Below are 115,343 nucleotides of genomic sequence, written 5' to 3'. Positions count from 1 at the left end.
CTAACAAAATAAACGCCCACACCTTTAGAGCGAATCAAACGTACCACTTGCTCAATCTTTTGCAATAACGCGTCTGGCGCATCGCTAAACAACAAATGCGCTTCATCAAAGAAAAATACTAATTTTGGTTTATCTAAATCACCTGCTTCTGGCATTTTTTCAAATAATTCTGATAAGAGCCACAACAACAATGTTGCGTAGATGCGCGGTGAGTTAAACAACTTATCACTGGCTAAAATATTGACGATACCGCGACCTTGCGAGTCCGTCTGCATGATGTCATCTAAATTAAGCGCAGGCTCACCAAAGAATTGATCTGCTCCCTGTGTTTCAAGCTCAAGCAAAGCACGCTGTACTGCACCTACGCTAGCCGCTGAGATATTGCCGTAATTAGTTTGATATTCAGCCGCATTTTCTGCAGCGTGTTGCATCATTGCGCGTAAATCTTTTAAATCCAGTAGCAACCAGCCTTTATCATCGGCTATCTTGAATACAGAGTTCAAAACGCCGCTTTGCACTTCATTTAAACTTAGCAAACGCGCTAATAACAACGGTCCCATCTCGGCCATGGTAGTGCGAACTGGATGTCCTTTTACACCGAATACATCCCAAAATGTCACTGGGCATTTTTTATAACTAAATTCATTTAAGGCAAGCTGTTGAACGCGAGCTTCCACCTTGGGGTTGCCGCCACCCATTTGGCTCATCCCAGCTAAGTCACCCTTCACATCTGCCATGAACACTGGCACGCCTATGTTTGAAAATTGCTCAGCTAAACTTTGTAATGTAACAGTTTTACCAGTGCCTGTTGCACCAGCAATTAGACCATGTCGATTGGCCATTTTAGGCAATACAAAACTAGAAGTTTCACTGTTTTTGGCAATTAATAAGGGTTCTGACATTTTTTTATTGTCCTATAACTTTGGGTGCAAGCAGATACAACATTGTAGCAAAACTAAGCTGGAGCAACATGAAAGTAATCAGACTTAAAAATACAAAAAAATGGCTGAAGATAATTAAATATCTTCAGCCATTTTTTAAATTAAAAACTATCAATTAATACAGGTTTAAACTAGTGAAAACTTGTTTTTAAAGCTGTGTCAAACTCATCTATGCTTATCGGCTTACCAAACAAGTACCCTTGAAATTGCTTACAGTGTATTTTTAAAAGGAGATCTTGCTGATCTTTCGTCTCAACACCTTCGGCAATCACTTCCAGCTCCATACTTTTCGCCATGGCAATAATCGTCCGCACAATCGCTTTGTCACTACTATCACAGACAATGTCTCGCACGAATGACTGGTCTATTTTTAACTGTGTAAGTGGCAGCCGTTTAAGGTACTGCAATGACGAGTAACCCGTGCCAAAATCATCCAATGAAAACCTGATGCCAATTTCTTTCAATGCGGTCATGGTAACAATCGTATCTTCAATGTTTTCCAGCAACATGCTCTCAGTCAGTTCAAGCTTGAGTAAATTGGGGTTAATGCCATGGCGATATACAGCAGCCTGCACCTGATCTACAAAATTATTTTGGTAAAACTGTTTGGCGCTGACATTGATTGAGATAGTCAGGTCATGAGTCAGTTCATTCATCTGCCAAGCTTTAATTTGAGCACAGGCAGTATCAAGCACCCACTCGCCTATAGGCAGAATCAAGCCAGTCTCTTCTGCTAAACAGATAAAATTAAGGGGCGGAATAAGGCCGCGTTCGGGGTGTATCCAACGGATTAAAGCTTCTGCGCCTAGCGGTTTATTCAACTGATCGACCTGAATTTGGTAATACAGCTGAAACTGCTGTTTATCGATGGCTTTGCGCAACTCACGCTCTAAATCTGCTCGCGTGTTAATAGCTTCTTGCATCAAGGGATCAAAGAATCGCATAGTATTTCTACCAGCTCTTTTGGCTTGGTACATGGCAATATCTGCATGTTTGACTAAGTCATCTTGTGCATCTACATGATCGCCAAATAACGCCACGCCTATACTGACCGTATTATGGTATTCATGTGTAGCAAGTTGATAGGGTTGGTTAAGCGTAGCCAGAATCTTTTGACCGACTGCCTCAGCCTGCGCTGCAGCCTCTATTGTATGGCTGCTTAAATCCTCAAGCATGACGACAAACTCATCACCTCCTAAGCGCGCAACCCTTGCCACCGTATCACCTCCGCGCAAACATTCTGTTAATCGTAAAGCCACCTGCTGCAATAGTAAGTCACCTATATCATGACCAAGTGTATCGTTCAGCGTTTTAAAGTGGTCAAGGTCGATAAATAGCAAAGCACCGTCTCTACCACTACGTTTACTAGCAAAGAACGCGCGTTTTAATCTATCAATCAGCATGCGTCGGTTGGCTAGATGCGTCAGTGAGTCATAAAAAGCTAAATGCTCAATTTCGTCTGCGGCCTGTTTACTCTCGGTAATGTCAGAAAACAAACATACAAAATTGGTAATAGTTTGTGCATGATCGCGCACAGCAAAAATATCTATCCAAGCGTCATAACTTTCACCTTTATCGCTCAAGTTTTTTGCTTCGCCCCTCCACTCTCCAGCATATTCAGACTCCTGCTGTATTTTTTCAAAAAACTGAGGGTCATTATTCACAAAGCCGATATTTTTTGGGTGAGCGCCAAGTACAGCCTCGCGGCTATAGCCAGTAATTCTAGAGAACGCAGGGTTAACTTTTAAAATATTTAGGTCAACATCGGTTATCAGTATACCGTCGTGCGCATGCTCAAACACACTGGCAGAAAGCGCCATGCGTTCAGAGTTTTCTCGTAAGGCAGCCATACTCTCGCGTAATTTATGACGCATACTGAGCACATTGGACATTAGAGTATTAGGCTTAGCTTCTAAACCATCATTTTCAAGATCGCCATCTGCAATACGCTTGACGACATCAATAGCCAAAGCCGGGTCGCCGCCAATAGGATTAACAATCAAACGTCGCAACTGCCATAAAATAATCACAACAAGTATTGCCCCCATTACCACAGCGGTAATGATAACGAACCACGAATGTGCTAAGCCAATTGAACGAGCTTCGCTTAATGGATAGGCAACCACCACTTTGAAGCCCCAATTAGGGATTTCTTCTGTGATAAATTTCCAACTTTCAGGTTGTTCATAAAATAAGCGCTCCGCCTCGGCAAGTGGCACATGGGCTGAATAAAATCGAATTTTACTATTACCATCAAGTACCATGGCAAAACCGCTTTTAAGCTGTCGCGTATTGCGCACCGCATCGCGAATCACTTTCATATCGACTTTATAGCCAACGTAATAAGCACCTATCACAGCGCCATTCGCGTCATACATAGGGTCGTAACGCGTGATATAAGGCTCATCCAGAATATCCACAACACCATGAAATGTCTTTCCTAGACTAAGCGCATTAAAAGCCTTGGTATTTGGGTTTAATACGGTACCTGTTGCTCTAGACATATTGGTTTTTAAAACATTGGTGGACACTCGTACAAAATCATGACCATCTTTTACAAAAATAGTCGCAGTACCGCCAGCTAAGCTAGATAAATCATCAACCAGTTTAAAAAGATTAGTGACAGAGGTACTGCCAAACATTAAGTTAGGAACAACCTTACCTTGCGAGTTGACCTGACCGTCTATAGACGGCTCACCCATAATTTGACTTTGCTCTTTTAAAAGCCGCATGGATAAATCAGCTTTATCCGAGACTAATTCATCCGTGACGTCAATAAGACGAACCAAGGTCTTAGCTTGTTCATGTGCGTCAGCTTGAATACTATCGAGTTGCTGCGAAGTCTGTTGTGTAATCAACACAAATGGCGCTGCCGCTAAAAGAATTAGCACGGGCAGAATGAAGCGCCATATTGTGGATATTTTATTAATCATATTGACTTACAACTCATTTACATTTTGTAACGAAATGATAGCTTAACTTTAATCTATCTCAACAACTACCATTGAAAATTAGTTATTTATAATATTTAGATACGACATCATGGCCAAAGTGAGACTTTAGAAAAATTCACTGACTCGCTTTTGTAGGTTGGGGTTTTAACCCCACGCGGTTCAATATTTCAAGGTTGGTGACGCATGGGTTGAACCCACCCTATTTGTCTTGCCTAACAAACTCACTGGCATTGCGAACTCATTCACCATGCCAGCTTGTATCTTAAAACTCTTCCCACTCATCATCATTAGTACCCGTTTTAGCCACCGCTTTAGGCGCAGGCCTGCTGGCTACCGCATGCATTTTTTTGACTGGGGCGCGTAACGGGCTATTCACTGCGCGACGGTTATCATTAGCTCCACTGCCGTTGTTCAACTTGAATACACTGACTACATCGGCGAGTTGTATCGCTTGTTCTACTAAGCTTTCAGCTGCGGCTGCCGCTTGTTCTACTAAGGCGGCATTTTGCTGGGTGGTTTCGTCCATGCTGGTGACTGCTGCGTTAACTTGGTCGATGCCTGCACTTTGCTCACTTGAGGCGGCGGTGATTTCTCCCATGATGTCGGTCACTCTCTGTACTGAGGCGACGATCTCTTGCATGGTTTTACCAGCTTGTTCTACTTGTGTTGTGCCTTCGGCGGTTTTGCTGACTGAGTCTGAGATGAGTTCTTTAATTTCTTTGGCTGCGCTGGCTGAGCGTTGCGCGAGGTTGCGTACTTCGCCTGCGACGACGGCAAAGCCTCGGCCTTGTTCGCCGGCTCGGGCAGCTTCAACAGCGGCATTGAGTGCAAGGATGTTGGTTTGGAAGGCGATGCCATCAATGACAGAAATAATATCTTCAATCTTTTTAGCGCTGCTGTTGATGGCGCTCATGGTAGAAACGACTTGACCGACCACTTCGCCACCTTTTACCGCGACGCCTGAGGCGGCTGCGGCTAGTTGGTTGGCTTGTTTGGCGTTCTCAGCGTTGTTTTTAACGGTTGAGGCGAGTTGTTCCATACTCGCGGCGGTTTCTTCTAGGCTTGAGGCTTGTTGTTCGGTGCGTTGTGAGAGGTCGTTATTACCTGTGGCAATTTCATTGGCTGCGGTGGTAATGGTTTCGATGGCTTCTTTGACGGCGATAATTGGGGTGACGATGGTTTCTAGTGTGGCGTTGACGCCTTCTACAACTTTGCGGAAGTCGCCTTGGTGTTTTGTGGCGTCAGCACGTACGGTTACACGTCCATCTGCGGCGGCTTCTGCTAGTAGGTTGGCGTCAATCACCAGATTATTGATTGCTCTAATACAGGTGTTCAAGTTGTCTTTAATGTTGTTAAAGTCGCCGTTGTAGTGCGCAGTAATACTGTCTGGAATATCGCCCTTTGAAATGCGCTCTACGCAATCTGCAGTGACGTTGAGCGGCCCTACCACTGAATCCAATGTGTTGTTTACGCCTTCAATAATCTTGCGGAAGTCGCCTTGGTGTTTACTTGCGTCTGCACGGGTCGACAGTTTGCCTTGCTCAGCAGCTTGAGATAGGGTGTTTGCATCATTCACCAAACTATTAACCGCTGTAATGCATTGGTTAAGATTGTCTTTTAATTGATTAAAGTCACCATGATAAGTATCAGTAATCTGAGCTGGTATATTGCCTTTAGCCATACTATCTACATAGCTTGCGGCTACATTAAGCGGGTTAATGACCGCATCTAACGTATCATTTAGACCCTGCACAATTTTGCGGAAATCACCTTGATGCTTACTTGCGTCAGCACGTGTACTGAGTTTGCCAGCGACAGCGGATGCAGAAAGCACATTTACATCGGTCACCAACGCATTAATATTGTTGCGCACTTGTTCAATGGCTTCGTTTACAAAGGCTTTTTTACCTGGAAACTGTTCTAGTGTTGCAGTTAAATCACCTTCGCCAAAACGCTTCACACAAGCAAGGGCTTTTTTATTCATGTCAATATGACCAGCGACCATCTTATTCACACCCGCAGCCATGTCTGCATAACCACCTTTAAATCGACTGACGTCTACATCAACATCAATATCACCAGCATCGTGCTGCGTACTGACGTGATTGAAAGACTGGACTATTGAATGAAGCGTATCTTGTAAAGACTTAATAGAGTAAGCAACGCTTGTTTTATCGTTTTCTTGAACCACAATTTTCTGGTTCAAATCACCTTGCGCGAAGTTACTTGATAACTCAGCTAAATCACTAGGCTCTGCGCCCAACTGACGCATTAAAGTACGTAGGGTTAAAGCGACCATACCTAACACCGTAAGCAACACCAAGGCACCAAAAATCATAGAGATTGTTCGGGCAGTAGCTTTAGATGAAACCGCATTAACTGCATTCTGTTTTGCAAGCTGCATCTTGTAGTCAGCATGTTGATCCATTAATTTGGTCACATCTTTACCGACAGCATCTGCATTTTTTAGTGCAGTGTCCAGTCTATTTTGTAATGCGACTTTATCCGTTGGCTTTACCGAGAGTATTTTTTGAGCATTGCTGCTTGAAATATCGATGACTGTAGCCATTGCCTGGTAATACATAGATAGTTTGTTAGACTCTGCGTCATACATAGACTTGTCTTTTTCATCTGAAATGAGCGACTTGTAGCTACTAATAGCTTCGTCAACTTTTTCTTTTTTTGAGTTTATAGACTTCTCTTCGCTTTTCTTTTCATTAGCATCATCAAGAATGACGTGGCGCTGCAAGCTAATTCGCAAGCGCAAAAAATACTCATTCGCTTCGGCTAACTTAGAAATGGAGGGAATACTATTTAAGTTTGCGTAATTAACTTCAGCAAACACACGATTAACCGTGTATTCAGACATTGCTATTAAAGAAACAATGCCCAATGCCGCAATGGATGCGAGGACTTTTATACGTGTAGCTATTTTCATTTCGATCATTCCCAAGATTATTGTGCAACACATTCAATACACTGACTAAAATTAGCACACACTTATTTAACTACATGAAGTCTGTATTTAATCTTGGGAATACAAGGGGTATATGCTAGTAAATCAGGCTATAGCCTAATTTACTAAGTAAAATAAGTGATCAGAATCTGTATGCTCTAAATTAGCATTAACTTAAACTGTAAATTCCATATAAATTTACAATAACCTCAATAAAACATATAGTTACAATATAAATCCTCGTGTAATTTATTATTTTCTTAGCCCATTCGGGCTATTGTTCTAAAAACTGGTCGGTTGATAATGATTTCTCGGCTAATCTAAAGTAGCCGCATAAAAAAATGTAGGCCGCAATGATTAATGCAGCCACATTAATAATGAAGCTAAGGAGAGAGTCATGAAAAAAAGTGCGATAGTATTGGCATTGGCGTTTTTACCTACATTGGCAAATGCAAATTTAGTAGTAAATGGTTCTTTTGAGTCGGATACACAGGCAGCAGGAACTTGGAATATCTACGACAACCTAACTGGCTGGACTGGTGGTAGATCAGGTATAGAGTTACGTAATAATGTTGCTGGTGCGGCTTCTGATGGCGTTAACTTTGTGGAGCTTGATACTACTAAAAATAGTTCAATGTATCAAATAGTTAGCACGTCTGCAGATACTTGGTATACCTTGTCATTTGATTATTCACCACGTGAGGGTGTGTCAGCTGAATCAAATCAAATTAAGGTTTGGTGGAACCATGATCTACTAACAAGCCCACCGCTTAAAGGTGATGGTGGCCCTCTAGGTTCTGGTAACAGCTGGGCTAGTTATTCATTCAAAGTGCTAGGTACAGGGAGCGATAAACTGTTGTTCGATGCTCTGGGTGCGAATGACTCTTACGGCGGCAGTTTAGACAATGTTAACGTTTCAGCCGTACCAGAGCCAGAAACCTACGGCATGATGCTAGCTGGTTTGGGTTTAATGGGTTTTATGGCTCGTAGACGCAAAAATAATCAGGTGTAATAACTAGAGTTTCAGCATGAAAAACGGGAGCTAAAGCTCCCGTTTTAGTTATTAAGCACCGATGTCTTAATAATCAATAAACCCAACGTAAATGCCGATTACCAGTGCGAAGAGCTCTGTTAAACACTGACTTTAGATTTAACAATAAACACATTAGCTAACACGCCCACCGCCGCCAGACACCAAACAATAACAGCGCCTGAAGGCAAATCAAATATAGCTGATAACGCTAAACCGAATATATAAGCTGCTGAGCCAATTAAATATGCACCTATCATTTTTCTGGATTCAGGCCAATTTCGTACAGCAAGTGCTGGAATAATCAAGCTGGAAAACACTAAATAGATGCCTACCATTTGCACTGAAGCGGTGACAGCTAGAGCAAACAAACCATAAAAACCCGCACGACCCATTTTATCTTTTAAGCCAAACCATACGGCTAATATAAGCACTGACAGTATTGAAACAGGTAATAACTGGCTCATGCTAACCCAAAGAATCTGACCAGCTAGCAAGTCCTTTAAATGCTCGCCGCCGTGCGGGTTGTTAGCCAGTAACAATATGCCTGCACTGGCTGCCAACACAAAAAATACACCGATTAATGCCTCTTGAACTTCTGGCCACTTTTTCTCTGTCCAAGTGAGTAGTAACGCGCCCAGTAAAGCAGCGCTCACTGCCGCAATTTGCACCTTGATACCTTGCGGCTCCCAGCCCATGGCATCGGCAGCAATCACTCCCAAAGCAGCAATTTGTGCCACCGCGAGGTCGATAAATACGATGCCTCGCTTAAGCACTTGCTGACCGAGTGGCACATGCGTTGCCAGTACTAATAAGCCAGCTAAAAACGCTGGGCCAAGGATATTAAGATTTAAGGTATCAAGATTCATTAGTACGCTCCGTAGGTCAATCTATTAGCAATCCAAATAATCATCAAGCTTTACTTAGCCGCATCTAAAAGACGTTGCACGGTGTCGTTAAATAAAGAAAACAGGTCTTTGGCACGATCTGACCCGCCTACTGTAAATGGCAACGCTACCGCTGGAATCTTAGCTTTCTCTGATAGCCATTGCGATGGACGCTCGCTGTTGTATGCCGCTCTAATCACCATCTTCGCAGGCTGACGCTCCAACTGCGTAAGTACCTCGTTAAGGTGGCTACTGGTTGGCTCAACGCCTGGTTTTGGCTCTAGCGTTGCTACTTCACGTAAGCCCAGCCAATCTTCTAAATAGGGAAAGCCTTTGTGCTGCACGACGATAGCCATGCCTTTAAGCGGTGCTGCCTGAGCTTCCCAACGCTTGCTTGCATCTTGCCAGCGTTGCGCAAAATCTTTATGCTTAGCTTGGTAAAACAAAGCATTAGGCGCATCGATTTCAGCAAGTCGCTGAGACAAGGCATCACCCACTTTAGAAATATTGCGCGGGTCAGTTTGAATATGCGGATTGCCACCTGGATGCACGTCACCATCCGCACGGTCTAGACGGCTTGGTATTTCTAACATGCGCACATAATGCGCAGCCTCAAAATTACCCGCCTTGCCAGCTAATACATTGGTATTGCCTGCTTGACGTAGCAATACAGGCAGCCAGCCAATCTCCAGTTCAGAGCCTGTACATACCAGTAAATCAGCCTTGCGCAACTGCGCAACTAGGCTAGGTTTAGCTTCAATATGGTGAACATCTTGCAGGGCATTAGTTGCGGTAAATACAGTGACTTTATCGCCACCAAGCTCTTGCGCAAGCGCACCCCACTCTGGCTCGCAGGCAAATACATTAAGTGCAGCTTGTGCAGATTGTGCTGTAGCTAGTAATACAGCTAGTGATAATGCTTTGAATATATATTTCATCTAAGATCTCCTTAATATTTGTGTGCGCCATGAGCGCCTAGGCTCATTTGGTACTGGATGAATATTTGATTGTCGGTAGCTTCTTGGCGGGATTTATCGCTAGAGACCTGTAAGCGGATGCGTGAGAATTCGCTTGGGCTAAAATCCAACATGGCACTGACGCGTTTAGGGTCGTAGCTACTATTCGCTAGATTAGCTGCGTTATCACCATAATTAACACTCCCGCTGTTCAATTGGTCGTAACGCAAGCCAGCGCGCCAGTATGGCAAGAATTTATAAACACCTTGTAAGTACCAGCCATCTTGCGATGCATTGTAATTATTAATACCACTGTCGTTAGTCAAATCGCCACTCTCTTTACGATGCAGATATTCACCCTGCAACTTAAAGCTGGTATTAGTTGCATTACCATTAGGCGCCCATTTCCATACAAAGTCGGCTAGCCAAACTTTACTATTGCCTGTGAAGCTATTGGTCACTTCAGCAGCTGAGGCATCCAAGTCGTCAGACTGCCTATCTTTAGGTGAAACCTCTAGATATGACAAACCTGCGCGCCAACTACTGTTAATACCTAAATCACCCCCTACATGGGCAAATATTGAACCAGCGCCGCCACCATTTTTATCTCGGCCTTCTGTATCAGCTATGCGTCCACGACCATATTCAGCACCAAGTTCCAGAAACATATCAGTCGGTGCTAACCATTTCAGTTGTATACCATCATCACCAAACTGAGTGCCAAGGAAAGCCTGATAAGCCAATGGGTTATCTACAAAATCCCAAGTATGAGCATGTTGGTCATTTAGATAACCAATGCTGGAAAAGAATCGTCCGGCTTTAAGCGTGACGCCGTAAGGCAAGGTGGTTGTTTGTATAAAAGCCTCCTCCACGCCTATGGTATTGTCTGGCGCTAAGGCTAAGTTAAGGCCGCCATAAAAATTAGGGTCTACACTGGCATAAACACCCAATTCAGATTCACCTAAATTAAATCCTTTGGTGCCAGGTCCAATTTCACCACCTGCCTGAAAACCCGTGATGTGATACTTAGAGTCTTGAGAACGGTTAGCATAAGTACCCGATAAGATTAAAGAAATATCAGGATTAAGCGCATTGCTGGCAGTTGGTCTGGCGCTCGCTTGTACAGAGGCTTCTTCAGCCTTTTTACCCGCCTCACCCGCGACTGTTTCAGTCGTTTGTAACCGTGATTCTAAGGTTTGAATACGCGACTCATAACTCTGTTTCATTTGCTGAATTTCAGCGCGTAATGCTTCTAATTCGTTGCTATCGTTTGCTTTTGCTGCAGCAGGCAGCAGGAAGGTAAGCGCAATGGCGCGCACCAATACTTTTTGATTGAACATGTGAACCTCGTCGTTGCAAAAATAAATAAAACCATGCCTTAACAGGAATGGATTAAGATTTAAGTACTAAGCGAGGATAGGCGGAGCGCGAGAACGGTAAGAAGAGAAACGTGTGGAAATGACGGACTGGTGTAACGCCGTCAACAGTTCAAATTGCCCTGAAGCAATATTGAGAATATGCGCTTGCGAACCAATAGCCGCAGTGAGGCCAGCAAGTGATAAGCACTTTCCGCACACTTCAGCATGATTGCTAGACTTATCTTCACTTGAAGACTTTTGATTTAAAGTCTGCTGATTGGAAGTCTTTTGTTGCAGGTCTGCCGTATGCACATAAGCATGCACCATCGCCTGTTGCTGCCCAAATACGAGCAGCACAGCAAAGAATAAGGTCAGAAATGAACGACGAATCATGAATTTATTATAACAAACTAAATATTAAGTCATATAAATTTATTTAGACATTAGCCATAAGTCTATAAAAGTATGGATGAATTAATCTAAGAAACCAGCCCGATTAATTTCAATTTTCGATACAACGTATTACGGCTAATACCAAGCTGACGCGCCACTGCTGAGATATTGCCAACGTGTTGTTGCATAGCCGAGCGTATGGCATCTTCGGCTAAATAATCTAACGCCAAAGTTTTTGGTGAGGCTATTTTAGGTTGTAGCAGAGTGCCTAAATTTAGGCCTTGAAACTCATCTATAAAATCTTGCGTAAGGTGTGTCTCACTAATCTCATCGCCATCTGCAAGTGCTAAAGCAGTTCTTAACACATTGTGTAATTGACGAATATTACCTGGCCAAGGATGCGTTTTAAAAACCACCATCACTTCAGAAGAAATATTAATGTCACTTGTTTGCTCAACCTGAAGAATGACATCAATAAGTGCCTGCAAGTCAGTACGGTCTCGCAATGCTGGCAAAGCCACACTCAAACCATTTAGACGATAATACAAGTCACTTCTAAACTCGCCAGATTCTACTTTTTCTTTCAACTTTTGATTAGTGGCGCTTACCAATCCAAAGTTCACTGGAATAGACTTTGTGCTGCCTAAAGGAGTGACTTTGCGTTCTTGAAGAACGCGTAATAGGCGTGCTTGCAAGGCCAGCGGCATATCACCGATTTCGTCCAAAAATAGCGTTCCGCCATCTGCTTGCTCTATTTTACCCGCACTACCCTTACGCTTAGCGCCAGTAAATGCGCCTTCTTCGTAGCCGAATAACTCCGCTTCAATCAAGCCTTCTGGCAAGGCTGCACAGTTGACTGCTATCCACGGCCCTTTGTGTTGCGGGCTTGCCTCGTGAATCGCACGAGCGAATAGCTCTTTACCCACGCCAGTTTCACCTTGAATCAAAATAGGAATATCACGGTTCAACACTTTTTTAATTTGTTGAATCGCATGCGCAACTTTAGCATCGCCGCTATTCAATAAATCTAAATTAGCCGCACTAGCTCTTTTCACTTCACGTGTAGCCACTGCGGATTGCTGCTGTTTATGCAACGTTTCTACTTTCACATAAAGTCGCGCACCGTTATTCAATCGTAATGGCACGATTAACTTATCAGCACCATTCATTTGTCTGAGTAAATTTGCGAGCGGAATATCAAAAATATTTTCAAAATCAATTGGCTGACTATTTTGCGAATTTAGGCTGAGTTGAAATTGCCCACTACGATTATTCGCCACTAATTGTCCAGTTTCAGTAAACATAGCAACGCCTTCCCACAAGGTACCGATAAACTCAGGCCTCGCATGAAAATGTAAGACGATATCGCTTTGATGGCTGGCTAAGAAAAGCCTATTTTCAATCATCTGCGCAGACATTTTGACTAACGCCAACGTGTGCTGCTGCGAAGTGTTCGAGTCATTCGATACATCTAGTGTGGCAATCAGTTGATTTTTGGCGCCAAAGATAGGCACAGCAGAACAACTCAGCGAGTGATGGTAAGCCATAAAGTGTTCGGCACCCTGCACTGTCATGGCAGATTGCTCTATCAACACGGTGCCGATGGCATTGGTCCCACGATGGTCTTCACGCCAAGATGCGCCCGGCGACAGGGCAATGCGTTGCTCTTCTCTTAGCAAATGATGGCCGCCTAGGCTATTTAAAATCACCCCTTGGTCATCAGTCAAAATCACAATATTCCGCGTATGCGCAATTTGCTCGTTCAGGGTTTCCATTTCGGGTAGAGCAAGTGAAAGCAACTGGCGATTTTGCTCACGCTTCAGCGCGAGTTCTTGAGCTGTAATGACTTCCAAATTAGATGGTGAATGGGCATTCACGCCATTGGCAAGACAACGCCGCCACGAGCGCTCTATGGCTTCGGCAATACTGCCTTGCTCAACATTGCCTTTGGTTAAGAAGTCGTTTCTGGCTTGCGAAACGCTCTGCGTGCGATCTATCGAAAAATGATTCATGACCTAGTAAAGCTTCCAATTCGGGTGAGCAACTTAATTGAACAACTGTCACGTAACACATTGTTCAATATTGACACAGTATTAAAAAATTAATGAATATCTCACCAACGCATACGAGCATTTAATAAAAATAGTTGATTGATTTTAAACCATTTTATTCCGTTAAAACTACTTTATATTGCCAATTTTTGATGTTGGCACATCAATTGCAATAACTACATTGCAACAGTCACATTGTTACAAATATCGTTCAATGCGCGACATGAGCAATACACAACTTAAAAAATATTATATTTGAGGATAAATATGAACCATCAATTTAAACGTAAATTTGGTGCCGGCCTAGTGTTAAGCGCAGGACTTTTTGGCTTAATGAGCACACCCGCTTTTGCTGATGACGAACAATTAAAACTGATGAACGATGATAATCAGTGGACTCAACCACGTAAAGATTACAGCAACACAGGTTATAGCCGTTTGTCACAAATCAACAAAAGCAATGTTAAAAAGTTAAAACTTGCTTGGACATTCGCCACAGGTGTTAACCGTGGTCACGAAGGTGCACCATTAGTTGTTGGCGACATTATGTACGTCCATACTGCATTTCCAAATAACGTATATGCTTTGGACTTAAACAATGATCAAAAAATTGTTTGGTCATACTTTCCAAAACAAGATGCTAGCGTTCAAGCAGTATTATGTTGCGACAACGTGAACAAAGGCTTAGGTTACGGCGATGGCAAGATTTTCCTGCAACAGAATGACGGTGTTTTAGTTGCATTAGATGCCAAAACAGGTAAAGCCATTTGGGATACTAAAGTGACTGATCCTAAATCAGGCTCATCAAACACCAATGCTCCACACGTGTTTAAAGACAAAGTAATCACTGGCTGTTCAGGTGGTGAGTTTGGCGTACGCTGCTACATCTCAGCTTATAACATTAAAGATGGTGCGTTGGTTTGGCGTGCATACAGCACAGGCCCAGATGATGAAATGTTAATTGGCAAAGACTTCAATAAAGAAAATCCGCACTACAGCGCATTATCAGTTTATGAAGATGTGAATGGTGGTAATAAGCTAGGTGGTTCATTCAAAGCTATTCCTAAAGAAAACTTAAAATACCCAGAAGCTAATCTAGGTGTAAGAACTTGGTTAAAACCACAAGCTAGAAAAGATGGTTGGCAAACTGGTGGCGGCCCTACATGGGGTTGGTACTCATATGATCCAGCACTTAATTTGATGTACTACGGTACAGGTAACCCTGGCACTTGGAATCCGGATGTACGTCCAGGTGATAACAAATGGTCTATGACGATTTTTGCACGTGACTTAGACACTGGCGTGGCAAAATGGGGCTACCAAATGACGCCACATGATGAGTGGGATTATGACGGCATGAATGAGATTGTATTATGGGATGCTAATGGCAAGAAACTAGCTTCACATTTTGACCGTAACGGCTTTGGTTATACATTTGACCGCACTAACGGCACTTTGTTAGTTGCGCAAAAAATGAACCCATTCGTGAACTGGGCAACTTCTATCGACATGAAATCAGGTGTGCCGATTAAAGATCCAAAATACTCAACTCACCAAGACTACAACGCTAAAGGCATTTGCCCGTCAGCTTTAGGTGTTAAAGATGAACAACCCTCAGCGTTCTCACCTAAAACCAAAATGTTTTACGTGCCGCTTAACCATGTATGTATGACTTATGAGCCAGTTGAATCTAAATACGTAGCTGGTCAACCATGGGTTGGTTCAACCCTGACCATGTTTGCAGGCCCTGATGGCGTGATGGGTGGCTTCATGGCATGGAACGGTCTAACTGGTAAATCTGCTTGGTATAACAAAGAGAAGTTCTCAGCTTGGGGCGGTGCTTTAGTTACGGCTTCTGATTTAGTGTTCTACGGTACATTAGATCGCTGGGTAAAAGCGCTTGATGCCAAAACAGGTAAAGAGCTTTGGAAATTCCAAGTAGGTTCTGGCGTGGTTGGTAATGCCATTACATACGGTCACAAAGGTAAACAATACGTTGCCGTGCTATCAGGTATTGGTGGCTGGGCTGGCGTGGCAATGAACCTTGGCTTAACCAATGAAACCGATGGCCTTGGTGCTGCTGGTGGTTACAAAGAATTAACTAAGTACAACGCTGCGCCAGGTGGCGGCGCTATGAACGTATTTAGCTTGTAGTTGATAAGCAATAAGTAAACTAAAAGAGCCAACCTAATAAGTTGGCTCTTTTTTTATCAACAGTAGTTTTAACCACGCAAACATTACAACTTATTAAATATCTCCCTTGCTCGCTTTATCTATAATTTCCAGCAAGGTATTTTCTAGCTCTTGAGCAGCTTTTTGGGCGCGTGGCGTTGGATTTTTGATACTTTTTAAATCAAACGTTGGTCTTGCTAAACCAATGAACAGTTTTAGCTTTTTGTTTGCATCTGGCTTTTCATATATCGCTATGCGACAAGGTGCGAATACCAAAAACTCGGGATGATCTAAGAAAATATCAGTGCCCAAACTCAAATTACAGAAGCTATGCACTTCCTTGATGCCTTGCGGATCTATACCACGTTTTTTGATGTGTTCGCCAATAGGAAAGTTGGCAGGATTAACAAAGTTCTTGCCTTCAGAGAGGCTTTTAAGACTATCCACCACATCTTGATAACTCACCCCATCATGCACCGCCAACTCATAAATCGCAGTAGTGTTGTCTATCGGTGGCATGCCTGCTCGCACCTGTCCTGACAACTCAACTTTCTCTGAGATTGCTGGCTTTACGGTACTACAGCCAATGACTGTTATCAATAAAGCTGCAAGTAAAAAATGTTTCTGCATCGCGACACTCCAAATTTGAAAGTGAATTATGTACCGCTTATTTTAAGTGCTTCATTCACCGCTTTACGATTAAAGCTTGGCGCCATAAGCTCAATGAAGCCGTACATATAACCACGCAAGAAGGCGTCTTTACGAACACCTAAATAAGTCGTGCTATTAGGGAATAAATGGCTGACATCTACCATCGCTAAATTTGAATCGCGCTCAGGGTCATACGCCATATTCGCTAGTAAACCAACGCCCAGCCCCAATGTCACATAGGTTTTAATCACGTCAGCGTCAATGGCCGTCAATACAACGTTTGGTGAAACGCCAGCTTCGCTAAATGTTTTTGATACCAAGCTACCACCTGTGTAGCCAAAATCGTAGGTAATCAAAGGATACGCAGCTAACTTCTCAAGTGTCAACGCGCCATCTAATAGCAAAGGATGTCCATGTGGCACCACCACGCAACGATTCCACTCATAACAAGGTAAGCACAATAGATTCTCAAAATCACTGATATATTCAGTAGCAATACCAACATCGGCATCGCCCTTCGCCACTTGCTCAGCCACTTGACTGGGATTACCTTGATGAATATTTAATTTAACATGTGGATAAGCTGTCATAAACGATTTGACTACAGCAGGTAATTTGTAACGCGCTTGAGTATGCGTAGTCGCAATGGTTAAGGTACCTGTTTCAATATTACTAAACTCATCACCCACACGTTTAATATTATCTATTTGATGCATGACTTTTGCAGCCAAAGATAATATCTGCTCACCCGGCTCAGTAATACCCGTAAGTCGCTTTCCGTTGCGTAAAAATACTTGCAAACCGATCTCTTCTTCAAATAACTGAATCTGCTTACTCACTCCCGGCTGCGAGGTATATAAAGCATCAGCAGCACTGGTAATATTAAGATCTTGACGAGCAACCTCATTAAGGTAGCGTAATTGTTGTAGTTTCATAGTCCTGTCATTTCAATTTTGAGCAATTCAATATAACTAAAAATTATACATATAGAATAACATATTCTAAAAAAATTATTTAGACCTGATATAGTGCCGATGCTTAAGAAAATGTTCAATAAATTGCTTTAATTAACGGATACTCCATATGGAATTTGGTTACATTATTGCTGGCTTTGTGGTCGGCATGTTGGTTGGTTTGACTGGTGTTGGTGGCGGTTCACTCATGACGCCGATTCTCGTGCTGTTTTTTCACATCAAACCCGCTTTAGCTGTAGGCACTGATTTGCTCTACGCCTCAGTAACAAAAAGTGTAGGTATTTTTGCACACGGCAAACTAGGCAATATCGATTGGAAAATAGTACGGCTGTTAGCATATGGTAGTGTACCCGCCTCTATTCTAACCACACTATATTTGCGTAACCAAGACATCGCTTCAGATGCGGCAGTAAATACAATTAAATTTTGGCTCGGAATTGCATTATTAGTGACGTCACTTTCTGTGTTATTCCGTAATCAGTTGGTTAAATTTTCAACAAAAGAACATCTAGTGAATGAAAAATGGACACCTTATTTAACCATAATATTAGGCTTAGTTTTAGGTGCATTAGTCACGCTAACTTCGGTGGGCGCAGGTGCATTGGGGGTAACAGCCTTATTAATCATTTATCCGCGTAGGCCAATTCTTACTATTATTGGTTCAGATATTGCTCATGCAGTACCGCTTACTCTGGTTGCGGGGCTTGGCCATGCAAGCATTGGCACGGTAGACTACAACTTACTCGGCACTTTGTTAATCGGCTCAATCCCTGGCATTTGGATTGGCAGTCACTTAAGCTCAAAAATGGCTGAGCACTGGGTGCGCATTGCACTTGCATTAATATTGATTTTTGTGGGCTTAAAACTCGTTTTCCATTAAAATAGCGAGTTACCTAGCTCCATATGCCATAGAGATTATTAGTTAAGTTTTTGGGATTAAGAAAAGCACAACATGTATAAGTATGATGAAATAGACCAAACACTCGTCGATGAGCGCGTTGCGCAGTATCGTGATCAAACACGTCGTTATTTAGCTGGCGAATTAAGCGAAGACGAATTCCGTCCACTACGCTTACAAAACGGCCTGTATATTCAACGCCAAGCGCCTATGTTGCGTATTGCCGTGCCTTACGGGATGCTCTCAAGCAAGCAATTACGTAAGTTAGGCGACATTGCAGGCAAGTACGACAAAGGCTATGGTCATTTCAGCACTCGTCAGAACTTGCAATTAAACTGGCCTAAACTAGAAGATGTGCCCGAAATTTTAGCTGAGTTAGCTACTGTTGAAATGCATGCCATTCAAACATCAGGCAACTGTATCCGTAACATTACTACCGACCAATTCGCCGGCGTTGCGCCAGATGAAATTATTGATCCACGCGTCATGGCTGAAATCATGCGTCAATGGAGTACATTCCACCCTGAGTTTGCGTTATTACCGCGCAAATTCAAAATTGCTGTGTCTGGCACTCGCGATGACCGTGCTGTGGTGCAAATGCACGATATCGGTATGGAGTTCTATAAAGACAGCAATAACAAGGTTGCTATTAAAGTGTGGGTGGGCGGTGGTTTAGGCCGTACCCCGATTTTAGGCACAGTGATTCGCGAGCATTTAGAGTGGCAACATGCCCTCACCTATTGCGAAGCGATTATCCGCGTTTACAATTTACATGGTCGCCGCGACAACGCATACAAAGCACGTATCAAAATTTTAGTAAAAGCACTTGGCATCGAAGAGTTTAAACGCCAAGTCGAAGAAGAGTGGTCACACCTAAAAGATGCACCTAACACGATTCCAGAAGGTGAGTTAGAGCGCGTTAGTAAGCATTTTGAGGCTATGCCTTATGAAACACTGCCAGCACATGATGCGGGCTTTGATGCGGCTATTGCAAGCAACCCAGCGTTTGCTGCATGGGTTAAACGCAGTGTGCATGCGCACAAAGTTGCGGGTTATCGCGCCGTTACACTTTCATTAAAACCACATGGCACAGCACCTGGCGATGCAACTAGTGAGCAAATGAATGTCGTTGCTGATCTTGCCGACCAATACAGCTTTGGCGAATTGCGCGTTTCACATGAACAAAATTTAATTTTGGCTGATATCAAGCTCAGCGACCTATTTGCGGTATGGGAAAAAGCCCGTGCAAATGGTTTAGCCACCCCAAACATTGGCTTGTTAACTGATATTATCTGCTGCCCAGGTGGCGATTTCTGCTCATTGGCTAACGCAAAGAGCATCCCCATTGCAACTGCCATCCAAATGCAGTTTGATAATCTAGATTACCTGCATGACATTGGCGATATTGAACTCAATATCTCAGGCTGCATGAACGCCTGTGGTCATCACCATATTGGTCACATCGGTATTTTAGGTGTCGATAAAGATGGTTCTGAATGGTATCAAGTTAGCATTGGTGGTAGCCAAGGCAACGACGCAAGTTTGGGCTCTGTGATTGGGCCATCATTTTCAGCCGATGAAATGCCAGCGGTAGTGCAAAAGCTGATTGATGTTTACATTCAAGAGCGCACACCAGAAGAACGCTTTATTGATACCGCACGCCGCCTAGGTGTTGCACCATTCAAAGCACACGTGTATGCAGATAAAAATACAGCAAAACCAGAGGTGACAGCATGAGTAATTTAATCACGCTAAATAACGGCGTTGCCGCCATTTCAGAAAATGAATGGACCATCATTAAACTGCCAGCTAGCCAAGTGGAAGAACGTAAGCAAGCTGGTAAAGTTGTTTTATTCAAGCTTACAGGTGAAAAAACTGTTTCTGCAGAGCAAATTGCTACTACCGAGATTCCAAGCGCGGGCAAAATTATTGTGCCATTAAGCGTCTTTATTGCGCGCAAAGCCGAGCTACAAGACCGTATGACCAGCAATCAAATTGGTGTGTGGGTTGATACACATGAAGTTTTAGAGGATTTAGTGAGTAGCGTAAGCGATTTAAATAGCTTACCAATCATTGCTGTACATGTTGAACGCTTTGCTGATGGTCGCATTTTCTCACTAGGTACCTTATTACGCACACGTTATGGCTTTAAAAATGAATTACGCGCTATCGGTGATGTATTGCGTGACCAATTGTACTTCTTTAAGCGTAGCGGGTTTACCAGCTACCTCATTCGTGCCGATCGCTCTGCAACAGAAGCATTGGCAAGCTTGAATGACTTTACCAACCCTTACCAAGGTGCGGTTGATGAACCTCGCCCTGTGTTTAAACGCTATAACCGAGTTGCATAATGAATAACTCTGTTTCTATGCTAAAACCAGCGGCAAGCAACCCTGCAACCAAGCCAGAATTGACTGATACGCTTGTTGCCAGCGTGAACGCAAAAACGGCTGCCGTATTAGCGTTACTTCGTGATGCTAGCGCTGAGTTAAAAGCCATTACCTTTGCTAACAGCTTTGGTGCGGAAGACATGGTCTTGACTGACATCATTCTTAAAAATCAGGTGGCTATTGAGATTTTTTCACTTGATACAGGTCGCTTGCCTGTTGAAACTTATGACTTGATTGCAGAAACTGAAAAGCACTACAGCACAAAACTGAACGTGTATTTTCCGCAAGCTGCCACTGTTGAGTTTTACGTTAAAACCAATGGTATCAATGCTTTTTACGAGTCAATCGAGCTTCGTAAAAGCTGCTGTCACATGCGTAAAGTAGAGCCTTTGCAACGTGCACTTAAAGACAAAGATGCATGGGTGACTGGTATGCGTGCGGCACAGGCAACGACAAGAACTAGCTTACCAGTGCGCGAATTTGACGAAGGTAACAAACTAGAAAAATTCAATCCACTAAGCGATTGGACTGAGCAAGAAGTTTGGGCGTATATCCGCATGCACGAAGTACCATATAACCAACTTCACGATCAATTTTACCCAAGTATAGGCTGTGCGCCATGCACACGTGCAATTGCCATGGGTGAAGATGTTCGCGCTGGCAGATGGTGGTGGGAAGACCCACTTAACAAAGAATGTGGACTTCACGTTAAAAAGTAGTTGGTAAAAATAAAAATGTAAAGTTAAACCAGACTTAAAGTTTTGAATTAATTATATAAAGTAAGCTATTGAATATGTTAAATAAAGAAAAATCAAACCATCAACCTTTGTCGCATTTAGATTGGCTAGAGTCAGAAGCCATTTACATTCTGCGTGAGGTCGCTGGACAGTGCTCTAACCCGGTATTGCTGTTCTCAGGTGGTAAAGATTCCCTGTGTATTTTACGTTTAGCTGAAAAAGCTTTTCGCCCAGGACGCTTTCCGTTTCCATTAATGCACATTGATACTGGTCATAATTACCAAGAAGTAATTGATTTCCGTGATCAACGCGCCGCTGAATTGGGCGAACGATTAATTGTACGTTCAGTTGAAGACTCGATGAAACGCGGTACAGTCGTATTGAAATCAGCTGACGAGTCACGCAACAAACATCAATCAGTGACCTTGCTTGAAGCGATTGAAGAGTTTGGCTTTGATTGCTGTATTGGCGGCGCACGCCGTGATGAAGAAAAAGCGCGCGCTAAAGAACGTATCATGAGTTTCCGTGATGAGTTCGGTCAATGGGATCCAAAAAATCAGCGCCCAGAATTGTGGAGTTTGTACAATGCTCGTTCACACAAAGGCGAAAACATTCGTGCCTTCCCTATTTCCAACTGGACTGAGATGGACGTTTGGCAATATATCGAACGTGAAAAACTACAATTACCAAGCATTTACTTCGCACATCAACGCGATGTTGTGATGCGCGCTGGCTCGATTGTGCCAGTGAATGTGCCACTCGTGAATGGCGAAGTGACCAACCCAGTAAAAGCCGGCGAAGAAATCATCAAGATGCAAGTACGTTTTAGAACCGTTGGCGATATTAGCTGCACAGCACCTGTGATTTCAGACGCAGACACCGTATCAAAAATTGTACTTGAAACAGCAACATCAACCATTACAGAACGTGGCGCGACAAGGCTTGATGACCAAACCTCTGATGCATCAATGGAACAACGTAAAAAAGAAGGCTACTTTTAAATTGTAGGTCGTTCTTTAAACCGACTTATTGGGCTGAAGTCCAATCTACAATAAATCAATTATTTAAAATTAAAATATGACAACACAACACAACGATTCACTTTTGCGTTTTATGACCTGCGGCTCTGTCGATGACGGCAAAAGCACGCTCATCGGCCGCTTGCTATTTGATACCAAAACCATTTTGGCCGATACATTAACGCAAATTTCGAATACCTCGAAAAAGCGCGGTATGGAAGCGGTGGATTTATCTCTACTTACCGATGGCTTGCAAGCTGAGCGTGAGCAAGGCATTACCATTGACGTAGCCTATCGCTACTTCAGCACAGGTACACGTAAATACATTATTGCCGATGCGCCAGGTCATGAACAATATACCCGTAACATGGTAACTGCAGCCTCTACCGCCAACTTGGCAATTATCTTAATTGATGCTCGCCGTGGCGTTTTAACGCAAACACGTCGTCACAGCTATTTAGCACATTTGGTTGGTATTCAACACATTGTTGTTGCCGTCAACAAAATGGACTTGGTGAATTATGATCAAGCAACCTATGAAAAGATATGTTCAGACTATCTAACTTTTGCAAATGAAATTGGCTTTGCACAAGCTAGAGATATTAAGTTCATCCCTATCTCGGCGTTGGCTGGCGATATGCTGGTTGACCGCCTAGAGAACATGCCTTGGTACACAAGCGAAACGCTACTAGAGATGCTGGAAAAAGCACCGGCAGCGCATACTGAAGGCGATGAAGAATTCCGCTTCCCCGTGCAATTTGTATGCCGTCCGCATGCAAGTGCAGATGCTGACTTGCATGACTTTAGAGGCTTTATGGGCAGAATCGAAAGCGGTAACATTGCCGTAGGCGACGCTGTTACTGTGCTACCAAATGGCTATCAATCTAAAGTCAAAGCCATTCAAATTGGCGATGAACAGTTACAAAGCGCCCAAACCGAGCAAAGTATCACACTATTATTAGAAGATGAAATTGATACCTCTCGCGGCGATATGATTGTTAAAACAGGCAGCACTATTGAACCTGTTAAACAAATCGAAGCATTTGTTTGCTGGCTGTCAGAAACCCCATTATCCCCTGCTCGCACTTATGTGATTCGTCACACTACTCGTGAATCTAAAGCGAAAGTTGGCACTATTGCGTATAAGGTCGATGTAAATACACTTGAAGAACAAGCGACTACCGACCTTAAAATGAATGATATTGCGCGCATTACCTTCAAACTCGCGCAGCCACTGATGATAGATAGTTACAACACTAACCGCGCCACTGGTGCGTTTATTGTCATCGACGAAAGTACTAATAATACGGTTGGCGCTGGAATGATTGTTTAAGCGCTACTTGATATAGCGCAACAATTTAGCGATGCAAAATAATTCAAATTCAAATAAAATAGCGTTTTACGCTTTATAGCTGTTAAGGACCTAAAAATGACCTATGTCGTCACTGAAAACTGTATTCAATGCAAATTTACTGATTGCGTTGATGTTTGCCCTGTAGATTGCTTTGTAGAAGGCCCTAACTTCTTAGCGATTAATCCAGATGAGTGTATTGACTGCACCCTATGCGTTGCAGAGTGCCCTGCCGAAGCGATTTTTGCCGAAGATGATGTACCAGCAGACCAACAAGAATTTATCGCCTTAAATGCGCGCTTAGCTGAATTATGGCCAGTGATTACATCGCGTAAAGCTGCGTTAGAAGACGCAGAAGCAATGAACGGCGTACCTGGTAAGCGTGATTTGTTAATTGAGTAAATATCAGGCTGATTCATTTAAGATATTGAATTAACATAGCATGAAAATAAAAAAGGAGACGAAAGTCTCCTTTTTTTACACTCACTCTCGCTTGTTGAATTAATAACTAGGCTGCATAAGCAAGGGTCGGTTGAGGAGAATCAATGACATGAACACCATTCTTCCAGAAGTAATAGAACTCCCGCCCGACTTTTAGTGTCACCTTATAAGCTTCATTTGATGAAAATAAAGTCAAATTAGCATCCAGTGCGTGTCGATAGGCGACGGGCTGTTTATGTGGTGCATTTCGCAATAAAATCAATAGAAGCTTGGCTAGCTTTTTACATGCATTAATTACGAAATCCTCTACACCATTGCCACGTAGAACCTTCTCATATTCATCTAATGGCTGCATTTCTAGCTTTGTTAAAGTATGCCTGTCCAATGAATTCCACAAATCTTTTAAATCACTATCGCCTGGTTTCCATTTGATTAAATTGGCACCAAAAGCATTGTCTTGATTCATGGCCACAATGGCTTTGATATCGTCTATCCAAAACGAAAAAAACTCTCTGATCACTGGTAAATAATTAAACCATAGCGATTTGTCCAAGTTTTTAAATAGCTGATCAACCGCATCCCTAAATGCGTTGCCATCACAATGAATACTTTCAATCCATGGGATAAGTTTCAGTATAATCACCTCACGCTGCCGAAGCTCAATTTTGGTGAAACCCTTACGCTCCAAAAGATTAAGGTATGCACTCAATGCGATATGTTCACGACTAATAACCATCATCTGCTCTGCTTTCTGATACCACTGCTCGACGTATCAATAAAATCTAAATTAACTAACTAATACTCAAGATATAATGTATTTTAAATTAATAGCAAACATTTCAATTGAAAGAACAAAAACGGGTATCAGTAGCACTTTATTACTTGGATTGAGCTTGGATGACTAGATAAGCAACTTCAAATATATCTAAAATTTAGTTAATATTTGTATAATAATTAACAACCTATGACACCACCCCCTCTCAAATATCTGCAACATTACTCTGCTTCGTTGCAGGATAAAATCCGACAGTTGCAATCTCAAAATATGCTGGGTGAATACATCGTACAACGTTATCCAGAGTCGCATCAGATTCAAACTGACAAGGCGTTATATGTTTATAGTAACGAGCTCAAGCAAGCTTTTTTGCGCAATGCGCCATTGTTGGACAAAGTGCATTATGACAACCGTTTAACTATCGATCATCATGCACTAGGACTGAATACGGCAGTTTCGCGCGTGCAGGGTGGAAAGCTTAAAGCTAAAAAAGAAATACGAATTTCTTCATTCTTTAAAGAAACGCCCGCTGATTTTTTAAAAATGATTGTTGTGCATGAACTTGCACATCTAAAGGAACGCAACCATGACAAAGCATTCTACCAACTTTGTCAGCACATGGAGCCAAACTACCACCAACTAGAATTTGATTGTCGCGTTTATTTACTTTGGAAAATAGAGAGCTAAAAATATAAGTTTAATCATCGCTTAGCTGCTCTGAAATCAAAGCATTCTCTTATTGATGGCTATAAAACTTGCTCTTACGTATCATCAGCCAGCCAAATATCAAATAACCCGCCATCGCTAACGCCAATCCAGACGGTGCATACCAGACTAATGGCACAATCAAACCAGCAGATACTGTCGACAATAGCATTTGTATAAATGCTTGACCTGAAGCCGCAGTGCCCCTGATTTTGGGATGTCGGTCAAGGGCGACAAGTGAAAGTATGGGCATTGCCAATGCCATGCCGATGTTAAACAGAGCAATCGGCAGGATGTTGTATAAAGGCCTTGTGGGCAATGCATAGCAAATCAGCACATTCAAGATGACCATTGCCGCCATCCAAAGATAGGCTATTTTAACTACCTTTTGCCTTGCATAGCGCCCCGCTGCTCGTTTTGCTAGATATGAACCCAAAATCATGCCACAAACGGTAGGGATAAACATGTAGCCAAATTGATGTTGAGTAAAACCTAGCTGCTTAACTAAAAATACAGGACTGGCTAATACGTATAGAAAAAAACCTGCAAAATTTGCACTGAGTGCTAATACAACGTAATTAAATTCCTTATCGCCAAATATCACTTTGTAGTCTTTAATCACTTGTTTTGCAGATAACGGCAAACGTTTCTCGACGGGTACTGTTTCTGGCAAATAGCGAATAGCTGCCCACAGACTCAGCGCTGCATAGAAGGCTAAAAAGATAAAAATAGCTTGCCAGTATATGCCCAGCAACACCCCACCAATAATGGGTGCTATTGCTGGGGCAATACCAAATAACATCTGTACTGTCGCCATCACGCGCTGCGCCTGTGCCCCCTCAAACAGATCGCGCACCATGGCGCGCGCAACTACATTACCAGCCCCACCAGATATCCCCTGCAAGGCGCGAAAGAACCACAGCGTCTCGATATTAGGTGCAAATGCACAGCCTATAGACGCCAGTACGAAAACACCTAGCCCCCATTTAATGGTTGTAATCCGACCGATTGAATCTGAAATTGCACCATGCCATAAAGTCATGAGCGCATAAGGCAAGAGATAAAAAGTGAGGCTTTGCTGAACTTGCACATCAGTTGCACCTAGCTGTGCGCCCATCACATGGAACGCCGGCAGATAGGTGTCAATAGCAAAGGGTGCAAGCGCGGCAAGGCTTGCTAGCACATAGACTAAAAGGTTGGAATGTGTCGAGGTTGAGTGCGGAGAGAGATTAGATTGAGTTTTCATATATTCGTAAATAAAAAAGCGCGCTAGCTTATGTTGCTGCGCGCTTTCTATTATATCTGTTAAAGCTTAAGGCAAAGCATGAAACTCTTCTACCCGCTCTTTATCACCCGCTACATATTTCTTAGAGTTCTTATCGGTTCTAAAAATAATTGGTTGATTAGCTATTACTGGATTTTTGCTGTCTTCAATCGCCTTCTCAATTAAATGATGATGAGGTGAAAGTGAACACACTGGGTCTGCGGCTTCTGCATCACCCGTTAGTAAAAATGCTTGGCAACGACAACCGCCTAAGTCATTCATTTTTTCTGGACACGTCACGCATGGACCTTTCATCCAAGCGGTGCCGCGATATTTATTAAAGGCTGGTGATTCTTTCCAAGCGTACTCCAGACCTTTTTCGCGCACATTTGGAAATGCCATATTCGGCAAAACACGTGCTGAGTGACATGGCAACACATCACCATTGGCAGTGACAATCATAAAGACCTCACCCCAACCATTCATACATTTCTTAGGGCGGTCGCCAAAGTAATCTGGCACCACAAAAAAGATTTTCATCTTGTTGCCAACTTTTTCACGGAACTCATTGGTGATGCGTTCCGCTTCATCAATTTGCTCTTTAAGCGGCATTAACTGGCTGCGATTGACTAATGACCAACCATAATATTGGGTATTAGCAAGCTCTACATAATCGGCGCCTAAGGCCTCAGCCATCTCTAAAATTTCTTTGATATGACCAATATTGTAGCGATGTATTACTACGTTTAGCACCATTGGGTAGCCATGATTCTTAATCATAGCCGCTACTTTTTTCTTTAGCTCGAACGTTTTAGTATTGGTAATGAAGTTATTAATTTCTTCAGTAATATCGTGCATTGAAAGCTGAATGTGGTCTAAACCACCCTCTTTAAATGCCTGAATACGCTTTTCAGTTAACCCAACACCAGAGGTAATCAGGTTGCTGTAATAGCCCAATTTTCTAGCTTCAATCACAATGTCTTCAATATCGTCACGCAACAAAGGCTCACCACCAGAAATACCAAGCTGTATGGCACCCATTTTCCGGGCATCACGCAAAGCTTGTATCCATTGCTCTGTGGTCAATTCGTTTTGCGTATGTTTATCGTAATCAGTCGGGTTGTAGCAAAAAGCGCAATGCAGTGGACAGCGATAGGTCACTTCAGCCAACAACCAAAGTGGCTGAGTTTGTGTAAGATTAGCCGCAACACCGTTGTTCTTAGGTTGGCCCTGGGCTTGCGCATGCAACTCTTTTTGTACCACTGACTCACCTAGTGAAGTTTGTGTCATTTACTGCTCCTAAATATTCAATTAGCCACAGACCAATTGAATTCTGATACTAAACTTTACGAATCCAAGCTTTTCCGTAAGCCATTTCAAACATGCCAATAATGTCAGCTTCTATTCCTACGGCGTCAGGAAAAGCGGCTTTTAGCTCAGCCACAATATCGCCTACAGTAGCTTTGCCATCCACGCGCTTAATCACTTCACCTGCACCACCATGTAGTTTGACCATACCTTCAGGAAAAAGTATCACATAACTTTGTTGCGCTTCTTCCCATTGAAAACGATGGTGAAACGCAAGCGCGTAAATGTCAGAGTGTAGAATGTTTATTTCCATAGTGTTTGATCGAATATTTTTCTAAAAGTTGATGACTGGCTGATGGAAATAATCTTTTCCATCAATTTTAATATCAAGCGTAGAAGCCAACATGATTGAATCAGCAATCACCCACAATACATTTAGCTTAAATTGCAAAATATCCAGCGCCCTCATTTGCATTTCACGTGAAGTGCTAAAATAATCTAAAGTCACGCCCAAACCTTGCTCTACATCGCGGCGCGCTTCGGTGAGGCGTTTTTTAAAGTAGGTTAATCCTTCTTCTTTAATCCACGGATACATAGTTGGCCATGAGCTGATACGCTGTTGGTGTATGTGCGGCGCGAATAGTTCGGTTAAGCTTGAGCACACTGACTCTTGCCAAGGACGCTGTTTAGCAAAGTTGATATAAGCATCTACGGCAAAACGTACACCTGGGCTTACCATTTTCAAGCTCACAATATCTTCACGACTAAGACCAACTGCTGCACCGAGTTGAATCCATGCTTCAATACCGCCTACAGTATCACCCACACCATCATGGTCAGTAATACGCACTATCCATTGTTTACGCACCTCAACATCAGGGCAATTTGAAAGGATTGCGCCATCTTTCATTGGAATTGCAATTTGGTAGTAAAAACGGTTCGCCACCCAGCATTGCAACTGCTCTTTGGTTAATTTACCTTCATACATCATCACGTGAAATGGGTGATAAATATGGTAGCCCTTACCTTTTTCGCGAAGTTTTTCTTCAAACTCTTCACGTGACCATGGCATATTTTGGGATAGATTATCGTTTGCAATTGCGTTCATTTTGTTCTCCTAAAGAATGATGTCCATGCCATCATAGGCAACCTCAATGCCTGCTTTATTCAATGTGGCACGTTGAGATGAATCCTCATTCAAAATTGGATTTGTATTGTTGATATGAATCAATATTTTGCGTGGTTTCTCCATCGCATTTAAAATACTCATAATGCCGCCATCACTTGATTGATCTAAATGACCCATTTCGCTTGCACGTTTATTGCTAATACCTTCTTTAGACATTTCATCATCAGTCCAAACAGTACCATCCACCAATATGCAATCTGCGTTACGCATATATTCCAGCACATGTGGCTCAGCCACACCTAAACCTGGTGCGTAGAATAAACTTTTACCAGTGCGCGTATCTTTAATGTGCATACCAATATTATCGCCAGGCACAGGTTTGTCTCTGCGTGGTGAGTAAGGCGGTGCATTACTTAATAATGGTACCGCGGTAAACTCTATGCCTGCTGCGGTTGGAATGGTGAATATGGATTGGTCGGTCGCGATTTCATGGTGATTAATACCGCGGAAATAACCTAAAATATTAAACACTGGAAAGCCTGTTGTTAAATCATCTTTTACCGCATCGGTACAATAAATTTCCCAAGGCTTGTTGTGCTCACGCAGTGTGAGCAAACCAGTGACATGATCAATTTGCGCATCGGTAATGACAATCGCCGAAATAGCAGTGTCGCGAACTAGGCGTGCAGGTTGAAACACAGGAAAGTCATCTAATTGCTTTTTAATATCAGGTGATGCGTTAAATAGTATCCAGTTAATGCCATCAGCACTCACCGCTATTGAAGACTGTGTGCGCGTTGAAGCTTTAATGGTGCCAGCACGAACTCCTTTACAGTTTTCACAATTACAATTCCACTGAGGAAACCCGCCACCAGCGCCTGATCCTAATACGTGTATATGCATGAGACTCTTTTTATTTAAATTAAAACTAAATTTTACGATATGTTAAATGCATCAAAATAAAAAAAGGCTGTCAAAAATGACAGCCTTTTATTTGAACAAATTACTTGTTCATTACGTACATTGTAACTTCAAAGCCAAAACGCATTTCTGTAGCTGCTGGTGTTGTCCACATGATAAATTTCCTTTTTTAGTCGTTAATTAAATTCGTTGCTGCTTGTTAATTTATCGCTACAACGTGAAACGAATAATGCGCTCTAATAAGTTGCAGCAACACTGCAAAGTTACTGATTAACGACTAAGTAAATTCATGATGCAACTCGCCTCAATATTTATGAGCTAAGCTTTAATTACGACGTGCTCGCACAGCCGATGCTAAGGTTTCTAACATTTGAACCGTATCATCCCAACCCAGACAGGCATCAGTGATAGATTTACCATATTCCAGCTCACACCCAGGTACGTGATCCTGACGTCCTTCATTCAAATGTGATTCCAACATTACACCAATGATACGTTGGTCACCATTGGATATTTGTGACGCAATATCTCGAGCAACGTCTTTTTGACGCAAATAATTTTTGCTACTATTACCGTGGCTGCAATCAATCATCAGAATAGGCGCAAGGCCAGCAGCAGACAAGCTCTCGCAAGACTCATTGACACTTTTTGCATCGTAATTAGGCGTTTTACCGCCACGCAGAATCACGTGGCAATCTTCATTCCCCGACGTTGAAAATATGGCAGACTGCCCCTCTTTAGTCACGGATAAAAAGTGATGTGGGCTAGAAGCTGTTTTAATCGCATCTATTGCAACACGTACACCACTATCAGTGCCGTTCTTGAACCCTACAGGGCAAGATAAACCAGAAGTCAGCTCTCGATGCACCTGCGACTCCGTTGTTCGCGCCCCAATGGCGCCCCAACTCACTAAATCAGCAACATATTGCGGCGTAATCATATCTAGAAACTCGGCTCCAGCCGGCATGCCAAGCTCATTTACATCTAGTAGAAATTTACGCGCAATTTCTAAGCCTTCGTTAATTTTATAGCTGCCATCAAGATGCGGGTCATTGATCAAGCCCTTCCAACCCACAGTCGTACGAGGTTTTTCAAAATAAACGCGCATCACGATCAACAAATCTTTTGCCAAATTTTTGCGAACTTCCATCAGGCGGTGTGCGTATTCCAAACCCGCTTTGGTGTCGTGTATAGAACATGGCCCCACGACTACCAATAGACGGTCATCAGACTGATGTAATATATGATGGATTTCTTTACGTGTTGCTAAGATATTTTCTGTTGAATCAGCACTTTCTTTCAGGCGATCCAATAGCTCTAATGGCGTAATTAGCTTTTTAATCTCGCGTATGCGTACATCATCTGTGGCTAGCTTTTTATATTCGCTCATTTATTCATTACTTTTTAAAATTTGTTCTAGCACTTCTAGAAAACGTGCATTTTCACTGAATAATCCAATACTTACGCGTAAGTAATCTGGCATTTCATAATTTGCAATTGGACGTACAATGACGCCATTCTGTAGTAATTTTTGATTCACTTGTGCTGCATTTTTCACGGCAAAGCTTACAAAGTTCGCAAAAGATGGAATATATTCTAATCCAAGCTTATCTAATCCTTGTGTCAATTGTGCCATGCCTGCTTGATTAAGCGCATAAGAGCGCTCAACAAAATCATCATCTGCTAATGAAGCCACTGCTGCTGCTTGAGCGATACTATTGACATTAAAAGGCTGACGTACACGGTTCATCAAGTCTGCAATATCAGCATGGCACAAGCCAAAACCAACACGCAAGCCAGCTAAACCATAAGCTTTTGAGAAAGTACGCGAAATGATTAAATTATCAAATTCACTTAACCAAGCAATTGCTTCAGATTTGTTAGCTGCAGATAAATACTCATCATAAGCTTCATCTAACATCACCAACACAGCTTTTGGTACCTGTCTCAAGAATGCCAGTAACTCATCCTTACCTAATAATGTTCCCGTAGGATTATTCGGGTTAGCCACAAATATCATGCGAGTTTTTGGCGTAATTGCTGCAAGCATCGCGGTTAAATCATGTCCATAATTCTTAGCTGGCACAACTATACCTGTAGCACCTGTCGCTTGCGTGACTAATGGATAAACTGCAAAAGCATGTTGTGAATAAATTGTTTCACAGCCCGCTGTTAAAAATGCTCGCGCAGCTAGCTCTAATATATCGTTAGAGCCATTACCAAATACCAATTGATTGGGTGCAATGCTAAATTTTTTACTCACAGCATCACGCAAAGCAAAACTGTTACCGTCAGGATAACGTGCAATATCAAGCAAAGCTTCTTGAATGGCGTAATCTGCTTTAGGACTAATGCCCAAAGGATTTTCATTCGATGCAAGTTTTACAATATCTTCCACTTGTAAGCCCATTTCACGTGCAAGCTCAGAAATTGGCTTGCCGCCTTGATATGGCGCAATCGCTTTAATATACTCAGGTGCTAATTTAGCCACAACACTGTGGACTTGATTACTGCTAGACATGCTCATGCGAGAAACCTTAAAAACTTAATTTTGCTTAAATCACGGCGACTGGATAAGAACCCAGCACCTTTAGGAAAGATGCGCGCTCTAAGCATTCAGCTAATGCAGCTTTTACTTTCGCATCATGTTGATGGCCTTCAATATCAACAAAGAACACGTAATCCCACAAACCTTGTTTAGAGGGGCGAGATTCGAACTTAGTCATACTGACACCATGCCTTGATAATGGTTCTAATAGTTGAACCATCGCACCTGGGATGTTCTTAGATGTCATCACTAAAGAGGTTCTGTCTTGACCAGACGGTGCTACTTCGTGCGAGCCTAGTACTAAAAAACGCGTGGTGTTTTTGGCATCATCCTCAATATTTTCAGCGAGGATGTTCAAGTCAAAAAGCTCCGCTGCACGTTTACTTGCAATAGCTGCAGCAAAAGTATTCTCATGTGTGACAAAATCATGTGTCAATTGTGCTGCTCGTGCATTACTAGTTACGGCTTCGCGTGTAGCATTAGGCATAACTCGATTCAACCACTCATGACATTGAGCAAGTGACTGTGTATGTGACATTATGTGACTAATTTTAGTGATATCTGCCTGTCCAGAAAGCAAACAATGATGAATCGGCAGCGTGATTTCACCACAAATTTTGAGTGGACTTGATAGCAACAAGTCTAAGGTGAGTCCAACTGCGCCCTCTGTGGAGTTTTCAACTGGCACAACACCGTAATCCGCTTGACCAGCCTCGACAGTACGAAACACTTCATCAATTGAGCCACAAACAATTGCACTTCTACCCAAGCCAAATTGTTTGAGTGCAGCCTCTTCACTATAAGTACCTAATGGCCCTAAAAATGCGATAGAAAGCTCTTTTTCAAGTGCACGACAGTTAGACATCACCGCACGAAAGATATTACTCACAGCCTCGTTAGCTAGCGGCCCTTGATTATTGGCTTGCAAGCGACGCAATACCTGCGCTTCACGTTCTGGGCGATAAATCACGCCATCATCTTTCAGGCTGCCAATCGCACGTGCAAGCTTTGCCCGCTCATTGACGAGCTTTAGCACTTGCTCATCTATGGCATCTATTTGATCGCGATGTTGTTTAAGTTGCTCGCTCATGCTGAATGTTTGCTTTCGAAAGCCTTCATATAAGCAACTAGCGCCTGCAAACCCTCAATCGGCATCGCATTATAGATACTGGCACGCATACCACCCACAGCACGGTGACCTTTAAGCTGTAACAAACTATTTTCTTGCGCGCCTTTTAAAAAAGCGTCATTTAACGATTCATCTTTCAAAAAGAATGGAATATTCATGCGTGAGCGATTTTTGATTGCCACATGATTCACATAAAAATCTGTTGAATCTATATAGTCATAAAGCAATTTAGCTTTGGCTACATTCACTTTCTCAATGGCAGCTACTCCGCCCTGCTCGATTATCCATTCAAACACCAAACCCGCGATATAGATACTATAAGTGGGCGGCGTATTAATCATAGACTGATTTTCAGCCTGCGTTTTCCAATTAAATACGGCAGGCGTTAGTGGCGAAGCGTGGTCAAGTAAATCTTCACGCACGATCACTATACATAAACCTGCTGGGCCGATATTTTTTTGTGCGCCGCCGTAAATAACACCATATTGACTGACATCAACTTCACGTGAAAGTATGTGCGAAGACATATCCGCCACAATAGGCACGCCGTTAGTGTTTGGTAAATCAACAAACTCGACACCACTCATGGTTTCATTAGTACAAATGTGCAGATAAGCTGCGTCTTTGTTTAATGCCCATGTAGAAAAATCTGGAACGTAGGTATATTTATCGGCTTCCGTGCTGGCAACTACGTTAATCTTGCCATAAGCGCTTGCATCTTCAACACTGCGCTTACTCCAACCGCCTGTCACTGCATAATCTGCGGCTTTATTGCCAAGTAAATTGAGCGGAATCATTGCGTTTTCAGCAATGGCACCACCTTGCAAAAACAATACTTTGTAATTGCTTGGAATATTCATGAGTGTGCGTAAATCAGCCTCTGTTTTGGCCAAAATACTCATAAACTCTTTACCGCGATGAGACATTTCCATCACGCTCATGCCTGATCCATGCCAATCCAGCATTTCCGATTGGGCACGCATTAATACAGGTTTAGGTAAAACTGCAGGGCCTGCAGAAAAATTAAAAATCTGAGTCATTCTGAATATTTCTTTACTTGAAGTTTAATAAAGTTAAGCGTTATCGCCTGCTTCTGTGCTGTCATTTGCATCAGACTCTACTTCTGAATTGGATTCAATTGGTTCGCTAACTTCTATTGTTGCATCTGCATCAACTTCTGCTTCAGGATCGTCAGACTCAACAATTTTTTCAAGTCCAGAAAGTTTCTCGCCTTCACCAAGGTTAATCAACGTTACACCTTGTGTTGCACGACCTAATTCACGAATTTCTTTTACACGCGTACGAATTAACACCCCACCAGTGGTAATCAGCATAATTTCATCGTCTTCATTCACCAGTTTAGCAGCCACCACCAAGCCATTACGCTCACTAATCGCGATGGCTTTAACACCCTGTGTGCCACGACCGGAATGGCGGAAATCGGCTAACACAGTACGTTTACCATAACCGTTTTCAGTCGCTACCAATACAGACTGTTGGTCATTATTAGCTATCAATAATGACAATACTTGTTGATTTTCAGCCAACTTCATACCGCGAACGCCGCGTGTCGCACGACCCATTGAGCGCACATCGTCTTCACTAAACCAAACCGCTTTACCGCCATTTGAAACCAAAATCACATCATTAGTACCATTAGTAATTTCGGCACCAATAAGGAAGTCGCCTTCATCTAAGTTAATCGCGATAATGCCTGATTTACGTGGGTTAGCAAAATCTGACAACGGCGTTTTCTTGACTGTACCAAGTGATGTCGCCATAAATATGAAATGGTTTTCATCAAACTCTTTTACAGAGAGAATAGCATTGATTTTCTCACCTTCCTCAAGCGGGAATAAGTTCACAATTGGCTTGCCACGACCAGTACGGCTTCCTTGTGGTACTTCGTAAACTTTCAACCAATAGACTTGACCGCGACTACTAAAGCACAAGATGTAATCATGCGTATTTGCAACAAACATCTTGTCGATAAAGTCATCTTCTTTAGTCTGAGCTGCCTGTTTACCGCGACCGCCGCGACGCTGAGCGCGATACTCATCTAGAGGCTGAGATTTTACATAGCCAGTATGCGAAAGTGTCACAACAACATCTTGCGGCGTAATAAAGTCTTCTAACGACAAATCTTGCGCATTCACAACAATTTCACTGCGACGTTTATCGCCAAACTGCTTACGGATTTCAGTTAACTCATCATTAATAATGGCTGTCACACGTGCAGGCGTTGCTAAGATATTAAGCAAGTCAGCAATAATATCCATGACTTCTTTATATTCACTGACGACTTTGTCTTGCTCAAGGCCTGTTAAGCGTTGCAGACGCATTTGCAAGATTTCTTGCGCTTGAATATCACTTAATTTATAGCCATTTGGCAACATGCCAAATTCAACACTTAAGCCTTCAGGACGTGATGCTTCCATCGCTGCACGTTTAAGCATTTCTTCAACAACAGGCGAGGTCCAAGCTTTCGCCATCAATGCTACTTTAGCTTCTGGTGGCGTTGGTGCCGCTTTAATGATAGCAATCATTTCATCAACGTTAGCAAGTGCAACCGCTAAACCTTCTAAGATATGACCGCGTGCACGTGCTTTTTTCAACTCAAACACAGTGCGGCGTGTAATCACCTCACGTCTGTGGCGCAAGAACGCCTCTAGCATTTGCTTAAGGTTGAGCAAGCGTGGTTGACCATCGAGCAAGGCCACCATATTCATACCAAACGTATCTTGCAACTGCGTTTGTTTGTATAGGTTATTCAGTACAACTTCAGCAATTTCACCGCGCTTCAGTTCAATCACTACGCGCATACCAGATTTATCTGACTCGTCACGCAAATCAGAAATGCCTTCGATTTTCTTCTCGTTGACTAATTCAGCGATTTTTTCAACGAAAGTCTTTTTATTCACTTGATACGGCAGTTCATCGACAATCAAAGCTTGACGACCACCGCGCTCTAAATCTTCAACGTGAGTACGCCCGCGCATCACTACACGACCACGGCCTGTGCGGTAACCTTCTTTAACCCCTACCGTGCCGTAAATAATACCCGCGGTTGGGAAATCTGGCGCTGGCACTAGTTCAATCAGCTCCTCAATGCCCATTTCAGGGTCTTTAAGCAGCGCGAAACAAGCATCTAACACTTCATTGATATTGTGTGGCGGAATATTAGTGGCCATACCCACTGCGATACCAGAGCTACCGTTAATCAGTAAGTTTGGAATACGCGCTGGCATGATAAGCGGCTCGTGCTCGCTGCCATCATAGTTAGGGCCAAAATCAACGGTTTCTTTGTCAATGTCAGCTAATAATTCATGTGCGATTTTCGACATACGGATTTCGGTATATCGCATTGCTGCCGCGTTATCGCCATCAACAGAACCGAAGTTACCTTGACCATCCACCAGCATATAACGCAAGGAGAAGTCCTGCGCCATACGAACGATAGTGTCATACACAGCAGTGTCGCCATGCGGATGGTATTTACCAATCACATCGCCGACGATACGTGCAGATTTTTTGTAAGGCTTATTGTAATCATTTGACAGCTCATGCATCGCAAATAAAACACGGCGATGAACTGGCTTTAAACCATCACGAACATCCGGTAAAGCGCGCCCTACGATAACACTCATTGCGTAATCGAGATACGATCTACGCATCTCGTCTTCTAAGCTTATGGGAAGGGTTTCTTTAGCGAATTGATCCATGTGCGAACTAACTTTTAATGGTTTTTATATATCATTATTTTAGCACAAAAAGTGTGCAAATTAGTAGCGCTAACAGCGATTAACCATAGGCTGCTTATCAATACGTGCTCTTGAATTGAGCACGTATTTTAAACATTATTTTGTAAGCAAAAATAAGTCCGCTTTTAAGTCCTCTACATGCTCTAATCCAACAGCAATTCTAACCAATCCATCTTGTATCCCAGCCGCAGCGCGTGCCTCAGCAGATACGCGACTATGCGTTGTAGTGGCCGGATGCGTAATAGTACTTTTCGCATCACCTAAATTCGCCGTAATCGAAATTAACTTAGTGGCATCAATTAAAGCCCAAGCGGCTTCCTGAGCTGTTTGACCAGCTTTGGGCTTAACTTCAAAACTTACTATACCGCCACCATTACTCTGCTGCTGCATGGCAAGTGCATGCTGCGGATGTGATTTCAAACCTGGATAAAAGACGCGTACTACCTGTGGCTGCGCCTCAAGCCATGTCGCAAATATCAGCGCATTCTTCGCATGCGCTTCCATACGAATGAATAAAGTTTCCAAGCCCTTTAAAAACACCCAAGCATTGAATGCACTCATGGTGACGCCTGCCGTGCGTAAAAAGCCATAAACTGGCTCCATCAAAGCTTTGCTGCCGAGAACAGCACCGCCTAAACATCTACCCTGTCCATCAATATACTTGGTAGCTGAGTGAATGATAATGTCAGCGCCCAATTCAAGAGGCCTCTGAACCGCAGGTGTACAGAAACAGTTATCCACCACAAGATAGGCGCCAGATTGATGTGCAATGTCAGCTAAGAGGCGAATATCACCAACTTCCGTCATTGGGTTTGATGGTGTTTCCGCAAAAAACAGTTTAGTTTTGGGTGTAACAGCCGCTTGCCATTCAGCAGGATTCGTCAATGAAACGTAAGTCACCTGCAAACCCCAACGCGCCATAATGTTGCTGAATAGCTGAACACTAGTTCCGAAAATACTGCGCGAAGCTACAATGTGGTCGCCAGCGCTACACAAACCCATGACACAAGCTAGAATCGCCGACATGCCGCTGGAAGTGGCCACACATTGCTCCGCGCCTTCTAAGGCGGCTAGTTTATTTTGAAACATGGTGACGGTTGGATTGGTAAATCTTGAATAAATATTACCAGGCTCAGTACCGCCAAAACGTGCAGCAGCTTGAGCTGCACTGTTAAACCTAAAACTAGAATTTAAAAACAAGGCTTCCGAATTTTCACCAAATTCGGTCATCTCGTTACCAGCGCGTACGCTTAAAGTTTCTGGGTGATATTGGTTTGTCATTTTCACTCTCATTTCTTTTGGGCATTAAAAAACCCGTTTAAGCATTTAGCCAAAACGGGTTCTTTTTTAAACTCGCTTTAGCTGTATTTATTATGCGCCCGCAAGCTGAGTAAGACCTTGATTAAGTTAAGTCACTCAAATCAGCGCAATTTAATCTTAGACCTATGAAACAGTATGGTCAAGATGCATTTGCATTTAAATCTAACTTACTTCCGTCGCCTCTTCAGCAGGCTCATTATCGAAACTATCAATCAGATTTAAATCCATCTGCGTGCTTGAGTTAGCTGGCTTTTGCTTCTTGTTCATGTCGCCGCGCGCAGTCTCAATATTATTCAAATAAGCTTCATTAATGTCACCTGTCACATATTTACCGTCAAAACATGAGCAATCAAAGTTTTTAATATGTGGGTTGCTTAATTTAACGCCCTCAACCAAAGCATCCAAGTCTTGATAAATCAATGCATCTGCACCAATTTCTTGGCAGATTTGCTCATCAGTGCGGCCCGTTGCCAACAACTCATCGCGGCTAGGCATATCGATACCATAAACATTTGGGAATCTTACTGGTGGGGCCGCTGAAGCAAAATAGACTTTGTTTGCACCTGCATCACGTGCCATCTGGACGATTTGTTGTGATGTTGTGCCGCGAACAATCGAATCATCTACCAACAAGACATTTTTACCCTTGAACTCAATACCAATCGGATTCAATTTCTGACGTACCGATTTTTTACGCAATGCCTGACCTGGCATAATAAATGTGCGGCCAATATAACGATTTTTAATGAATCCTTCGCGATAATCCAACCCTAAGGCAATTCCTACTTGCAAAGCACTTGGGCGACTAGTATCTGGAATCGGAATCACCACATCAATTTTCTTATCAGACCATTCACGTTTGATCTTTTCAGCAAGACTTTTACCCATATCTAAACGTGTTTGGTAAACCGATACGCCGTCTATCACTGAGTCAGGGCGAGCTAAATAAACATATTCAAAAATACAAGGGTTAAGTTTCGGATTATCGGCACATTGACGTGAGAAGAAATTACCATCCATATCAATAAATACCGCTTCGCCTGGCTCTACATCACGCACCATTTGGAAACCGAGCACATCCAACGCAACGCTTTCTGAAGCCACAATATATTCCGTACCTTGGACAGTTTCAAGCTTACCAATCACCAATGGGCGAATACCATTTGGATCGCGAAACGCAAGCAAACCAAAATTAGCAATCATCGCTACTACAGCATATGCACCTTTACAACGTTTATGCACGCCAGATACCGCATCAAAGGCCATATCGGTATTGAGCACCGCATTACGTGAAGTTTTCTCAATCTCGTGCGCCAACACATTCAACAACACTTCAGAATCTGAGTTGGTATTGATATGGCGTAAATCTTGGCGGAACATTTCAGATTTTAGTTGTTGTGAATTGGTTAAATTACCATTGTGACCAAGCACGATACCAAACGGAGAGTTCACATAGAAGGGCTGCGCTTCTGCTGCACTAGAAGAACCAGCAGTTGGATAGCGAACGTGAGCAATCCCCACGTTCCCAATCAGACTGCGCATATGACGTGTTTGAAACACATCTTTTACTAAGCCATTGTTTTTATGCATGAAGAACGTATTGCCATCAGTCGTTACAATGCCTGCAGCATCCTGACCGCGGTGTTGCAACACTAACAACCCGTCATACAATAATTGGTTAACTGGATTTTTACCTACAATGCCTATGATTCCGCACATGAAGAAAGCCTTAAGTGATTAATTCTAATTAAAAATTCTATAGTTCTAAGATGCAGGCCTTGATGCAACTATTCAAGTCTTAAGATGTAAATTAACTATAGCTAATTTAATCGTATTTAACATGCTTAGCAATGCTTATCGGCACCCACGGTAACATACTGATAACCAAGGCCTCAAGGGGCGCACTAAACATGGCATTTCGCCAGCGTGCATCATTAGGTAGCTCGGTAAGTCCCGCTAAAAATACAACAATACAAACAATTAGTACGCCGCGTGCCAAACCAAAAATAGCACCCAATAAACGATTAAGCCAACCGAGCCCCATTTTTTTAAAAACGGATGAAAGCGCTATCGCTAACAAAGTAGCAACTAGTAAAGTGGCAAAAAACAATACTAAAAATGCCGCTAATATACGTAAGGACTCGGTTGGTATATTTTCAGGCATCATTGGCAAAATTTGATTAGCATAAGTTTTAGCCGTCACAAATGCAGCTACCCAACCTAAAATTGCTAATGCTTCTCTAAAAAAACCACGCATCACACTTAATATGATAGATAAACCAATTATAACAAGCACTACATAATCGAAACTTGTCATGTATTTTTCAAATCAATTAATCGCAATATAAATATATGCTTCATTAGTTATTGCTAATGACCATTCCAGTCAAGTCGGCTGCTTGCAACTTCGTTAGCGCGTAGGCGGCTTCTTGACGTGAATTAAAGCGCCCCGCCCTTAAGCGAATCTTTTCACCTTTTGGCGTTGTAATATTCTCGGTGTGAGAATCAAGCCCAACTTGCTTTAATCTTGCTTGCAATTGTTTCACATTGGCCATATCTGAAAAAACGCCCACTTGTATAGTGAAGGTTTCGCCATTTATTGCTGGTTTCAATTCTGCTTTTTGTTCAGACTTTTTAACTTCGGGTGCTTTTGGTTCACTTAGTTTAACGTCAGATTTTTTAGCATCTGTAGTGGTAACTTCTGCTTTTTTAACGGGCTTCTTGTCTTCGGCTTTTTTCTCGTCAGTTAACACTTTAGCGCTTTCAGATTGAGCTGGCTTGTCGATTTCAGCAACTGCAGTTGGCTCTGATTTTATTGGCTCAGAAATTATAGACTCACTTGCTGTAGCAACTTCTACTTGCGGTTCAACTGGTGTTACATTCGCTTCAACTTTTGGGGCTTGTTGACTAACAACATCATCAGGCATCGTGATTTTAATAGACTCTTGCGGCGCTAAAGCAGCACGATCTTGCAACACCATTGGCAATAAAATCACCATAAATAGCACAAGAGCAATAGCACCTACCAAACGGCGACGTGCGCGTTTCTTTAAGGCTAGTTCTAGATCATTAGGTGACTCAGTTGCCATTGCTGCTTCCTTAAGGATTAGTTCTGAAAGGTTAGTGTTCCGAGGGATTAAACCTTACAGCTCGGACTAAAACGATTGCATCACGCTTGCAACTGTGTAAAAAGAACCGAATACGAGTATTTTATCATTTTCGGTGACATCAATACAGGCTTGTTGGTAGGCATTACTGGCATTTTGAAAGATTTTAAACTTAGCATTTGGAGCAACTTCAGAAACAATTTTAGCTAAATCCTCTGCTGACGCACCCCGCACATTATCAATCCCAGTGATATACCATAGATCGATTTCATCTTTAACAGCCTGCACTACGCCTTGCATGTCTTTATCTGCCAGCATGGCGAACACTGCGATTGTTTTGCCCTGAGATGTTCTGCTTCCATTTAGATTTGCAGCCAGTGCACGCGCTGCATGTGGATTATGAGCAACATCTAAAACAACATGCGGTGAAGTTGATACAGTCTGAAAACGCCCGGCTAAGCTCACTTGGCTCATCGCACTTGCCATATGCGCGGAGGTTACAGGTAAACGCGATTGAAGTGAGTCAACAGCACAAACAGCACACGCTGCATTATTGAGTTGATAAGCACCTTTTAATGCAGGAATAGGTAATTGATAAGTCACTTCATCATCGGAATATTGCCAACTATCAACACCATCTAAAGTAAAATCAAAATCCTGATGTACACGCTTGAAATTGGCTTTAACTTTATGTGCGAAAGCCACTAAGCTAAAAGGTGGATTAGTGTCACCACATATCGCGGGCACGGATGTGCGGTAAACGCCAGCTTTCTCAAAACCGATGCTTTCGCGCGTATTACCTAAAAATTCCTGATGGTCTAAATCGACACTTGTTACAATAGAACAGTCAGGCTCAAAGGCATTCACAGCATCTAACCTGCCGCCTAAACCTATTTCTAAAATCGCGACATCTAAGCCTGTCTGCATAAAATGCCACATGGCAGCTAATGTTCCAACTTCAAAATAGGTCAGCGAAATCACTTCACCATTTGCATTTACCCTGCCAGCATCTACTGCTTCAAATGCTGCACAAAGTGCTTCGTCAGTTGCCTCTTGTTTATTGATGCGCACGCGTTCGTTGTAACGTAGCAAATGCGGTGAGGTATAACAGCCTACCTGATAACCAGCATTGGTATAGATCTGCTCTAACATTGCACATGTAGAGCCCTTACCATTGGTACCAGCCACAGTAATAATGGTAAATTTTGGATGCAATTTCAGACAATCAATCATCTGCTTAACCCGATCTAAGCCCATTGCAATAGATTTAGGGTGCAAACTTTCAATGTAACTTAGCCACTCGGCTAAGTTTTTCGTCGATTTAGAATTATGCATGTGGTGAGCCATTAGCTAAAGTTAGCCTCGGGCATTCAAACAATTGAAAAAAGCTATGCGCAAATAGTTATGCCGCAACAGGTAGACGCATCAAGCCAGCCAAAAGACCGGCTAATCGGTTACGCATTTCACGTCTATCTATAATCAAATCAATAGCGCCGTGCTCTAATAAGAACTCTGCACGCTGAAAGCCATGTGGCAAGGTTTCACGCACAGTTTGTTCAATCACGCGCGGGCCAGCAAAGCCGATTAGAGCTTGCGGTTCCGCTACAATAATATCGCCTAACATGGCAAAACTTGCTGATACACCGCCCATGGTTGGATCAGTTAATACAGAGACAAATGGTAACCCAGCTTTGCTCAACTGCGTTAAAGCTGCACTAGTTTTAGCCATCTGCATCAGTGAGAGTAAACCCTCTTGCATACGCGCACCGCCACTGGCAGAAATACAAATGAAAGCCATTTTGTTATCAATAGCCGTCTGCACACCGCGGACAAAACGCTCACCAACGACTGAGCCCATAGAGCCGCCCATGAACTTGAATTCAAATGCTGCTACCACTACTGGTACAGTTTTGATAGCACCTTGCATCACAATAAGCGCATCTTTTTCACCTACAGATTTTTGTGACTCTCTGATGCGCTCTGCATAACTTTTACTGTCTTTAAATTTTAGCGTATCAATAGCAACTACATTTGCGCCGATTTCAAACTGACCTTCGGCATCAAGCAATTGCGCTAGTCTTGCTCGAGCGCCAATACGATTATGATAAGAACATTTAGGGCAAACTTCAGCGTTATCAGCTAGATCTTTCATATATAAAACTGTTTGGCAAGCTGGACATTTGCTCCACAAACCTTCTGGTACAGTTTTTTTATCTCCGCCAACAACACGTTTAATTTTTTGTGGTAATTGATTTAACCAACCCATAGCACTATCCCCTTGGTAACTCTTTATACGATTTTATCGTTTAATTATTTTATAACTAGTTATTTTGCAGCATCCACTGCGGCTTTAAGTTCGTCCATTAATGCCGCCACATTGCTCAACAAATTATCATCATTTGAGGCCTCAATAGTTTGCACCATGCGGCTACCAACAACTACAGCATCTGCAATCGCCGCAGTCGCTTTTGCCGTAGCTGCATCGCGAATACCAAAACCTACGCCTACTGGCAAATTGGTTTGCTTACGGATTGAAGCCACACGTTGTGAGACTTCAGCAATATCCAGATTTGCAGCGCCAGTAACGCCTTTTAGTGACACATAGTAAACAAAGCCACTGGCTTGATTCACGATTAAATCCACACGTTTTTGATCAGTCGTTGGTGACAACAAAAACACAGGATCAATATCTCTAGAACGTAATTGCCGAACAAACTCACCACATTCTTCTGGTGGATAATCCACGGTAATCACGCCATCTACATCAGCCGCTTTCGCACGGTCTGCAAATGCAGTAGCGCCGATTGCCTCAATAGGATTTGCATACCCCATCAGTATAATTGGCGTTGTTTGATTAGTTTCACGAAATGTTTTAACCATCTCTAGCACAGCAGTTAAGCCCACTTTATGAAGTAGAGCACGCTCACTGGCACGCTGAATCACTGGACCATCTGCCATTGGGTCAGAAAATGGCACGCCTAGCTCTATCATATCTGCACCATGTTTAACCAAAGTGTGCATCAGATTCACTGTGTGCTTAGGGTGAGGATCACCCGCTGTGATGTATGGAATTAAAGCTGTTTTGCCTTGTTGCTTGAGCGCTGTAAAAGCTGTTTGAATACGTGACATGAGTTATATTTTTTATAAATTTAAAGAGTAATGTTAGCTAGCTTGGCAACGGTATTAATGTCTTTATCACCACGACCTGATAAGTTCACTAGAACAATTTGGTCTTTGCTCATCGTTTTAGCGAGCTTTTCTGCATAAGCAAGCGCGTGGCTAGATTCTAATGCTGGGATAATACCTTCTGTACGGCAAAGATTATGAAATGCGGCCATGGCTTCATCATCAGTAATCGCAACGTATTCAGCACGTTTGATGTCTTTTAACCAAGCATGTTCTGGACCAACACCTGGGTAATCCAAACCGGCAGAAACCGAGTGTGTTTCAATGATATTGCCATCTGCATCTTGCATTAAATATGTGCGATTACCATGCAACACGCCAACAGGACTGTTAGCCGTTAAGGGTGCAGCATGCTTACCTGTTTCCATACCGAGTCCAGCAGCTTCTACACCTATCAAGCGCACATTTGGAACGTCAATATATGGGTAGAAAATACCCATTGCATTTGAGCCACCACCTACGCAAGCCACCACGGCATCGGGCTGACGACCAACCATTTCCATCATCTGTTCTTTGGCTTCAATGCCAATCACAGCCTGAAAGTCACGTACCATCATAGGATATGGATGTGGGCCTGCTACTGTGCCGATAATATAAAAAGTGTTATGGACGTTAGTCACCCAGTCGCGCATCGCTTCATTCAATGCATCTTTAAGCGTTTTAGAGCCACTTTCAACAGGCACAACAGTTGCACCTAACAGCTTCATTCTAAACACGTTTGGCGCTTGACGTTTAACGTCTTCAGAACCCATATAAACAACGCACTCAAGCCCTAAACGGGCTGCAATCGTTGCCGTAGCCACACCATGCTGACCAGCACCAGTCTCGGCGATCACGCGTGGTTTACCCATACGCTTAGCCAATAAAGCTTGACCGATTGTGTTGTTGATTTTGTGAGCGCCAGTGTGGTTAAGATCTTCACGTTTCAGGTAAATCTGCGCACCACCAACTTTATCAGACAAGCGTTTTGCATGATAAATTGGGCTTGGGCGACCTACAAAATGCTTTAAATCATAAGCGTATTCCGCTAAAAATACTGGATCGTGCCTATATTTTTCGTACATCGCACGTAACTCTTCTAGTGCTTCAACTAAAGTTTCAGCAACAAAGGTACCACCAAATTGTCCAAAGTGCCCACGTGCATCTGGCATATCATAAAGCTGCATTTCTAGTTCTCCACATTCAATTTTTAGGCAATATTTTCTAAACGAGTTGTATTGCTAAATCACTATTTTAATTACTATAAACTTGGCGCATAAATGCAGCAATTTTTGCTGCATCTTTAATGCCTTTTGAGGCTTCCACACCACCGCTTACATCCAACGCATAGGGCATTACTTGTTGTATCGCTTGAGCCACATTATCAGCTTTTAAACCACCTGCGAGTATGATTGGTTTTGCCAACTGTTTAGGGATTAAATTCCAATCAAATACGTGGCCTGTTCCACCAGCAACGCCCTCAGTATAAGCATCTAACAATAAGGCTTTAGCAGCTGAATACTCTTTTGCATATTGTACCAAATTTGTGTCCGACTTGACGCGAATTGCTTTGATAAAAGGTAAGGAGTAGCTGTCACACTCTTCTGAACTTTCGTCGCCATGGAACTGCAAAAGATCTACCTTAGCGCTGGATATGACTTCATTAATGAAGCTTGGTTCAGCATTTACAAACAAGCCAACTACGCTGACAAATGCGGGAATATGGTTAGCAATCTCTACCGCTTGTTTGATGCTGACATTGCGCGGACTCTGATCATAAAAGACCAAGCCAATCGCATCCGCACCTTGTTCAACAGCGCTTAAGGCATCTTCAACGCGTGTGATACCACAAATTTTGACTCTAACTCTCAATGGTAGCTTTCACAGTGACTGTTAAATATTTAGGAAAAACACCAAAAACGCTATTGTAACGCTTAAATGAATACTTGGATGTTACTTTGGCTTTCGCTTTGTATGTCTTGTTGACTGCTAACTTGATTGATGGGAAGCCCCCACTTTGGATCGTAGCCCACGCCAGTTAAATATAAACCGTTGGGAGAAAAAGTGGGGGGGGATAGGGTTCTATCACGCTTCTGCAGTAACTCTTTCATATAGCTTGGTGGGTACGCACCTTTGCCTATATAAACCAGCGCACCTATCATATTGCGTACTTGATGCTGTAAAAATGCATTGGCAGTAAATTCAAAGATAAAGTATTTACCCGCCATTTTCACATCAGACTTAATCATATTTCTTGTCGCTGTTTTAGCTTGGCACTCTGAGGCTCGAAACCCACTAAAATCATGCTCACCTACCAAATAACTTGCGGCCTCAGACATCGCTCCCCCATTTAGCGGCAAATGAAACCAGCCTGCCTTGGTTGCCATTAAGGCTGGTGCAACTGCTGCGTTATATAACAAATATTGATAACTGCGTGAAAATGCTGAAAAGCGCGCATGAAAATTCTCATCCACCTCATGCGCCCACTCCACCCGAACAGTTTCGGGTAAGTGCGCATTGACACCACGCACCCAAGCGGTCACTGGACGGATACTCGTCGTATCAAAATGAACCACCTGACAACGAGCATGTACTCCTGTATCCGTGCGACCTGCAGCATGCACTCTAACTTGATGTTGAGCGATGCTTGATATTGCCAACTCAAGTGCGTCTTGAACCCCACCACTGTTAGGCTGACTTTGCCAACCACAAAAGTTCGCGCCATCATAAGCTAAGCCAAGTGCAACTCTCAAAGCGATACCTTAATCAAAACAAAACCTTAAAATTCAACTCACTAAAATAAAATAGTGTAATTGTGCTAACAAGCAACACCATAACCGCTAGTATGTCAGCCCATTTAAAGGGAATGCTCTCCAACACGATGACTCTATATTTGTGATCCAGCTCAGTTGTGGAAAGCATATTATCCAGTTGATCAAATCTAAATTTGAATTTCTCTTTTGCCGCTAACTCCTCAACATAATCTAATGTGAGCAATAATCTTGCAGTAAATTTATTAGTATTCAAGCCCAATAGATTAAGTGGTGAAAGTAACAAATGCAGTCCTATCATCAACTGTTCTTTTGAGCTTGTAGCAAACAAGATACTGAGAGTAGCAAGCGCAATTAGTAATTTGGCAATTTGCACAATCCCCAATAAACACCCTTCCACTGTAGGCGCCACGCTGGCTGGTATGTACTGCATATACTCGCCTGGCGTACTAAAAGCGTAAATAATAAATATTGAAATAAATAACCATTTCATACGTTTAACCACACGTAAAAAGCCACTACGCGCTAACCATGCCGCATAGACAAATAGAATCAGACTCATTGGCAATAAGTAGGTGTTACTCGTATAACTCATGAGTAGTAAAGTAAAAATAAATAATAAAATTTTAACGAATGGATGCATATTTTTCATTAAAGTGCTGTCCGCCTAAATAAAAAAGCCGAGCAATGCGCTCGGCTTTTCTTATTTAATACAGTTTATGCCAAACTATCTAACAACTCTTTCGCACGTAGTTGCTGCGTAGGGCCACCCTCTTTTAGAATCTCCTCTAAAAGCTCACGCGCACCCTCTTTATCGTCCATATCAATATATGCCGCAACAAGATCTAACTTAATATTTACATCTGGCGACTCAGCCATTCCACCAAGGGAGTCAGCAGCTTTTTTAGGTGCAGGCTTTTCAAGCGATAGTTCAGATTCAGCATCAGCTAAACTCAAATCGATATCGGACAAATCGAAGGTATTTGCTTCAAATTCATCAGATTTTGCAGCGACTTCCTCTTTGACGATAACAGGCTCTTCGATGCTAGGAAAATCGAAGCTTATTTCTGAAGCATCCATCTGCACTTGCTCATCTGTCGACTTAACTTCTGTGTCAGCCGCAAAATCTAGGTCAAATGAAATCTCTTCAACCGAACTTGGTGTCGCAAAATTTGCCTGAGTCAACGCATCAGCATCTGCGGGCAAGTTGAAGTCCATATCAAAATCAGTTGATGACACTTCAGGACTATTAATAAAATCAGTGCTGTCAGCTAAATCAACACCGCCATTTAAGTTAGGAATATCAGGTGCATTGAATTCTAAGGTATTAGCAACGATTTCTGGCGCCGGAGTTTCGACAATAACTTCGTCTATCGCCGGTGCTGAGTCACTTGCAAACTCACCTAAATCAAAATCCATTAAATTTGATGCAGAGTCTTTAGCCGAAACTTTCGGAAGCTCTTCATCCACAAGAAAACTCACCGTACCTACAGCTTCTTCAGCCGCATTCACTTCAGGTCCATCATCTAATGTACCAAGATCAAAAGAAATCTCTGAATCTACGTTTTGCGCTTCAGCAAAGCTTTGCATTACGACTGAGTTCGCATCTTCTTCACTAGTTTTCGCATTAGCAGCCGCATCATCATTAAATGAGAAATCCAAGCCTGCGTCTTCCGTAACTGCCACATCAGAAAAATCATCGGCAACGAGTTTTTGTGGAGCCTGAGAACTCACTGCAACGACTTTACTCACATTATAAAGTGGGTTACTTGGCTCCATGCCAATACCAATAGCAGCCACTTTAGCCCAAGTTGGGTCATCAGCACCTAATATTGTATACAACTCGCCCGCAATCGCTTCGAATGCGGAAGTGTCCTTACGTGTGGCATACATTTCTAATAACTTGAGGTGTAACTCATAGCGTTTAGGCTCTTTTGAAATAGCATCTTTCAATATTTCTTCGGCTTGAGCATCTCGACCATAAGCCATGTACACTTCAGCTTCAGCAATAGGGTCAACATCATTGGTGTCTATCATGCTGCCATCAGCACTTTGCGCAAAGTCTGTTAAGAATGAAGTATCAGACATACTGGCATTACCGGTAGTATTGCCGAATACAGTGTTAGCGCGCAATCCACCAGAAGTTAAAATACCACGTTCAAAACTATCTAAGTCTTTTCTACGTTTGTTGCGCAAGAACATCCAGCCAGCACCTAGTAAAGCCACACCTCCGGCACCACCCAGCACTGCCAAATCAACTGAATTCATCAGACCAGCAAGGAAGCCTTGCTCTTCTACCATAGCCGTAGGAACGTTCACTGGTGCAGTTACAACCGGCTTTTTAACCTCAGGTTTTACAATTGGCGCTTCTACTGGAACAGTCGTTGCCTCAGTTGGCTTTGCATCAGCTACAGGAGCAACTTCGGTTTTAACAGCCTCTATTGGCACCTCCGCAGCTTCAGGTTTTTTAGCTGCGGCTTCTGCATTCTTTTGCATATCAGCCATAGACTGATTTTTCATCGCAATTAGTTTTTGCATATCTGCGATTTGTTTTTCTAACGCAGCAGTTTTATCGTTAGCTTCTTTTAAAGAGTTTTCACGTGCAGTGGTTTCTTCTTGTAAGGCAATAATTTTCGCCTCTACCGATTTAGCACCATCTTTTGCATTTTTTGTACCGGCTTTATCCCCTGCTGAAAGCTTAACAACATCTTTAGGGCCAGCTGCTACAGGTGCAGCTTTATCTTCCGCAGTTGCAATTTTTCCTGATGTAGATTGTTTTTGTTCAGCCTCAGCCATTGCTGGAGCCGCCTCTACATTGCCTGCTAAGGCATTGCGATAAGCATTCCAATTAACAGAATGGATTTTGATTGTTTTCTTAGCTTGCTGCTCATCAACACTTGTCAGCACTTCTTTTGACGGTACTTTAATTATTTGACCCACTTTAAGGCGATTCATATTGCCTTTAGCAAATGCCTCTTTATTGTTTTCATACAAACCAACCAGCATCTGATCCAAGCTAACACCTTCAACCTGCGTTTCTTTTGCAACCGCAATAAGTGTGTCACCACGTTTAGTGGTTAACTCTTGCTCATTCTTAGCCACGGCGGGCTCTGAAGCTTGCTCTTGCTGTACGACAGGCGGTGCTGGTCTTTTTTGCTTTTTTGTTTTTTGTGTAACTGGCTGAGTAGCATCACCAACATTTGAAGTTGAAGCTCTATTTGTAGATTGCGTATTGTTTGTACCGCCAGTGGACGGCAAAGTGACTGGAATTGAAGCGGTACTTTCAGGTTTATAGCCAGGTGGGTCTAACAAAACGGTATATTCACGCTGTAAACGTCCTGTAGCCCAGTCTACTTGTATTAGCATATCGAGATATGGATCGCTAACTGGCTGACTTGAACGTATTTTTAGAACAGGTGATCCATCGGCATTTTTTGCAATTTCCACTTTGATATTATTGTGAATACCTAGGCGTGGTATACCTTGTTGTGCGTATGCATCTTCAGAAGCGATTGAGGCAGCAAGAGTAGAAAGCTCTTCTGGTGTTACCGATAAAAGCTCGATTTCAGCTTTAAGTGGTTCACCTATCCCTGAGTTCACGTTCAGCTTACCCAGTCCTGCAGCGTAGCTAGATAACGGCAATAGTGCTAAGCACACAGCCAGAGAAATTTGCTTTATTTTAGATTTACGCACATTGAGCCCTTGATCAAACTTTATACCTAAATATTAAAATAACATCAAATAGTTAGCTATGCAAGCTGATAATGCACATTATATTCAAGGACTATATATGCGTTGCATTTGAGTGCTATCATTTTCACAATAGCACTCAAGTCATTCAAATTATTTCTCTATTAAAATCCGCAACATACGGCGCAATGGCTCTGCAGCGCCCCAGAGCAACTGGTCGCCCACGGTAAATGCTGATAAATAGTCATCACCCATACTTAATTTACGCAAACGACCTACTGGCGTATTCAAAGTACCAGTCACAGCGGCTGGCGTAAGCTCCCGCATACTCGCTTCACGCTCATTTGGAATCACTTTTGCCCACTGATTAGCCTCTGCCAACATTTGGTTAATTTCATCTAAAGGTACGTTTTTTGTCAGCTTAATTGTCAATGCTTGGCTGTGACAACGCATCGCACCGATGCGAACACACAGACCATCGATAACAATAGGATTAGCTTCTCGGCCGAGAATCTTGTTAGTTTCAACGCCGCCTTTCCATTCCTCTTTACTTTGACCATTGCCCAGATCTTTATCGATCCAAGGAATCAAGCTACCAGCTAACGGTACACCAAAGTTTGAAGTTGGAAATTTATCGTCACGCAAAGTACCTGCAACAGTGCGGTCAATATCTAAAATTGCCGAAGCTGGATCAGCCAACAATGAACTTGCCGCAAAATGCGCTTCGCCCATTTGTTTGAGCAATTCACGCATGTTTTGTGCACCCGCGCCAGAAGCCGCTTGATAAGTCATTGACGTTGCCCATTGCACTAAATTGGCTTTAAACAAGCCATTCAATGCCATCAACATTAATGACACAGTGCAATTACCGCCCACCCAATTTTTATTGCCGTGCGTATAAGCATCTTGAATCACATGCATATTGACTGGATCAAGAATAATCACCGCATCTTTTTCCATACGTAAAGTGGAAGCCGCATCAATCCAATGCCCAGCCCAACCTTCTGCACGAAGTTTAGGGAATATCTCGCTGGTGTAATCGCCACCTTGGCATGACACAATTGCATCCATTGCCTTTAAATCAGCAATACTCATCGCATCTTTTAATGACTCAGAATCTTTACCTACATTCGGCGCTTTTCCACCAACTTGTGAAGTCGTGAAAAATTGCGGTTCGATTAACGCAAAATCATTTTCTTCCATCATGCGCTGCATGAGGACTGAACCTACCATACCGCGCCAACCGACAAATCCAACTTTAAGCATATTCGTAACCTTATTAATTTAATGCAGCAACAACTGCATCGCCCATGGCATTACAGCCCAACAAGTGACAACCTTCAGTTGCAATATCAGCGGTTCTATAACCCTGTGCCAAAGCTTTTTTACATGCGTTTTCAACCTTAACTGCGTTAGCTTCATCATTAAATGTGTAGCGCAACATCATGGCCGCTGAAAGGATAGTCGCTAATGGATTCGCAATATCTTTACCTGCAATATCAGGCGCAGAGCCATGGCTAGGTTCGTACATACCTTTATTATTTGCATCCAATGAAGCGGAAGGCAACATGCCGATTGAACCTGTGAGCATTGAAGCTTCATCAGAAAGAATATCGCCAAAAATATTACCCGTCACCATCACATCAAATTGCTTAGGTGCGCGAATTAATTGCATCGCCGCGTTATCCACATACATATGGCTTAGCTCAACTTCTGGATATTCTGCTGACAACTCAATCATGACTTGACGCCATAACTCTGTTGTTTCCAACACGTTGGCTTTATCTACTGAGCAAACCTTTTTGTTGCGTTTCATTGCAATATCAAACGCCACACGACCAATGCGTTTAATTTCAGATTCGTTATAACGCATGGTATTGATACCTTCGCGCTCGCCATTTTCTAGCGTACTAATGCCACGTGGTTGACCAAAATAAATATCACCAGTCAATTCACGAATAATCATTAAATCTAAACCAGAAACTACTTCAGGTTTAAGTGTAGATGCACCTGCCAATTCAGGGTAAAGCAAAGCTGGGCGTAAGTTTGCAAACAAGTTAAGCTCTTTACGAATACGCAACAAACCACGCTCTGGACGTAAATGACGCTCTAATTTGTCATATTTCCAGTCACCTACCGCACCTAGCAAAACCGCATCAGAGTCTTTAGCTAATTGCAAAGTCGCATCTGGCAGCGGATCACCTGCAGCCTCATAACCAGCACCGCCGATTGGCGCCTCTGTCATAGTGAGATTCAAATTTAGCGCATTTAACACTTTAACTGCTTGAGCTACGATTTCTGGACCAATGCCATCACCTGGCAATACTGCGATTTTCATGAAATTACTTTCTTAATTTATAACTTAATTTATAGCCTATAGATTTATAACCTACAGTTGAGCAAATATTTAATTAAACAGCCATGGTTGAGCTTGCTCATGCTTTGCTTCAAATGCTTTAATTTTATCCTGATGTTGCATAGTTAAGCCAATGTCATCCAAACCATTTAATAAGCAATGCTTACGGAATGCATCAACTTCAAACTGGTGGACTTCACCACTCGGTGTAGTGACTGTTTGAGCACTTAAATCAACATCAAGCTTGTAGCCCTCTGTTGCAAATACCTGATTAAACAAGCTATCTACAATTTCAGCTGACAGCACAATTGGCAGCATGCCATTTTTGAAACAGTTATTAAAGAAAATATCCGCATAGCTTGAGGCGATAATCACTTTAAAACCAAAATCTTCAAGCGCCCATGGCGCGTGCTCTCTTGATGAGCCGCAGCCAAAGTTCTCGCGAGTCAGCAAAACGCTAGCCCCTTGATAGCGCAGTTTATTCAGCACAAAGTCAGGGTTGATTTTGCGTTTTGAATTATCCATGCCAGGCTCGCCGTGGTCTAGATAGCGCCATTCATCAAAGGCGTTCGGACCAAAACCTGAGCGCTTAATTGACTTCAGGAACTGCTTAGGAATAATCGCGTCCGTATCCACATTAGCACGGTCTAAGGGAGCGACTAAGCCATCCAATTTTGTAAAAGCTTCCATATTTTTCTTTAATACACTCTTTAAAATACAAGTCTTTATATAACCAAGTCTTTAAACAACTAGGTTGCGATACTAGCTCGCAGATTTTTTGATGGCTTCGCCACCCTTTTCAATATCTTGGCCCATGCCATGGATAGTGTTACAAGCAGTTAGCGCAACACTCAAGGCTAGTAAAGTTAACAATTTTCTCATTCAAAACTCCTTATAAATTAAGTTAATGATTGTCTTACATCAACAAAATGACCTGCTACCGCAGCGGCAGCAGCCATTTCCGGACTCACTAAATGTGTACGGCCACCCTGACCTTGTCGACCTTCAAAGTTACGATTCGAGGTTGAAGCACAGCGTTCACCTGCTTCTAATCGGTCAGCATTCATTGCCAAACACATCGAGCAACCTGGTTCGCGCCACTCAAAGCCCGCTGCAATAAAAATCTTGTCCAAACCCTCTTGTTCCGCTTGTGCTTTTACCAAACCAGAACCTGGCACCACTAGTGCCAACTTAACATTAGGCGCGATATGCTTGCCCTTAGCCACAGCGGCGGCGGCACGCAAATCCTCAATACGTGAGTTAGTACAAGAACCAATGAAGACTTTATCAATATTGATTTCATTGATAGGCGTATTAGGCGTTAAACCCATGTAAGCGTATGCGCGCTCCCAATCGGCGCGCTGCACTTCATTTTTGGCTAAATCCAAACTCGGTACGCGTCCATCGATACTCACCACCATTTCGGGTGAAGTACCCCAAGTTACTTGCGGCTGAATATCTTCAGCGTTTAAAGCAACAACAGTATCAAACTCAGCGCCTGAGTCGGTATGTAATGTTTTCCAATAGGCAACGGCTGCATCCCACTGGTCAGCTTTAGGCGAGAATGGACGACCTTTTACATACTCAATCGTCTTATCATCCACCGCAACCAAGCCAGCGCGAGCGCCCGCTTCAATCGCCATATTACACAAGGTCATTCGACCTTCCATGCTCAAGCCACGAATCGCTGAGCCAGCAAACTCAATCGCATAACCGTTACCACCTGCCGTACCCGTTTTACCGATAATGGCCAAAGCAACATCTTTAGCCGTTACGCCTTTACCTAATACACCATTCACTAACACTTGCATGGTTTTAGACTTTTTCTGCACCAAACATTGTGTTGCCATCACGTGCTCGACTTCAGACGTACCAATACCATGCGCCAATGCGCCAAAAGCGCCGTGTGTACTTGTATGAGAATCTCCACAAACCACGGTCATGCCCGGCAAAGTCGCGCCCTGCTCAGGACCAACCACATGCACGATGCCTTGATTTTTATTCATAAACGGAAAGTAAGCTTTTGCACCAAACTCACTAATATTGCTAGTTAAAGTTTCAATCTGTAAGCGCGCCACAGGGTCAGCAATCCCCGCCAAACCTTTATCCCAGCCATTGGTAGGTGTGTTGTGATCGGCAGTTGCCACAATAGACGAAATGCGCCAAGGTTTACGGCCAGCCAGCCGTAAGCCTTCAAATGCTTGAGGACTGGTGACTTCATGCACCAAATGACGGTCAATGTAAATCAGCGCTGTGCCGTTTTCTTCATGCACAACGTGGGAGTCAAACAACTTGTCATATAGCGTTTTTGCCATGTTTTAACCTAAAAACTAATCTCTAAAATTACCAAACTGCAATGGAAAATCCGTCACATTTTTCTTACAAAAAGCGATCGCATCTTGTAGTAAATCGCGCTTTGCACCTGTCACACGTACTTCATCGCCCTGAATACTCGCTTGCACTTTTAAGCCTGAGTCTTTAATCAACTTGCTGATACGTTTGGCTAAATCACTATCAATACCCGCTTTTATTTTAAGCTCTTGTTTGACTTTATTACCGCCAACTTTTTGGACATCTTTATGCTCAAGACGTTTCGTTGAATCAGGCTCTTTTTTCTCCATTCCTGGCAGCAAAATGTCTTTAATCTGGTCTAGCTGAAAGTCATTATCACCAAATAACATGATAATGCTATCTTTCTCGTTCAACTCAACCTTGGCTGAAGTCCCTTTAAAATCATAACGATTCGTGATTTGTTTACCCGCAGTATCAATTGCGTTTTTTAACGCGACCATATCAACTTCAGATGAAATATCAAAACTTGGCATTTTTTCTCCTCAAACACTTTCAAGCGAAGGTGCTACTAGGCGGGAGCACGAAGACAGTACGATTAGTACGGCGAGTGCGAGCAACAACGTAGCACCAAACATTAACCTTTACTCGAAGTGGCAAACGTAATCTAGAGTTTCACTTACCTCAATATCAAAACTTGAATTACCAGGCACAGTAAATTTCTCACCTTCACTATAAGTTTTCCATGTTTCTTCGCCACTTAAACGAACTTTGCATGAGCCTGAATTGATTTCCATTAACTCTGGTGCTGCCGTATTGAATGTAAGTGAACTTGGGAAAATAACGCCAATTGTGCTACGTGTGCCATTAGGGAGCATCACTGTGTGACTTACACATTTACCATCGAAGTAGATGTTGGCTTTCTTTTTTACGCTGACATTGTCAAATTGTGCCATTTGCTTAACTTCCATTAATAATCAAAATAACATTATCGCAGAAAAGGCACGGCTAACCAACACCCAGCCGATATGGCGCATGGAGATTTAGCTGTGCGCGTGCAGATTTGCGGAGAATGAAGGTTTTATTGGAGAATTGCTATAAGACTTCAGGGTAAACTGATTAGAAGTACTCCGCTTCAGCAAAAGACTTACCTAACTGATCTTTCGCAGACAATAGCGCTGCGCCATTAATTGGCCATTTAATATCGATTTCAGAGTCATTCCAAGCGATACAACGCTCAAATTCTGGTGCGTAGTAATCAGTCGTTTTGTACAGAAACTCTGCAGTTTTAGAAAGCACCACAAAACCATGCGCGAAACCTTCTGGCACCCATAGCTGTTTTTTATTTTCGGCAGACAGAATCTCACCCACCCACTGACCAAAAGTCGACGAATTCTTACGAATATCCACAGCGACATCAAATACAATACCCTGCGCGACTCGCACTAACTTACCCTGTGGTTGCTGAATTTGATAATGCATGCCGCGCAGCACATTTTCAGCCGATTTAGAGTGATTGTCTTGCACGAACTTAACTGGCTTACCTATCGCGGCTTCAAATTTCGCATGATTAAAGCTTTCAAAAAAGAAGCCTCTATCATCACCGAAAACATTAGGTTCAATCACCAGCACATCTGCAATTGCTGTTGGCGTCACTATCAAGGCTGTACTCCATCTTTTAACATGCGTAGAAGATACTGACCGTAGCCATTTTTAGCTAACGGCTGTGCAAGCTTCTCTACTTGCGCTGCATTAATAAATCCTTTGCGATAGGCGATTTCTTCCGGGCAAGCCACTTTAAGACCTTGTCGCTGCTCTATAGTCTGAATGAAGTTGCTCGCATCAATCATGCTTTCATGTGTGCCTGTATCTAGCCAAGCGTAGCCACGGCCCATAATCTCAACACTTAATTGATTACGCTCAAGGTAAACACGATTCAAATCTGTAATTTCCAACTCACCCCTTGGTGAAGGTTTTAGATCCGCTGCAATATCTGCGACTTGATTGTCGTAGAAATACAAGCCAGTTACCGCATAATTGCTTAACGGTTTTAATGGCTTTTCTTCCAAACTTGTTGCACGACCATCACGATCAAAAGCCACCACACCATAACGCTCAGGATCTTGCACATGGTAAGCAAACACCGTTGCGCCATGTTCACGCGCTGTTGCTTGCTCAAGTTGCATATGTAAGTCATGCCCATAAAAAATATTATCGCCAAGCACTAATGCACTTGGATTATTACCAACGAAGTCTTTACCAATGATGAACGCCTGCGCCAACCCATCTGGACTTGGTTGTACCGCATATTCTAAATTCAAACCCCAATCGCTACCGTCACCTAATAACTCTTGAAAGCGCGGCGTATCTTGTGGGGTCGATATAATTAGAATATCGCGTATTCCCGCTAGCATTAAAGTGCTGAGCGGATAATAAATCATCGGCTTATCATGAATCGGCAACAGTTGTTTTGAAACAACCTTGGTGACAGGATAAAGCCTAGTGCCAGAACCACCTGCGAGGATAATGCCTTTACGTGTTGCCATATACCACCTCAACTTTTTCTTTTATTTTGTGCTGACTATTAATGATGTCTATTTATCTAGAATTTCAGCCAGCAAACGAATGACGCCACTTTGCCAACTTGGCAAAACTAAGTCAAAACTATTTTGCAATTTTTTAGTATTTAAACGTGAGTTTAACGGCCTTTTGGCAGGTGTAGGGAAAGATGACGTTGGCACAGCCTGAATTGCGTCAGTTGCAACTTTAATCTCAACGCCCGCTTGACGCGCATGCTCAATCACAAAACTTGCGTAACCATGCCAAGAAGTTTCACCACTCGCTACAAGGTGGTATAAGCCGCTCACTTCTGGGCTTACTAAAGCTTTGCAAATGCCGTGTGCAGTGACATCTGCAAGTAAATCAGCCCCTGTTGGCGCACCGATTTGATCGTTAATCACTTTTAATGCATCACGCTCTTGCGCGAGTTTGAGCATAGTTTTGGCAAAGTTTCCGCCACGTGCAGCATATACCCAGCTCGTACGAAATATTAAATGCTGACAGCCTGATGCAATAATGGCATTTTCGCCTTCCAACTTGGTTTCACCATAAACGCTTAATGGCGAAGTCGCATCCGTTTCTAGCCTTGGCGTTTCACCACTGCCATCGAACACATAATCCGTAGAATAATGAACAAGCCATGCACCTATGCGCTTAGCCTCACTCGCTAAAACTGCTGGGGCAAGCGCATTAATAGTTCGCGCCAGTTCAGGCTCACTTTCAGCTTTATCAACAGCAGTATGTGCGGCAGCATTCACAATAACATCTGGCGCAATCGCTCGAATCGTTTGGGCAAGCCCATCAAGATTTGTAAAGTCGCCGCAATAGTCCAAGCTTCTTGCATCCAAAGCAATCACTTCACCCAAAGGCGCTAGGCTGCGCTGCAACTCCCAACCAACTTGGCCGTTTTTGCCAAGCAAAAGAATTTTTATTGGACTCATTTTTTACCTACTCACCTAAATGAAGATTATTATTTTAGTTAAATTTTTCAAATAGAAATCAAGCAACAACACCAAGATAACCCGTCAATTATCCTATACAAACGCCTAATCAACCCACTATTGATCACATCAATACTGCATATAAAGCTTGCCTCACCTATTTGAGCGTTTAGAAAATTGCAAGTATATGTATAATTAATATGAAGTTTTTAACTTTATTTCACATAGTAATGCTGGACTTAAACGTGATTCTTAAGGGAGTTGTAAAATTAAATTTTCAAGAAAAATATTAATTTCTCTAGCTTATCAAATTCAATGTCTATTGATTAGCGCTCTTTTTCTAGAGTCAAGCTATGCCTATCCAGCAAAAAGCTTTATTCAGTCCGGCAATATGGTAATTATGAATAGCGATGAAACCACTACATATACAATCACTCACCCTCTAGAAAAAATCGCGGATAATTCGCAAATCACCAAGTCAATTTCCACCAATGCGCAAGGCGCTGACACAAAAACCTACAAAATCAAGCCAGCCAATGCATCATCCAAAGTATACGTCCACAGTCAAATAAACCAGTTGAATATGAACACAATGAAATGGGAAAGCGAACTTAAGTCTATTGAGTTACTGAAATCAGGCTCGCACAACTCAATTTCAAACCCTAAACTTAGGTAATCTAGCCAAGTACAAAAGCTCAATAATCACATCGTTTAAATCACGACAATCTTGTCGAAAATTAAGCGGCATCATTCACAATTTCTCAACAAAACTTGCTATTAGCTTCGCCTAAGCTCAATCTAAAAAAAATATAAAAACATTTAAATTCAAATGGATAGTTACAAAATACAAGTAAATTAACAATAGTTAACCTAATCGGCATATTTTTTGCTTTTGTAAATATATATACTGCCCGCGTTATTCAAGACAGTCATTATTTACAAGACAGTGAAAGGTCATAAGATGAAATCTATTTTTAATTTTATATTTTCTAAAAATACTAAATCAACTTTTCAAAATTCAAGCTTTCAGAACTCAAGTTTCCACAATGCTGCTCATATCAGCCAAGCCAGCAAAATCAGTAAAAATGAGCCGCAATTAAGCATATTTGATAATGCACCTATTAACGACGGCTGCTACCAAGTAGCAGAAATTAGTTTTGATGAATTTAAAAGCTCCACAGTCAGAGTCGAGCGCAGAAAATTCCCACGTAAGCCTGGTGAAACTAGAAGTGCATATAGCACCAAACAATAATGTGCTACACATTGAAATTTAAAAACTGAGCATAAACAATTAATTTAAAAAAGCCACTTGTGAAAGTGGCTTTTATATCTCTGCCTTCAAGGCTAAAAGACATGATAAAGATCAATATAGTCATCAATCATGCTTCACGGATGACCACATTGCATTAACCAATCTTAAAACCTTCTTAAATCTTTAACTTACTTGAAATATTCATTAGGTACATTACCTCTCACACACTATCTCCCATAGTAAGTGTCCTTAATACCGAGGCTATATTTCCCCAATTATAGCTTCGGTTTTTTTTGCCTATTTACTACGAATACACCTACTATTGTTACTGTAAATAATATCCACAGTACTGTTCACAAATCGCCAATAACATTAATTTACAATCATGATTAATTTAAAAAGCCAACTTGGTACTCACTACCAATTAGCAAGTAAATTTAATATATTCATATACTTAATCAAACTCCAACTCTACAAAAATTAAGTGGCATATCTTTTGCTGATAGTTGTTTAAAGGTAAATTAAATTTAAACAAGGACAGCAAAATGAAAGACCTTTTCGATTCATATTTTTATAAAATATCTAACTTACTCGGAAGAAACCAGCCAATCCCTGTCGTTAAACATGATGTAGAAGCAGAAATAGATGAAGACTTGGTTCATATGAGCTATAGCGACTACATAAAATTCATCAATGAGGAAGAAAGAAAAAAAGCCAGCCCACTTCAACCAGATGTTTACTCAAGCTGAAAACTTACTATTATTTTAGCTTCTTAGGATTTCCATCAGAAGGTTCGCCTTCATTCGCGAATCAAAAACCGCTCCATTAGCGTCACCAGCTCATCCACCAAACTTGAATGGTTGAGTAATTCTGGACGTTGATTAGTCACTTGATGAACGATAGCCTTAATACTAATACCAACCATATAGGTCGCTAATTGTGGATCGGGTACATTTTTCATAAATGGAAGCAATGCATTTACCATCTCCTTAAGCATTTCACCTTGATCATATTGTTTACAACGTTGTGATAGTGGCAACTCTTCCGAAATGGCTTTATGCACCTCAGGTGCGCTTTGGTGCTCCTTAACCACCATTTCAACAATAACTGTCAGCGCCACTCTTAGCGTTGGTTGGTTGCTGATGTTCTGTAAAGCATGCTGTATGTCTGCACGGATGGAGGTTACATGCCTACGTTGCAACTCTGCAATCACAGCCTGCTTGTTAGGGAAAAATTGGTAGAGTGAGGCAATGTTAACGCCTGCACGTTCTGCAATCGCATTTGTATTCAAGCCGCCCCACCCAACTTCATTTAAAATGTAAGTAGAAGCTTGCATAATTGCATCTACTGTGGCGCGTGACCTCTCTTGAGATGGGCTTTTTCTGGGCTTTGTAGCGAGTTTGGCTTTAGCTATCATGTGCTTTAGAAATGTGAGTATTAAAAATTAAAGCAATAGCTTACTATTTTTACTCATTCAAATACAAGAGATTAAGCCGTAATGACACAAATTACTCAACAGAATTGGCCTGCCTTTCAAGCCCTTAATCGTCATCGCAGGGCGATTCGTAAATTTAATACCGCCTCAATTGCTGATGAGGATATTCAAGAGTTACTGGTTGAAGCCATGCTCGCGCCTTCCAGTGGCAACCTACAACCATATCAACTACACTGGATTCGTAATACGGATTTAAAAGCTGAAGTTGCAAAAGCTTGTCATGGTCAGCAAGCTGCGTCTACGGCCGCAGAAATCGTCGTTATCTCTGCCAGTGCCGCTATCGCAAAGCACACTGTAGCTGAACAACTTGCTTATGTTGAAGCATCTACCTCGCTTGAATCAAAATCGAAGGCATACTACCGTAAGCAATTGGGGATGTTTAATAAAGTTCTGGGCATAGGAGCATCAGCAATCTGGATGCCACTTATCTACATTGCATCGCTTATTCGCCCGAGCTTATCTCTGCTGCCAGTAGGAAGTATTGGTAGCCGAAATTGGGCTGCACGTAACGCCATGTTTGCAGCGCAGACCATCATGCTGGCTGCTGCATCAAAAGGCATAGACTCGTGCCCAATGGAAGGATTTTCCGCATCAAAAATCACCAAATTGCTGAATCTTCCAAGAGGAACAGTTATCCCCATCGTCATCGCGCTTGGCTACCGCGCCTCAGATGCAAGAGTCGAAACGCAATGGCGTCGTAAATTATCAGATGCTTTAATCACCCACTAAATTAGCATTAGCCTATCACGACCTAAAACTAAGGGATTTTTATAGAGCAATAGGCGTAAAAAAAGCCTAGAAGGTTGAATTTACTAGGCTTTTGATACCGATTGATACTTGGTGAAACACTTAAATGGTGGGCTGGCGTCAATCCAACAAACCTCCGCAATCCATTTGATACGCCATTTAGAAGATGTGAAAAATATCGCGTACCCTCAAACGTACCCAATAAATTCAATTTGTACTATTAATTACTAAAGCCAGAATAGTTAGATCTTTTTTCCAGAGCGGTCATTGCATACACACTAGCAACGGACGATAATATTTTCGTTTCATTTTCGGCAGATTTTTTATTATCTCTATCGTCTATCACAATTATCGGTTTTAAATTAGTTATATGGCTACTCAAATTCAAATCAATCATTTTTTTCAATACTGATGAAACTGAGGCGTGATGTGGCGTTACAGCAAAAACAGCCTTATTGCCATGTATAAAATCAAACCTATATTTATGACCAGAAATTCCTAGATATTCGGGACTAACATATTGATCTTCATTTGGAAAAGCTGCCAGAAAACACATTGCAACCTCCTGAATAAATATATTGATATCCGAATTTACCCCTTCTTGCTCTGCCTCCCAACTCTTTAATTGCGACATAGCTGCGATGTAGTTTGAAAATGCCTCTTTAATTTCACCTACATCACAATAGATTTCCAAATCACCATCTGATGTGAGTTTCAATCCATATGGTTCTATTAAATTAGTTATGAATCTAAGACTTTGTGATTTAGTTAGATCTAGGCCTCTTTGCATATAGTACAAAATTGTCTCGCCGCCATCAAATAGCCTAATTTTATTTGAAATTTCTTGAGTATAAATTGGTACTAACTCACCATCGAAAAACCTAAATGGAGTTTCAATAAGCGAGACCTTGCTATCGTCATCTAATATATGACAATTAAAGCCTAGTAAATCTGCTATTGATTGAGAGTTTATCATTTCAATTTAAATTCTTCTGGTGATTCAATTTCGCCAATTATCTTAATGTTAGTTTGTTTAAGAAAATGCTCCAATGCATCTGTAAAATTCCAACCACTCCAACCTTCATCACCAGCGTTTCTCATATCCCCAAAATGCTCATGCGGCTTGGAATGTATATCTTTAATTTTCTTTTTATTTTTTTTAACTTCTAGTTGATAGACTCTTTCCATCCCATAAAGTTGTTTATCGAAAACCGAAAGTGTATAACTCGTTACTTTAGTAAGAGGATGATAAAAATAATGAAATTTAACATGAAGCGAACATGTCATTTCATCTTGATCTAATAACCCACACTCAAATTCATAAATGTATGAATTTTTTTTACTTGCGATCCAATTCCCAAAATCTCTACAAATTAGAGGCTTTTCTAATAACTTTTTAGCTACTTCAAATGGAATTTTATTAAACAACTAGTTACCTTGGATATTTAATATCTATTTACTCTATGGTACATACTACCAGTTGATATGCCGATTCTGCAAGATTCTCGTACGCTTAACCCTATACCAGCACACGAAAACAGACAGCAGACTAGCGAATTATGAATCAGATTGTCTGGTTTTGTGGGTGATCTGGCGAGGTGATCGACCAGCCATCTAACCACATACATAGACCACACAGCACTCACTCACCTAACCCATGCTCAGAGGCTGACCCCCACGGGGGGGTGTGCTTTCGCGCACAAACTTTTACTCTAAGGCACTCCGACAAAAATCCATCTCATTAACTCATTGTATAAATAATCTTTACATTAATAAAAGGTACTATTATTGCATCCCGTTTAATGAATAGTTAGGCATGTAAGCTACTTTATACTAGACGCATTTCGTATAACTAGCCATTCATCGACAAGAGATTTAAGTAGTATGTAATACTCTTCACAGAGCCGAAAAACGCCACCGCTACTATTAGGAATAAACTCTTCTATTCCTTCAAAACGCAAAAATGTCATTGTTCTTTTCTGTTGTGGTTGAAGCACCTCATTAACTTTAAAATCATATATTGGTGCAGTGTGAGTAACTGGTGAAATAACGCCTTTGTGTATAGAGTAGACGCGACTGGCATTAAAGAAACGAAGTAGCGATAAATCTTTGAGAGTTGACATTCGATTTTCATACCAAGCTTTTAACTCTGGGTACTCGGAAGATTCTGTTTGCATAACAAAAGTGACACTTCTCGCAAGTGATATATATGAATTGATGCAAGAGCGGACAACTTCATCATTATTCATATTATCAACAGCTAGTTTCATCTGTGTAGCTGCATCTCGAAGTTTCATTTCAGTCTCAGTCATTACGTTACCCTCAATTGTATTTTTACACCAAAGCAAACTGGCGGCCGCATTGTATGTCCGATTATGCCTTTAGACGAAGCAGCACTAATGCACCCCCTCTTAAGCTTGACCAGAAAAGCAAAGACTGGAGTGTATAGCTTAAATAATCTAAGCCGCTTTTTTGCGCCCTAGCTTCCACTCTTTTTTGTTTTTGGCACCAATAATAGATGTTGTTACTTGATTGTGTTCGTGGTGCACTTGGTGATCATCTAGCATCGCCATGCGCATTACTTTTGGTTGAGCATACTGCTCTCGCCCTAAGTCGTCTGCGGCATAAATTAGGAGTTGTATATCCCCCTCCTCAGACTTAGAGCGCTCTTCACCATTTTTTTGAAGCAGTGATGCCGAGACTTCGAAGTTCAACTGTATGAACTCTACTGAGTGAGGCGCGACACGCAAAGGTTTTCCTTGATGAACTTCAGATGGTTCAAATCTCGTCTTAGTGGTTGGCGTACTTTTAATTAGTAACCATGTTCGTGAAATTACGTATGGCCGATTTCCTTGATTGCTGAATGCAAGATCAAGCTTTACTTCAACGTTGGGTTCGCCCCACTTGTATTTCCAACTAGACCAAAGTACTGAGACGGTTCCATGCCTAACTCGCCGCAAATGCTGCACATAGAGACTAGCTAGGGACACACACAGCGCGACAACAGAGATAACTATAGGTATTAGCTGAGCTTCTGGCATATGGGAAAGCCTAACGTTTGAATTAAGGGGCTGTCCAGCTTGAATGTATCATTGCCATTCAAGCTTGCTATTTTGACAACCCGAGCTTGAGCATTCTCTAATACGATCTTGCAAAAACTGAGACCTTTTTATTGTAGTACTCGTCGCACAATCTAGGTTTACATAAAAAGCATTTGCTTCACGTTTCGAACAACTATTATTTCTCTCTTCTATCCATGAAAGCTGAGCAGATTTAAGATTTCTTTTACCATCACTATCAAGCTTTAAGTTTAACTTTTTGTAGTTGTCGTTAAGCTCCTTGTCTGCTTCTTGGTAGACCTTATTTAAGCAATATAAGCCATCAAAATCATTTTTTGGAATATCACACGCTGAGTTTGCTAATGCAGCACCAGATGAGCAGAACAGTAAAGCGAAAAGCATTTTTTTCATTTTTATTTCCCTTTGTTAAAAAACTGTAAATCCCTATACATAATCTTTGACATAAGCTGCGGCATTAGGCGTCATGCTTAAATGATGGGTTGGGAATCAATTTGCATATTTAGTTAGATCTTCAGAGAACAACTCCCTCAAGCGAGCCACAGATTCCTTGACTGCCGCCTTGTTTCGAAATTTCTCCAATTCTTTAAAGCGAAATCGTTCAGATTCAAGCGCAGCGGAAAGGGTTTGCAATTCCGCAACAAGCTGAACATATTTATGGCTCTTTTCCTCTTGCTCTTTCGCCTCCTGAAAGCCCTCTTCAACAACATCTGCGTGAGTGTGCTCGATTCGATCAGTTGTTAGTTTGATTCGAATTGCATCAGGAATCTGCTTCACCAGTATAGCGTTTGCATTTGTAAAAAATGCCATTGCAGATTGGTATATAGACCAATATTCATGCGTCCCTACAAGGGTAAAGAGCCTGTGGTGAGCAATGATATTAAGATTGCTCGCCTGAAGCTCAAGAAAGCCCTTATTGAATTCTGTTAAATCGAAATCATCATCCAAGTCACGGTACGATGCCAAGACGCTAAGACAACGTGCCCAGTTGTGATGAAAAACTGCACTTACTCTTTCTAGCTCAGCAGCCAGAAGATCTAACCCGCCCTCAAGGTAGCGAGAAAGTATCAATTCATACTCTCGTTGTTGGTAATACTGTTGGACAGCAAACCATCCCGTAAGAGCTGCTGCAAACAAAGCAAGACTGGTTTGTAAAAGTATAGTTTCCATGACTATTTATGCCCTGACGCCCAACAGCTATTAAGCGGGCGTGCGCGTCCGAGTAATAATATTGTGAATATTAATTTTGACATGTTATTTTTCTTTTTAAATCTTATGGTTAGGGCTTGCTCTGCTTGTATAGTAATAAATAGCAAGTATTGACGCAATTCATTTTGTAAACAGTTGCTTTAAGGCTGAGTTATTGAATCATCTTTAGGTGCCTCACTTCTATTTGCTGATTCTTTCCTCTGCTCCTCTTTCATTTCTTTAATCACGCCCAAAACTACCATCCGCGTTTTCGGCGTCATAGATCTTAACTTCGCTAGTATTTCCTCTTTCTTCGTTACCTGTGATTCTGTTTTATTCATTTGTTTCACCATGTATTTGAGAAAAGTTACTAAACATAATACTTTGGATATTATGGGATTTCATTGTTACGAGATAAATATTATGGCTAGGCAATCAAAAGCGCAACTGGTTAGGGCATTGCGTGGTATCACACAAGAGAAAAACCAAAAGCTGGTATCGGCAGGTAAAAAAGGTGCGGCAACAGTTAAAGCAACTCGTGAAGGACAAACGCTTGAACAAACATTGAAACAGCAAAGACAAAGCGACATAACAAGAGCGGCTAATAAACTCCCAAAGGGTGGAAAACAAGCCCTAAATGAAGTTTTAGTTCAAGAGTCGCGGAGAGCAGCCAATATTGAACAATATCAAGATATTAGAAAAACTAATGCGCTAAATCTAATGCTTGAAAATGGTGAAAATATAGGGAAAAGGCTAGTAAAGCTAGCACTCGGTCAAGATGATTTTAAAGATGCACCAGCAAGTGTCCAAAGACTTGCCATGCTTGATGTATTAAGCCTAGCAGGCATCACGGCAGAGCAAGCAGAAAAGCAAGCCAAGCCAGTGCATGAAATGAATAAGGACGAACTTATCAGCTTCATTCATAGCACACAAAAATTAATCAACTACCATGAAAGAAAGCAATCTGAAATGTTGATTGATGGTGAGCTTGTAGAAAGCTAAAATAGTTTTATATCTTTTGCTACACCTAGTCTGACGGGGCGAAAACAAGGCAACCTTACCTTGCTGGTGTGGCTACTTAATTAGGGATTACGCGAAAGGTGCGTATGAGCAATGTACTATCCTCAATATCTGAACTTTACTCGCAACACTCCAACTTAGAGCCTTTGAGGCTCAGACAAATAGCTATTGAGAAAGAAATTTCACTTTTACACAAAGAGCTTGAAGAAATTACTCAACACATTACATACATTACTGGACTGGGTGCAGGTAAGAGAAAGTTTGAAAATCAAGCTAAGGCAATGCTAGAGACTGTTGCAATATGGATACTTTGTGACCAACAAAAAGAGATGTCTGAGAAAGATATAATAAAGTCATTTCTTCAAGATAAAATGAAAAAGCTTGGTAATGATAAATACAAAGTTAATGCTTCTGAATTGGATAAATATAGAAAAAGATTAGCGCGTTATCGAGAAAAGTCAGGACTTAATTAATACAGGGTTATGTGTCCTAGAAAGAAACTCTAATCTGACAGCTTCTACCACAAAGGAGCTTTAAATGTCAGTAAACACAGTAACAAACAATACCATTTCAGATGCATTAAAACACTTCGATTCTCTCCCTGATAGCGCGAGCGTAAGGCTTCCAGTGGTTCAAGGGCTTTATGCTTGCTCACCTGCCAGTGTTTGGCGAGGCGTAGCAGCAGGACGCATACCAAAACCTAGAAAGCTATCCCCTAGAACCACCTGCTGGCAAGTTGGTGAGCTTCGCGCGGCATTAGCGGCTAAGGCAGTGTAACCATGCAGCCAACAAGCATTAATAACCAGCATCTAACTATTTTATCCGCATTAACTGATAGCCCCAAAAGTACGATTGATTTACGTCACGGTTACGGAATTATGCAGCCAGCACCACGCATAAAAGAACTGCGTGATATGGGTTATAAAATTGATACGGTGTGTATTGATGAACACACCCCCGATAATATTAATCACAAAGGCGTAGCTAAATACGTGCTGCTAGGTGTCAGCAATGATTGATGCTCTAATTAACGGAAAAATTGCATTTAAACCTATCAAGCGGATTGGTAAAAACCAAAATCTATATGTCACAGTTTCCGTTTATACACCTACCGCGACTGGCGACAGTATGCGTGTTGGTGTAATTGCCTTCGACGAGAGAGTATGTCAATCACTGCTTGCACTTGATGAAGGCGATAGTATTTGTATGTCAGGCGAATTGACGCCAAAAATATGGCAACCTAAAGACGGTAGTGAGCCAAAACCAGCATGTGACTTTATTGCTCATGCTATTTTGACGCCTTACCACGTCAATAGAAAAAGACAGGCTGTGCAAGATGGCGGCTAGTCATTTAATTAGGCTCGGTAAGATAAAGGGTGAAAATGGTGTTTTGGTGGCGTTAAAGCATAACAAGCGCACATTGCAAAATGAACGCGGTGCTAGTGCTAACATTGACGCGACTAGAACATCATTAAACTATTCGCTTTCTAGCAAAGATAAGCCAGAAACGATAGCTAGGCATGCCAAATCTCAAATGATACTTGCTGGCATTGAAAATCCCCGCAAAGACCAAGTGAAAGCAGTAGAGGTAATTTTCAGCTTACCAATTGACCGACATCAGCAAGACACTGAGCAATTTTTTATTGATTGCTTCAACTGGGTTAAACAAAACTTTTCTGGTGAGCTGCTAGCGTTTGACATTCACTTAGATGAAGCTGCACCACATGCCCACGCTTTAATACTGCCATTGATTGACGGTAAGATGCAAGGTCGTGATATGGTAGGCAGTACGGGAAATCTAATGCGCTTGATTAATAAGTTTCATGCAGATATTGCAAGGCATTACGGCTTGAGCAGAAGCGATAAGAAGCGTTTATCTAACATGGACAAGCAATCCCTTGAAAAACTTGTATTAACGCGCCTAAGCAACGACCCTGCAAGACAATCAAGCGTTTGGGCTTGCTTACGTGATGCAATTCATGATGACCCATTGCCATACGCGCAAATGCTATCAATCAAACCACCACAAGCCACTAATAAATCATTCGTGGCAATCATGACTTCAAAGGGTAAAGGTAAAGCTACAAACGCTATATAGCCTTTGAAGCCTAAAAAACATCGAACGCTATCCTGTGTATAGCGTTTCATTTCTCAGCACATATATATTTAACATTACGGTGAAGTTTAGCGAGCTAGTGATATTGGAAATTATTATTTTTATTGACTGGGTTGCCCCCCAGCTTTGTCATTTAAAAACTAGCTTAAATCTGCACTAAAATACTCATGGCCTGATTATCGGTCAAACCGTCTTGAGTTATGCCAGAAAAGTCGCTGTCAATTAAAGCACCTAGGTCATTGTCATCAATTTCATGGCCTATGACTTTTTCTAGAGCCTCTGTAGCTGAATAAAAATTAGCTCGTGCCATTGCTGCGTTGCTTAATAAAATCTTTGCTTGTTGGTAATTCATTATGATTATTCCTCAAATAGATTAAATGTTTACTTTGCTGATAATGCTTTAATTAGTTTTTACATGATTAAGCCTCCTGTAGGTTCGCCTCAATTTATAAATACTTCTTAATTCTTTCATTCATTTGAAATATGCGCTCAGTACATTAATTATTAACAACTCATCTCCTCCGAGTGTTTTGATGCCGAGCTATTTACTCCCATTGATAGTCTCGGTATTTTTTTACCTATCGTAAGCCGCTTTACGCTTGTTTGAATGGCAATACCTTTGCACCTGCTTTAAGCTCATCCAGATAATCTGCCCATGCCTGCATCATGGCTGTACGCTGTTCAATAAACTTAGTGCGGTTATATGCTGCCCCTAGTGTATCTGGTACTTTATGCGCTAATTGATGTTCAATGATGTAAGGGTCAATGTTTAATCTTTCATGCAATATAGTGCGCGCCATTGCTCTAAAACCGTGGGCAGTAATGTCTTTCTGAGTGTCATAGCCCATACGCTTTAATGCTGCATTAATAGCAGCAGGACTCATAGGCTTTTTAGGATCGTGCCCATTCTGAAAAACATATTCGCCACGGCCTGAAATGGCTTTTAAATCAGTAAACAATTTAGCCGCTTGTTTTGATAATGGTACTAAGTGCATAGTTTTTGTTTTACTTACAAGATACCGCCATTCGTTAGCCTCCAAATCAATATCTGCCCATTTAGCCATTCTTAGCTCGCTAGGGCGTGTAAATACCAAGGGGGATAACCTAAGCGCGCATTGAACTGTGAAAGAGCCTGTAAAACCATCTATTGCGCGTAATAGCTCGGCAATCTCTTTAGGCTCGGTAAACGCTGCCATGTGTTTTACTACAGGAGCAGGTAACGCACCTCTTAAATCTATGGTCGGATCACGCAATGCCCTGCCCGTTTGAACCGCATGGCGAAATATTTGGCTAGTGGCTTGCATGGTTCGATGCGCTGTTTCAAGTTTATTCAAGCTCTCGATACGCTTAATCACTTCTAGAATCTGTGGGGCTGTTATTTCAGATATAGGTTTATTACCTAGCCACGGGAATATGTAGCTTTCTAAGCGTCTAACAGTTCGCTCTTTATGAGAGTCTGATTTATTAGTGAAATAACTAATCGCCCATTCACGAGCAACCACTTCTAAACTATTAGCAAGCACACCAGTTTTTGAAGCCTTTGCCGCTTTTTTGTTTTCACTAGGGTTTATGCCCTCGGCGAGCAATCCGTGAGTGCTAGCGGCTTGCTTTTCAGCATTGACTAGCGACACTTCAGGATAACGCCCAAATGAAAGATTGTTTTCTTTACCTTCAAATTGATAACGCATTACCCAATACTTTGAACCATCAGGCTTAACCAGTAAAAATAAGCCTCGCCCTGCTGCCACACGAAAAGGCTTTTCTTTAGGCTTGGTATTTTTAATTTGAATGTCTGTTAAACGCGCTGCGAGCTTGGGCATAATTAACAATCACCTTTCAGTTTTATTGGGTACGAGTTATTAAAAATAACCGCGTACCCAATAATGTACCCAATAGATTGTGATATGTAAAGATGCACTATGCGATTGCAATAGGCGTAAAAAAAGCCTAGAAGGTTGAATTTACTAGGCTTTTGATACATCTTGCTACTGGGTGAAACACTAAAATGGTGGAGCTGGCGGGAATCGAACCCGCGTCCGCAAATCCTCCACAGACAGTTCTACATACTTAGCCTTGTTGTTTAATTTAACGTGCAACACACCAACAGACAAGCAGTTTGCACGCGAGCTACCTTAAGGTTAATGCGGTGCTAAGTAACCCAACACAACACGTATCCCGTGTATATGACACTACGTATGGGTTACCCCAATCCAACCCACGGGAGAGCTGGTGTAGCGTCCAGCAGAACTAAGCTGCTAGAGAGTAAGTTTCGTCGTTTGCGACTATACTTGTTTCAGCTGTATTTACGAGGTAATCTGAGCCTCGGTATGCCCTGCACTGCTTTGTAACCCACGTCGAAACCTGGTCAGCCCCAAATCAGTCTTACTTTGACTAACAAAACTTAACTTAAGCTCTGCTAAAAAGTGAATTATACGCGCTTATGTTGGATTACGCACATTGGGTTTTGCAATGTAACTTATATAATTTGTGCAATAGGAAGTTTTTAAGTAAGGTATTACTTTGTGTAAAAGGAATCTTGCATGACCGATGTTATTGATAATGACGAGCAAATTAAATATAAGGCGCTATTGGAGTCAACCAAAGCTATTCCTTGGAAACTGGATTGGGCAACTAAGCAATTTACTTATATAGGGCCGCAAATTGAAGAGTTGTTGGGTTGGACTCAAACAAGCTGGTTGCATGCTGGTGATTGGATAGACCGAATTCATGCAGAGGATCGAGAGAAAACTGCGAACTTCTGCATATCGCAATCTGAAGAAGGCGCTGACCATGAGGCCGATTATCGCGCACTAAAAGCTGATGGAGGTTATGTATGGGTGCGCGATGTCGTGCATGTCGTCAGAAAGAACGGCGTTACTATAGAGCTTGTAGGCTTTATATTTGATATTTCAGAGCGCAAAGTAATGGAGGATAAGCTGATTATCCTCAACAAAAAACTAGAACAACTATCATTTCAAGATGGCTTAACTAGCATTGCAAATCGCCGATCATTCGATCAAACGCTTACTACAGAATGGCAGCACGCTCGTCGTAACCAACAGCCTATCTCATTAATCATTGCCGATATTGATTGTTTTAAACTATATAACGATTACTACGGACATTTACAGGGTGATGATTGCTTAGTCAAAGTGGCGCACGCGCTTTCTCAGGCGCCTATGCGTGTCACGGACCTTGTGGCCCGTTATGGCGGTGAGGAGTTTGTGATACTACTTCCTAATACAACCGCCACAGCGGCGCTAGAAATAGCAGAGAGATGCCGTAACATCGTATTTGCGCAGAAAATTGAGCATGCTATGTCCAGTGTTAGTGACGTGGTGACAGTGAGCGTTGGTGTGAGTACTATTATCCCTACTATGGATTCAGAGCAATCATTGCTTTTTGCTAGGGCTGACAAAATGCTGTATCAAGCAAAGGAAAATGGTCGTAATTGTATTGAGTTTTGTTAAGTTTAAAACATCGCGCGCGAGTTTTGTAAGCTCATTTACCGCTCAATATTTTATCTATCTTCTAGCACCTCTAAAAATGCATCGCCATATCGCTCAAGCTTGGCTTGTCCAACGCCTGTGATCTGACTCATTTCAGTGAGACTACCCGGTTTTTGGTTGAGTATTTCTAGCAGCGTGCTGTCGTGGAAGATTACATAAGGCGGCACGCCTTGTTCTTTGGCGAGTTCCATGCGCTTGGCTTTGAGTGCATGCCATAGCGGATCATCAGCCACCTCTTCATAACCTTCTTTGGCACGCGTTCCACGTTCGGCCTTGCTGACTTTACGAGTGGCAACGACTTCTACATCTTGGCGCAACCACACCTCGGCTTCGCCTTTTAGTACAGGTTTTGCAGATTCAGCCAACTTTAAGCCGCCGTAAGCTTCAATATCACTTTCTAAATAACCGCCTGCGACTAGCTGTCGATAAACACTACTCCATTGTGATTGCGTTAAGCCCTTTCCAATGCCGAATGTGCTTAGACTTTGATGGTTGAATTGCTGAATCTTTGGTGTACTTTTGCCCAACAAAACATCGATTAAATGCACGACACCAAAGCGCTGCCCTGTGCGATATACGCATGAAAGCGCCATTCGAGAGGCTTGTGTGGCATCCCATGTATCGACTGGGCTTAAGCAGTTATCGCATTGCTCGCAATTGCCAGGGTGTGTTTCACCGAAGTAGCGCAGCAAAGTTTGGTGGCGGCAACTGGTAGATTCACAAAAGCCCAATAAGGCATCTAGTTTTTGTCGTTCTACTGCTTTGCGTTCTTCTGGCGCATCGCCTGAATCCAGCATTTTTCGCATACTGACTACGTCGCCCAAACCATAGGTCATCCAAGCGTTAGCAGGCAAGCCATCGCGCCCTGCCCGACCTGTTTCTTGGTAGTAGCCTTCCATACTTTTGGGTAAATCTAAATGTGCCACAAAGCGCACATTGGGTTTATCTATGCCCATGCCAAACGCCACGGTGGCGACCATTATCACGCCCTCTTCACGTAAAAACCGGCGCTGATTTTGGTTACGTACGCTAGCATCCAAACCCGCATGGTAAGGCAATGCATCCCAACCGCGTGATTTTAGCCATTCGGCGGTTTCTTCTACTTTTTTACGGCTTAAACAATAAATAATGCCCGCATCATTCGCGTGCTCTGTATCTAAAAAGGCCTCTAACTGTTGGCGTGCATTAGCCTTCTGGGTGACGCGATATTTAATATTTGGGCGATCGAAGCTAGAAACAAACTGGCGCGCTTCTTCAAGCTTAAGTCGCTCAACAATTTCCGCACGTGTTGGCGCGTCGGCCGTTGCTGTGAGTGCAATGCGTGGCACATGCGGAAAGCGCTCATGCAACACCGTAAGTTTACGATATTCAGGGCGGAAATCATGTCCCCATTGAGATACACAGTGCGCCTCATCAATAGCAAATAGTGCAATGCCAGCGCCCTCCTCTATTTCGTCTAACAACGATAAAAAACTACTCATTAGCAAGCGCTCTGGCGCCACATATACAATCTGTAAATGTCCACGCATCAGTTGTGCGGTGATTTCACGCGCTTCATCGGCATCTTGACTAGAATTCAAGAACGCCGCTCGTACACCAAGCTGCTTAAGTGCATCCACTTGGTCTTGCATCAGCGCAATGAGTGGCGATACGACAATACCAACGCCCTCACGCAACAAAGCTGGCAGCTGATAACACAAAGATTTGCCGCCGCCAGTCGGCATTAATACTAACGCATCGCCGCCAGACGTGACATGTTCAACAATAGCTTGTTGCTCACCGCGAAACGTGGAATAGCCGAAAACGTCGTGTAGGGTTTGTAGTGCGGGGATATTTGACATGGGCGGTATTGTACACCGCCCATGATTCACATTTGCGGTCTATTATATCTATCGTACACCCCAAAAAAACAGGTGGGTAACAAGTTACCCACCCTACAAATTTATAGTCACTTTTACTGCACTTTCACTTTCCTTAATCACCCCCATGTCGTGCATGAAGGCAATTAACGGCAGCCACTAACTCTGCATATTCCACACGTGTGAGTTTGTGTGCCATTGTCCGTCTGAACTCTGCTCTAGCACACTCATCGTAATGCCACCAAAAGAGGATGACTCCACACCGTTTGCATGCCATTTAGAAACTTGGTAGATGACTTTGTCTGATCCGCCACATTCAATAATCTCTAAAGTATGATTATGCACACCATTTTCTACAAAGCTATTAAACAAGGCCTCTATTTCGCTGCGTCCTGCGAGGGTTGTCCCATTGCCTGGAGATACAGTAGCATTTTCACTGTAAAGGCTAGCTAGCGCCTTTATGTTTCTGCTGTTTAACGCCTTATTCCATGCAGCGTTAGCTAGCTCGATGATTGATTTAATATCCATTGATTTTTCCCAATTGATTAATAAGCGGAAATGGTGATGCAACTCTGCTGAGTCGCATCACCACTATCATAACTGTTAAAACCGCCAATTTAGAAGCAAGCTAAAACTTAATTACAAGCTGCCTGACCTTCAACTTTATGCTGCTCTTCATCTAAAATTACAACACGACGGTTAGGTGCTAAACACTCAACCAGCTTTTTACCTTTAACGCCTTTACAGTCAACCACTGCTTCTGATTCACCTTTGCCAATCGCTTGCAGGCGGCTTGCGTCTATGCCCTGTGAAACGATGTAGTCTTTCACTTCATTAGCACGGTGCTCTGAAAGCTTTTGATTGTAAGCTTCTGAACCAATACGGTCCGTATAGCCACTGACCATCACCAATTTAAATTCTGAATGCTCTTTAAGTTTAGCCACAACACCATCAAGGATAGGCTTAGAACCTTCTTGCAATTTAGATTTGTCGAAACCAAATAACTTTTCAGCTGAAATGGTAACAGTTTCAAATTTTGGCTTGCATGGTTCAACTGCGGCTACAGGAGCCGGCGCTGGCGCTACTTCAACTACTGGTTCAGGAGCTACATATGGCGCAGAGACTGGCTCAGCCGCTGCAACTACTGGCATTGGCTTTGGTGCACCAAAGCGGAAAATGCCACCTAGGCTTAACAAGGTATTGCTGATTGTTTCACTATGGCTAACATTCGTTCCATCCAAATTATTATCTAACCCACCCTTAGCGCGACTCCATTGCTGACGTAGATCAGCTTGCAAACCAAAAGTGTCGCTCACTAAATATTGCGCACCTAAACCCACATTTGCCATCCAACCAGTTTTAGTGTTGCTCAAATCATTGTTTGGAGCAGGAATAGAGTAAGCAAGTTTGTTACGTGCTACACCAGCGCCGACTAATACAAATGGACGAAATTTATCACGACTCAACATGTATAAAGCATCTAAACCCAATGTTGTCTGTTTGTATCGACCGCTCGCGCCCGGAATGCCGTTTTCATTTGAGGTGTTATAACCTAAACCACCTTGAAGATCCCAACGTGGGCTTATTTCTTTACCAAACTTGATAAAAGCGCCGCCGCCGTTACCAGCATTTAGGTCATTGTCAGTGTCCATATAGCTAATGCCTGGTAAAGCATACCAAGCACCACGGTACATATCCTCTGCTGAAGCTGAAAGTGCGGTTAAACCTAAGGTCGCTACCACTGCGATTTGAATAAGACTATTGTTCATATTAGTTTGCCTTTATTTTAAAAAATTTAAATAACGTTTGCGTTCAACCGCATGAGTAATTGATTGCATGTTACGTCTGCAAGCTTAAACACTCTGTACGGTAGGCAACATAGGGATTCTTATTTTTAAATTAGCGCTAGCAAGCCACATGCGCAACACCTCAAAATAAAAAAGCCTAGTCATTTCTGACTAGGCTTAATATTGAAGAAAAAATCCTAAATGCTACTAAAAGCAAGCTTATTGAAGATTTGTTTGCTGAATACCCGCTAGCAACCATTTAGCATTTTCATCATGTAGGTGTTTTTGTATATTCCACACTTCATCTATACTTTCTGGGGTGCCACCGTTTTCACTAAGCTGACCAGTAAAGCGCACGCTAGCCACCGAGAACACCGCATCATCATTCACTTCGAGTAACTCAGCTTGAATGGCAATGACTTCTGTTTTCTGTGCGGCATTGCCACGCTCCTGCATTTGCATAGTAATTTCGGCAAACACCTCTGGTGTGGTGTATTCACGAATATCGTTACTATCTTTATTGTCATTAGCCGCCTGCAAGCGAATAAATGAGGCTTTTGCACTGCGAATAAAACTATCTACAGGAAAATCTGGTGGAATATTGCTATTAACAGAATTAGCTGCACCAAAACCCGACGCGCTGCTACGAGCCTGTGACTGCGAGTCTTGTGTGTTATAAGCAGACTCACCAGCATATTGCATCACAGTGGAAGGGCTAAAGTTATTGGCTGGTTGAGGTTTTTTGAATTTTGAAATCAAAAACATCACAACGCCTGCAGCCAGCAACGCCATTAAAATGGTACTAAAACCAGCGCCCATGCCACCCATTCCGCCTGAGAACATCGACATTAAACCAGCGCCTATGGCCAAGCCTGCTAATGGGCCCATCCATTTATTACCTGCTGGTTTAGTGGCTGGTGCTGCTTGCGCATCTTGTGTATTTTGCGCTTTACGTGGCTGCTGGCTTTGCATAGACCGTTGCTTGCCAAAACTACTGCCACCACCAAAACGCTTAGCCTCTGCCACCGTTGCCAATAAACTCGTGGCCATCAGTGCAATCATTAAGAACGTTAAAAACTTTTTCATGGTTACCTTAAATTCAATTATTAAAAATCAATATGTGTGGATTTAATCCAGCAGTTATATCATGGGGGCTAATATGGCGCTATCAAGTGTTGAAACTAAGCTATTTAGAAGCATGACTGCAGTATGCAGTAACTTAGCAATCTTGACTGTATTTAAGCTTATTTATTATGCGCCCGCATAATTCTGCCCTTTTCACGTTCCCAGTCACGTTCTTTTTCCGTATCACGTTTATCGTGCTGCTTTTTACCTTTGGCTAGACCGATTTGTACTTTCACGCGACCTTTTGAAAAGTGCATATCAAGCGGCACTATGGTGTAACCAGCACGCTCCACCTTAGCGATTAGCTTTAAAATCTCTTCACTATGTAATAACAACTTACGAGTACGTATCGCATCAGGGCGAATATGTGTAGATGCTGCACCTAGCGGTGTCACATGGCAGCCGATAATGTAAATCTCACCACGTTGAATAATGACATAGGCTTCCTTAATATTGACGCGATTTTCGCGAATGGCTTTAACTTCCCAGCCTTCCAAAACAACGCCTGCCTCGTACTTATCTTCAATAAAGTAATCAAAAAAAGCTTTTTTATTTTGTGCAATGCTCATAAAACTTAATATTTCTTGTTGAATGACTTAAAATAGCATTTTACTCTACTTCTGCACTAGTTAGATTACACAAGTTAGCCTTCAACACCAGTGTAAGATTTACGGTCTGGATTTAAAGTGTAGATTCAAACTATCATCTAAGGAAACCATGGCGCAAGTTCAAAAATCAGTACTAATCAACCATTCTGCAAGCCGCATGTATGCGCTGGTAGATGACGTGACCAAGTATCCTGCGTTTTTACCATGGTGTGGCGGTGTGGATTTAATCAAGCAAGATGAGTCGTCTACTATTGCCACTTTGCACATTGCTTATCATGGCATACACCAAAAATTCACTACGGAAAACCATAAAACCTACCCAAGCACGATGGATATTAAGCTTAAAGATGGTCCATTCAAACAGCTTGAAGGCGTATGGCGCTTTATAGAATTAAATGAAGATGCTTGCAAAATAGAATTCATGCTCAGCTATGAATTTGCTAATAGCTTTTTAGAAAAAATCATCGCGCCAGTATTTAGTCATATTGCCAATACCTTTGTCGATAGCTTTGTGGCACGCGCAGATGTCGTATATATAAAATAATCTATTAGAGTCAACATGCTAGAAGTTATGGAAAATTGAAATGACCAACAGTGAAATAATTGTAGAAGTCGCTTATGCTTTGCCTAAAGAGCAAGTAATAGTCCCAATTAAGGTAACTGAGGGCATAACTGCCGAACAAGCTATTAAATCGTCGGGCATTATGACTAAGTATCCCGAAATTGATTTAACTGTTAACAAAGTAGGTATTTTTGGCAAGCTAACCAAATTAGATGCACCTCTGCGCCATCTAGACCGCGTAGAGATTTATCGCGCCTTGATTGCCGACCCAAAAGAAGTACGTAAGCAACGCGTTGCTGATGGAAAGGCGATGAAAAAAGGCGGTGGAGATGCACCGACTGAAGCTTAACAACTACTTCATGTTACTAATATAAAACTTTTAAATTGGACAATTGAAGCTAAAAAAATACGCCTCTAGGTTTAATCGCAATACTTTTCTACGTCTTTTTGCGCATCTGCTTTGCCTTGACCAATATCAGCATCACCTAAATACTGTTTTTTACCATTTTCATCGGTTTTTGCAATTCGACCGCCATTAGTAAATGTCGCTAGGTTTTGTTTTGCAGCGATACAATTCGCTTGTTTAGTGTCTGACTCCGCTTTCTTCTGTGCATCAACCTGCTTTTGTTTTTCAGCATCTTGAGCGCGTTTTTGCGCAGCCTCTTCTTTGCTTGGCGGTACTTTTTCGTCAGCTTTGGCTTTATCTTTTGCTGAGGTTGCCGCTTTATCGCGATTGATTGCAGCCGTCATATCCCCCTCAACCGGTGCTAGTGGCGCTAAACCTGTAGGTTTAGCAATCTTTTTACCATACAAAGATTCTTGTTTTACGTTTGATGGTGGTGGCACGTCACTATAGCGAACTGTGCCATTGTTATCTTTCCATTTATAGATTTCGGCCGAAGCTAAAGTCGGCAATAAAACAACACATAATAATAAAATACGTAATCTCATAGCCTATCCTTCTGGGTAACTTCATAGCAATCTAGCTCAACATACCACTAATTTAAAATAATAGTATTGCCAGTTATTCGTTCAAGCAAGCTTTATTTGCAGCATATTGACTAAATTCAATTAGGTTAAAGGATATATTTAATCATACTTAATATCTAGCTTCATATGATGAACGTATGCATCACCTCTAAACGACCCTTCAACATATTCTATGAGTTTGTTTTCACCTGAATATAGTCGTCGCTTTTTGAGTAAACATGGCGCGCTTTCCTCAAAACCAAACGTTTTGGTTTCAACTTCTGAACTTAACATGGCTTCCATTGATTGCTCTGCCCAGCTTAACTTGATTTTACAAACATCTTGTATAAAAGCGTAAACGGAGCCTTTGGCATCCCAATCAGTTAGTTTCGGCGCTATAGCTAAATCATACCAAGCGACTTCTCGGGTCATGGGTACTTCGTCTGCCAGCCTAACACGCACCAAGCGTAAAAATGGTGCGTTAGAAGGTCGCTGGAAAATCGAGGCGATTGTTCTATCCGAGACAATCTCTTGGCTTTCAAGTCGACTTGAAGGCGTTTTGCCCATCTCTAACATTTCTTCAGTGAATCCTTTTAAGCGAACTAATGGGGTGCTTGCTGCAAAAGGCTTATTCACCGATGTTCCACCTCGGCCATTGGCACTTAACAGACCAGTTTGCCTAAGCTCGTCATAGCAACGTTTAATCGTAGTACGGCTTAAATTGAGCGCATCAGCCAAATCTCTCTCGGATGGCAAACCCAGTCCATGAGCGATTTCTCCAGTATCTATCAAGTGTACGATATGACGAATCAGTTGCTTGTAATAAGGCTCTGAGGTTTTATCATCAACAGCTAACCTGTCAATAATTTCTCGTGCTGTTAATTTTGGGCGCTTATCTTTCATAACTGTCATCATTTTGTAAAATATTTCAAAATTGATGATACAAGCATTAACTGCTGATGAGTATGCCGCTAACAGTATTTAACAATTTAAGAATTTTTGTAGCTAATACTCGCGCCTTTGACCTTAAATCTGTATAATTTCGTTTTGGGTACAAGGATTTTCGCATGCGTTTACTGCAACAAGCTCTTACGTTTGATGACGTTTTATTAGTGCCAGCTTACTCTAATGTGCTGCCACGCGAGGTTTCACTCGCCACTCAACTCACTCGTAACATTCAACTAAACATCCCTCTTCTATCAGCGGCTATGGACACTGTGACCGAAGCGCCACTTGCTATTGCATTAGCGCAAGAAGGTGGTTTAGGCTTTATTCACAAGAATATGACAGCCATGAAACAAGCCGCACACGTTGCACGTGTTAAGCGTTTTGAATCAGGCGTGGTAAATGATCCGATTACGATTCAAAGCCACATGACAGTGCGTGATGTGCTTGAATTAAATCACATGCATAAAATCTCAGGTATTCCAGTAGTGGATAATGGCAAAATCGTTGGGATTGTGACCAATCGTGATTTACGCTTTGAAACTAATCTTGATCAGCCAATTAAAAACATCATGACACCAAGAAGTAAATTGGTGACCGTGCGTGAAGGCGCGCCTAAAGATGAAGTGATTCGTTTATTGCATCAACATCGCTTAGAGCGTGTTTTAGTGATTGATGCTGAAGACACGCTTAAAGGCTTGATTACTGTTAAAGATATACAAAAATCAACTGACCACCCTCTCGCATGTAAAGATGCTCAAGGCAGACTGCGCGTTGGTGCGGCTGTTGGCGTGGGTGAAGGTACTGAAGAACGTGTAGCCGCTTTATCTGAAGCAGGGGTTGACGTGATTGTGGTAGATACCGCTCACGGACACTCTCAAGGTGTGCTAGACCGTGTGACATGGGTTAAAAAACACTTCCCGCATATTGAAGTGATTGGTGGCAACATTGCTACAGCCAGCGCTGCATTGGCTTTAGTAGATGCTGGCGCTGATGGCGTTAAAGTAGGTATTGGCCCAGGTTCAATCTGTACAACACGTATTGTAGCTGGCGTCGGCGTTCCACAAATCAGCGCGATTGCGAACGTAGCCAAAGCACTTGAAAAATCAGGCGTGCCATTTATTGCAGATGGCGGTATTCGTTTCTCTGGCGACATTTCAAAAGCCCTTGCAGCTGGCGCTTACAGCGTGATGCTAGGCGGCATGTTTGCTGGTACTGAAGAAGCGCCTGGTGAAATTGAATTATTCCAAGGCCGTTCATATAAATCCTACCGCGGTATGGGTTCAATCGGCGCAATGCAAAAAGGTTCTAGCGACCGTTATTTCCAAGATACCAACAGCGGCGCTGATAAATTAGTACCAGAAGGCATTGAGGGTCGCGTGCCTTACAAAGGTAGCTCACTTGCGGTGATCCATCAGTTAATGGGCGGTTTACGCGCTTCTATGGGCTATGTAGGCTGCGCAACAATTGATGAAATGCGCAATAAAGCTGAGTTTGTACAAATCACTTCTGCAGGTATGCGTGAGTCTCATGTGCATGATGTGCAGATTACCAAAGAAGCACCTAACTACCGCGTTGACTAAACAACCTTGCATGAAATACGAGTGGTTATTTTAACCACTCGTATTTTTTTAACCTTCTCGATTAAACACACGCTATGCACTCAAAAATCCTTATTCTAGATTTCGGCTCTCAAGTCACTCAACTTATCGCGCGCCGTGTGCGTGAAGCGCATGTATATTGCGAAATTCACTCATGCGAAGTATCAGATGAGTTTGTGCGTAACTTTGGCGCCGATGGCATTATCCTTTCGGGAAGCCATGCCAGTGCTTACGAAGAGGAATCTGATAGCGCTCCGCAAGCGGTATTTGAGCTTGGCGTGCCTGTATTAGGCATTTGTTACGGCATGCAAACCATGGCGCAGCAACTTGGCGGTAAAGTTGAAGCTGGTCATAAACGTGAATTTGGTTACGCTCAGGTACGCGCACGCGGTCACTCTGCCCTATTCCGCGATATTCAAGATAGCACTAATGCTGAAGGTCATGGCTTCATCGACGTATGGATGAGCCACGGTGATAAAGTGACTGAAATACCTGCTGGCTTTAAAGTAATTGCCAGTAACGATACTACGCCAATTGCAGCCATGGCAGATGAGACGCGTAAATTCTACGCAGTACAATTTCACCCAGAAGTCACACATACCAAGCAAGGTCAAGCCATGCTTAACCGCTTTGTGTTAGATATTTGTGGCGTTAAACCTGACTGGATTATGGGTGATTACATTGCTGAAGCTGTCGCTAAAATAAAAGCGCAAGTCGGTGATGAAGAAGTCATTCTTGGCTTATCTGGCGGTGTGGATTCTAGTGTAGCCGCAGCCTTGATTCACCGTGCGATTGGCGACCAGCTTACTTGCGTGTTCGTTGACCACGGTCTACTTCGCCTGAATGAAGGTGATTTGGTGATGGAGATGTTTGCAGGTCGCTTACATGTGAATGTGATTCGCGTAGACGCAACAGATCAATTCATGGGTCACTTAACTGGCGTGAGCGATCCAGAAGCTAAACGTAAAATCATTGGTCGTGAGTTTGTCGAGGTATTTAAAAACGAAGCAGCTAAGCTCAAAGCCGGCACTGGCGGACATAAGGGTGCTACATTTCTAGCACAAGGTACGATTTATCCGGACGTCATCGAATCTGGCGGTGCGAAATCTAAAAAAGCGGTGTCAATTAAAAGCCATCACAACGTGGGTGGTTTGCCTGAGCAATTAGGCTTAAAATTATTAGAGCCGCTACGTGATTTATTTAAAGATGAAGTACGTGAACTTGGCGTGGCACTAGGTTTGCCTGCTGATATGGTGTATCGCCATCCGTTCCCAGGGCCAGGTTTAGGTGTACGTATTTTAGGTGAAATCAAAAAAGACTTTGCGGATTTACTCCGTCGTGCCGATGCGATTTTTATCGAAGAGCTACGCAATACCAAAGACGAAGCTACCGGCAAGACTTGGTATGAATTGACCAGTCAGGCTTTTACTGTGTTCTTACCAGTAAAATCTGTAGGTGTAATGGGCGATGGCCGCACTTATGACTACGTTGTAGCCTTGCGTGCAGTTGTCACCAGTGACTTTATGACAGCAAACTGGGCGGAGTTGCCCTACTCACTTTTAGGCCGCGTTTCAAACCGTATCATTAATGAAGTACGTGGTATCAACCGCGTGGTATACGACGTTTCTGGGAAACCACCAGCGACGATCGAATGGGAATAATGTGAGTCGCGGCTTTGTCAAAGAAGATGATGTAGAAAGAGCTGGCACCGACTTACCTGAACGTCGGGTAAGTGAGTTCCCTAACTATGTCACACCATTTGGCTTAGCACAGTTGCAAACTCAAGCTACAGTTTTAGAACAGCAGCAACAAGCGCTGTTACCAAGTAAAGACGACCCTGCCACACAACAAACCTTGGCGCCTTTAAGACGAGATTTGCGTTACTTAGAAACACGCTTGGAAAATGTAATTTTAATCGACCCAACTACGCAACCTAAAGATACGGTTTTATTTGGCGCCACGGTCAATGTTGAAGATGAAGAAGGTAAGCCTCATCAATTCACTATAGTGGGTGAAGATGAAGCTGACATCACATTAAATAAAGTTAGCTGGGTTTCGCCGATTGCAAAGGCATTAATTGGGCACAAAGTTGGTGAAACTGTGAGTTGGCAACGCCCTGCTGGCAATTTAAATCTAGAGATTTTGGCCATTAATTACTAAATCTCTTTAAAGAAAGAATATTAAATGAACGTGAATACCGCGATTGAAACACGTCGCTCAGTCAAGAGTTTTGACCCGCACCATAAAATGACGCAAACTGAAATTGATCAGTTAATGTCTTTAGCCATGCTGTCACCTACAGCGTTTAATATTCAAAACTGGCGTTTTGTATTGGTCACAGATGCTGTATTGCGCCATCAAATACGTGCGGTGAGTTGGAATCAAGCACAGGTTGAAGAAGCATCATTACTGATTGTGCTTACCGCAGATTTAAAAGCGTGGGAAAAGCAACCTGAGCGTTACTGGAAAAATGCACCTAAAGCCGCTTCTGATATTCTAGTACCTATGATTGGTCATTATTACGCAAATAACGACCAACTTCAGCGTGATGAAGGCATGCGTTCTTGCGGCATGGCTGCGATGACGATTATGTTGGCAGCAAAAGAAATGGGTTATGACACCTGCCCTATGGACGGTTTTGACTTTGATGCAGTCAGCAAGTTGCTTAATCTGCCTGCGGACCACACACCAGCAATGTTTGTGGTAGTCGGTAAAGCGTTAAAAGAAGCGCAGCCACGTAGCGGCCAACTCGCCATGAATGAAGTCGTGATTAGCAATACATTTTAGTTTAGAAAAATTAATTTAGAAAACTATACTTTTAAGAAATACACTTAAGGATTTAACCGTGTTAATTAGCAACAATATTACCGTGCAATTTGGCGCAAAGCCGCTTTTTGAAAACGTTTCCGTTAAATTTGGCGACAACAACCGCTATGGCTTAATTGGTGCTAATGGTTGCGGAAAATCAACCTATATGAAAGTGCTGGCTGGCGTTTTAACACCTAGTGCTGGTAATATTTCAATCGATAGCCATGAACGCATGGCGTTTTTGAAGCAAGACCAATTTGCTTACGAAGATCAGCGCGTACTTGATGTCGTGATGATGGGGCATGAGCAAATGTGGAATGCCAATGTAGAAAAAAATGCCATCTACGCAAACCTAGAAGCAACTGAAGATGACTACATGCGTGCAGCTGAACTAGAAGGCGTCTTTGCAGAGTTCGATGGCTACACGGCAGAAGCACGTGCTGGTGAATTGCTAATGGCTGTGGGTATTCCTATTGAGCAACACAATGGTTTAATGAGCTCCGTTGCGCCAGGTTGGAAATTACGTGTACTGCTTGTACAAGCACTGTTTTCTAACCCAGATATTTTGCTACTAGATGAGCCAACCAACAACTTGGACATTAATACGATTCGCTGGTTAGAAGATGTGTTGAACAATCGTGACTGTACCATGGTCATTATTTCGCATGACCGTCACTTTTTAAACCAAGTATGTACGCATACTTGCGACATGGACTACGGCAAAATATCTATGTATCCAGGTAATTATGATGATTACATGGAAGCCAGCACTGCGGCGCGTGCGCAAGCCGCCAAAGACAATGACAAAGCTAAACAGATGGTCGCAGATTTACAAGACTTCGTGCGCCGCTTCTCTGCCAATGCCTCTAAAGCCAAGCAAGCTACTAGCCGCGCTAAGAAAATCGATAAGATTAAAATTGAAGAATTTAAGCCTTCAAGCCGCCAATATCCATTTATTCGTTTTGAATACGATGAGCGCGAAAAGCTTTATCGCAATGCAGTTGAGTTGAAAAAACTCAGCCACAGCTTTGACAAACCACTCTTTAACGATGTGGATATGATGTTTGAAGCGGGTGAAAAAGTGGCCATTATTGGTGAGAATGGTATTGGTAAAACGACGTTCTTGCGCTGCTTAGCAGGTGATTTGCAGCCTAAATTTGGTGAAGTAAAATGGGCAGAGAAAGCAAACATCGGCTACTTTGCACAAGATCACGAATACGAATTTGAAGATGGCGAAGACTTATTTGAGTGGATGACTAAATTCAGACAAGCTGGCGACGATGATCAAGTTGTTCGCAGCATGTTAGGTCGTCTGCTATTTGGTGGCGATGATACTAAAAAATCAGTCAAAGTGTTATCTGGTGGTGAAAAAGGCCGTATGCTTTACGGCAAAATGATGCTCGCTAGAACCAACGTCATGCTGATGGATGAGCCGACCAACCATATGGACATGGAGTCTATCGAGGCGCTCAACACAGCTTTGGATAAATACAAAGGCACCCTATTCTTTGTAAGCCATGACCGTGAGTTTGTAAGCTCAATCGCTACGCGCATCATTGAAATTAAAGCAGATGGCATTGTAGACTTTACTGGTAATTACGAAGATTACTTAGCGAGCCAAGGTGTAGAATAAAATGCCCAAAGGACTGATCACAACGCTCTGGGTAATCTGGCTCGTTGTGATTTGGTTTTTATCTTTTGTTGCCCATGCTATCGCATTTAAGGACGGTGGCATTGAGTGGCTAGCTATATTGCTAGGGATTTTCTGGCTAATATACTTGGCTGGTTTATGGCTTGAGCAATCGCGTATTACTGATACCGCTTGGGCCATGCTGCTCGGTTATGCCATTGGCTGCATACGCATGTTAGATATGATTCCAAACCAACAGGAATACGTGCACTGGCTGCGACTCATTCCTAAAAGTATTGTTGGGGTAGTAGCGCTAGCTTTCATTCTAATATTTGTTGGCGTTTTACCCTTAATCGCCAAAAACATCATTGAATCACACAAAGCTAATAATCGCGTGCTGGGTCGTGATACTTAAGCAAAAATCGATTAATTTATTACGTATTAAATTCACTCAGCAAATAGCCTTATTAATATTAATGCCATTTGACCTGCATCAATGTAAGTAAAACCCTTAAGGCGCATATTAACAACAAGAAGCTAATCAATATAGCTTTGTTAATTTCAGCCGAAAGGGTATTCATCATGCAATTGCTTATCAATCTTTTTTCTACCGATTATGGTCTACAAAGCCTTGCTGTTATTGTCTTCATTTTAGGAATGTGCGTTTGGTTTGCCTTGTATTTCAAACGTCATATTGATGAAGACTCAAAAAAAGCTGCTGAGAAATAACTCTAAATTTATACATTAATCCATGAAGCCATGAAAAATGGCTTCAAATTGCTTGTTTTTACTGAGCATCAAATCTAATCTTTCTGCTCTCCCTCCCCTGCAATAAATAGCTCTCTTAAACTAACAGCCACACATAATGACTGCTGTTTATGCCTGTCAGCTTATGGTCAATTGTCATGAATGTTTGATGAAACAAGCCATTTACACTTCATTGTCAACAAATTACAAAATATTTCACTATTCAAATCACAGTTTAAATCCAATTCACAACCTACTGATTTAATGAATTAATTTAATATTTATTAAAATATATTAAATTTTAGTGAAAAAACATTTTGCAACATGTTCGATAATGTGCGATTATGTTTACAAATAAAACAAGCGCACATTTATCATTACGTGTTTAATAGCAAAATATTTAACAAATCGTATTGATTAATAACATTAAAGGCTTAAGGAGTTGGTAATGAAAGATCATTTAGCAGAACGCAGATTAGAAATGATTACGGCTGTATTGCATGCACGTGGCGAATGCCGCACGAGGCAACTCGCCGAGCAATTTAATCTATCTGAAATGACTTTGCGTCGTGATTTCCATACTTTGGAAAAACGCGGCTTATTAAGACGCGTACATGGCGGTGCAGTTTTGCTCAATAGTGATGTTAATTACTCTCAACGTCTTGAGTATGAGCAAATTCAGAAACAGGCAATTGGCAGAATGGCGACTACTTTACTTAAAAGCGGCCAAACAATCTACATTGATGCGGGTACAACAACGTTAGAAATGGCACGTGCAATCAGACAAGGTTTGCCAAACGTCACACATCTACAAATTGTGACGCACGGTCTGACTATTGCATCTGAGTTGGCTGGTCAAACGCCGTATAACGTGCAATTGATTGGTGGTGACGTTTATCAAAATGCGCTGAGTACTGTTGGCCCTGTTGCATTGGCACAAATCAACAACCTGCATATTGACACGTTTTTCATGGGATCTGTTGGAGTTAGTCAAGCACAGGGCTGGGGTAACTCAAACCATGTGGAAGCCGTGGTTAAGCGTGCTGTGATTGAACATAGCAAGCAAGTATGCGCATTAGTCGACAGTTCTAAATGGGCTCAGGAGTCTTATGCGCCGATTGTCAGCTTGGGTGCCGTTTCAAAATGGATTGTGAATCATGGCTTAAATCAAGAGGCGATTGAAGCGGCAAAAACAGCAAAAATTACCATGATGTTTGCAAGTGGCACTTAAGCATTATTCATTATAAAAGTAGCGCAAATAACTTTTTCGCTAATGCAATAAATTAGGAGAGACCGTGATGATACAGTTAGGTATTCAAAGCATTCAGTTACGTGGGCAGGCAAGCAACAAATCAGAGGCAATTAAATTAGTTGCCAGCTTATTAGTTGCAAATGGCAATATGCAAGCCGCCTACTCAGACAGCATGTTGCAGCGCGAAAAAATAGCGAACACTTATCTGGGTAATGGCATCGCAATTCCACATGGTCTTCCAAAAGATAGAGAGTTAATTTTACAAACAGGTATTGCCGTTGCGCAATTTTCTGAAGGTGTAGAGTGGAATAGCGGAGAAATCGTCTACCTAGTCGTGGGCATCGCCGCACGGTCTGACGAACATATTGAGCTATTGGCAAACTTAACCGATGTTTTGGACGACGCGGCGACCATTCAACGTCTGGCAAAAACTACTAATGCGATGGACATCATCGATTGCCTTACTAAATCACGCGATAACAATACGCAAACAAACGAATCTCACACAAACAACGTGCATGTTGATGATTTTGATAAATCTATCGATGTAGAATTAAATAGTGATGGCGGCCTGCACGCCCGCCCTGCTACAGCATTTGTGGAAATTGCTAAGCAGTTTCAATCAGAAGTGCGCGTGCGACATGGCAGCAAAATTGCCAATGGTAAAAGCTTAGTTTCTCTGTTGAAGTTAGGTGCTAATAAGCGCGTGACAATTCGCATTATGGTGAGTGGCAGCGATGAAGATTCTGCACTAAAAGCCTTAGCTGACGCAGTGAGATTAGGTTTAGAAGATGAAGCTGAATCGGGACATGCCCTACCAGTCACCTCTTCACAAGTAGCATTGAATTTTTCAACCCCGCCAATCGCAGGTATTGCGGGTTCAATTGGTATTGCGATTGGACCAATTTGTCATTTTCGCCATGAGAAAATTGTTGTGGCAGTGACTGCACAATCTCCAGATATAGAGGAGTCTCGCTTAAACCACGCCATTGCATCAGCAAAAGTACAATTACAAAATCTACATGATGAAGTAAAAGAGCGCAGTGGCGCTGCACATGCTGCAATTTTTCTAGCTCACATAGAGTTTCTATCAGACCCTGATTTATTAGAAGCTGCAGTTTGTAATATTAAGCTTGGGCATAGCGCAGGCTGGGCCTGGCGCGATAGCTACAGCAAACGCGCATCTGAAGTAGCTTGTCTAGAGGATGCTTTATTAAAAGAGCGCGCCAATGATATTTCAGATATCGGACGTCGAGTATTACGCTTACTGGCAGATGCTTTAGAAGAAGCACCAACTGCCATGACAGAACCTGCAATATTAGTCGCGGAAGATTTATCTCCTTCTGACACCGCGAAACTTGATCCAAAAATGGTACTTGGCATTTGCATAGCTGCTGGTGGGCCAACCTCACACACGGCTATCATTGCACGTTCACTTGATATTCCAGCCATTGTTGGTGCAGGCCCAGCAGTGCTTAATTATCAAGATGGTGTCATGGGTATTTTAGATGGTCATACAGGTAATTTATATTTAAACCCAAGTGAAAGTGACCTTGTAATTGCACGCAATGCTCAGCAAGACCAACAAGCCCAGCGCATGGCTGAAAACCTTGCCTGTTACGAGCCAGCCATGACTACTGATGGTCACCGTGTAGAAGTGGTCGCCAATATTGGCGCTGCTGCTGAAGCCGAACAAGCCGTTAATGCTGGATCAGAAGGTATTGGCTTGTTGCGCACTGAGTTTCTATTTTTACAGCGCTCAGAGCCACCAAGTGAAGAAGAGCAGTACAAATCCTATTGCGAGATGACTAAAGCATTAAATGGCTTGCCGCTTATTATTAGAACGCTTGATATCGGTGGCGATAAAGAAGTGCCGTATTTGTCACTACCAAGCGAGCAAAATCCATTTTTAGGTGTGCGTGGTATTCGCCTATGTTTAGCCAGACCAGATTTATTTAAGCCCCAATTGCGTGCTATTTACCGTGCTGGCATGACAGGCCCAGTCAAAATTATGTTTCCTATGATTGCGACCGTTGAAGAGTTGCTGGCGGCCAAAGCCATTGCAGAAGAAATACGTAAAGAGATGAATGCCAACCCAATTGAAATCGGCATCATGATAGAAGTGCCATCCGCAGTGCTGATGGCGCCAGAACTAGCTCGTCATGCCGACTTTTTCTCAGTGGGCACGAATGACCTCACGCAATATGTACTAGCGATGGATAGGCTGCATCCTAGTTTATCTCGTCAAGCTGATGCATTACACCCAGCGGTACTACGCATGATAGATCTCACAGTAAAAGCCGCCAAATCTGCAGGCATTTGGGTAGGCGTTTGCGGTGGAATTGCTGGCGACCCAAAAGGTGCAGCTATTTTAACTGGGCTAGGCGTGACTGAACTTAGCATGAGCATTCCTAGCGTGGCAGCGGTTAAAGCCAAAGTAAGAAAGATGTCATATACCGAAAGTGTTGCTTTAGCTAAACGAGCGCTAGCTTGTTCTACAGCGGCAGAAGTTCGTGCACTTTAATCAGGCTTGTATTCAATATTAAGTACAGCATATATGGAGACCGAAATGGTGCAATTAAGCAACATAGCAACAATTACTTTGAACCCTGCAATTGATAAAAGTGTAGCAATTCCAAACTTCACTGCAGGCGAGGTGAATCGCGTGAATTGGGAGCAATCTGACCCAGGTGGAAAAGGCGTGAATGTCGCCTCTTTTCTAGCGGACTTAGGCTTTAACACCTCTGTGACAGGCTTTCTTGGAATGGAAAACACCTCAATTTTTGAGAAACTTTTTCATCAAAAAAATATGGCTGATAGCTTTGTTCGCATTCCTGGCAAAACTAGAGTTAACGTTAAGATTATCGATGAGCTACAAAAAACCATCACCGATATTAACTACCCAGGTCCAGCGCCAACTGAGCAAGATCTCACTGATTTAAAAAAGAAAATTCACAATCTAGTGTTTGATCATGATTGGTTTGTATTGTCAGGTAGCCTTCCAAATGGCGTTCCTACAGAGTTTTATAGCGCTGTACTGAAGTATTTAAAAGCGGCTGGCAAGTACGTGGTGCTTGATACAAGTGGTGATGCGCTGCGTGATGCGCTTGGTGAGGCGCCATATGCCATCAAGCCAAATATCGCTGAGCTTGAAGAGCTGCTTGGTAGAAGTTTAACAAGCGAACAAGAAGTTATAGAGGCAGCAAGAAGTTTAGTGAATCAAGGTATTGAGTATGTGATTGTTTCAATGGGCAAGCAAGGTGCCCTGTTTGTGAGTGGCACAGAGTCTGTAATAGCGGTACCGCCACCAATTGATGTGAAAAGTACGGTTGGTGCGGGTGATGCAATGGTTGCTGGATTTATAGCGGCCAAAATAAAGGGATTTTCATTAGAAGATTGTGCCAGATTATCTACAGCCACTGCGATGGGCGCTTTAACCCAGCTCGGTCCTAAGCTGGCAGAAACTCAAGTGCTTGAATCTTATATGCAACAAATCAGTGTGCGGAAAATAGTCGGTTAGAACTATCCCGCTTTTAATGTTCAATGGAGAAGCAAAATGGCTAATATTATCGCGGTAACAGCATGCCCCACAGGCATTGCGCATACCTACATGGCAGCAGAAGCATTAAAGAAAACCGCAATTGCAATGGGACACAGCATACGAGTTGAGACACGCGGCGCAACTGGCGGTCAAAACACCTTAAGTGACGAGGAGATTCGGACTGCACAGGTCGTGATTATTGCGTCGGATGTGCATCTTGAAATGAGCCGATTCGCGGGTAAAACAATATATGCAATCAGCACGAGTGATGCGATTAGAGATACCGAACAAGTGTTAGACGCTGCACTTGAGTTAATTAAAACTCAAGCGGTGCAAACGGCTACTGAAGCGCCGATACTTGAAGTTGAAAACAATTCAGCAGACCGTAAAAAAATTGTAGCCATCACTGCTTGCCCCACTGGTATAGCACACACTTTCATGGCTGCAGAGGCTTTGAAAAAATGGGCAAAGGCGAATAATTGCGATATTCGCGTTGAAACACAAGGCTCAGTTGGCGCTAAAAATCAATTAACGGATGAAGAGATTGCCGAAGCCGATGTCGTGGTGATTGGGGCAGACACACATGTTGATACTGCTCGTTTTGCAGGTAAATCAGTCTATAAAACCTCAGTTGGCCGCGCATTAAAAGAAACCGAAAAAGTCATGCAGGAAGCTTTTTCTGCCCCTAAACAAACTGCACAAACAGTAGCAACACCTACTAAAAGCACACAAAAAGCCAGTGGTGTTTACAAGCACTTATTAACGGGCGTTTCTTATATGTTGCCTTTGGTTGTGGCTGGCGGTTTGATTATTGCGCTCTCATTTGTTTTTGGTATTGAGGCATTTAAAGAAAAAGGCACTTTAGCCGCAGCGTTGATGAGTATTGGCGGCGGCGCAGCATTCGCTTTGATGATTCCAGTGCTTGCAGGTTTCATTGCTTACTCTATTGCAGATCGTCCAGGCTTAGCGCCAGGTTTGATTGGCGGCATGTTAGCTAGTCAGTTGCAAGCAGGCTTTTTAGGTGGAATTCTCGCTGGCTTTTTTGCAGGTTATGTAGCGCTTTGGATGCGTGACAACATCAAACTACCAGTGCATTTTGAAGGGCTAAAACCTGTATTAATCATCCCGCTGTTATCAACGTTACTGGTTGGTTTGTTCATGATTTACGTAGTGGGTGAGCCAGCAAAAGCGATTATGGATGGTCTTACTAGCTTTCTGAAAAATATTGGTTCAGCTAACGCAGTATTACTCGGCCTTTTATTAGGTGGCATGATGGCAATCGACATGGGTGGCCCAGTCAATAAAGCGGCGTACACTTTTGGTGTTGGTCTACTTGCCAGTAACACCTTCTTGCCGATGGCAGCTGTGATGGCTGCGGGCATGGTACCTCCCCTAGCGCTTGGTTTAGCTACTTTTGTAGCTAAGAATCGCTTTACGCCTGATGAACAGATTGCAGGAAAAGCATCCGCTGTATTAGGTCTATCGTTCATTACCGAAGGTGCAATTCCATTTGCTGCAAACGACCCATTACGCGTCATTCCATCATGTGTGGCTGGGGCGGCTCTAACTGGTGCAATGTCCATGTATTTTGGCTGTGAACTACATGCACCACACGGCGGGGTTTTTGTTCTAGCCATTCCTAACGCAGTCAGCCCACTGTTGGCGTATATCGCTGCCATCGTCTCGGGCACATTGCTGACGACTGTATTACTCGTTCTATTTAAGAAGCCTATTTCTCAAGCTACTGTCGCTTAAAACTTGCATGAAAAACACTTCAATGTTTAAAACTAAATAAACAGGAATTAACATCATGATTAAATATTTTTTCAGCTGCATAGCAGCTGTAGGGCTAGTGCTTGCCTCAAATAATGCATCAGCACTAGATTTTTCACCTTACATTCGCGCTGAAAGTGGCGTTAATACTGAAGGTAGCTCTGCCGCATGCTTTAAATTGGCAGGCGCAGCAGCTAAGTACAGAATGGGTAACGAATGTGAGGTTTATGCTGAATTAATGATGGGTCAAGAGTTAAATAAGTTCTCAAATGACTCTGCCTTAAATGCCCATGTCATGCTAAGTGCATATATGCCGCTAACGAGTAAAAAAATGCTGGATGACACGAATACTGACTTTCGCTTTGCACAGTTTTATATGAGTTGGGACAAAGCACCAGCATTAAATGGGGGTAATCTTTGGGCAGGTCGTCGCTACTATAAGCGTGAAGACGTGCATATCAACGACTTCTTTTACTGGAACCCTCAAGGCCTTGGTGCTGGCATTGAAGATGTGAGTATTGGCAAGCTTAAGCTAAGCTACGCCTTGTTTAGAGATGATAATAAAGACCAAAAATATTTAACGACTAGACACGATATTCAGCTTCGTGGACTTGATGTTAATCCAGATGGTCAATTGGAGTTTGGTCTTAGCATTATTCCAAAAAGCAGCCACACAACTACAGGCGATGACGGTTGGGCAGTCACAGTTCAGCATAGACAAATTAATATCATGGGTGATGGCAATAACAAGCTAGCCGTGCAATATGGCGTTGGTCCAGGCGTCGGTTTAGGCGGCACAGGCACTATCGATAATGGCTCTGATGTAAAACGTTTTCGTATTGTTGATGGTTTGTATGCACAAATCACACCAAAACTTGGCGGTTTGTTGACAGCGGTTTACCAAAAAGACACCTCAAATGCTGGCGACCAAACTTGGACATCGATGGGTGGGCGCGTAAGTTATGGCGTGACCGAGCATTTTAAAATGCAAGCTGAGCTAGGTCAGGACTGGGTAACGCCGTCAGGTGGAGATACTCGCAGATTAACCAAACTCACTATTGCGCCATCTTGGGCAATTGCAAGTAACTTCTGGTCGCGTCCTGAACTACGTTTCTTCTGTACCTATGCACAATGGAACGATGCTGCAAGTATTGCTGCAATTGGGTCTGGTGATTATGCAGTTGCATCGTTGGCACCAACCAGTGCATTCGGAGGCTCCAATCACGGTGCTACGATAGGCTTGCAGTTCGAGGGTTGGTGGTAGCGCGCAACTAGTGATAATAAGACTCAATTTAAAAGGCTATCAACATGGAAAAACAAACATTTTCACAATTTTTGCTAGATGAACAGCGGCTGCGCGGTATTCATGATGACGAATTTGTACTGTTATTGAATGACATAGCAACTGCTTGTAAATCAATATCCAGAGCCGTGTGCAAAGGCGCCTTAAACGGCGTGATGGGCAGCCTTGAATGTGAAAACATTCAAGGTGAAACGCAAAAGCAGCTTGATGTGATTACTAATGACATATTTATTGGAGTGAATCAGGTGGCTGGATATTACGCTGGAATGGCTTCAGAAGAGATGGATGCGCCTTACGAAATTCCAGTCAATCTGCGTAAAAGTGGCAAATACCTGCTGTTATTTGATCCACTCGATGGCTCTTCTAACGTCAATGTGAACATATCGGTAGGAACAATTTTCTCTATCCTGCGCTGTCCAGAAGGGGTAGAAAATCCTAAAATAAAAGATTATCTGCAAGCGGGTATCACACAGGTATGCTCAGGGTATGCGCTATATGGCTCTTCAACAATGCTGGTGATTACTACTGGCTTTGGCGTGAACGGTTTTACGCTAGATAACGACGTAGGTGAGTTTTACCTAACGCACCTCAATATGCGTGTTCCAGAAGATACACATGAATTTGCAATCAACATGTCTAACCAGAAATCATGGGAAGCGCCTGTTAAAAATTATATTGAAGATTGCTTGAAAGGCACAGATGGCCCAAGAGGTAAGCAATTCAATATGCGTTGGGTTGCCTCTATGGTGGCCGAGGTGCATCGCATTTTGATACGCGGCGGTATTTTCATGTATCCAGTAGATAGCAAGCTAAAAGATAAAGGCGGAAAATTACGTTTAATGTATGAGGCGAATCCAATGAGCTTTATTGTTGAACAAGCTGGCGGACTATCCTCCAGCGGGCGTCAGAGAATTGTGAATATCAAGCCTAGCGCGCTTCATCAGCGAGTTCCCGTCATTATGGGGTCAAAAAATGAAGTGGAAAAAATGTGTAGCTATTATTAAGAACAATCAGCTAACCCGGCTTAAAACCGGTCTTCAGATTTTGACTTATAGCAGCATATATGACACTATCTATGCATCAGTTTTTAGTAAAAATTTTACTAAAGCGTAATATTCTAACGATAGAATATTACCGTTCTTAATTCAACTGCCAACCTCTAGCTTGATGATAATTGCTTAATCGTTCGGTAGTTGATTTAAATAAATCATGTGAAAATTTCAGAATGGATTTGTCATAATCAAGCTAAGTTTCCGTACAATAGCGTATATCAGTCAGACGTACTCTAAGACTTTAATTTTGGTCGCCGCAAAATGCCAAAAAACGTAATTAGCAAGCAAGTCCCAATGTTAGAACATTTCAATACCGTTATTATCGGCTCTGGTCCTAGTGGTTTATCTGCGGCCGTGCGTGCTACTGAGCAGAAATTATCTTACTTACTGCTCGAAGCCGAACAAGAGCCAGCCAGTACTATCCGTAGTTATCTTCGTGGCAAACTCGTCATGTCTGAGCCGCGCGCCCTGCCTATTCGCAGCCCTTTACCGTTCACCGCTTCTTTGCGCGAAACTGTGCTGGATACTTGGGAAAAGACGATTATTGATTACAACTTAAATATTCGTTACGGTAGCAAAGTGACAGGCATACACCGCCGCGAAAAATGGCTGGAATTAGAACTCGCTGATGGTAGCCAAATCACTGCAGACCATGTGGTGCTTGCCATTGGTGTTCAAGGCAATTTACGTCAGTTACAAATTCCAGGTGGCGATGTGCCGCAGGTGCAATATCAGCTAGATGACCCGCAAGCTTATCAGGATGAAACCATCGTGGTCATTGGTGGTGGTGATAGTGGCGTGGAAAATGCGCTAGCACTGACTGGGCGCAACCAGATCATTATTCTCAACCGTGCTGACGACTTTAGTAATTGTAAGGAAAGCAACCTTAGCCAACTGACAGAAGCACGCAAAAGAGGCGCTTTAGATTGGTTATTGGAAACCCGACCGCAAGCGATTGAAGTCAATACCAAAGGCGAGTTTCCTATTACCGTGGTTGCCAATACGCCAAATGGCATTGAGCGAATTCCATGCCATCGCGTGATTGCTCGACTTGGCGCCCTACCCTCACGACCGCTGCTTGAAGGCTTTGGCGTAGGTTTTCCGACGGATGACCTTGCTGCATTGCCTTTATTATCATCGCATTATGAATCCAGCGTGCCAGGACTTTATATCATAGGCGCACTTGCTGGTTACCCGCTCATTAAGCAAGGGATTAATCAAGGCTATGAAGTCATTGAGTACATCTTAGGCAACCCAGTAGAACCTGCTGATACGGCTTTACTACGTGATAAGTTTGCAAGTTTTTGCAACGACCGTGGCGTAGATGATGTGTTGGAAAAAATACGCAAAAGCGTTCCACTATTAAAAATGTTAACGACCTTGCAGCTACGTGAGTTAGTACTGCAAAGCAATATCTTACAGCCCGAGCCTGGCGATATTATCTTTAAACGTAATGATTACAGCACTACTTTTTTCTTCATCATCGAAGGCGATTTAGATGTATTAATTGATGAAGATGATATACCAGACGCCACACTTACAACGGGTCAATTCTTTGGTGAAATGGCGCTGGTATCTGGTCGTCGCAGAGCGGGCACGGTGCGTGCGCGTACTAAATCCGTACTGATTGAAACGCCAAGACGCGTCATGCAAAAACTGGTTGATTCAGTGCAGTCGATGCGCCGCGTCCTCAACGAAGTGGCGATTAAGTGGGTCGTGCATGTGTGTATTGGCCTCACGCTTAGTGAGGAAGACCTGAATAATTTAGCCAGCCATGCCACGCTCAAAAGCTATGCCGCGGGTGAAGAGTTATTCCATGAAGGTGATCAGGCCGATGGACTCTATTTGATTCAAAGTGGCTCAGTCACTGTTTCGCGCATGATAGGTGGTCGCGAGGTTGTGCTTTTCTATGTAGCTGCGGGTAATTATGTAGGTGAAATGTCTTTAGTTTCGGGCGAGCCGCGTTACGCCACCGTACGAGCGGCGGTTGCGACGGAAGCGGTGTTAATTGACGCTGGTCGCATGAATGATATTATCGCGCGCAATCCAGAAATTCGCAGTGAGTTAGACGCACGCTATCTAAAACATTTGCAGGATCAGGAAAAACGCCAACAGCTTGAAACTACTGACAATCCGGGTTCATTAGGCAATCAATCAACACCTTCAAACCTCATCTCATTCCTGATTCAACAAGGTGTGGGTGAAGCGACTGACGTACTGCTGATAGATGAATCACTCTGTGTGCGTTGCAACTATTGTGAAGACGCCTGTGCTGATACTCATGGCGGCGCAACAAGGCTGGATCGAGATGCTGGGCCAATCTTTGCCAACATTCGCGTACCGACTTCATGTCGTCACTGTGAACATCCGCACTGTATGAAAGACTGTCCGCCTGACGCGATTCACCGTGCACCGCATGGCGAAGTTTATATTGATGATAGCTGTATTGGCTGCGGCAATTGCCAACAAAATTGCCCTTATGACGTCATTCAAATGGCAGTGATACAAGACCAGCCTGAACGTAGTATCTGGCAAATCTTACTGGGCATTCAGCCAAAAGCGTTACCTATCGTTGGCGGCTCTAAAGTAGCGGTTAAATGTGATATGTGCAAAGACATCAAAGAAGGCCCTGTATGTGTACGCGCCTGCCCAGTTGGCGCGGCGTTGCGCGTGAACCCAGAAGAGCTACTCAACTATGCAGGCGGCTCTAACACTGACAGCGTAACAAACGAAGTCTTTTTAACTGAATCTGACGGAAACTAGAGAAGCTCCATGCAGCGCGGCAATATTTTCGACTACAAAAACTATCGCTACTTTAAGCTAGCCATTATCGTCATCGCTATTGCGTTTACGGCGTATATGCTATTCGAACCCGCTGTTGGTTACTATGGTGGAAGCTGGCTGGGTTATGGTTTAGGCACAGTTTCTGCTGCTTTAGTGTTTTGGATGGCATGGTATGGTGTACGCAAGCGCCGTTATCGAAGCAGCGGTTCAACTCAAGGATGGTTATCCGCCCACATCTATTTAGGTACAGCACTCACAGTCACAGCCACACTACACAGTGGCTTTCATTTTGGCATCAATGTTCACAGTCTCGCTTATGGTTTATTGATTATTGTTGTTATTAGCGGTTTCTTTGGCAATTACGCTTACATGATTTACCCGCGATTAATGACCGAAAATATGGGAGAAGATAGCTTGGATGGCCTGTTACTGCGCATTGCAGAAACAGATAAGCTAGCCCGCCAGATTGCATTAGTCATGCCAGACGACATCAACTTCACAGTAGATCGCGCGTGCAGGGAAACCTATATCGGCACTGGCTTACTAGAGCAATTGAGAGGCTACCAACCCGATTGCCCAACCGCTGTTGCAGTTGAAAAACTGACCATACTTGGTAACCACCTAACTGGTGAGCAACGTAAGTTATACCGCGAGCTATATTCCATCATGGTGCGGCGACAATCTTTAGTGAAACGTGCCAGACAAGATTTAATGTACAGAGCCAGACTTGGCTTTTGGCTTTATTTCCATACACCATTTGCAGTTGCCTTATTAGCTGCCATGGTCGCGCATATTCTCGTTGTATTTCTTTATTGGTAAGTCATGATTAATTGCCTTTTAATCAAAATCTCACATAATAAGCGCGGCATGCCCGTGCGTAGTTATCGTACGCTAACAGCTGAAGAGTTATCGATTGGACGTGGTGCAGAATGTAGCATCCACCTACTCGACCCACGCATTTCCATGCACCACGCCATTATCAAACGCTTGGATGATGGGCAACTTCATTTGGTTGCAGTCAATGGTGAGCTTGAAGTAGATGGCGCAATACTGCCAAATATTGCACTTACACATGGCACGCAAGTCATGATTGGGCCGTTTCAGCTAAAGGTCGAGCCAGCTCCACCTGATGTGAATATTGCCGTGTCATTAACTTTAGTACATCTTTTGCCAGATGACTTTCAAGACTTAAAATCACGAACGCATGAGCCGCTGAGAGGCGCATCGGCCTTCAAAAAAAGATTAGCACTATCGCTAGTAGCATTTATTGCACTTATTTTTCTAGCATTACCGTTAGCACAGAATCTGATTCCTAGTCTCCATGCAACTATGGCAAAGCTACCTTTAGGTTTTGACCGCGCATGGAGTCCTGGACATATTTCAAACTCTCACTTGCACTTTGGTTCGCAATGTTCTAATTGCCATGAAGTATTAACGCAGCAAGTGACAGACAAAGCCTGCATAAAATGTCATCAAAACGTTGCACCACATATTGCCAATCCAAAGTTACAAGAGCGAGTATTTAATCACAACAAACTGTTCATGGATGGTATTCGCTGCGCTGAATGTCACCGTGAACACAAAGCTCCGTACCCACTGGCACGACAAGATAATAGTACCTGTGTTAGATGTCATGGCAATATTAAGGCGGTCGATAGCAACACCAAACTACCGAACATTCATGATTTCGATCGTGATCACCCTGTCTTTAAACTCACATTTTTAACAGGGGATAAACAAAAGAAAATTGAACGCATTCCACAAACTGACAAAGCACGGCTAGTCGAGCAATCAGGCCTCAAATTTCCGCACTCCCAGCATTTTGGTAAAGTACAAGGGCCAAATGGCGTTTGGGATGTACGCGAAATGACGTGCACCAATTGCCATCAACAAGAAGGCAAAGAGATGCGTTTCAAACCAGTTTCTTACAACCGCGATTGCGTGTCATGTCATGCGAACCAGCTGAAAATGGGCCCTCCAGAGGCCCTAGTCACTGTGCCCCATGGCTCAGAGCAAAACGTGATGAATGCCTTAAAGGTGCAGGCACCAAAACAAGTTGCGCACTATTCAGAATCTTTAAAAACCGACGGCTGCGCATATTGCCATGAAATCAATGATTTTAAAGCTGAAACTAAGGTTGTAACTAAGACTGAAGAAAAAGCTAACTCTATCGATTCTAAGGTTAAGACCAGTCCTGAGGATCGCTTGCCATGGCATGTAGCACCTTTAAATATCAACCAAGACTGGTTTAGCAAGGCGCACTTTAATCACGCTTCACATCAAACTCAAAAATGTCAGTCTTGCCATGCTGTAGAAGAATCAGACTCCAGTGCAGATGTCGCCATGCCTGACCGACAATCATGTTTACGCTGTCATTCAGGCAACAGCCCGAAACCTAAACGTATTGCGAGTAGCTGTATGTCTTGCCATGACTTTCACGACTCACACGTAATGCATGAATCTTTACCAGAACCAAAGTAAATCACCAAAATAAATCAATAGCTTAATAATCGCGGGCTATTGAACCGCCAAAGTTAAGACAACAAAAAACCCAGCACCAGGCTGGGTTTTCTTTAAAGCTAAGTTATAAACTAGGCTTTAATTGAACGTTTACGTTCGTGCTCTAACAAGTAACGTTTACGGATACGAATAGTTTTTGGTGTAATTTCCACTAATTCATCATCATCAATAAACTCAACTGCAGACTCCAATGACAACGCGATTGGCGTAATCAAGCGCACCGCTTCATCAGTACCTGATGAACGAATGTTAGTTAATTGCTTACCTTTAATTGGGTTAACAATCAAATCGTTATCACGACTGTGGATACCAATAATCATACCTTCGTACAATTTATCACCTGGAACTGTAAACATTTTACCGCGATCTTGTAACTTCCAAAGGGCATAAGCAACCGCTTCACCATTTTCAGCTGAAATCAATACACCGTTACGACGACCTGGCATGTCAGCTTTTACTGGTGCATAGTCATCGAACACATGTCCCATTAAGCCTGTACCGCGTGTCATTGTTAAAAACTCACCTTGGAAACCGATCAAACCACGTGCTGGAATACGGTACTCCAAACGCGTACGGCCGTTACCGTCTGATTCCATGTTTTGCATTTCACCACGACGACGACCTAACTCCTCCATCGCTGCACCTTGATGCTCATCTTCTACGTCAACCGTAAGAATTTCGTACGGCTCACATTTTTCGCCATTGATTTCACGGTAAACTACTTTTGGCTTACCTACAGCCATTTCGAAACCTTCACGACGCATATTTTCTAATAAGATCGTCAAGTGTAATTCACCACGACCTGAAACACGGAACACGTCTGCATCTTCAGTATCTTCAACACGTAAGGCAACGTTCACTAAAAGCTCTTTAGTTAAACGGTCACGAATTTGACGTGAAGTCACGAACTTACCTTCTGTACCTGCTAATGGTGAAGTATTCACCATAAAGTCCATCGTCAAGGTTGGCTCATCCACACCTAAATGTGGCAAGCCTTTTGGATTTTCACGATCACACACAGTGAAACCAATACCAATATCATCTAAACCAGAAATAATCACAATATCGCCAGCTTCAGCTTCTTCAACTGCAACACGCTCTAAACCACGGAAACCAAGTACTTGATTGATTTTACCTACAGCGATTTGTTTATCTTCATTCATTACTGTTACGGCTTGGCCTGGCTTGATTTTACCGTTAGTGATACGACCAACGCCTAAACGACCAGTGTAAGTAGAGTAATCTAATGCTGAAATTTGTAATTGAAGCGGCGCGCTGCTATCACCTTCTGGTGGCGCTACGTGGCTTAAAATCGTTTCAAACAGCGCACGCATATTGTCGCTTGGTGTTTTCATGTCCAACATGGCGTAGCCATTGATTGCTGACGCGTAAACAACTGGGAAATCTAACTGCTCATCAGTAGCGCCTAAGTTAGCGAACAAATCAAACGTTTGGTTCACAACCCAATCAGTACGCGCACCTGGACGGTCTACCTTATTAATGACCACGATTGGTTTTAAACCAAGCGCTAAAGCTTTTTTCGTTACAAAACGTGTTTGCGGCATTGGGCCTTCAACAGCATCCACTAATAGAACAACGCCGTCCACCATACCTAATACGCGCTCAACCTCACCACCGAAGTCAGCATGGCCTGGGGTATCTACCACGTTAATATGTGTACCTTCATAGTTTAAGGCAGTGTTTTTAGCCAAAATGGTAATGCCGCGTTCTTTTTCAATATCGCCACTATCCATAACACGTTCAGACACAACTTGGTGTCCTGTAAACGTACCTGCTTGATGTAAAAGTTTATCAACCATAGTCGTTTTACCATGGTCAACGTGGGCGATAATTGCGATATTTCTTAAATTACGAGACATGAATTGCTACCAGTTCTATTGAAAGGCGGCGATTTTAACACAATAAATGCCTATTTCCTTTTACTAATGCAATTATTATTTGACATTCTGTTTTAAATGGTTATACTGCGCGCTTCATTCGCATTACGGCAATTTGTAATGCTTGAATCATTGCCCTGACCCTTCTGTTGCTCGTGAAATATTGAAGCAACTATTCAAAAGGTTAAATTCGCAAGTTTGAATTTAATTTTTACTGGTTAGCGGCTGTGCCCGTGCGCTGGTAAAGATTATATTAGCTTGTTTAATATTAAGTTAAAACAAAATGTCGTTCACTCGGCTTTAAGTAATTAATTTAACTAAACCAAATATTCTCTGCGTTTATATTGCTCTTGAACATATGCTCAACTAACCGCATGTGTTCAAATGATATGCCCGTTTTTACTAAGCGCCCTTTTGTTTTTTTATTGAAAGGGACTACTTTGTCTTTTGAATCACTAAATCTTGATAATGCCTTACTTCGTGCTATTGAAGAATCTGGCTACACCACACCAACCGCTATCCAAGCACAAGCCATTCCAGTTGTGACTGCAGGCCACGATTTGATGGCTTCTGCCCAAACGGGTACAGGTAAAACTGCAGCATTTATGTTGCCAGCGCTAAACTTATTAGCCACTCCACACGAATTAAAAAGCCGCGGTCCACGCATTTTGGTACTTGTACCTACACGCGAACTTGCAACACAAGTAAACGAAGCTGCGCGTAAATACGGTAAATTCATCCGCGCACGTACAGTAAGTATCGTCGGCGGCATGCCTTACCCATTACAAAACAAATTACTATCACAACCATTAGATATTCTAGTAGCAACGCCTGGCCGTTTACTAGATCACATGGAACGTGGCCGTATTGATTTGTCTCGTTTACAAATGTTGATTTTAGATGAAGCTGACCGTATGTTAGACATGGGCTTCTTACCTGATGTTGAGCGTATCTGTGAGCAACTATCTGCTGAGCGTCAAACACTATTGTTCTCTGCAACATTAGATGGCGACATTGCACGCGTAGCTAAACAAATTCTTAAAAATCCAAAAACAATTCAAGTGGCTGGTCAAAAAGAAAAACATGCCAACATCGAGCAACGTTTGCACTATGTTGATGACATGACACATAAAAACAAATTGCTTGAGCATTTGTTGATTGCACCTGAAGTAAACCAAGTGATTATTTTCACCAGCACTAAACGCCATTGCGACGTGTTAGCTGAAGATTTATATGCTGCTGGTCACAAAACAGCGGCTTTACATGGCGACATGACTCAAGGTGCGCGTAACCGTACATTGACTAAATTGCGTCAAGGCGATGTAAAAGTATTAGTGGCGACTGATGTTGCTGCGCGCGGTATCGATATTAATGGTATCAGCCACGTGATTAATTACGACTTACCAAAATTTGCTGAAGACTATGTGCATCGTATTGGTCGTACTGGCCGCGCTGGTAAAACTGGTATTGCGATTTCTTTTGCATCAAATATGGATCGTCATATCTTACGTAAAATTGAGCAATTCACTGGTAACCGTATGGAACCAGGCGTGGTTGAAGGTTTTGAGCCAAAACGTGCCATGAAAATGGACGGTCCAGGTAATGGTCGTGGTGATCGTGGCGATATTCGCCGTGATGCACATAAACCAGGTGGTCGTGGTGGCTTTAAACCACGTGATGACCGCGGTGGTAATGATAGAGGTGGTTTTAACAACCGTAATAGCGAACCACGTGGTGACCGTAACAGTAGTTTCCAACCGCGCGATGGCGCTAGCTTTAACCGCGACACTGCTGTCCGTGATGAAAATCGTGGCAACCGTGATTCAGCTCCGCGTGAGTCAAACGGCAACTCAGCTAGACCTGAATTCAACCGTTCAGAAAGACCTTCTGGCGACCGTCCACGTAGCTTTGGTGATCGTAACTCAAGTGGCGATCGTAGCCGTAGCGAACGCCCAAGCGGTGACCGCAGCTTTGGTGACCGTGCAAGTGCTGGCGCACCAAACCGCAGCTTTGGCGACAGCGTAGCTTTCGGCAAAAAACCTTTCTCACGTGATGGCGCAAGCGCTCCACGCAGCGAAGGCAACCGTGGTGACCGTGACAGCCGTGGTAACCGTCCTGATGCAAATCGTGGCGATAACCGTGTTTTAGGCGCTCGTTATGAAGGCCGTAATGACGCACCTCGTGGTGATCGCTCTAGCGCTCCTTCACGTGACAGTCGTCCAGCTCGCCCAAACAGCGATTCACGTAGCTTCGGCAACGCGAATGCTGGTGGTAGCGGTGCTCCACGTCGCCCACGTAGCTTCGCTTAAGTTATTTGACGTAAACATTAATTGAACAGTACCCAACAAATGACAGAAACAGTAATTTTAGACAACCTCGCTTTTACAGATTTAGGTTTAGCGCCAGAATTACTTAAAGCGCTCACTGAATCTGGTTACACCAAACCTACGCCAATTCAAGCACAGGCAATTCCTGTTGCTTTGGCGGGGGGCGATTTAATGGCGGGCGCACAAACCGGTACAGGTAAAACTGCCGCCTTTGCTCTGCCTGTATTACAAAAATTACTGCCTCTGGCAAGCGCAAGTGCTTCTCCTGCAAAACACCCAGTCCGCGCGTTGATTTTAACGCCAACGCGTGAACTGGCGATTCAGGTTGAGGAAAGTGTCAAAGCGTACGCAAAACATACGCCATTACGCTCACTTGTGGTTTATGGCGGTGTTGACATCAAAACCCAAACGCCACACCTTAAAACGGGTGTAGAAGTTTTGGTCGCGACGCCTGGCCGTTTGTTGGATCATATTGAGCAAAAAACTATTCAACTGAATCAAGTGCAAATATTAGTACTTGATGAAGCCGATAGAATGTTAGACATGGGCTTTATGCCTGATTTAAAAAGAATTTTGGCGTTGCTACCTAAGCAGCGTCAAAATTTAATGTTTTCTGCAACGTTTTCAAACGATATTAAAAAGTTAGCCGATGAGTTTTTAACTAAACCTCAGTTGATTGAAGTGGCGCGCAGCAATGCGACCAACGATAACGTGACGCAAAAAGTCTACGAAGTCGCACAAAGTGATAAAGAGACGCTTTTAATACAACTATTAAAAGCCGCTAATGCAAGTCAGGTGATTATATTCACCAAAACCAAAATTACCGCCAGCCGCCTAAGCCGTAGCTTAGCGCGTGAAGGCATTGCCGCTGATGCGATTCATGGCGACAAAACACAACAAGAACGCATTAAAGCCTTAGATGGGTTTAAGGCTGGGACAATCACTGCACTAGTTGCGACTGATGTTGCTGCTCGTGGTTTAGATATTAGCGAATTACCAATGGTGATTAACTATGAAATTCCAAGTGCGCCCGAAGATTACGTACACCGTATTGGCCGTACAGGTCGCGCTGGTGCTTTAGGCATCGCGATTTCTTTTGTAAGCCCAGAAGAAGATAAGTACATCGTTGAAATCGAAAAGTTGATTAAACGCCAAATTCCAAAAGAAACTGTCGCGCTAGAAAAGCCAAGCAGTAAAGCACGTTCAACTAGTAATAAAGAGTCGAGCTACAAGTCAAATCATGCCCAAGATGCAAGTGCTACTAAGCGCATGCCGCCTAAAAAGAAAAGCAGCGATCCTTGGTTTGACAAGCCTTATGAAGCTTCAACTGCACCATCTAATGCAACCCTTACCGTTAAACCTATTCTCGGTAATAAGACACCTGTTGCAGCACTGCTAGGCGGATTAAGATTAAATAAGTAGTTTGCAGCAATGTCCAAGCTATCAAAATTTCTTCGGAATACTTTGACGAGTTTGGGCATATTGTTACGATTAAGTTTTTTACCTCTCTGGCTGCGCAAATTATTACATCTAAGTGCCTTAGCTGGCACAGTAGTTTACTTAAGCATTCTCATCACTATTGGCAGCTATGCCAAGCAACTCATCAACCATCCACCCACACAACAAGCTGATGCCGCGCTCATTCTAGGCAATCGCGCTTATTTACATGGCAAACCTAACCCTTGCCTCACTGGTCGTGTAGATGAAGGGCTGCTATTAGCACAGCAAGGCTTAGTAAGCACATTATTAATGACTGGTGGTTTAGACTATGAAGATCAGCGAATAGAAGCAGTGACTATGGAAGCACACGCAAGAAACAAAGGCTTTGGAGGAGAAATATTATTGGAATCCCGCTCTAGCTCGACATTAGAAAATCTGACATTTTCCCGACCTATTTTAGAGGCTATGGACATCCAAAATATCATTATCACCTCTGAACCCTACCATATGTGGCGCGTAAAAAAGTTAGTAGAAGCAGGTCATTTAGGTCGAGAAATCAATGTGAATTACGCTGCCGCACCAACTCAGTGTTGGGTTAGCTGGGGCATGGCATTCAAGGGAGCGCTGCGCGAACCACTGGCGATTATTAACAACTATGCTAAAGGCTACTTCTAGCGCCCTAGCTAAAAGTCTTTCAATTCAACTTAAGTTAATTAGTGCGTCTACGCGCAACAAATGCCATCAATATAAGACCAGCAAACATCATGCTATAGGTTTCTGGTTCAGGACCAACTTCAATATTTCGATTAACAGACGATACTGCATCATTAACAAAGTTACCTTTACCGAATGAAGATGCTTTGGAAATGGTACTTAAAAACGCTTCATGACCGCGGTCGTATCCTAACTGTAATGAGTCTGTATCCTGTGAATCATCACTCTGTAGAAAGCCACTAAAATATCCCGCATCTAGCGTCCAGTTTTTTGTATATTCAAGCAGAGTGATGGCATTGTTAACGTTTAAACCACTGTCCGCCAGTCTCGTATTTGCATAGTCATTTGCAAAAGAGATGAAAGTATTTGCTCCAGAAAAAACATCACTAGGGGCAGAGGCGATGTTTACAACTTGATTTTGATGTGCTTCTGCAACTGCGGATAGGCTTAATGCCACGAATAAGGTCGAGTAGATAGATAGAAACTTAATTCGCATAGGGTTACTCCATAATATTTAAGATAAAACCCCTAATGTGTTTATATCTTTAGATATTCGAAGTAATTTTTTGTTAATGCATAACTAAAATAAACCCGACACTAAATGATACAAACGATGTTGGCTTGTTTTTATTGAATATATTCAAATTTTTTATATTCATTTATGCCATTAACACGAAAAGTACCATAAATTCATGCTGGTTATCAAGAAATTTTTAACTAAATCCTAAAAATAATACAAAAAACATGTTACAAATTGTTACACAAACCCTCATTCTAAGCCATACTTACGTTAAAATAACTTAACCGCCTCAATTTACCCATATTTATACAAATATTTTGTATATTATTGCACTTTTACTTCAAAACAATAAACATCAACACCATTTGCTGGTGCAATTAAAGTAGCAGGAATCTTGACGCCTTTACGCCAATTATCCACAGCTTCTTGCTTACCAGCGCCTGTCACCATGAATATCACTTCATGGGTATTATTTAAGCGATTTTGGCTGACAGTAACGCGCTCGGCTGGAGGTTTGGGCGAATTAAATACTGGCACTGCATCGGCACTATTATCCACTTCATGGTTTGGGAATAATGAAGCTGTATGGCCATCTTCGCCCAAACCTAATAACACCATATCGAAAGATGGCGCCCCAGCCAGAGTTTCAGCATAGGCTTTTGCACCTTCAACAGGACCCAACTCCGCAGGGATATCATGAACTTGTTGCGCAGGAATATTTACGTGGTTAAGCCAAACCTGATTGGCCATCAAACTGTTTCGATCTTCATGATCAATTGGCAAGCAACGTTCATCACCATGGTATATATGCCATTTTGACCAATCCATAGGCAAGTCACGCAATACGCTATAAATTGCTTTAGGTGTATTCCCACCAGCCAAGATGATTGAAAATCTGCCGCGTTTAGCAATGGCCTCATTCGCACTATTTACAATAGCTTCACAAATAGCGTGTCTTAGTGACTCTATACTTTCGAAGGATTTCCATCTATCGGTACTTTTTTCCTGCATTATTGCTCATTTCAATATCAAAAATTAATCAGACCGAATTGGACACGAAATCAAGAAAATTGTCATGCTTTTTATACTTTTTCTATCAAATCACTGTATGAATTTGCCTGCTTGCTTTATCATATATGGCTATTGTAGATAGCTTCTATTTGGAACAGACAATGTTAATTAAAGACAGTGAAGTTGTTGACCTTAATACACCAACAGGTGAAATGCGCGCGCATATTTTCCGCCCTGCCGCGCCAGGTAAATACCCTGCCATTTTGATGTTTTCTGAAATTTTCCAAGTGACTGCGCCTATTCGGCGCACAGCAGCTATGCTGGCTGGTCACGGCTTTGTTGTTGCGTGTCCTGAAATCTATCATGAATTTGAACCGCTAGGCACGGTACTCGCTTACGATGAGGCAGGCACGACACGTGGCAATGAACTTAAAACCACAAAACTTGTAGATGCTTACGATAGTGACGCTAAAGCGGTATTAGACTATCTAAAATCACGTAGTGACTGCACAGGCCGTTTAGGCGTGATGGGTATCTGCATAGGTGGTCATCTTGCTTTTCGCGCTGCAATGAATCCAGAAGTACGGGCTGCTGTATGTTTCTACGCAACTGACATACACAAAAAGTCCTTAGGCCTAGGCAAAAACGATAACTCATTAGAGCGTGCTGGCGAAATTAAAGGTGAGCTGTTACATATCTGGGGACGCCAAGACCCGCATGTACCGCTAGAAGGACGCAATATGGTGAAAGCACGCCTCGATGAAGTTGGCACACGCTACACATGGCATGAGTTTAATGGCCAACATGCTTTTATGCGCGATGAAGGTCATCGTTACGACCCCGCTCTGTCACGTTTAAGCTGGGATTTATTGCTTGAACTGTTCAATCGCCGCTTAGGCTGGGGTGACTTGGATATGGAGTCAGACAGCTCGGTAGAAGCGCGCCATTAGAAATAATCCGTTTCAATAAATATACATATTAAATTACACACTTTTTTTAAAATCCAATTTAAGGTTTTTCTCACATCATGGTTAAAAAAATAGATCCTTGTACGCTGGTATTGTTTGGCGCTAGCGGCAACCTATCCCGAGTCAAATTAATGCCTGGCCTGTTTCGCTTAGATGCAGCTGGTCGCTTGCCAGAAAACATGGCAATCCTTTCGGTAGGCCGCAGTGAAGTGTCGCGTGACGACTGGCTAGCGGACATCAAGGGCATGCTAGATGCCAAATTTAAAAATGGTTACGATCAAAAAGTGTTTGAACGCTTTATCGCACGTAATCATTACTTTGCTAATGCGTCTGACGATCCTAATGCTTACAAAAAAATGAGCGCTACTTTAGGTGATGCTAAAATATTTCCTCAAAACTTTGCTTACTTTCTATCAGTACGCCCTACTGACTTTGCACCAGTTGTTGAACAACTTTCAGAAGTAGGCTTGCTAGATGAGAGTCAATACTGGCGTCGTGTATTGATTGAAAAACCATTTGGCACAGACCTAACTAGTGCACAAGACTTGCAAGTTAGGCTCACTAAGCATCTTAAAGAGAGTCAAATCTACCGCATTGACCATTACTTAGGTAAATCTGCGGTACAAGGCATTATGCTCACGCGTTTTGCCAACGCCATATTTGAGCCACTATGGAACAAAGAGCATATCGACCACGTACAAATCACCAATAATGAAACTTTAGGTGTTGGCGAACGTACTACCTTTTATGATGCCACAGGTGCATTGCGCGATATGATGCAAAGTCACTTATTGCAAACATTAGCACTCACAGCAATGGAGAAACCAAAGGACTTACAGCCAGAGAGCATTCGTGCTGAAAAAGTTAAGTTGCTTCAGTCGATTCGCCCAGTTGATGTCAGCAACATTAATAAACAAGCGTTCCGCGCACAATATAAAGCTGGACGCGTATGTGCTGCCGATGGTCATGGTGAAAACGTACAAGGTTATTTAGAAGAACTTAAACGTGATGGCGTAGATTCAAGCATTACTGAAACCTATGCTGCCGTGAAACTATTCATTGATAATCCTCGCTGGCAAGGTGTGCCATTCTACGTACGCACAGCTAAACGCATGCATGAAGGTAACACCGCGATTTCTATCCGCTTCAAAAAATCACCGATGCAATTAGTCGATGGTCAACACCAAAACTGGTTAACCATCAATATTCAGCCACGTGAATGCATCAAACTAGAAATCGAATCAAAAATTCCAGGTTTAGATATTGCAACACGTACTTTAAGCATAGATGCGCCTCAACGCCAAAAAGAAGATGAAACCATCGATTCTTATGAAACATTGATGCTAAATCTAATGGAAGGCGATCCGTCACAATATCTTCACATCAGTGAAGTTGAAGCGCAATGGCGTTTAGTTGACCCAATCGTTAAAGCTTGGGCTGCAGACAATACGCCATTACACCAATACACCGCGGGCAACCGCGATCCTGAAGAGTCAAGCGTGATTTTTGAAACAAAAGATCAATTTTGGCGCTATAGCATTGAATTAGGTGGCGATAAGCACTAATAATTTTTGAAAAAAAATACACAAAATGCCCATGCACTTTATAATGCATGGGCATTTTATTTTAGTCTATGAATAGGTTAATACATGAGCATTAAATCAGACAAATGGATACGCCGCATGGCGGAGCAACATGGCATGATAGAGCCGTTCGAGCCTAATCAAGTCAAACAGAATGCCAATGGCGAACGTATGGTGTCATACGGTACATCAAGCTATGGCTATGATATTCGCTGCAGCAAAGAGTTTAAGCTGTTCACCAATATCAACAGCACCATTGTTGACCCAAAAAACTTTGACCCAAATTCATTTGTTGAAGTGAATGCTGATTACTGCATCATTCCACCAAACTCATTTGCGTTGGCACGTACCGTGGAGTACTTTCGCATTCCACGTAATGTACTGACAATTTGCTTGGGAAAATCAACTTACGCACGCTGCGGCATTATCGTTAACGTAACGCCTTTCGAGCCAGAGTGGGAAGGTTACGTTACCCTAGAGTTCAGCAATACCACACCACTACCTGCAAAAATCTACGCAAACGAAGGCTGTGCCCAAGTGTTGTTTTTTGAAGCAGATGAAGATGACGTATGCGAGACCAGCTACAAAGATCGTGGTGGCAAATACCAAGGTCAAGTTGGCGTGACCTTGCCTAAGATTTAATATTAGTAAGATTTAATTAAGGATTTCTATTTAATGAAATTTCGTTTCCCCGTTGTTATCATCGACGAAGATTTTCGCTCAGAGAACTCATCTGGCTTAGGCATACGTATGCTTGCCAAAGCTATTGAAACTGAAGGATTTGAAGTATTAGGCGTCACCAGTTATGGAGACCTTACCTCTTTTGTACAGCAACAGAGTCGTGCGTCAGCATTTATTCTATCGATTGATGATAATGAATTCATTGAAGGAAATCGTGATGCGCTAGATAACTTACGTAAATTCGTAGACGAAATTCGCTATCGCAATGAAGAGATTCCTATTTTCTTGCATGGAGAAACACGCACTTCACGCCATATTCCGAATGAGATTCTGCGTGAGTTAAATGGCTTCATTCACATGTATGAAGATACGCCGGAATTCGTTGCTCGCTATATTCTACGTGAGGCTAAAGCTTACTTAGATAGCTTACCACCACCATTCTTTAAGGCATTGACCGAGTATGCAGCTGATGGCTCTTACTCTTGGCATTGCCCAGGTCATTCTGGTGGCGTAGCATTTTTGAAATCGCCAGTCGGTCAAATGTTCCACCAGTTCTTTGGTGAAAACATGTTGCGTGCTGACGTTTGTAACGCGGTGGATGAACTAGGTCAATTGCTTGACCACACAGGGCCTGTAGCGGCATCCGAGCGCAATGCAGCGCGTATTTACAACTGTGACCACCTCTACTTTGTGACTAACGGTACTTCAACATCAAACAAAATGGTGTGGAACTCTACTGTAGCGCCAGGTGACGTAGTAGTAGTTGATAGAAATTGCCACAAATCTATCTTACACGCCATTATTATGACGGGCGCGATTCCAGTATTTTTAATGCCAACTCGTAATCACTTCGGCATTATCGGGCCGATTCCAAAAAGTGAATTTGAATGGGAAAACATTCAAAAGAAAATCGACCGCAATCCATTTATTCTAGATAAAACATCTAAACCACGTGTTCTAACTATTACGCAATCTACCTACGATGGCGTGCTATATAACGTGGAAGAAATTAAAGACATGTTAGATGGCAAAAT

General features: G+C 42.6%; 110 protein-coding genes and 1 other RNA gene (2 of these 111 only partly in view). 46 read left to right on the top strand and 65 right to left on the bottom strand.

All coding sequences use genetic code 11. From position 1 onward, the window contains the following. The 3 genes from PSU72_RS05885 to PSU72_RS05875 form a co-directional block, all read right to left on the bottom strand. Positions 1–902: the 5' portion of a helicase HerA-like domain-containing protein gene (locus PSU72_RS05885; RefSeq protein ID WP_300431391.1), read on the bottom strand. 571 nt of this gene lie to the left of the window's left edge; only the first 902 of its 1,473 coding nucleotides appear in the window; its start codon is at positions 900–902; its stop codon lies beyond the left edge, outside the window. Between the two features lie 170 nt (positions 903–1,072). Beyond that, positions 1,073–3,874, bottom strand: coding sequence for an EAL domain-containing protein (locus tag PSU72_RS05880; RefSeq protein WP_300431390.1), 2,802 nt, complete (start codon positions 3,872–3,874; stop codon positions 1,073–1,075). A gap of 283 nt (positions 3,875–4,157) precedes the next feature. Beyond that, on the bottom strand, positions 4,158–6,833 hold the full coding sequence (locus tag PSU72_RS05875; protein ID WP_300431389.1) for a methyl-accepting chemotaxis protein: 2,676 nt from the start codon (positions 6,831–6,833) through the stop codon (positions 4,158–4,160). A 415-nt stretch (positions 6,834–7,248) separates the two neighbouring features. Here PSU72_RS05875 and PSU72_RS05870 point away from each other — a divergent pair, with 415 nt between their 5' ends. Further along, complete coding sequence (locus PSU72_RS05870) at positions 7,249–7,863, top strand: FxDxF family PEP-CTERM protein (RefSeq protein ID WP_300431388.1); 615 nt, start codon at positions 7,249–7,251, stop codon at positions 7,861–7,863. 119 nt (positions 7,864–7,982) lie between these two features. Here PSU72_RS05870 and PSU72_RS05865 read toward each other — a convergent pair whose 3' ends face one another. The 5 genes from PSU72_RS05865 to PSU72_RS05845 form a co-directional block, all read right to left on the bottom strand. After that, positions 7,983–8,750 carry a metal ABC transporter permease gene (locus PSU72_RS05865; RefSeq protein WP_300431387.1) on the bottom strand — a complete coding sequence of 256 codons (768 nt, stop codon included), beginning with the start codon at positions 8,748–8,750 and terminating at the stop codon, positions 7,983–7,985. Between the two features lie 50 nt (positions 8,751–8,800). Next, positions 8,801–9,706 carry a zinc ABC transporter substrate-binding protein gene (locus tag PSU72_RS05860; RefSeq protein ID WP_300431386.1) on the bottom strand — a complete coding sequence of 302 codons (906 nt, stop codon included), beginning with the start codon at positions 9,704–9,706 and terminating at the stop codon, positions 8,801–8,803. Positions 9,707–9,717: 11 nt separating this feature from the next. Then, on the bottom strand, positions 9,718–11,064 hold the full coding sequence (locus PSU72_RS05855; protein WP_300431385.1) for a hypothetical protein: 1,347 nt from the start codon (positions 11,062–11,064) through the stop codon (positions 9,718–9,720). Between the two features lie 66 nt (positions 11,065–11,130). Then, a complete protein-coding gene (locus tag PSU72_RS05850) occupies positions 11,131–11,475 on the bottom strand; it encodes a hypothetical protein (RefSeq protein ID WP_300431384.1) in 345 nt (114 codons plus the stop codon). Between the two features lie 86 nt (positions 11,476–11,561). Next, entirely contained in the window at positions 11,562–13,487 is a 1,926-nt protein-coding gene (locus tag PSU72_RS05845) for a sigma-54-dependent Fis family transcriptional regulator (RefSeq protein ID WP_300431383.1), read from the bottom strand. Positions 13,488–13,793: 306 nt separating this feature from the next. Here PSU72_RS05845 and PSU72_RS05840 point away from each other — a divergent pair, with 306 nt between their 5' ends. Beyond that, positions 13,794–15,680: a methanol/ethanol family PQQ-dependent dehydrogenase gene (locus tag PSU72_RS05840; protein WP_300431382.1), complete on the top strand. Its 1,887-nt coding sequence runs from the start codon at positions 13,794–13,796 to the stop codon at positions 15,678–15,680. A 93-nt stretch (positions 15,681–15,773) separates the two neighbouring features. On the opposite strand, the gene PSU72_RS05835 is transcribed toward PSU72_RS05840, so the two are convergent. Then, positions 15,774–16,328, bottom strand: a complete 555-nt coding sequence (locus tag PSU72_RS05835) for a DUF302 domain-containing protein (protein ID WP_300431381.1) — start codon at positions 16,326–16,328, stop codon at positions 15,774–15,776. A 26-nt stretch (positions 16,329–16,354) separates the two neighbouring features. Continuing rightward, positions 16,355–17,284: an HTH-type transcriptional regulator CysB gene (gene cysB / locus PSU72_RS05830; protein WP_300431380.1), complete on the bottom strand. Its 930-nt coding sequence runs from the start codon at positions 17,282–17,284 to the stop codon at positions 16,355–16,357. 148 nt (positions 17,285–17,432) lie between these two features. On the opposite strand from cysB, the gene PSU72_RS05825 reads away from it, so the two are divergent. The 7 genes from PSU72_RS05825 to fdxA all read left to right on the top strand — a co-directional run bounded on the left by PSU72_RS05825 (position 17,433) and on the right by fdxA (position 24,120). After that, complete coding sequence (locus tag PSU72_RS05825; protein WP_300431379.1) at positions 17,433–18,203, top strand: sulfite exporter TauE/SafE family protein; 771 nt, start codon at positions 17,433–17,435, stop codon at positions 18,201–18,203. Between the two features lie 72 nt (positions 18,204–18,275). Beyond that, positions 18,276–19,958 (top strand): nitrite/sulfite reductase, encoded by a 1,683-nt coding sequence (locus tag PSU72_RS05820; protein WP_300431378.1) that lies wholly within the window; start codon positions 18,276–18,278, stop codon positions 19,956–19,958. Further along, positions 19,955–20,572 carry a DUF934 domain-containing protein gene (locus PSU72_RS05815; RefSeq protein WP_300431377.1) on the top strand — a complete coding sequence of 206 codons (618 nt, stop codon included), beginning with the start codon at positions 19,955–19,957 and terminating at the stop codon, positions 20,570–20,572. Before PSU72_RS05820 ends, PSU72_RS05815 begins: the two co-directional genes overlap by 4 nt. Further along, the gene (locus PSU72_RS05810) at positions 20,572–21,330 is read left to right on the top strand and encodes a phosphoadenylyl-sulfate reductase (protein WP_300431376.1); all 759 of its coding nucleotides are present in this window, start codon (positions 20,572–20,574) and stop codon (positions 21,328–21,330) included. The genes PSU72_RS05815 and PSU72_RS05810 overlap by 1 nt, the downstream gene beginning before the upstream one ends. A gap of 74 nt (positions 21,331–21,404) precedes the next feature. Then, positions 21,405–22,349, top strand: a complete 945-nt coding sequence (cysD, locus tag PSU72_RS05805) for a sulfate adenylyltransferase subunit CysD (RefSeq protein WP_300431375.1) — start codon at positions 21,405–21,407, stop codon at positions 22,347–22,349. Between the two features lie 76 nt (positions 22,350–22,425). Continuing rightward, a complete protein-coding gene (gene cysN, locus PSU72_RS05800) occupies positions 22,426–23,700 on the top strand; it encodes a sulfate adenylyltransferase subunit CysN (protein WP_300431374.1) in 1,275 nt (424 codons plus the stop codon). A gap of 96 nt (positions 23,701–23,796) precedes the next feature. Further along, positions 23,797–24,120, top strand: a complete 324-nt coding sequence (fdxA, locus tag PSU72_RS05795) for a ferredoxin FdxA (protein ID WP_013147898.1) — start codon at positions 23,797–23,799, stop codon at positions 24,118–24,120. Between the two features lie 106 nt (positions 24,121–24,226). Here the strand turns inward: fdxA and PSU72_RS05790 are convergent, their stop codons facing one another. Then, positions 24,227–24,898, bottom strand: coding sequence for a hypothetical protein (locus PSU72_RS05790; RefSeq protein ID WP_300431373.1), 672 nt, complete (start codon positions 24,896–24,898; stop codon positions 24,227–24,229). A 225-nt stretch (positions 24,899–25,123) separates the two neighbouring features. Here PSU72_RS05790 and PSU72_RS05785 point away from each other — a divergent pair, with 225 nt between their 5' ends. Next, entirely contained in the window at positions 25,124–25,621 is a 498-nt protein-coding gene (locus PSU72_RS05785) for a YgjP-like metallopeptidase domain-containing protein (protein ID WP_300431372.1), read from the top strand. A 49-nt stretch (positions 25,622–25,670) separates the two neighbouring features. Here the strand turns inward: PSU72_RS05785 and PSU72_RS05780 are convergent, their stop codons facing one another. The 33 genes from PSU72_RS05780 to rfbD all read right to left on the bottom strand — a co-directional run bounded on the left by PSU72_RS05780 (position 25,671) and on the right by rfbD (position 59,888). After that, complete coding sequence (locus tag PSU72_RS05780; protein WP_300431371.1) at positions 25,671–26,885, bottom strand: multidrug effflux MFS transporter; 1,215 nt, start codon at positions 26,883–26,885, stop codon at positions 25,671–25,673. 66 nt (positions 26,886–26,951) lie between these two features. Further along, positions 26,952–28,193 carry a pyrroloquinoline quinone biosynthesis protein PqqE gene (gene pqqE / locus PSU72_RS05775; RefSeq protein ID WP_300431370.1) on the bottom strand — a complete coding sequence of 414 codons (1,242 nt, stop codon included), beginning with the start codon at positions 28,191–28,193 and terminating at the stop codon, positions 26,952–26,954. Positions 28,194–28,242: 49 nt separating this feature from the next. Beyond that, on the bottom strand, positions 28,243–28,524 hold the full coding sequence (gene pqqD / locus PSU72_RS05770; RefSeq protein ID WP_300431369.1) for a pyrroloquinoline quinone biosynthesis peptide chaperone PqqD: 282 nt from the start codon (positions 28,522–28,524) through the stop codon (positions 28,243–28,245). A gap of 21 nt (positions 28,525–28,545) precedes the next feature. Further along, the gene (pqqC, locus tag PSU72_RS05765; RefSeq protein ID WP_300431368.1) at positions 28,546–29,319 is read right to left on the bottom strand and encodes a pyrroloquinoline-quinone synthase PqqC; all 774 of its coding nucleotides are present in this window, start codon (positions 29,317–29,319) and stop codon (positions 28,546–28,548) included. Between the two features lie 9 nt (positions 29,320–29,328). Beyond that, the gene (gene pqqB, locus PSU72_RS05760; RefSeq protein ID WP_300431367.1) at positions 29,329–30,243 is read right to left on the bottom strand and encodes a pyrroloquinoline quinone biosynthesis protein PqqB; all 915 of its coding nucleotides are present in this window, start codon (positions 30,241–30,243) and stop codon (positions 29,329–29,331) included. Positions 30,244–30,343: 100 nt separating this feature from the next. Beyond that, positions 30,344–30,415: a pyrroloquinoline quinone precursor peptide PqqA gene (gene pqqA / locus PSU72_RS05755; protein ID WP_012777389.1), complete on the bottom strand. Its 72-nt coding sequence runs from the start codon at positions 30,413–30,415 to the stop codon at positions 30,344–30,346. A gap of 171 nt (positions 30,416–30,586) precedes the next feature. After that, positions 30,587–31,651 (bottom strand): 3-deoxy-7-phosphoheptulonate synthase AroG, encoded by a 1,065-nt coding sequence (gene aroG, locus PSU72_RS05750; protein WP_300431366.1) that lies wholly within the window; start codon positions 31,649–31,651, stop codon positions 30,587–30,589. Beyond that, a complete protein-coding gene (gene hisC / locus PSU72_RS05745) occupies positions 31,652–32,782 on the bottom strand; it encodes a histidinol-phosphate transaminase (RefSeq protein WP_300431610.1) in 1,131 nt (376 codons plus the stop codon). It lies immediately after the preceding gene. 34 nt (positions 32,783–32,816) lie between these two features. Next, entirely contained in the window at positions 32,817–33,899 is a 1,083-nt protein-coding gene (pheA, locus tag PSU72_RS05740) for a prephenate dehydratase (protein WP_300431365.1), read from the bottom strand. Continuing rightward, complete coding sequence (gene serC / locus PSU72_RS05735; RefSeq protein WP_300431364.1) at positions 33,896–34,978, bottom strand: 3-phosphoserine/phosphohydroxythreonine transaminase; 1,083 nt, start codon at positions 34,976–34,978, stop codon at positions 33,896–33,898. The genes pheA and serC overlap by 4 nt, the downstream gene beginning before the upstream one ends. A 33-nt stretch (positions 34,979–35,011) precedes the next feature. Further along, positions 35,012–37,660 (bottom strand): DNA gyrase subunit A, encoded by a 2,649-nt coding sequence (gyrA, locus tag PSU72_RS05730; RefSeq protein ID WP_300431363.1) that lies wholly within the window; start codon positions 37,658–37,660, stop codon positions 35,012–35,014. A 135-nt stretch (positions 37,661–37,795) separates the two neighbouring features. After that, complete coding sequence (locus tag PSU72_RS05725; protein ID WP_300431362.1) at positions 37,796–38,980, bottom strand: O-succinylhomoserine sulfhydrylase; 1,185 nt, start codon at positions 38,978–38,980, stop codon at positions 37,796–37,798. A 201-nt stretch (positions 38,981–39,181) separates the two neighbouring features. Then, positions 39,182–40,738, bottom strand: coding sequence for an amidophosphoribosyltransferase (purF, locus tag PSU72_RS05720; RefSeq protein ID WP_300431361.1), 1,557 nt, complete (start codon positions 40,736–40,738; stop codon positions 39,182–39,184). Between the two features lie 106 nt (positions 40,739–40,844). Further along, positions 40,845–41,336: a CvpA family protein gene (locus tag PSU72_RS05715; protein WP_300431360.1), complete on the bottom strand. Its 492-nt coding sequence runs from the start codon at positions 41,334–41,336 to the stop codon at positions 40,845–40,847. A 43-nt stretch (positions 41,337–41,379) separates the two neighbouring features. Further along, entirely contained in the window at positions 41,380–42,108 is a 729-nt protein-coding gene (locus PSU72_RS05710) for an SPOR domain-containing protein (protein ID WP_300431359.1), read from the bottom strand. Between the two features lie 66 nt (positions 42,109–42,174). After that, the gene (gene folC / locus PSU72_RS05705) at positions 42,175–43,461 is read right to left on the bottom strand and encodes a bifunctional tetrahydrofolate synthase/dihydrofolate synthase (RefSeq protein ID WP_300431358.1); all 1,287 of its coding nucleotides are present in this window, start codon (positions 43,459–43,461) and stop codon (positions 42,175–42,177) included. Between the two features lie 67 nt (positions 43,462–43,528). After that, positions 43,529–44,392, bottom strand: a complete 864-nt coding sequence (gene accD / locus PSU72_RS05700; RefSeq protein WP_300431357.1) for an acetyl-CoA carboxylase, carboxyltransferase subunit beta — start codon at positions 44,390–44,392, stop codon at positions 43,529–43,531. A gap of 59 nt (positions 44,393–44,451) precedes the next feature. After that, a complete protein-coding gene (trpA, locus tag PSU72_RS05695) occupies positions 44,452–45,255 on the bottom strand; it encodes a tryptophan synthase subunit alpha (RefSeq protein ID WP_300431356.1) in 804 nt (267 codons plus the stop codon). Between the two features lie 20 nt (positions 45,256–45,275). Beyond that, complete coding sequence (trpB, locus tag PSU72_RS05690; RefSeq protein ID WP_300431355.1) at positions 45,276–46,478, bottom strand: tryptophan synthase subunit beta; 1,203 nt, start codon at positions 46,476–46,478, stop codon at positions 45,276–45,278. A 67-nt stretch (positions 46,479–46,545) separates the two neighbouring features. Next, entirely contained in the window at positions 46,546–47,163 is a 618-nt protein-coding gene (locus PSU72_RS05685) for a phosphoribosylanthranilate isomerase (protein WP_300431354.1), read from the bottom strand. 62 nt (positions 47,164–47,225) lie between these two features. Then, entirely contained in the window at positions 47,226–48,044 is an 819-nt protein-coding gene (gene truA, locus PSU72_RS05680) for a tRNA pseudouridine(38-40) synthase TruA (RefSeq protein ID WP_300431353.1), read from the bottom strand. 13 nt (positions 48,045–48,057) lie between these two features. Further along, positions 48,058–48,714 (bottom strand): CbiQ family ECF transporter T component, encoded by a 657-nt coding sequence (locus PSU72_RS05675; protein ID WP_300431352.1) that lies wholly within the window; start codon positions 48,712–48,714, stop codon positions 48,058–48,060. Positions 48,715–48,779: 65 nt separating this feature from the next. Next, positions 48,780–51,755 (bottom strand): FimV/HubP family polar landmark protein, encoded by a 2,976-nt coding sequence (locus PSU72_RS05670; RefSeq protein ID WP_300431351.1) that lies wholly within the window; start codon positions 51,753–51,755, stop codon positions 48,780–48,782. Positions 51,756–51,905: 150 nt separating this feature from the next. Next, complete coding sequence (asd, locus tag PSU72_RS05665; protein ID WP_300431350.1) at positions 51,906–53,018, bottom strand: aspartate-semialdehyde dehydrogenase; 1,113 nt, start codon at positions 53,016–53,018, stop codon at positions 51,906–51,908. A gap of 13 nt (positions 53,019–53,031) precedes the next feature. Continuing rightward, positions 53,032–54,090: a 3-isopropylmalate dehydrogenase gene (gene leuB / locus PSU72_RS05660; RefSeq protein ID WP_300431349.1), complete on the bottom strand. Its 1,059-nt coding sequence runs from the start codon at positions 54,088–54,090 to the stop codon at positions 53,032–53,034. Between the two features lie 69 nt (positions 54,091–54,159). Continuing rightward, the gene (gene leuD, locus PSU72_RS05655) at positions 54,160–54,798 is read right to left on the bottom strand and encodes a 3-isopropylmalate dehydratase small subunit (protein ID WP_300431348.1); all 639 of its coding nucleotides are present in this window, start codon (positions 54,796–54,798) and stop codon (positions 54,160–54,162) included. Between the two features lie 72 nt (positions 54,799–54,870). Next, on the bottom strand, positions 54,871–54,990 hold the full coding sequence (locus tag PSU72_RS05650; RefSeq protein ID WP_300431347.1) for an entericidin A/B family lipoprotein: 120 nt from the start codon (positions 54,988–54,990) through the stop codon (positions 54,871–54,873). A gap of 17 nt (positions 54,991–55,007) precedes the next feature. Further along, on the bottom strand, positions 55,008–56,423 hold the full coding sequence (gene leuC / locus PSU72_RS05645) for a 3-isopropylmalate dehydratase large subunit (protein WP_300431346.1): 1,416 nt from the start codon (positions 56,421–56,423) through the stop codon (positions 55,008–55,010). Between the two features lie 15 nt (positions 56,424–56,438). Continuing rightward, complete coding sequence (locus tag PSU72_RS05640; RefSeq protein ID WP_300431345.1) at positions 56,439–56,933, bottom strand: YajQ family cyclic di-GMP-binding protein; 495 nt, start codon at positions 56,931–56,933, stop codon at positions 56,439–56,441. A 108-nt stretch (positions 56,934–57,041) separates the two neighbouring features. Further along, the gene (locus tag PSU72_RS05635) at positions 57,042–57,353 is read right to left on the bottom strand and encodes a pyrimidine/purine nucleoside phosphorylase (protein WP_300431344.1); all 312 of its coding nucleotides are present in this window, start codon (positions 57,351–57,353) and stop codon (positions 57,042–57,044) included. A 163-nt stretch (positions 57,354–57,516) separates the two neighbouring features. Continuing rightward, the gene (rfbC, locus tag PSU72_RS05630; RefSeq protein WP_300431343.1) at positions 57,517–58,059 is read right to left on the bottom strand and encodes a dTDP-4-dehydrorhamnose 3,5-epimerase; all 543 of its coding nucleotides are present in this window, start codon (positions 58,057–58,059) and stop codon (positions 57,517–57,519) included. After that, entirely contained in the window at positions 58,056–58,943 is an 888-nt protein-coding gene (gene rfbA, locus PSU72_RS05625; RefSeq protein ID WP_300431342.1) for a glucose-1-phosphate thymidylyltransferase RfbA, read from the bottom strand. The genes rfbC and rfbA overlap by 4 nt, the downstream gene beginning before the upstream one ends. A gap of 48 nt (positions 58,944–58,991) precedes the next feature. Beyond that, positions 58,992–59,888, bottom strand: a complete 897-nt coding sequence (rfbD, locus tag PSU72_RS05620; RefSeq protein ID WP_300431609.1) for a dTDP-4-dehydrorhamnose reductase — start codon at positions 59,886–59,888, stop codon at positions 58,992–58,994. A gap of 409 nt (positions 59,889–60,297) precedes the next feature. On the opposite strand from rfbD, the gene PSU72_RS05615 reads away from it, so the two are divergent. The 3 genes from PSU72_RS05615 to PSU72_RS05605 all read left to right on the top strand — a co-directional run bounded on the left by PSU72_RS05615 (position 60,298) and on the right by PSU72_RS05605 (position 61,898). Next, complete coding sequence (locus tag PSU72_RS05615; protein ID WP_300431341.1) at positions 60,298–60,573, top strand: hypothetical protein; 276 nt, start codon at positions 60,298–60,300, stop codon at positions 60,571–60,573. A gap of 285 nt (positions 60,574–60,858) precedes the next feature. Next, positions 60,859–61,149, top strand: coding sequence for a hypothetical protein (locus PSU72_RS05610; protein ID WP_300431340.1), 291 nt, complete (start codon positions 60,859–60,861; stop codon positions 61,147–61,149). A gap of 545 nt (positions 61,150–61,694) precedes the next feature. Next, entirely contained in the window at positions 61,695–61,898 is a 204-nt protein-coding gene (locus PSU72_RS05605) for a hypothetical protein (protein ID WP_300431339.1), read from the top strand. A 50-nt stretch (positions 61,899–61,948) separates the two neighbouring features. On the opposite strand, the gene PSU72_RS05600 is transcribed toward PSU72_RS05605, so the two are convergent. Then, positions 61,949–62,566: a TetR/AcrR family transcriptional regulator gene (locus tag PSU72_RS05600; protein WP_300431338.1), complete on the bottom strand. Its 618-nt coding sequence runs from the start codon at positions 62,564–62,566 to the stop codon at positions 61,949–61,951. An 81-nt stretch (positions 62,567–62,647) separates the two neighbouring features. Here PSU72_RS05600 and PSU72_RS05595 point away from each other — a divergent pair, with 81 nt between their 5' ends. Next, positions 62,648–63,373 (top strand): nitroreductase family protein, encoded by a 726-nt coding sequence (locus tag PSU72_RS05595; RefSeq protein WP_300431337.1) that lies wholly within the window; start codon positions 62,648–62,650, stop codon positions 63,371–63,373. A 238-nt stretch (positions 63,374–63,611) separates the two neighbouring features. On the opposite strand, the gene PSU72_RS05590 is transcribed toward PSU72_RS05595, so the two are convergent. The 7 genes from PSU72_RS05590 to PSU72_RS05560 all read right to left on the bottom strand — a co-directional run bounded on the left by PSU72_RS05590 (position 63,612) and on the right by PSU72_RS05560 (position 67,997). Beyond that, positions 63,612–64,367, bottom strand: coding sequence for a DUF1828 domain-containing protein (locus tag PSU72_RS05590; RefSeq protein WP_300431336.1), 756 nt, complete (start codon positions 64,365–64,367; stop codon positions 63,612–63,614). Further along, positions 64,364–64,819, bottom strand: a complete 456-nt coding sequence (locus PSU72_RS05585; RefSeq protein ID WP_300431335.1) for a hypothetical protein — start codon at positions 64,817–64,819, stop codon at positions 64,364–64,366. Before PSU72_RS05585 ends, PSU72_RS05590 begins: the two co-directional genes overlap by 4 nt. 395 nt (positions 64,820–65,214) lie before the next feature. Then, on the bottom strand, positions 65,215–65,703 hold the full coding sequence (locus PSU72_RS05580) for a hypothetical protein (RefSeq protein ID WP_300431334.1): 489 nt from the start codon (positions 65,701–65,703) through the stop codon (positions 65,215–65,217). Positions 65,704–65,850: 147 nt separating this feature from the next. Next, positions 65,851–66,432 carry a hypothetical protein gene (locus tag PSU72_RS05575; RefSeq protein ID WP_300431333.1) on the bottom strand — a complete coding sequence of 194 codons (582 nt, stop codon included), beginning with the start codon at positions 66,430–66,432 and terminating at the stop codon, positions 65,851–65,853. Between the two features lie 48 nt (positions 66,433–66,480). Beyond that, complete coding sequence (locus PSU72_RS05570; protein ID WP_300431332.1) at positions 66,481–66,861, bottom strand: lysozyme inhibitor LprI family protein; 381 nt, start codon at positions 66,859–66,861, stop codon at positions 66,481–66,483. Positions 66,862–66,957: 96 nt separating this feature from the next. After that, positions 66,958–67,638 carry a hypothetical protein gene (locus PSU72_RS05565; protein WP_300431331.1) on the bottom strand — a complete coding sequence of 227 codons (681 nt, stop codon included), beginning with the start codon at positions 67,636–67,638 and terminating at the stop codon, positions 66,958–66,960. 179 nt (positions 67,639–67,817) lie between these two features. After that, entirely contained in the window at positions 67,818–67,997 is a 180-nt protein-coding gene (locus PSU72_RS05560) for a hypothetical protein (RefSeq protein WP_300431330.1), read from the bottom strand. A gap of 10 nt (positions 67,998–68,007) precedes the next feature. On the opposite strand from PSU72_RS05560, the gene PSU72_RS05555 reads away from it, so the two are divergent. The 6 genes from PSU72_RS05555 to PSU72_RS05530 all read left to right on the top strand — a co-directional run bounded on the left by PSU72_RS05555 (position 68,008) and on the right by PSU72_RS05530 (position 70,774). Continuing rightward, positions 68,008–68,658, top strand: coding sequence for a hypothetical protein (locus PSU72_RS05555; RefSeq protein ID WP_300431329.1), 651 nt, complete (start codon positions 68,008–68,010; stop codon positions 68,656–68,658). Positions 68,659–68,762: 104 nt separating this feature from the next. Next, complete coding sequence (locus tag PSU72_RS05550) at positions 68,763–69,149, top strand: hypothetical protein (protein ID WP_300431328.1); 387 nt, start codon at positions 68,763–68,765, stop codon at positions 69,147–69,149. 64 nt (positions 69,150–69,213) lie between these two features. Further along, complete coding sequence (locus PSU72_RS05545; protein WP_300431327.1) at positions 69,214–69,453, top strand: AlpA family phage regulatory protein; 240 nt, start codon at positions 69,214–69,216, stop codon at positions 69,451–69,453. Between the two features lie 2 nt (positions 69,454–69,455). Next, entirely contained in the window at positions 69,456–69,695 is a 240-nt protein-coding gene (locus PSU72_RS05540; RefSeq protein WP_300431326.1) for a helix-turn-helix domain-containing protein, read from the top strand. Further along, on the top strand, positions 69,688–70,023 hold the full coding sequence (locus PSU72_RS05535) for a hypothetical protein (RefSeq protein ID WP_300431325.1): 336 nt from the start codon (positions 69,688–69,690) through the stop codon (positions 70,021–70,023). Before PSU72_RS05540 ends, PSU72_RS05535 begins: the two co-directional genes overlap by 8 nt. Then, positions 70,013–70,774, top strand: a complete 762-nt coding sequence (locus PSU72_RS05530; RefSeq protein WP_300431324.1) for a plasmid recombination protein — start codon at positions 70,013–70,015, stop codon at positions 70,772–70,774. The genes PSU72_RS05535 and PSU72_RS05530 overlap by 11 nt, the downstream gene beginning before the upstream one ends. Positions 70,775–70,937: 163 nt before the next feature. Here PSU72_RS05530 and PSU72_RS05525 read toward each other — a convergent pair whose 3' ends face one another. The 3 genes from PSU72_RS05525 to ssrA form a co-directional block, all read right to left on the bottom strand. Beyond that, positions 70,938–71,144 carry a hypothetical protein gene (locus tag PSU72_RS05525; protein WP_300431323.1) on the bottom strand — a complete coding sequence of 69 codons (207 nt, stop codon included), beginning with the start codon at positions 71,142–71,144 and terminating at the stop codon, positions 70,938–70,940. Between the two features lie 241 nt (positions 71,145–71,385). Further along, entirely contained in the window at positions 71,386–72,612 is a 1,227-nt protein-coding gene (locus PSU72_RS05520) for an integrase arm-type DNA-binding domain-containing protein (RefSeq protein WP_300431322.1), read from the bottom strand. Between the two features lie 186 nt (positions 72,613–72,798). Continuing rightward, positions 72,799–73,165, bottom strand: a transfer-messenger RNA (tmRNA) gene (gene ssrA / locus PSU72_RS05515). A gap of 167 nt (positions 73,166–73,332) precedes the next feature. Here ssrA and PSU72_RS05510 point away from each other — a divergent pair. Next, complete coding sequence (locus tag PSU72_RS05510) at positions 73,333–74,262, top strand: sensor domain-containing diguanylate cyclase (protein WP_300431321.1); 930 nt, start codon at positions 73,333–73,335, stop codon at positions 74,260–74,262. 50 nt (positions 74,263–74,312) lie between these two features. Here PSU72_RS05510 and recQ read toward each other — a convergent pair whose 3' ends face one another. From recQ to smpB, 5 genes are all read right to left on the bottom strand, one after another. Beyond that, the gene (gene recQ / locus PSU72_RS05505) at positions 74,313–76,142 is read right to left on the bottom strand and encodes a DNA helicase RecQ (RefSeq protein WP_300431320.1); all 1,830 of its coding nucleotides are present in this window, start codon (positions 76,140–76,142) and stop codon (positions 74,313–74,315) included. Between the two features lie 177 nt (positions 76,143–76,319). After that, positions 76,320–76,688 (bottom strand): DUF4440 domain-containing protein, encoded by a 369-nt coding sequence (locus PSU72_RS05500; protein WP_300431319.1) that lies wholly within the window; start codon positions 76,686–76,688, stop codon positions 76,320–76,322. 107 nt (positions 76,689–76,795) lie between these two features. Then, positions 76,796–77,929 (bottom strand): OmpA family protein, encoded by a 1,134-nt coding sequence (locus tag PSU72_RS05495; RefSeq protein WP_300431318.1) that lies wholly within the window; start codon positions 77,927–77,929, stop codon positions 76,796–76,798. 237 nt (positions 77,930–78,166) lie between these two features. Next, the gene (locus PSU72_RS05490; RefSeq protein ID WP_300431317.1) at positions 78,167–79,033 is read right to left on the bottom strand and encodes a TIM44-like domain-containing protein; all 867 of its coding nucleotides are present in this window, start codon (positions 79,031–79,033) and stop codon (positions 78,167–78,169) included. A 158-nt stretch (positions 79,034–79,191) separates the two neighbouring features. After that, a complete protein-coding gene (gene smpB / locus PSU72_RS05485; protein WP_013147840.1) occupies positions 79,192–79,641 on the bottom strand; it encodes an SsrA-binding protein SmpB in 450 nt (149 codons plus the stop codon). A 148-nt stretch (positions 79,642–79,789) separates the two neighbouring features. Between smpB and PSU72_RS05480 the strand changes: the two genes are divergently transcribed. After that, positions 79,790–80,224: a type II toxin-antitoxin system RatA family toxin gene (locus tag PSU72_RS05480; protein ID WP_300431316.1), complete on the top strand. Its 435-nt coding sequence runs from the start codon at positions 79,790–79,792 to the stop codon at positions 80,222–80,224. Positions 80,225–80,264: 40 nt separating this feature from the next. Next, positions 80,265–80,591, top strand: a complete 327-nt coding sequence (locus PSU72_RS05475; RefSeq protein WP_300431315.1) for an RnfH family protein — start codon at positions 80,265–80,267, stop codon at positions 80,589–80,591. Between the two features lie 71 nt (positions 80,592–80,662). Here PSU72_RS05475 and PSU72_RS05470 read toward each other — a convergent pair whose 3' ends face one another. Both PSU72_RS05470 and PSU72_RS05465 read right to left on the bottom strand, forming a co-directional pair. Further along, positions 80,663–81,193 carry a DUF4124 domain-containing protein gene (locus tag PSU72_RS05470; protein WP_300431314.1) on the bottom strand — a complete coding sequence of 177 codons (531 nt, stop codon included), beginning with the start codon at positions 81,191–81,193 and terminating at the stop codon, positions 80,663–80,665. Positions 81,194–81,331: 138 nt separating this feature from the next. Then, on the bottom strand, positions 81,332–82,126 hold the full coding sequence (locus PSU72_RS05465; protein WP_300431313.1) for a GntR family transcriptional regulator: 795 nt from the start codon (positions 82,124–82,126) through the stop codon (positions 81,332–81,334). Positions 82,127–82,278: 152 nt separating this feature from the next. On the opposite strand from PSU72_RS05465, the gene guaB reads away from it, so the two are divergent. The 16 genes from guaB to PSU72_RS05385 all read left to right on the top strand — a co-directional run bounded on the left by guaB (position 82,279) and on the right by PSU72_RS05385 (position 103,128). Further along, positions 82,279–83,739, top strand: coding sequence for an IMP dehydrogenase (guaB, locus tag PSU72_RS05460; RefSeq protein WP_013147835.1), 1,461 nt, complete (start codon positions 82,279–82,281; stop codon positions 83,737–83,739). 74 nt (positions 83,740–83,813) lie between these two features. Further along, positions 83,814–85,418, top strand: coding sequence for a glutamine-hydrolyzing GMP synthase (gene guaA, locus PSU72_RS05455; RefSeq protein WP_300431312.1), 1,605 nt, complete (start codon positions 83,814–83,816; stop codon positions 85,416–85,418). Position 85,419: 1 nt separating this feature from the next. Then, on the top strand, positions 85,420–85,917 hold the full coding sequence (locus PSU72_RS05450) for a GreA/GreB family elongation factor (protein ID WP_300431311.1): 498 nt from the start codon (positions 85,420–85,422) through the stop codon (positions 85,915–85,917). 24 nt (positions 85,918–85,941) lie between these two features. Then, positions 85,942–86,544: a nitroreductase family protein gene (locus tag PSU72_RS05445; RefSeq protein WP_300431310.1), complete on the top strand. Its 603-nt coding sequence runs from the start codon at positions 85,942–85,944 to the stop codon at positions 86,542–86,544. Between the two features lie 58 nt (positions 86,545–86,602). Next, positions 86,603–88,198: an ABC-F family ATPase gene (locus PSU72_RS05440; protein ID WP_300431309.1), complete on the top strand. Its 1,596-nt coding sequence runs from the start codon at positions 86,603–86,605 to the stop codon at positions 88,196–88,198. A gap of 1 nt (position 88,199) precedes the next feature. After that, positions 88,200–88,610, top strand: a complete 411-nt coding sequence (locus PSU72_RS05435) for a hypothetical protein (protein ID WP_300431308.1) — start codon at positions 88,200–88,202, stop codon at positions 88,608–88,610. Between the two features lie 167 nt (positions 88,611–88,777). Further along, complete coding sequence (locus tag PSU72_RS05430; protein ID WP_300431307.1) at positions 88,778–88,924, top strand: DUF3149 domain-containing protein; 147 nt, start codon at positions 88,778–88,780, stop codon at positions 88,922–88,924. Between the two features lie 466 nt (positions 88,925–89,390). Continuing rightward, positions 89,391–90,173, top strand: a complete 783-nt coding sequence (locus PSU72_RS05425; protein WP_300431306.1) for a DeoR/GlpR family DNA-binding transcription regulator — start codon at positions 89,391–89,393, stop codon at positions 90,171–90,173. A 67-nt stretch (positions 90,174–90,240) separates the two neighbouring features. Next, positions 90,241–92,718, top strand: a complete 2,478-nt coding sequence (ptsP, locus tag PSU72_RS05420; RefSeq protein ID WP_300431608.1) for a phosphoenolpyruvate--protein phosphotransferase — start codon at positions 90,241–90,243, stop codon at positions 92,716–92,718. Positions 92,719–92,763: 45 nt separating this feature from the next. After that, complete coding sequence (gene pfkB, locus PSU72_RS05415; protein WP_300431305.1) at positions 92,764–93,714, top strand: 1-phosphofructokinase; 951 nt, start codon at positions 92,764–92,766, stop codon at positions 93,712–93,714. A gap of 36 nt (positions 93,715–93,750) precedes the next feature. Next, positions 93,751–95,490, top strand: a complete 1,740-nt coding sequence (locus PSU72_RS05410) for a PTS fructose-like transporter subunit IIB (protein WP_300431304.1) — start codon at positions 93,751–93,753, stop codon at positions 95,488–95,490. A 55-nt stretch (positions 95,491–95,545) separates the two neighbouring features. After that, positions 95,546–96,772, top strand: coding sequence for a carbohydrate porin (locus PSU72_RS05405; RefSeq protein WP_300431303.1), 1,227 nt, complete (start codon positions 95,546–95,548; stop codon positions 96,770–96,772). A gap of 44 nt (positions 96,773–96,816) precedes the next feature. Continuing rightward, positions 96,817–97,815, top strand: a complete 999-nt coding sequence (locus PSU72_RS05400; RefSeq protein WP_300431302.1) for a class 1 fructose-bisphosphatase — start codon at positions 96,817–96,819, stop codon at positions 97,813–97,815. A 342-nt stretch (positions 97,816–98,157) separates the two neighbouring features. Further along, positions 98,158–100,626, top strand: coding sequence for a cyclic nucleotide-binding domain-containing protein (locus PSU72_RS05395; RefSeq protein WP_300431301.1), 2,469 nt, complete (start codon positions 98,158–98,160; stop codon positions 100,624–100,626). A gap of 9 nt (positions 100,627–100,635) precedes the next feature. Further along, positions 100,636–101,466, top strand: a complete 831-nt coding sequence (locus PSU72_RS05390; protein ID WP_300431300.1) for a hypothetical protein — start codon at positions 100,636–100,638, stop codon at positions 101,464–101,466. Between the two features lie 3 nt (positions 101,467–101,469). After that, on the top strand, positions 101,470–103,128 hold the full coding sequence (locus PSU72_RS05385; protein ID WP_300431299.1) for a cytochrome c3 family protein: 1,659 nt from the start codon (positions 101,470–101,472) through the stop codon (positions 103,126–103,128). A gap of 110 nt (positions 103,129–103,238) precedes the next feature. Here PSU72_RS05385 and typA read toward each other — a convergent pair whose 3' ends face one another. After that, on the bottom strand, positions 103,239–105,047 hold the full coding sequence (gene typA / locus PSU72_RS05380) for a translational GTPase TypA (RefSeq protein ID WP_300431298.1): 1,809 nt from the start codon (positions 105,045–105,047) through the stop codon (positions 103,239–103,241). Positions 105,048–105,505: 458 nt separating this feature from the next. Here typA and PSU72_RS05375 point away from each other — a divergent pair, with 458 nt between their 5' ends. From PSU72_RS05375 to PSU72_RS05365, 3 genes are read left to right on the top strand one after another with little or no spacing between them, the layout of a single operon-like run. After that, positions 105,506–107,374, top strand: coding sequence for a DEAD/DEAH box helicase (locus tag PSU72_RS05375; RefSeq protein ID WP_300431297.1), 1,869 nt, complete (start codon positions 105,506–105,508; stop codon positions 107,372–107,374). Positions 107,375–107,413: 39 nt separating this feature from the next. Next, positions 107,414–108,814, top strand: a complete 1,401-nt coding sequence (locus PSU72_RS05370; protein WP_300431296.1) for a DEAD/DEAH box helicase — start codon at positions 107,414–107,416, stop codon at positions 108,812–108,814. 9 nt (positions 108,815–108,823) lie between these two features. Continuing rightward, the gene (locus PSU72_RS05365) at positions 108,824–109,507 is read left to right on the top strand and encodes a YdcF family protein (RefSeq protein WP_300431295.1); all 684 of its coding nucleotides are present in this window, start codon (positions 108,824–108,826) and stop codon (positions 109,505–109,507) included. A 34-nt stretch (positions 109,508–109,541) separates the two neighbouring features. Here PSU72_RS05365 and PSU72_RS05360 read toward each other — a convergent pair whose 3' ends face one another. Both PSU72_RS05360 and pgl read right to left on the bottom strand, forming a co-directional pair. After that, complete coding sequence (locus PSU72_RS05360; RefSeq protein ID WP_300431294.1) at positions 109,542–110,042, bottom strand: PEP-CTERM sorting domain-containing protein; 501 nt, start codon at positions 110,040–110,042, stop codon at positions 109,542–109,544. Between the two features lie 348 nt (positions 110,043–110,390). Further along, positions 110,391–111,077, bottom strand: coding sequence for a 6-phosphogluconolactonase (pgl, locus tag PSU72_RS05355; protein ID WP_300431293.1), 687 nt, complete (start codon positions 111,075–111,077; stop codon positions 110,391–110,393). A 161-nt stretch (positions 111,078–111,238) separates the two neighbouring features. Here pgl and PSU72_RS05350 point away from each other — a divergent pair, with 161 nt between their 5' ends. The 4 genes from PSU72_RS05350 to PSU72_RS05335 all read left to right on the top strand — a co-directional run. After that, the gene (locus PSU72_RS05350) at positions 111,239–112,027 is read left to right on the top strand and encodes a dienelactone hydrolase family protein (RefSeq protein ID WP_300431292.1); all 789 of its coding nucleotides are present in this window, start codon (positions 111,239–111,241) and stop codon (positions 112,025–112,027) included. Between the two features lie 77 nt (positions 112,028–112,104). Then, complete coding sequence (gene zwf / locus PSU72_RS05345) at positions 112,105–113,610, top strand: glucose-6-phosphate dehydrogenase (protein WP_300431291.1); 1,506 nt, start codon at positions 112,105–112,107, stop codon at positions 113,608–113,610. Between the two features lie 84 nt (positions 113,611–113,694). Further along, complete coding sequence (gene dcd, locus PSU72_RS05340; RefSeq protein WP_013147810.1) at positions 113,695–114,270, top strand: dCTP deaminase; 576 nt, start codon at positions 113,695–113,697, stop codon at positions 114,268–114,270. Positions 114,271–114,303: 33 nt separating this feature from the next. Then, on the top strand, positions 114,304–115,343 hold the beginning of the coding sequence (locus tag PSU72_RS05335) for an arginine/lysine/ornithine decarboxylase (protein WP_013147809.1). Its footprint extends 1,201 nt past the window's final position; 1,040 of the gene's 2,241 nt are visible here — the first part of the coding sequence; its start codon is at positions 114,304–114,306; the stop codon falls past the right edge of the window.

The sequence above is a fragment of the Methylotenera sp. genome, from assembly GCF_029945535.1.
Classification (GTDB): domain Bacteria; phylum Pseudomonadota; class Gammaproteobacteria; order Burkholderiales; family Methylophilaceae; genus Methylotenera.
The sequence above is the reverse complement of the archived record's forward strand: the minus strand, read 5'-3'. Positions and strand labels throughout refer to the sequence as shown.

Coding starts and splice junctions, on each gene's coding strand:
- PSU72_RS05880 (WP_300431390.1), bottom strand. CDS start 3,874: ATGATTAATAAAATATCCACAATATGGCGCTTCATTCTGCCCGTGCTA.
- PSU72_RS05875 (WP_300431389.1), bottom strand. CDS start 6,833: ATGAAAATAGCTACACGTATAAAAGTCCTCGCATCCATTGCGGCATTG.
- PSU72_RS05870 (WP_300431388.1), top strand. CDS start 7,249: ATGAAAAAAAGTGCGATAGTATTGGCATTGGCGTTTTTACCTACATTG.
- PSU72_RS05865 (WP_300431387.1), bottom strand. CDS start 8,750: ATGAATCTTGATACCTTAAATCTTAATATCCTTGGCCCAGCGTTTTTA.
- PSU72_RS05860 (WP_300431386.1), bottom strand. CDS start 9,706: ATGAAATATATATTCAAAGCATTATCACTAGCTGTATTACTAGCTACA.
- PSU72_RS05855 (WP_300431385.1), bottom strand. CDS start 11,064: ATGTTCAATCAAAAAGTATTGGTGCGCGCCATTGCGCTTACCTTCCTG.
- PSU72_RS05850 (WP_300431384.1), bottom strand. CDS start 11,475: ATGATTCGTCGTTCATTTCTGACCTTATTCTTTGCTGTGCTGCTCGTA.
- PSU72_RS05845 (WP_300431383.1), bottom strand. CDS start 13,487: ATGAATCATTTTTCGATAGATCGCACGCAGAGCGTTTCGCAAGCCAGA.
- PSU72_RS05840 (WP_300431382.1), top strand. CDS start 13,794: ATGAACCATCAATTTAAACGTAAATTTGGTGCCGGCCTAGTGTTAAGC.
- PSU72_RS05835 (WP_300431381.1), bottom strand. CDS start 16,328: ATGCAGAAACATTTTTTACTTGCAGCTTTATTGATAACAGTCATTGGC.
- cysB (WP_300431380.1), bottom strand. CDS start 17,284: ATGAAACTACAACAATTACGCTACCTTAATGAGGTTGCTCGTCAAGAT.
- PSU72_RS05825 (WP_300431379.1), top strand. CDS start 17,433: ATGGAATTTGGTTACATTATTGCTGGCTTTGTGGTCGGCATGTTGGTT.
- PSU72_RS05820 (WP_300431378.1), top strand. CDS start 18,276: ATGTATAAGTATGATGAAATAGACCAAACACTCGTCGATGAGCGCGTT.
- PSU72_RS05815 (WP_300431377.1), top strand. CDS start 19,955: ATGAGTAATTTAATCACGCTAAATAACGGCGTTGCCGCCATTTCAGAA.
- PSU72_RS05810 (WP_300431376.1), top strand. CDS start 20,572: ATGAATAACTCTGTTTCTATGCTAAAACCAGCGGCAAGCAACCCTGCA.
- cysD (WP_300431375.1), top strand. CDS start 21,405: ATGTTAAATAAAGAAAAATCAAACCATCAACCTTTGTCGCATTTAGAT.
- cysN (WP_300431374.1), top strand. CDS start 22,426: ATGACAACACAACACAACGATTCACTTTTGCGTTTTATGACCTGCGGC.
- fdxA (WP_013147898.1), top strand. CDS start 23,797: ATGACCTATGTCGTCACTGAAAACTGTATTCAATGCAAATTTACTGAT.
- PSU72_RS05790 (WP_300431373.1), bottom strand. CDS start 24,898: ATGATGGTTATTAGTCGTGAACATATCGCATTGAGTGCATACCTTAAT.
- PSU72_RS05785 (WP_300431372.1), top strand. CDS start 25,124: ATGACACCACCCCCTCTCAAATATCTGCAACATTACTCTGCTTCGTTG.
- PSU72_RS05780 (WP_300431371.1), bottom strand. CDS start 26,885: ATGAAAACTCAATCTAATCTCTCTCCGCACTCAACCTCGACACATTCC.
- pqqE (WP_300431370.1), bottom strand. CDS start 28,193: ATGACACAAACTTCACTAGGTGAGTCAGTGGTACAAAAAGAGTTGCAT.
- pqqD (WP_300431369.1), bottom strand. CDS start 28,524: ATGGAAATAAACATTCTACACTCTGACATTTACGCGCTTGCGTTTCAC.
- pqqC (WP_300431368.1), bottom strand. CDS start 29,319: ATGAACGCAATTGCAAACGATAATCTATCCCAAAATATGCCATGGTCA.
- pqqB (WP_300431367.1), bottom strand. CDS start 30,243: ATGCATATACACGTATTAGGATCAGGCGCTGGTGGCGGGTTTCCTCAG.
- aroG (WP_300431366.1), bottom strand. CDS start 31,651: ATGAGCGAATATAAAAAGCTAGCCACAGATGATGTACGCATACGCGAG.
- hisC (WP_300431610.1), bottom strand. CDS start 32,782: ATGTCTAGCAGTAATCAAGTCCACAGTGTTGTGGCTAAATTAGCACCT.
- pheA (WP_300431365.1), bottom strand. CDS start 33,899: ATGAGCGAGCAACTTAAACAACATCGCGATCAAATAGATGCCATAGAT.
- serC (WP_300431364.1), bottom strand. CDS start 34,978: ATGACTCAGATTTTTAATTTTTCTGCAGGCCCTGCAGTTTTACCTAAA.
- gyrA (WP_300431363.1), bottom strand. CDS start 37,660: ATGGATCAATTCGCTAAAGAAACCCTTCCCATAAGCTTAGAAGACGAG.
- PSU72_RS05725 (WP_300431362.1), bottom strand. CDS start 38,980: ATGACAAACCAATATCACCCAGAAACTTTAAGCGTACGCGCTGGTAAC.
- purF (WP_300431361.1), bottom strand. CDS start 40,738: ATGTGCGGAATCATAGGCATTGTAGGTAAAAATCCAGTTAACCAATTA.
- PSU72_RS05715 (WP_300431360.1), bottom strand. CDS start 41,336: ATGACAAGTTTCGATTATGTAGTGCTTGTTATAATTGGTTTATCTATC.
- PSU72_RS05710 (WP_300431359.1), bottom strand. CDS start 42,108: ATGGCAACTGAGTCACCTAATGATCTAGAACTAGCCTTAAAGAAACGC.
- folC (WP_300431358.1), bottom strand. CDS start 43,461: ATGCATAATTCTAAATCGACGAAAAACTTAGCCGAGTGGCTAAGTTAC.
- accD (WP_300431357.1), bottom strand. CDS start 44,392: ATGGGTTGGTTAAATCAATTACCACAAAAAATTAAACGTGTTGTTGGC.
- trpA (WP_300431356.1), bottom strand. CDS start 45,255: ATGTCACGTATTCAAACAGCTTTTACAGCGCTCAAGCAACAAGGCAAA.
- trpB (WP_300431355.1), bottom strand. CDS start 46,478: ATGCAGCTTTATGATATGCCAGATGCACGTGGGCACTTTGGACAATTT.
- PSU72_RS05675 (WP_300431352.1), bottom strand. CDS start 48,714: ATGAAAAATATGCATCCATTCGTTAAAATTTTATTATTTATTTTTACT.
- asd (WP_300431350.1), bottom strand. CDS start 53,018: ATGCTTAAAGTTGGATTTGTCGGTTGGCGCGGTATGGTAGGTTCAGTC.
- leuB (WP_300431349.1), bottom strand. CDS start 54,090: ATGAAAATCGCAGTATTGCCAGGTGATGGCATTGGTCCAGAAATCGTA.
- leuD (WP_300431348.1), bottom strand. CDS start 54,798: ATGGAAGCTTTTACAAAATTGGATGGCTTAGTCGCTCCCTTAGACCGT.
- PSU72_RS05650 (WP_300431347.1), bottom strand. CDS start 54,990: ATGAGAAAATTGTTAACTTTACTAGCCTTGAGTGTTGCGCTAACTGCT.
- leuC (WP_300431346.1), bottom strand. CDS start 56,423: ATGGCAAAAACGCTATATGACAAGTTGTTTGACTCCCACGTTGTGCAT.
- PSU72_RS05640 (WP_300431345.1), bottom strand. CDS start 56,933: ATGCCAAGTTTTGATATTTCATCTGAAGTTGATATGGTCGCGTTAAAA.
- PSU72_RS05635 (WP_300431344.1), bottom strand. CDS start 57,353: ATGGCACAATTTGACAATGTCAGCGTAAAAAAGAAAGCCAACATCTAC.
- rfbA (WP_300431342.1), bottom strand. CDS start 58,943: ATGGCAACACGTAAAGGCATTATCCTCGCAGGTGGTTCTGGCACTAGG.
- PSU72_RS05615 (WP_300431341.1), top strand. CDS start 60,298: ATGAATAGCGATGAAACCACTACATATACAATCACTCACCCTCTAGAA.
- PSU72_RS05610 (WP_300431340.1), top strand. CDS start 60,859: ATGAAATCTATTTTTAATTTTATATTTTCTAAAAATACTAAATCAACT.
- PSU72_RS05605 (WP_300431339.1), top strand. CDS start 61,695: ATGAAAGACCTTTTCGATTCATATTTTTATAAAATATCTAACTTACTC.
- PSU72_RS05600 (WP_300431338.1), bottom strand. CDS start 62,566: ATGATAGCTAAAGCCAAACTCGCTACAAAGCCCAGAAAAAGCCCATCT.
- PSU72_RS05595 (WP_300431337.1), top strand. CDS start 62,648: ATGACACAAATTACTCAACAGAATTGGCCTGCCTTTCAAGCCCTTAAT.
- PSU72_RS05590 (WP_300431336.1), bottom strand. CDS start 64,367: ATGATAAACTCTCAATCAATAGCAGATTTACTAGGCTTTAATTGTCAT.
- PSU72_RS05580 (WP_300431334.1), bottom strand. CDS start 65,703: ATGACTGAGACTGAAATGAAACTTCGAGATGCAGCTACACAGATGAAA.
- PSU72_RS05575 (WP_300431333.1), bottom strand. CDS start 66,432: ATGCCAGAAGCTCAGCTAATACCTATAGTTATCTCTGTTGTCGCGCTG.
- PSU72_RS05570 (WP_300431332.1), bottom strand. CDS start 66,861: ATGAAAAAAATGCTTTTCGCTTTACTGTTCTGCTCATCTGGTGCTGCA.
- PSU72_RS05565 (WP_300431331.1), bottom strand. CDS start 67,638: ATGGAAACTATACTTTTACAAACCAGTCTTGCTTTGTTTGCAGCAGCT.
- PSU72_RS05560 (WP_300431330.1), bottom strand. CDS start 67,997: ATGAATAAAACAGAATCACAGGTAACGAAGAAAGAGGAAATACTAGCG.
- PSU72_RS05555 (WP_300431329.1), top strand. CDS start 68,008: ATGTATTTGAGAAAAGTTACTAAACATAATACTTTGGATATTATGGGA.
- PSU72_RS05550 (WP_300431328.1), top strand. CDS start 68,763: ATGAGCAATGTACTATCCTCAATATCTGAACTTTACTCGCAACACTCC.
- PSU72_RS05545 (WP_300431327.1), top strand. CDS start 69,214: ATGTCAGTAAACACAGTAACAAACAATACCATTTCAGATGCATTAAAA.
- PSU72_RS05540 (WP_300431326.1), top strand. CDS start 69,456: ATGCAGCCAACAAGCATTAATAACCAGCATCTAACTATTTTATCCGCA.
- PSU72_RS05535 (WP_300431325.1), top strand. CDS start 69,688: ATGATTGATGCTCTAATTAACGGAAAAATTGCATTTAAACCTATCAAG.
- PSU72_RS05530 (WP_300431324.1), top strand. CDS start 70,013: ATGGCGGCTAGTCATTTAATTAGGCTCGGTAAGATAAAGGGTGAAAAT.
- PSU72_RS05525 (WP_300431323.1), bottom strand. CDS start 71,144: ATGAATTACCAACAAGCAAAGATTTTATTAAGCAACGCAGCAATGGCA.
- PSU72_RS05520 (WP_300431322.1), bottom strand. CDS start 72,612: ATGCCCAAGCTCGCAGCGCGTTTAACAGACATTCAAATTAAAAATACC.
- PSU72_RS05510 (WP_300431321.1), top strand. CDS start 73,333: ATGACCGATGTTATTGATAATGACGAGCAAATTAAATATAAGGCGCTA.
- recQ (WP_300431320.1), bottom strand. CDS start 76,142: ATGTCAAATATCCCCGCACTACAAACCCTACACGACGTTTTCGGCTAT.
- PSU72_RS05500 (WP_300431319.1), bottom strand. CDS start 76,688: ATGGATATTAAATCAATCATCGAGCTAGCTAACGCTGCATGGAATAAG.
- PSU72_RS05495 (WP_300431318.1), bottom strand. CDS start 77,929: ATGAACAATAGTCTTATTCAAATCGCAGTGGTAGCGACCTTAGGTTTA.
- PSU72_RS05490 (WP_300431317.1), bottom strand. CDS start 79,033: ATGAAAAAGTTTTTAACGTTCTTAATGATTGCACTGATGGCCACGAGT.
- smpB (WP_013147840.1), bottom strand. CDS start 79,641: ATGAGCATTGCACAAAATAAAAAAGCTTTTTTTGATTACTTTATTGAA.
- PSU72_RS05480 (WP_300431316.1), top strand. CDS start 79,790: ATGGCGCAAGTTCAAAAATCAGTACTAATCAACCATTCTGCAAGCCGC.
- PSU72_RS05475 (WP_300431315.1), top strand. CDS start 80,265: ATGACCAACAGTGAAATAATTGTAGAAGTCGCTTATGCTTTGCCTAAA.
- PSU72_RS05470 (WP_300431314.1), bottom strand. CDS start 81,193: ATGAGATTACGTATTTTATTATTATGTGTTGTTTTATTGCCGACTTTA.
- PSU72_RS05465 (WP_300431313.1), bottom strand. CDS start 82,126: ATGATGACAGTTATGAAAGATAAGCGCCCAAAATTAACAGCACGAGAA.
- guaB (WP_013147835.1), top strand. CDS start 82,279: ATGCGTTTACTGCAACAAGCTCTTACGTTTGATGACGTTTTATTAGTG.
- guaA (WP_300431312.1), top strand. CDS start 83,814: ATGCACTCAAAAATCCTTATTCTAGATTTCGGCTCTCAAGTCACTCAA.
- PSU72_RS05445 (WP_300431310.1), top strand. CDS start 85,942: ATGAACGTGAATACCGCGATTGAAACACGTCGCTCAGTCAAGAGTTTT.
- PSU72_RS05435 (WP_300431308.1), top strand. CDS start 88,200: ATGCCCAAAGGACTGATCACAACGCTCTGGGTAATCTGGCTCGTTGTG.
- PSU72_RS05430 (WP_300431307.1), top strand. CDS start 88,778: ATGCAATTGCTTATCAATCTTTTTTCTACCGATTATGGTCTACAAAGC.
- PSU72_RS05425 (WP_300431306.1), top strand. CDS start 89,391: ATGAAAGATCATTTAGCAGAACGCAGATTAGAAATGATTACGGCTGTA.
- ptsP (WP_300431608.1), top strand. CDS start 90,241: ATGATACAGTTAGGTATTCAAAGCATTCAGTTACGTGGGCAGGCAAGC.
- pfkB (WP_300431305.1), top strand. CDS start 92,764: ATGGTGCAATTAAGCAACATAGCAACAATTACTTTGAACCCTGCAATT.
- PSU72_RS05410 (WP_300431304.1), top strand. CDS start 93,751: ATGGCTAATATTATCGCGGTAACAGCATGCCCCACAGGCATTGCGCAT.
- PSU72_RS05405 (WP_300431303.1), top strand. CDS start 95,546: ATGATTAAATATTTTTTCAGCTGCATAGCAGCTGTAGGGCTAGTGCTT.
- PSU72_RS05400 (WP_300431302.1), top strand. CDS start 96,817: ATGGAAAAACAAACATTTTCACAATTTTTGCTAGATGAACAGCGGCTG.
- PSU72_RS05395 (WP_300431301.1), top strand. CDS start 98,158: ATGTTAGAACATTTCAATACCGTTATTATCGGCTCTGGTCCTAGTGGT.
- PSU72_RS05390 (WP_300431300.1), top strand. CDS start 100,636: ATGCAGCGCGGCAATATTTTCGACTACAAAAACTATCGCTACTTTAAG.
- PSU72_RS05385 (WP_300431299.1), top strand. CDS start 101,470: ATGATTAATTGCCTTTTAATCAAAATCTCACATAATAAGCGCGGCATG.
- typA (WP_300431298.1), bottom strand. CDS start 105,047: ATGTCTCGTAATTTAAGAAATATCGCAATTATCGCCCACGTTGACCAT.
- PSU72_RS05370 (WP_300431296.1), top strand. CDS start 107,414: ATGACAGAAACAGTAATTTTAGACAACCTCGCTTTTACAGATTTAGGT.
- PSU72_RS05365 (WP_300431295.1), top strand. CDS start 108,824: ATGTCCAAGCTATCAAAATTTCTTCGGAATACTTTGACGAGTTTGGGC.
- PSU72_RS05360 (WP_300431294.1), bottom strand. CDS start 110,042: ATGCGAATTAAGTTTCTATCTATCTACTCGACCTTATTCGTGGCATTA.
- pgl (WP_300431293.1), bottom strand. CDS start 111,077: ATGCAGGAAAAAAGTACCGATAGATGGAAATCCTTCGAAAGTATAGAG.
- PSU72_RS05350 (WP_300431292.1), top strand. CDS start 111,239: ATGTTAATTAAAGACAGTGAAGTTGTTGACCTTAATACACCAACAGGT.
- zwf (WP_300431291.1), top strand. CDS start 112,105: ATGGTTAAAAAAATAGATCCTTGTACGCTGGTATTGTTTGGCGCTAGC.
- dcd (WP_013147810.1), top strand. CDS start 113,695: ATGAGCATTAAATCAGACAAATGGATACGCCGCATGGCGGAGCAACAT.